Raw genomic sequence first — 112,179 nt, 5'->3', positions numbered from 1 at the left:
GAGCCTTCGCCGAGCAGCGCGGCGCTGCCGGTTTGGGCGCCCAGAACCGCATCTTCTTCACGCAGATACGTGTACTGCGCGTTGACCGACAGGTTCTTGGTTACTTTTTGCTCGACCCCGATTGTCAGGGCTTCGGCTTCGCGGGCACCGAGCTGGCGCTGGATGTTGCGCTCGATTTCCGAGACCCCGTCGAGATCGCGCCAGTCTTCGCGTTGCTGGCTGTAGCCGACGCTGAGAGTGGTGGCCTTGAGCGGGCTATAGGTTGCTCCGGCGAATGTCTCACCCGAAGCCAGACCAAGGACCGGGTTTACGCCGCCTGTCTCATGATCGTGATCGCTGATGATGCCAAAGTTGTTTCCGGCAAGGGCAAGTGCGCCCTGACCATGACCGAGCGTGAAGGACATGGTGCCTGACGGATCAGCCAGCGTTGCCGCGTTGTGCACCGGACGCATCGCGCCATCATCGCTGAACTGCGGGGCGATGGCATCAAAGCGCATCGACCATTGACCGTCTGTACCGGCGGAGTTTGAGCGTATCTGGCTGATGCCGTGCTTGCCATCGCCATCCCGGTCAGCGCCATTGCTAAGCAGCCAGTTGGCAAAACGATCCGACACAAAATCCTGCATCCTCTGATACCCATTGCCAAGCGCATTGGTGCTTTTGCCATAGGTGAATGACGACATCGGAATTGCAAAGTCGCGGAAGGTGCCTCCGATATCTTCAAACGCAGTCAGATAGACATCGCTTGTTTCCCAATAGCTAGGCACGCCAGAGCCAAGCAATTGTGATGCCGTTGTTTCATACGAGCGGTAGCTTTTCCCTTTACGTTCGTAGAATGTGTAGCTGAGGTTGCCAAAATCGAGGGGCGATTGCGACGCCGCCACATCAAGCAGTCCGTGGCCGTAAACAGCGTCTACGCCCGGCGCGCCCAGATCCTGAGCCGATTGAAAGATGATATCCGCGGTTTCATGCGGGTTATTGGCGAGCCATGGCCAGCGATCATGCAAGAGCGCAATCGCGCCCGATACCAGCGGGGCCGCAAACGACGTACCCGAACGGCGGATCAACCCGCCATGACCGTCATCGGCAAGCAGCAATTCGCCCGGCGCAACGATGAAGCGGTTCATCAACTCATTGCCGCTGTTGCAGACACCGTTGTTCAAAAGGCAGGCATCACCTGGCCGGTTCGAGAAATCGGAAATCGTCCCGTCCGGACGCACCGACCCGACAAAAATCGCAGCAGTTGTGCTTTCACTTACCGTACCTGTTGGGAAACCAAGCAAAAGTGATTGCTGAGAAGTGTAATCCGAATCGAGCAAGGCTGCCGTGTCGGTATAGCCCCAGTTGACATCCTGCGTTTGGCTGATGCCATCATTACCTGCGGCGATGACATAAACGGTGCTGTTGGCGAATGGTTTTACCCAGCTCCAATCAAGTGCCGCTGCAAGACCAGGAGAGACAACGTAACCGGCTTCGCCCAGTGACAGATTAATGACGCTGGCACGCTGTGGATCGCCAGTGATCGTATTCAAGAACGAACGGCCTTTGATGGACCAAATGCCCAACATCACATCATACCACTCAGGCGATCCCCCAACCATGAATGGGTTGTAGGCAGCGACGCGGGCGTTCGGGGCAATGCCCATTACGCCTTCGCCGTCATGCGCGCCCACGATCAGACTGGTAACGCTGGAGCCGTGGCCTTCGAGCTGGTCGTTATATCCACCTTGGTAGACGAGATTATCGTTAAGATCTGCGCTGGATCCGAATGCGGAATCGATCACACCGACAATCGTCTGGACGCCGGAACCCTGGATCTGGCTGATAGACGGAGTCCAATTGACCGTAGACATCCAGTGATCGACATGATCGATCCCGGAATATTGGTTTAGCGTATCATGAAAATCGAGATAGAGCCGGGCGCGCTGGCCTTTGGTAAGGGCCTCAATCGACGCCTTGTTATTTGCGTCGGCACCATGCCGAGCGAACACTTCATTCACAAGCTGATCGAAATCCTGCCCTGTTTTGGCAGTGTATTTAGAACCATATTGCGCTTCACCGATAGAAATGAGCTGCGCGAAAGCAGCCATCATTTTGTCAGGCGCGCCGTCACGGATGATTGAACCATCCAAATTGTACCGGATGCTGTTGAACTCATTTTCGATCGTGGTGATCTGCGACGAATAATTCTGACCGAACTGAGCGATCGATTGAAGGTTCGCCTGATCGAATGCGACGATATCACCCCAGAATGCATCAATATCACCCCAGAACGGGCTGATATCACCCCAAAATGGGCTGATGTCGCCCCAGAACGGGCTGATGTCGCCATAGAACGGGCTGATGTCGCCCCAGAACGGGCTGATATCACCATAGAACGCAACGATATCACCCCAGAATGCGTCAATGTCTCCGTAATAGGCATCGACATCGTTTGAGGCGATGCTTCGCGCAGTGATCGCGCCGCCGCCTGAAAGGGATTGAGCGTAGTCTGCAAAATTGGCGGGTACGGCATCGCTGGAAACCGTCCCGGAGGATGCGAGGGTGACGATGCCAACCGGTGCATCAAAACGCGTCGCGGCATCAATCAACGCCTGTGGCGCGGCTGCAGTCATGATTGATGCTTGGGTGCTCTCTTGTACGCTGATCGGGCCGGTGAATTCCGGATCTACCGGTCCGAGCGTAACGGGTAGAACGTTTGCAGCAGCGATGGTCTCACTCGCGCTGGCGTCACTTTCGAAGGATGCGGCGACCGAAGGGCTTTCGGCGAACAGCATAGTGTCCAGTTCGGGCGCCACATACGGCTGCGCCTCGCTCGCGCTCGCCGTGCTGGCAAGCGAGATGGCGACGGCTGCTGTCGCGGTGTTGATGAACAATGACTTCATGGCTTCAATCCGTTGTTTGCGGGCGCTTTGAATGCACCAATCATGCGTCGGTAATAGCCGAAGAGGTTCTCGTGTTTCGTTGAGCGGAAGGGTTAAGATAGTAACAATTTCAAAGGCTCAGCGAACGCCAGCCTAGGGGATTATCCGCGGCAGGAATGGCAGCGCGGTGCGCCTCGCAATTCTTAATTTTTGGTAAAACCGCCCGCTTGGCCGATCTGCCCCCAATTCTTACCCGTTAGGAAATCTGTGGGTCGAGATGCGGTTTTCCGAATCACACCGGCCACCAGTTAGCATGGCCGATTACACCGAAAACAACGCCGCAGTTTGGCGCGGACATCGAAAGGAAATTGGAAGGGTAGTTGGCGGACAGGGTGGGATTCGAACCCACGAAGGGCTTGCACCCTTGCCGGTTTTCAAGACCGGTGCATTCAACCGCTCTGCCACCTGTCCGCGCAGTGGAGCCTGTTAACGGGGCATTTCGCCCTTGTCACCTCCATTTGGATATTGGGTATTCATCTAAGTTGTGACAAATGGGAAAAATGATCACACGCATTGCCCTTGCAGCGCTTGCTTTTGCTGCACTATCCGCCCCCGTTCCACCCGCATTGGCCCAAACTCAGGCGCAAGACGGGATTGCCTTTGATGCATATATGGAGCTGTTGAAAGCGCGCGCGCGGGGTGAAGGGGTTAGCGAAGCAACGATCCAGCGTATGACGGCGGGGCTAACGCCGAATGACCGCGTCATCCGGCTTGATCGCGGGCAACCGGGAAAACCGACTGTCCGGGGGTATCCTGCACTCGCGCCCTACATTCGAACACATGTCAATTCGACCCGGATTGCTGGCGGACGGTCGGTGTACAGGGATAATCGCTCTGTATTGAGAGCGGTTGAGGCAGAATATGGCGTTCCCGCATCAGTGATCGTCGCCATTTTCGGGCATGAAACAAGCTACGGACAGATACGAGGCAATTTCGATCTTTCCCGCAGCCTGGCAACCTTGGCTTGGGAAGGCCGCCGGCGCGATTTATTTGCCAATGAATTCATTGCCTTGATGAAGGTTGCTGATAAAGGGTATTCGCGCAGTCAATTGGTCGGCAGCTATGCCGGCGCGTTTGGCAACCCGCAATTTCTGCCGTCGGTTTACCTGCGCCTCGCCGCGGATGGAGACGGGGATGGGCAGGCGAACATCTTCTCAAATAGATCAGACACATTTGCATCAATCGCAAACTATTTTCGCGATGCAGGATGGCGGACCGGACAGCCTTGGGGTGTGCGAGCTTATGTTCCTGGCGGGTTTGACGTTGATGCCTACCGCAACAAATTGAACGCGCAGGTCTGTTCACGCGTGCATGAACGCCACAGCCAGTGGAAAACGGTGCGTGAATGGCGGGAGCTCGGGGTTCAGCCGCAGACATCACTGCCGGCCGATACGCTTGTATCTTTGTTTCAGCCGGACGGTCCCGGTCAGCCGGCATGGCTGCTCACCGGCAATTACCGCGTTATCCTCGAGTACAATTGTTCAAATTATTATGCGATGAGCGTTGGCCTGCTTGCTGACGAAATCGTGAACTAAATTTGCCGCTGTCTCGCCAAGGCAATGGCGTAGAGCTATGTCGCCAAGGTGACTTTTTCGGCTTTGATACACCGGTTGATACTGGCAACCGCTTTTGCGGCATTTCTGCACGTGCAGCCGGCGCATGCACAGAAAGCTTCCAGCGGAGCCGTACCGACCGCAGACGAAGCGCCGATCGCCTTGTTGATCGACGTCACTTCCGGGCAGGTGTTGTTTGCGCGAAACGAAAACCGCCGGTTTGTGCCCGCATCCATAACAAAGACGATGACCGTTTTTGTCGCGTTCGAACGGATCTCCAACGGAACCCTTGATCCGGCTAGCACGATCATCGTCCCCGAGGCCGTTTCGACCGAATGGTTCGGGAAGGGCTCATCAATGTTGCTTCCACCACAAGCCGAGGTGCGCGTTTCAGAATTGCTGACAGGGATCGCTACAGTTTCGGCGAATGATGGATCCATCGTTCTGGCTTCGGGGCTGGCCGGATCCGTGCCTGCCTGGCTTGATGAAATGAACAACGCCGCCAGGCGGCTTGGAATGGTCAACAGTCATTTTGGCACGCCCAACGGTTGGCCTGATGACGGCCGTACATTCACGACCGCGAACGATCTGTTTCTTTTGGCTAAAGCCATGATTGAGCGTCATCCAAAACTTTACGCTGAATATATCGGCCAGCCCAGCTTTGCCTATAACGGGATTACTCAAGTGAACCGCGACCCGATTCTGGGCAGAATCGCAGGAGCAGATGGCATTAAAACAGGCTTCACCAGCGAGGCGGGGTTTGGATTTTTGGGATCAGCCAAGCAGAACGGTCAGCGTCTGGTTATGGTTCTGGGCGGGGTTGATCGCAACGCATTGAGAGCCAAACTGGCGCGAGAGTTTATGCGATGGGGTTTTGAAGCCTTTGAAAGAAAGCGACTTTTGCAAAAAAGCGTCATTGTTGGCTCTGCCCGCGTTCAGGGCGGCGATGCTCGGTCTGTAAACCTGATCACTGATCGTCAAGTATACGTGAACATTCCAAGAGAGGCAGAAGATGGCGTGAGTTACAGCGTCATTTATGATGGGCCATTACGCGCGCCCATCAACGCAGGTGAGCCGATCGGGAAATTGAGAATATCGGTTCCGGGAATGAAGCCCGCATTGGTCCCGCTGCTCGCCGAACAGAGTGTTGAGACTGCTGGATTTTTCCGTACAATTTATAATGGGGTGACGGGGTGGTTCGAATGAGCGGAGAGCATTTACGTGGCCGCTTTATCGCTTTTGAAGGGGGCGAAGGCGCAGGAAAAACAACGCAAGCTGTGATGTTGGCCGATGCCCTTCGGGCCAAGGGTATTAGGGTCGATGTCACCCGGGAGCCGGGCGGGACCGCCGGTGCCGAGGCCATTCGCAATCTCCTGCTTGACCCACCATCAGGCGAACATGGCACAGGCTGGAGCCTTAAGGCAGAAGCGCTGTTGTTCGCCGCGGCGAGGGCGGACCATGTTGAAAAACGGATTCTCCCCGCACTTGAGGCGGGAACCTGGGTCATCTGCGATCGGTTTGTGGACTCCAGTCGCGCCTATCAAGGCGGGGCAGGGGGTTTGGGCGATCAGGCGATCCTCGATCTTCACCAGTTCGGCAGCGATGGATTACGGCCCGATCTGACCATCTTGCTAGAGGTAGATGCCGACAGGCTTGGCCGCCGATTGATCGAGCGCGACGGCGGGCAAGCCGACGCGATCGGCGGTCGCAGCGCGGCATATCATCACAAAGTGGCATCGCGTTTCAGCGTCCTGGCGCAAGCCGACCGAACGGGATTTGCGGTAATCGATGGCAGCGCTCAGCCCCATTCTGTGCATCAAGATGTGATGAATGCGGTCAAGCCCTTGCTGGCTTCCGTATCCAGTTGATGGATTGGCCCAACCATCATGATGCCTGGCGCGAGTGGCGGCGCGCTTTATCCGGTGCCCGTATGCATCATGGCTGGATTCTGGCCGGCAAAAGCGGTCTTGGAAAACGCGAATTTGCACATGCCGCAGCCCGTGAACTCGTGGCCGAAGATGGGATCAATCAGCCGGCCGGCAATCATCCTGATATCCTCCATCTCACGCATCTTCCCAAAGATGAAAAGGAAGAGAAAAAGCGTGATGACGGCAAACCGTATCAGGTAAAACGAAACATTTCAGTCGGGCAGATCAGGGACATGCAGCGCCGATTGAACACGCGCCCGACACTGGGCGCGCGCCGCGCGATCATCATCGATCCGGCTGATGATATGGAGCCGAGTGCATCCAATGCTCTTTTGAAAAGCCTTGAAGAGCCTCCCCAAGGCACATTTTTCATGCTGATTACGCACCGGCCATCGCGCCTTTTGCCGACGATCCGTTCGCGCTGCCGCCTGTTGCGGTTTCCGACTTTGAGCGAGGGTGACCTTTCAAGACTGCTTGATCAGCATGCCGGATCAGCAAGCGCGCAGGCGCGGGACGCGGCGATACGCGCTGCCGAAGGTTCCCTTGGCGCCGCCTTACGCTTTGTCGAGCAGGATATGGGGCCGATAGCGGCTTTAATTATGCGGCTCCTTACAGAAGGTGATGCCAATTTTCAGGTTCGCGGAGAGCTTGGCAAAGCCATCGGTCCGCGCGCAGACAGATCGCGTGTGCAGGCCATTCTGGAACTGGCTCAAGCTCTGGTCGCGGGTGAGGCGCGGCAGGATGGAACAGCCGCACGGCGAGGGCGATTGATCGAAGTTCACAGCGAGCTGGTGACACTCGCGGCTCAGGCACCGACATACAATTTCGATAACAGTCTGCTCGCGATGGAAATCGGTACCTTGCTTAGCTCCGCGAGCGCGGCTAGCGATCACGCCAATGGCTGACCACAACACTTCTCCGTTTTATGTCACAACAGCGATTAGCTACCCGAATGGGCGCCCGCATATCGGGCATGCATACGAAGCAATTTCGACTGATGTGATCGCCCGCTTTCAACGGCTGATGGGCCGCAAGGTGCGGTTTCAGACCGGCACCGATGAACATGGCTTGAAAATGGCCCGCAAAGCGGAAGAGCAAGGCCGCACAGCACGCGAACTGGCTGATGAAATGTCAGGATATTTCCGCGAGATGTGCGATGAACTTAACGTATCTTATGACCGGTTTATCCGAACGGTCGAGGATGACCATCATGCCGCCAGTCAGGCCATCTGGCAGCGCATGGAGGCTGCCGGCGATCTTTACCTTGATCGGTATGAAGGTTGGTACTCTGTCCGTGATGAAGCGTATTACGATGAAAGCGAACTGACCGAAGGTGAGGGCGGGGCAAAGCTCTCTCCTCAGGGCACTCCTGTTGAATGGACCGTGGAAGAAAGCTGGTTTTTCAAACTTTCCAAATATCAGGACCGGCTGCTCGAATTGCTTCGGACGCCCGGTTTTCTTGAACCGGCGAGCCGGCGCAATGAAATGATCGCATTTGTTGAGCAGGGGCTGCGCGACCTTTCAGTTAGCCGGACCAGCTTCGACTGGGGCGTAAAGGTGCCGGGCAGCGAAGATCACGTGATGTATGTCTGGGTCGATGCGCTCACCAATTATCTCACCGGTCTGGGCTTTCCTGATGACACAGAGGAAATGGCCGAATTCTGGCCAGCCAGCCTCCACATCATCGGCAAGGATATTGTGCGTTTTCATACGGTCTACTGGCCAGCATTCTTGATGAGTGCCGATTTGCCGACGCCGCAAAAGGTGTTCGGACACGGTTTTCTGCTCAATCGCGGTCAGAAAGAGTCAAAATCTCTTGGCAATGTTACTGATCCGCTTGAATTAGCAGAAAAATTTGGCGTTGATGCGCTTCGGTATTTCCTTCTGCGCGAAGTCGCGTTTGGCCAAGATGGAAGCTATTCACCCGAAGCGATTGTGACCCGCGCGAACGCGGAATTGGCGAACAGTTTCGGCAACCTCGCGCAGCGCACCCTATCTATGATCGCCAAGAATATGGACGGGAAGCTGTCCGCATTTGATCCTCTGCCCGCGGATCAGGCATTGCTGGATACCGTCCGGCAGGCTTGTGCCGTAGAGGTGCCCGCAGAGTTTGAAAAACTCTCATTTTCAGTCGGCATCGAAGCATGGATTAAGGCCGTTTATGCGTGCAACCAATATGTTGATGAGCAGGCTCCATGGACGCTCAAAAAGACTGATCCGGCGCGAATGAACGTTGTATTGCAGACGCTGTTCGTTGCATTGCGCGATCTTGGTATTGCTATCCAGCCCGTGGTACCCGAGAAATCAGCCAATCTGCTCGACCAGCTTGGTATTCCTGAAACAGCCCGCGATTACGCGGCGCTGGCCGATAGTGCGTGGTATCAACGCTTGGTAAACTCCGGATTTGTGGTCGCGAAACCCACGCCGATCTTTCCGAGGTTAGAGCTGCCTGAGCAAGAAGAGGGTGCGTGATGCTGATCGATAGCCACTGCCATCTCGAATATAAGGGATTGGTCGAGGATCAACAGGGTGTCTTGTCCCGTGCACGGGCCGCCGGCGTTGGTGCTTTTCTCAATATCTCGACGAAGAAAAGCGAGTGGGAACAAGTGGTTGATACCGCCACCCGTGAAGTGGATGTTTTTGCAAGCGTCGGGATCCATCCTCATGAGGCTGACAGTCATGAAGACCTGGGCAGGGGGGTGCTGCTCGCCGCGACAGAAAATCCCAAGGTAATCGGTATCGGTGAGACCGGCCTCGACTATTTCTATGAACATTCGGACCGGGTAACGCAGGCAAAGCTGTTCCGGATGCATATCGATGTGGCGCGTGAAACCGGATTGCCGGTGATCATTCACACGCGCGATGCCGAAGATGATACCTATCAAATCCTGTCCGAAGAAATGGAGAAGGGGACGTTTCCTGCGCTCATCCATTGCTTCACAGCTTCTGAGAGCTTTGGCAGAAAAGTGCTTGATCTTGGTCTGACAATTTCAATTTCAGGCATTGTGACGTTCAAGAATGCAAAGGATCTGCAGGAAACTGCCAAAGGCGTTCCGGAAGGGCGATTGCTGGTCGAAACAGATAGTCCGTTTTTGGCTCCAGTGCCGCATCGCGGAAAGCCATGCGAGCCAGCTTTTGTCGCAGATACAGCGAGGTTTATCGCAGAATTGCGAGGCGTTGATCCGCAGCAATTGGCCGATGCGACAACCCGCAATTTTGAGGAACTTTTCACTAAGGCGATGCTGTGAAGTTTATTATGCTCGGTTCGGGTACGTCCACGGGTGTGCCGCGGGTTGGCGGACCGGATGGAACTGGTGACTGGGGCGATTGCGACCCGAACGAACCACGCAATCGCCGAACGCGGGTTTCCATTCTTGTCGAAAGCAATGCGGGGAAACGGTTGCTAATCGACACGTCGAGCGATTGCCGTGCGCAATTGCTGGCAAACAAGATCCCTTCAATTGATGCGGTATTCTGGACCCACGATCACGCCGATCACTGCCATGGCATCGATGATCTTCGTGTCATGCGATATGGACGCGGCGGGCCGATCCCCGGCTATGCCTCAACAGAAACCGTGCGGCGTTTGCGGCAACGCTTTGGTTATGTGTTTGCGGGGCAAGACGGGTATCCGACTATCATAAGCCTCGATACCCTTGAGCGGCTCCGTATCGTGGCTGGGTTCGGCGTCGAAGCGTGCCAGATGGAGCACGGGCCGGGAGAGACCACTGGTTACCGTTTTGAATGTGATGGTAAATCAATTGCTTATGCAACAGATTTTAGCGCAATTTCCGATGACATGGTCGATTTGTATGACGGCGTCGATATTCTGGTAAGTGATTGCCTGCGCCGTGATCCGCATCCAACGCATGCGCATCTGGCCATGGCTATCGAATTGGCGGAGCGCTGCGGCGTTAAACGTCTCGTGTTGAGCCATCTGGACAAGAGTATGGATTATCAGACTTTGGTCAGCGAAGTGCCGGATTTTGTGACGGTTGGATATGACGGTTTGGAGATGCAAGCATGACCGATATGGCCATTATATCCTTGGTGTCTCTGATCGGTTGGTTGCTTATCGCTGGCAGTGCCTTTGCATCGTATCGTCTTGGCTGGAATAAAGCTTTAAGAATGGCTTTGATCTGGATTGCGATATTCGGAGGCGCATTTTTGCTGGTTGGGTTGCTGATGTGACGTGTGCCGTTACTTCCGTCGTCTCAGTGTTAATTTAACATAATATATATTATCAATCTTAAGGTGAGCTATGAGTGAGGGTGCCCCACTAAACGACAAAGCCTCCCAGATTGAACGATTGCTCGCAATCATGGCTACTCTGCGCGATCCAACCCAAGGCTGCGATTGGGACCGAGCGCAAAACTTTGCAAGCATCGCGCCGTACACAATCGAAGAAGCTTACGAAGTCGCTGACGCGATTAAGCGCGAAGATATGGCCGAACTGCGCTCTGAACTTGGCGATCTGCTGTTCCAGGTCGTTTTCCACGCGCAAATGGCTGACGAGGCCGGACAATTTGGATTCGATGATGTCGCGCGCGGCATCAGTGATAAAATGGAGGCCCGGCATCCGCACATCTTCGGCGATGAGACGGGAACCATGGGCGAAGCCCGATGGGAAAACCTCAAGGAGGTTGAGCGCAAAGAGAAAGGCGCGACCAGCGCATTAGACGGGGTTGCGATTGCGCTGCCAGCCTTAATGCGCGCCCAGAAGCTGCAAAAACGAGCAGCGAGGACCGGATTTGACTGGCCTGATTCATCGGGCTCAGAAGCCAAAATATACGAAGAAATTGAAGAGCTTAAATCTGCCAGCTCACAAGAGAATGAGATTGAAGAGGCAGGAGACCTATTATTCGCAGTGGTCAATTATCTACGAGCGCACGATATCTCTGCCGAAGATGCGTTAAAAGCTGCCAATCGTAAATTTGAACGACGGTTTGTCGCGATGGAAGCTCTTGCTGGAAGCGGCTTTGCCGACCTTTCTCTTGCTGATAAAGAGGCGCTTTGGCAAACCGTCAAAAAAGACGAAAATTCAAAGGCCTAAACTGCGATACTGTCCCAATTCCTTAGGGTTAAGGCGCACGGTAATCTTTCGCATCGGGCCCTGCTCCCCTTCCCCGGCTTCTTCGTCTGACAAGACATCACCATGAGCATGAAGCCATGCGAGCTTCCGCCCGTCACTCGCCGGGATTGTCACAGTTACTTCTTTGGCTGTCGCCGTCAGCATTTCGGCAATTCTGGCGGAGAAATCATCCAACCCTGCACCGGTTGATGCCGAAATTAGCACAGCGTCCTGCGCGGCGGCGGCCTCTGCCAGTTCGGCGGCGCGGCCTTCATCCAAAAGATCGGCCTTGTTCCAAATTTCGAGAATTGGAATTTCACTATGGCCAGTTTCTCGGTCGACGACGTCCAGATCGGCCAGAACGTCCATCACCTGTTTTTTCTGGGCAGCGTGGGCTGGGTTTGACATGTCGCGAACGTGACAAATTATATCGGCTCCGGTCACTTCTTCCAAAGTCGCCCGAAACGCTGCGACCAGCTGCGTTGGTAGGTCAGAAATGAAGCCGACCGTGTCAGAAAGAATCGCCTTTTCCACTCCCGCCAGACTGATCGCGCGCATTGTCGGATCAAGCGTCGCGAAAAGCAGGTCTTCTGCCATCACATCAGCGCCGGTCAGGCGATTGAACAAGGTGGATTTTCCAGCATTGGTGTAGCCAACCAGGGCGATCACGGGCCACGGTGCCCTGCCCCTGCGTTCGCGGTGCAGCGCGCGCGTTTTGCGGACCTGCTCCAGCTCTCTGCGCAGGCGGCTCATGCGTTGCCGGATCATGCGCCTGTCAGCTTCGATTTGCGTTTCACCCGGCCCGCCGAGGAAGCCAAAGCCGCCGCGCTGCCTTTCAAGATGGGTCCAGCTTCGCACCAATCGGCTCTGTTGGTAATCGAGGTGCGCAAGTTCAACTTGCAGGCGACCTTCTGCCGTCGCCGCACGTTCTCCGAATATCTCCAGGATCAGTCCGGTTCGATCGATGACCTTGCGTTTGAGAGTTTCTTCCAAATTGCGCTGCTGGATCGGGGTCAGAGCCCCGTCGACCACGACCAATTCACATTCGTGCAATTCACACAGCGTCGCAATGTTTTGAACCTGACCGGAACCGAACAAGGTGTTGGGCTGCATTTGACGGATCGGAAGGATTTCAGAATGGGCAATAACCACGCTAATGGCCAGGGCTAGGCCTTGAGCCTCTTCAAGCCTTTCGCGAGCATCAAGATCATAACGTAAGGATCGTATGTCCGGACATAATACAAGGGCCCGCGCTCCGCGGGTTACCTCGTCCATCAGATCATCATCGAAGCTCAGTCTTCAATCCCATCATCATCATCTTCAAAACCGTCACTGCTCAAATCGACATGACTGACTGGTTGAATGGTCGATACCGCATGTTTGTAAGCCAGCTGGACTGCTCCGTCGCGTTCTAACAACATGCAGAACAGATCATAGGCTGCGAGGCGCCCTTGTAGCATTACACCGTTTACAAGGAACATCGTCACCTGAACGCGCGCATCGCTGACACGCTCAAGGAATATGTCCTGAAGCAGGGGTTGTTTCTTGTTTCCGGGGCGATTTGCAAATTGTTCAGCGTCTAACGGTTGGCCTGGCATAATCGTTGAGATTGCATGCTTATAGACCAATTGAGACTGCCCATCGCGGCGCAGCAGGATCGAAAAATTATCAAACCAGGTGACAATACCTTGCAGCTTCACGCCTTTAACAAGGAACATCGTGACTGGGGTTTTGTTTCTTCGCAGCAAATTCAGGAATGCATCCTGAAGGTTTCCTTTGCCCGTTGGTCGCTGGCTTCCGCCGCGTTCCGCCGGTGCATTATCACTGCTGCTTTCTGGACGAGGAGAGAGAGTCCGTCCGTTCGACATGTTTCATGCTCCAATTATTGGCGGCCGCCATTACGGTCCGCGGTGCAGACACAATCAAACAGCCCACCCGTTTGCTATGTCTAGACCCATAATGGCGATTGCGGAGCTGTGCGGCAATGCTTGAATTTTTGAAAAATCAGAAAGTTTTAAGTCTGGCCCTATTCTTTTCGGGCACTATCGCGCCTTTCCGCCATTCCGAGCAATTTCAATTTTCTATGCAAGGCTGATCGTTCCATCCCGATAAATGTCGCGGTTTTGGAGATATTGCCGGAAAACCGTCTGATCTGGATTGCCAGATATTCGCGCTCGAAACTCTCACGCGCTTCTCGCAGCGGGACGCCCATCATGGCGGTAAAACCTTGACCGGCGCTGGCCAGTTTACCGCCTGTGATTTCGCCGGGCAGCATATCGGTTTCAACAATGGTAAGCCGGTCGCGCGGGGTCATGATGATGGTCCGCTCAACCACATTGCGCAATTGGCGTACATTCCCCGGCCAGTCATAGGCCTGCAATGCCGCCATCGCCTCTTCGGAAATTTCCGGCGGCGAAATACCTTGATCAGTTGAATACCGCGTGAAGAAATGTTCTGCCAACGCTGGAATGTCATCGCGCCGTTCGGCGAGAGAAGGGATGGTTACCGGTACAACATTCAATCTGTAGAACAGGTCTTCACGGAACCGTTTCTCTTCCATCTCCGACGCAAGATCGCGGGTGGTTGATGAAACGACACGGACATCAACACCGATTTGGCGGGTGCCCCCTACCCTTACGAAGCTTTGTTCGGTCAGCACGCGCAGGATCCGCGCCTGGGTTGAAAGCGGCATATCGGCCACCTCATCGAGGTACAGAGTGCCGCCGTCAGCCAATTCCAACAATCCGGGACGGACCTGCTTTCCGTCCGCCTCTTCACCGAACAATTCCTGTTCAAACCGCTCCGGCGTAATCCTCGCAGAATTCACCAACACGAATGCGTGTTCAGCCCTGCCGCTCCAGGCGTGGAGCAACCGGGCCGCGACTTCTTTACCCGCGCCAGCCGGTCCCGAGATCAATACACGGCTTCCGGTATTGGCAACCCGTTTCAGGGTGGCTCGTACCGCGTTGATGGAGGGGGAATTTCCGGTAAATTCGGCGCTGTTCCAATTGCTATCGCGCAAGCGATGATTTTCACGACGAAGCCGCTCTGTTTCGGTGGCTCTTTCAACCAGCATCAAAAGCCGCTCGGCTTCAAACGGCTTTTCAATAAAATCCATCGCTCCGCGGCTCACCGCAGAAACGGCCGTGTCGATATTGCCGTGCCCTGAAAAGATAATCACGGGAAGATCTGGTTCGCGAACCTTGATCGCATCAAGCAGTTCAAGTCCGTCCATCTCGCTTCCGTGCAGCCACACATCCAACAAGACCAAGCTGGGCCGGCGTTCATCAACTGCCGCCAGCGCGCTGGTGCTTTCGGCGGCTGTCCGGCATTCATAACCTTCATCGCCAAGCACGCCAGAGACGAGTTCACGAATGTCGCGTTCATCATCTACGATCAGGATATCAAGCGCCATCAGAGGTTCCTAGGGTTTGGGGTATTTGCAGCTGCAATTCAGGGGTCATCCCAGCTCACTTTCCGTGATTTGAGGGTCGCGGGCAAAGCGGAGTTTGACGATCGTTCCGCCGCCATCCGCGCTGGCAAAACTCATATCGCCGCCATGCTCTTCGACAATCTTGTTTACGATCGCCAGGCCTAGCCCGGTGCCCTTCTCACGAGTGGTCATATAAGGTTCTGTGATCCGGTCACGCTCGCTCGGGAGGCCGATGCCGTTATCTTCGACAACGATGGAAAGCGCGGTGCGGCTGTTTTTCATGACGACAGCAATTCGGCCAGCATATTCATCCGCCTCATCGTTTGTCCGTGTTTCGATAGCTTCCACAGCATTCTTCAGAATGTTGGTCATCGCCTGTCCCAACTGGTGACGGTCACAGCAGATCATGCGGGAATCCAAACTCTCAGAGGAGACGGTGAATTCGATACCGGAATGGGCGACTTCCTGAAGAAAGACCGCTTGACGCACCAGATCAACAGCGTCTTCGCTGCGGAAAACTGGCTTTGGCAATCGCGCAAATGATGAAAACTCGTCGACCATTTTCCGCAAATCGCCGACTTGCCGCACAATTGTGCTCGTCAACTCATCAAAGAGTTCGCCGTCCTCCTCAGCCACTTGCTTTCGATACCGCCGTTTCAACCGCTCTGTTGCGAGCTGGATCGGTGTAAGCGGATTTTTGATTTCGTGCGCAATCCGCCGAGCAACATCAGACCAGGCCGCTTGCCTCTGGTTTAACAGCTGGCGAGTTATGTCCTCAAACGTGATCACGCTGCCACTTGAACCGGGTTTGATTTTGACCGCGAGCGTGAGCAATTCGTTGCCCTTCGCATGTCCTACGATAGCGCTATTCTGCCCTTCTCGGATCATTTGGCTGATTTCGGGAGACAGTTCGAGAAACGATTTGCCGATAAGATCATCATCATCGCCCAGCGCCAGCAGGCTTTGCGCCGAACCATTCATCAGCAATATCCGATTATCGGCATCAATTGAAACAACTCCGGCCGTGACGGATTCCAGCACTGCCTCGGTAAAGGCACGGCGATCATCAATCTGTCGGTTTGCGCTGACCAGCGCGTCGGTTTGTTTCTCTAGCTGAGCGGTCATGCGATTGAACGCGCGGTTGAGCAAACCAATTTCATCGGCACCTGTTCGCCCCTCAACGCGCAATGCGAAGTTGCCCTGCCCGACTGACCGCGCTGCTGCGACGAGATCGGTGAGCGGTTCGACCTGACGATCCGCAAATTTTAGTGCGAACCACACGGCAAGCCCGACAAGCAGTAGGCTGATCGCGACCAGCGCAATGTTGAAACGCAATTGCAGCGTACGCGCATCCTTCGAAAGTGTTTCATAAGCAGTCGAAATCGCTTGGGCGCTGGACCACGAATTGAACATGGATGCTTCGGTGTTGCGCGCATTGTAGAGGTAAATACCGCTATCCAGATCGATCGGAGCAAGCGCTGCGATCCGATCAGGACTGCCATCGACTACCACGAGTTCTCCGGCATCCAATTGGACGAGAGCATTCTCGCTGAACTCCAGTGGCCGGTTGTCCTCCAACAGGTTCATAATCGCTGCAGTGCGTAGTGAACCGTCATCCAGCCGCTGCAGGATCGCGCTCTCTGAGATTTCACGACCTTGAGCCTGAAGCGCATAAAAATCGGGAAAGTCGCTGTCAGTTAAAGGGACCCGTTCGAGAATATAGCGCATATCACTTGCCATCGTGATGGTTTCTTGCTGCACATCACGCTGGTTTGCGTCGTAATAACTTTGAGCCAGTTCATTTGCGTTTTCCATCAGGCCGCGCGATTCATCAGAGAACCAGAAATCGACACCGGTCTGAAACAGAAACGCAGCGAACCCTGCTACTAGCAGAGTCGGAACAGCAGCCACCATCGAAAAGAAAAACACCAACCGGACGTGCAAACGCGCGGTGCTTCCGGCTGCGCGTTTGAGCGCCAACCTGCGGCCTATCAAAATCAGAAGACCCATCGCCGGAACCAGCACCGCAACGAGAAGCAGAGACACCTGCATCGTCGGCAGCAGATCGCCCTCGCCCGGATCATTTGAATAGATCAGATAGTTTGCAACTAACGCGCCGACCAAAGCGATAACCGCCAGAATTTCTAGCAGCCGAAATACATTCGCCCGGCGTGAAGCCACCACATATCGCCGCCACCAACGGGGGGACTGACGGGGCGAATGTGCCCGAGTTTTGGTGATGGCGGCTTCCATAGTGACACAGTTACAACGACACTGTTGCATCTTTGCAAGAGGAAAGTGATCGCAAGCCCTTAACCCTGCGCTAGACCGGTCTTGCGAAGCGATCAGGTTGAATGCCCAATTCGCCAATTCTCTTGCGTAAGGTGTTGCGATTGATACCGAGCAGCTTTGCCGCGCGCAGTTGATTACCGCTGGTTTCGCCCAATGCGTGTTCGATCAATGGTTTTTCGAAAGCCGCCAGAGCCTGAGCATAAACAGTTCCGCTGGCGGGATGTTCATCATGCAGCCATTGGTTCAGCGCCTGACTGATGCCGCTATCCACGTTTTCAGCTGTGGTTCCCGGAGCAAGCGCTTCGTCGCCAAGGATATCCTCCAGGTTCGTTGCATCAATAATGTCATCCCGCGCCATCAGGGCCAGTCGGTAGATCACATTTCGCAATTCGCGAACATTGCCGCGCCAATTTCTGCTTTCCAAAGCGTGCATGGCATCAGGAGTAAACCGGCGTCTGGGTAAGCCATCATCAGCCGCCTGCGCCAGAAAATGCTGGGAAAGCACATCAATATCTTCGCGCCGCTCCCGTAATGGTGGCAAATGAATCGGAACCACATTCAGACGGTAATACAGGTCCTCGCGGAAGGCCCCTGTCGCTATCATAGGTACCAAATTCCTATTGGTCGCGGCAACAATACGAACATCGACCGCTATTTCCTGACGCCCGCCAACGCGGCGGATCCGGCCTGATTGCAACGCTCTCAGCAGTCGGGTCTGAGCTTCTGCTGGCATGTCGCCGATTTCATCGAGGAAAAGCGTTCCTCCATTGGCTTGCTCAAATTTACCAATCGCCTGCGCGATCGCTCCGGTAAACGCGCCCTTTTCATGCCCGAACAGTTCGCTTTCGATCAGATCCGCAGGAATAGCGGCGGTGTTCACCGCGATAAACGGACCTGAACGGCGACTGCCAAGTTGATGGATCGCCTCCGCGACCAGTTCTTTACCCGTCCCGCTTTCGCCGGTCACAAGAACGGTCAGATCATTACGCAGAACCCGCGTGATCATGCGGTACACACCCTGCATTGCCTGACTGCGTCCGACCATGGGCATGCCATCGTCTTCGGGCAGATCATCTGCGGCGATGCCAGAAGCCAGCTGCCGTGCGCCGCAGGCCTGCTGCACTGCCTGAACCACTTCATCCAGATCGAATGGCTTGGGAAAATATTCAAACGCATCACTGTCGCTGGCGCGGACAGCTGTATCGAGAGTGTTTTGCGCTGAAAGAACGATGACTGGCATCTTGGGCGCAATTTCTCTGACAGCTTCGAGGCTATCAAGTCCGTCACCGTCTTCCAGCATGACATCGGTCACCATAACGTCGAATGTCTGCCGCGACAGCCAGCGGTCGCGCTCTGCCATGGAAGCGCAATGTTCGATTGCAAAGCCTTCTTCTTCTAGCGCGGCGATCATCACGATGGCGATGGCCTGATCGTCTTCGACCAGCAAAACCCTATTGGCGTTGGTTCCTGCCATCAATTGGCGCTCCCGACATCTGTGCTCAATGGCAAATGCAATCGGAAATGGGTGAGGCCTTTCTTAACGTCGCGTTCGTGGCTGATGCTTCCGTTCATATCGCGAACCAACTTTCTAACCAGCGCGAGACCTAATCCCTGTCCCGATTTTTTGGATGAGACGAAAGGTTCAAAGACGTGATCTCGCATTGCGGCATCAACACCCCCGCCATTGTCCGTTACTTTGATTTCGATCGGCAATCGAACAGAACGCCCGACGCGGATCGCCCGAAACGCAAAACCGCTGACAAACCGAGTTTGCACTGTCACCGTAGGCGCATCTTCAGATTTGGAAGCGGCATCGCGCGCGTTCGATATAAGATTGATAAGTATCTGCTCCAGAGCATCGCGATTGGCCATCACGGGGGGAAGCGAGGGATCGAATTCCTCGCAGATAATTATATTGGTCTGGTCCCCGGCACGGACGGTGGCGATGGCCGCTCGAATTGCTTCGTGAGGGTTGCAAGGCGTGGCGGGTTCAGTTTTTGTGCTGCCCAATTGTTGCATGCGATCAATGAGCCGGGCGATCCGGTCCACTTCATCCATGATCATTCTTGCCAGCTTTTTGTCCTGATGCGGTAATTTTCGCGCGACCAGCTGAGCCGCCCCGCGAATGGCCGAAAGAGGGTTCTTGATTTCATGCGCAAGGATCGAGGGCGCACCCAAGGTCGCCATTCCATCGGCCTCGCGAGCATTTTCCTCATGCGATATCTCGGACAAAGTCACGACACGCCATCCAGAATGATTGGAAAGCGGAGACACTGTGAGATTGACGCGCGCTTCCGCTTCACTCGCGAGCACGCGGATATCACGGGCGACCAAAGCAGAATCGGATAACGCAAAACGGTCTTTAATCCGCTGATCCAGATCACCCAAAACATCGGTTATCGGTTTGCCGAGCAGACGAGCGGCGCTTTTGCCGAGCAGGCTTTCCGCCGCATGGTTGGCTTCTGCGATACAGCTTTCACCATCGATCAGCAGCATGGCGAATATCAGACCACCGATTTGCGCCTCTGCGCTGGGCTTGTCTACGACCTCGCCAGAATTCACGGTCATGCGGCCCGGCGGTGCAAGAACGGTTCGTAAAACCGCTCGATCTCGCCCAGCACTTCATCGGGATCATCGATGAAATTTGCCTTGTTCCGAAACTCCGCAGAGCCGTGCATACCTTTGGTGTACCAGCCGAGATGTTTGCGGGCGATTTTGGTGCCGACGTCGCGGCCATAATGATCAAGCATCCGGTGATAATGCTCCACCAGAACGCTATATTGTTCATCAAAGTCGGGTGTCGGAATGCTTTCGCCCGTGCGCCACCAATGCATGATCTTACCTAAAAGCCACGGCTTGCCATACGCGCCTCTGCCGATCATCAAACCGTCTGCGCCCGATTGCTCCAACGCCTTCGACGCATCGTCGATTGTGCAAATATCACCGTTCACGATAACTGGAATGGACACGGCGTCTTTTACCTTGCGGATAAAGGACCAGTCTGCGCTCCCTTTATACATCTGGTTGCGCGTGCGGCCGTGAACCGTGATCATTTTTACGCCGAGGTCTTCGGCAATTCGGGCCATTTCCGGTGCGTTCAGGCTGGCATGGTCCCATCCCATGCGCATCTTTACTGTCACCGGCACATCAACCGCTTTGACTGTAGCTTCCATAAGCTTGGTCGCTAGCGGCACTTCGCGCATCAAAGCGCTGCCGGCCAACTGGCCAACAACCTTGCGAACCGGACATCCAAAATTGATGTCGATAATCGCTGCGCCATTGCCCTCTTGAAGTTTGGCGGCCTCTCCCATGCTCTCTGGATCGCACCCCACAAGCTGCATGGAGACGGGTTCTTCGATCTGATCCCACTCGGTTTTCTGAAGCGATTGCCGTGTTTCGCGGATTGCGGCTTCGCTCGCGACCATTTCTGTCACATTCAGGCCGGACCCATACCGGCGAACAAGCGTACGAAACGGCATATCAGTGACGCCGGTCATCGGCGCGAGCACGACCGGTTGCGCGATCTCGACTGGACCGATCTGGATTGGCTTGATCGGCGGGGGAACAGGAAGCGTTGTCATAAGGGTCCATTGCCTAAAATTTGGGCAGCGCATAGTCCATTGCGCAAATTCCGTCCAGACCCTAAGCGCGGTGCCGCAATGAATGCATTACCATCACTCCCCCCTTTTGAGGCCATAGTTGTCGCAGCGGGCAAAGGCCTGCGGGTTGGCGGTGATAAGCCCAAACAGTTCAGGCAGTGGCGCGGAAAGCCCCTTGTCCGGCATTCGGTCGAAACGCTTATCGCACTAGGGGCAAATGAAGTTGTTGTTGCGATTGCACAAGGCACACAGGCGATTGCTGAGGAAGCCCTCGCCGGGTTAACGGGCGTCACCTTTGTTGTGGGCGGCAAGACCCGCCAACAATCGGTCAGCAATGCTTTGAAATCTCTTACCAACGGGTTGCAATCGCGCGTGCTCATCCACGATGCCGCACGGCCTGATTTGCCCCCTGCGGTAATCGAACGATTGCTGTCAGCGCTGGAAGCCGAGGCCGTTGGCGCGATCCCCGTTCTGCCGATTGTGGATAGTGTTGTATTCGCAAAAGATGACATGATGGGAAGCAGCCCCGACCGGGACACTTTGCGCCGGGTCCAAACCCCGCAGGCGTTCTGGTTTGATGATATCATGCTGGCCCATCGCAATTGGAAGGGGCCGCCCACAGCAGGCGACGATGCGCAAGTCCTTGCCGCCAGCGGAGGATCAGTTGCTCTGGTCCAAGGTGATGAACGCCTCAAAAAGATTACATTCGCAGAGGATTTCGAAGACACAATGACAGGTCCACAATTCCGTGTCGGTCAGGGTTATGATGTCCATCGTTTAGCCGAAGGCGAGGAGCTTTGGCTGTGCGGTATCAAGTTGGACCATCACAAAGGTCTGGCCGGACATTCCGATGCCGATGTCGCACTTCATGCGATTACCGACGCGGTTCTTGGCGCGATCGGCGCTGGAGATATCGGTACGCACTTTCCGCCGAGCGATCCCGAATGGGCAGGCGCCCGGTCTGCGCAGTTTCTGGAACATGCCGTCAAATTGGCGGCGAATGCTGGATATACGATCGGCAATGTCGATCTTACCCTGATTTGCGAAGCGCCCAAGATCGGGCCTCACCGCCCTGCCATGCGAAGCCAGGTTGCCATCATAACAGGCCTTTCCGAGGATGCTGTGAGCATCAAAGCGACCACGACGGAGCGGCTCGGCTTTACCGGACGCGAAGAAGGCATTGCCGCTCAGGCCATTGTTGGCCTGGTCACAGCGGCTTGAAGGAACACTTTATGACTACCGCATTGTTGCCCGCCGATATCGAAGCCCTTGCCGCCCGCGTGGTTGCGGAAAACACCGCATTGGGGCGCAAAGTTGCGTTGGCGGAAAGCTGCACAGGAGGCTTGGTTGCTGCGGCGATCACCGAAATCGCCGGGTCTTCCGCCGTTCTGGACCGGGGATTTGTGACGTATTCCAACGAAGCCAAGATGGAATCTCTGAGTGTTTCGCGGGACATTATCGAGACATTCGGTGCAGTTTCAATTGCCTGTGTCTGGGCTATGGCGACAGGCGCTATCAAAAATTCGAATGCCGATGTTGCTGTCGCAATCAGCGGCGTCGCTGGGCCAGGTGGCGGCACACAATTAAAGCCGGTTGGCACCGTCGTCTTTGCCCGTGCCTATCGCAATCAGGATGGTGAGCCCGAGGGTGAACTCAAACATTTCGATGGAGGCGAAGGCGATAGCGTTCGCGCTTCGATCCGGCATCAGGCGACGATTTGCGCGCTTGAATTGCTGCTGCCGTAAAGATCTTCAGCGCGCTTCTCGAACGCCTCGACCATTTTGCGGAAGGCGCGGTCAAAATACTGGCCGGCGATCTTTTCAAACATTCTGTTCTTGAATTTGAAATCGACCAGAAAATCGATCTCACACGTTGTTTCCCCGGTTGACCGGAACGTCCAGACATTATCAAGATCGGATAATGGCCCATCGACATAATGGACCGCAATTTCGCGCGGCCGTTCTTTCGAAACACGCGACGTAAAGCTTTCCCGAAGGCTTTTGAAACCTACGACCATGTCGGCGACCATTTCGGTTTCCGAATTGGACCGCACACGGGTTGCAATCACCCAGGGAAGAAATTCGCGATAGCGCGCAACATCTGCGACCAGATCGAACATCTGTTCCGCGCTGTAAGGCAGCCTGCGGGTCTCGCGAATACCGGGCACTAGACGCTCAATTTATCGCGCTTGCGCAGTTTATCCTCGCGCGCCTTCTTCATGACCGCAAAGTCATCTCCAGCGTGATAGCTGGATCGGGTCAGCGGGCTGGATGCAACCTGAAGAAAGCCTTTGGCGCGCGCAATTGAACCATAGGCGTTGAAAGCCTTAGGTGTAACGAACTCTTCTACCGCCGCATGTTTCGGTGTCGGCTGAAGATATTGTCCCATCGTGATGAAATCGACTTCGGCGCTGCGCATGTCATCCATCACCTGATGCACTTCGAGCCGCTGTTCGCCAAGGCCAAGCATAATTCCCGATTTCGTAAAGATCAGCGGGTTATGCGATTTCACTTCTTCGAGAAGCCGCAGCGACGCATAATACCGCGCGCCGGGCCGGATTGTTGGATACAGGCGCGGGACAGTTTCAAGATTGTGATTGTACACATCTGGCCCTGCTTCGCAGATCGCTTCGACTGCGGGCCGCATCTTTCCGCGGAAATCGGGTGTGAGAATTTCGATCGTCGTGTTGGGAGTGTTACGCCGCAGCGCTTCGATCACTTTGACAAACTGCCCCGCCCCGCCATCGGGCAGATCATCCCGGTCAACGCTCGTGATGACAATGTGCTCAAGACCCATTTTCGCCGCAGCGACTGCCGTGTTTTCCGGCTCCATCGGATCGACCGCGCGCGGCATTCCTGTTTTCACATTACAAAACGCACAGGCGCGGGTGCACACATCGCCGAGGATCATCACCGTAGCGTGCTTTTTGGTCCAGCACTCTCCGATATTCGGACATGCGGCCTCTTCGCAAACGGTGTTCAGATTGAGCTCACGCATCAGCTTGCGCGTCTCGTGATACCCTTTACTGACCGGCGCGCGAACCCGAATCCAGTCGGGTTTACGCTGCCGCGCGGGCCGCTCTTCGGCTTTGGCGCTGTTTTCGTTGGGTTTTGGAGAGTTCGCAAGATCGTTCATGGGCGCTCACTTAGGCTTCCGTAGCGTTCGCTGCAAGCGTAGGAGGCATCATATATGACAGGTTCAGGAACAAAATCGCTGCAACCTCTTTTGCTTTTCATGCAACAAAGGGGTGCGAAGCAAAGCAATCATGTTTGATACAGCGATCCAGACGTTTACCTCACCGGTAGTGCTTTTCTTTGTGCTGGGGCTGTTGGCTGCCCTCGCCCGATCAGACCTCGCCATTCCAGAAGCCATTGCCAAGGCGATGTCACTCTATCTAATGGCTGCCATCGGCATCAAAGGCGGTGTGGCCGTCGCAAAATCCGGGATCGATGGGACAGTCCTATCGGCGCTGGGCGCTGGTCTTCTTGCCGGTTTTCTTCTCCCTTTTTTCGCTTACGCAGTGCTTAAGACATTCGGGAAACTGGACCGCATCAACTCCGGTGCTGTCGCAGCGCATTATGGCTCGATCAGTGTGGTAACATTCGTAACCGCCGTAGAAATCTTGACCGGACAAGCGCGCGAGCCGGGCGGATATATGGTCGCAGTAATGGCCGCGATGGAAGCGCCCGCGATCCTATCGGGTCTGCTGCTTGCGCGCGGCTTGGGCAGTTCGTCAGAAGGCGGCCAAACCACAGGTGAAATGTTCCACGAAGTCTTTACCAATTCGTCTATCGTTTTGCTGTTGGGAGCATTCGCCATTGGCATGATTGGCGGGCCAGAAAGCTTTGCACCGGTTAGCCCGTTTTTCGAGGCCGGATTTAAAGGCGTCCTTTGTTTCTTCCTGCTCGACATGGGTTTGATTGCCGCCCGCAGGGTTATGGATTCGCGCTCTATCACCTGGCGGCTCACGGCGATCGCCATCTTCTTACCCCTGGTGAATGGCGCAGTCGGCACCTTGCTTGGTCATGTAATCGGGCTGGATGCGGGATCGGCAGCGGCCCTTGGCGTGCTGTGCGCCAGTGCAAGTTATATTGCGGTTCCGGCCGCAATGCGGCTCGCCCTGCCAGAGGCTGATCCGGGGATCTATCTGACGATGTCGCTCAGTATCACTTTCCCCTTTAACGTCCTTATAAATATTGGCATCATCAGCGCATTCGCGGCCTATCTGGCTGGAAACGGAGGGATCGCGCCATGATTGAGACTGTCACACGCAAACGGATTGAAATCCTCACCGATACAGCCCTGCAAAAACGGGTCACCGATGCGATTGATCGCGTCGGCATTACCGGATGGACAATTGTTCCTGTTACCAGCGGAAAAGGCCGCGATGGTGCATGGCGCGAAGAACGCGTGATGGGCACAGATAAAGTCTTTGTCCTGACAATAGCTGCGGAAGACAAGGCGGATGCCCTTGCAGAAACGCTTGCTCCCATGCTTACCAGATACGGCTTCATCTTGAGCATGTGGGATGTTCAGGTGATCCGGGGAGAGCGGTTCTAGAGCGCAGTCGATCTCTCCCGCGCTGGAGGGAATTTAAAGTGCCTGAATATGCCGAGCTGCTGAATGGATATCGCCGCTTTCGCGAGGGTGTGTACCCCCGACAACGTGAACGGTTTGAACAAAGTGTTGTCGAAGGTCAGCATCCAAAGCTGATGATTATCGGCTGCAGTGACAGCAGGGTGGACCCGGCCCAGATTTTCGATGTCGATCCGGGCGAGATATTCGTTGTTCGCAACGTCGCTGCGCTGGTTCCGCCGTTTGAAAAAACCCCTGGTTATCACGGCGTTTCAGCTGCGGTGGAATTCGCGGTGCAGATGCTCGAAGTGAAGCAAATCCTTGTCATGGGACACGGCAGATGCGGAGGCTGTGCGGCTGCCTTGACTGAAAACTACAGCGGCTCTGAACACGGCGATGGCGGCTTTATCGCGGCATGGATCAAGCTGCTCGATGAAGCCCGTGAACCGGTTGCGCGCAAACACGGGACGACAGGACGCAAGGCCGAATTGGCGATGGAATTTGCCGCTATCCGACAAAGCCTGGCCAATCTGCGGACGTTTTCCTGGGTCGCCGAGAAAGAACGATCGGGTACACTCAAGCTGCGCGGCGCGCATTTCTCCATCAAAGAAGGCGTTCTGTATTCTCTTGATGAGGAGACAGGCGAGTTTCTTCCCGAAGATTGAACTTGTCGAGCGAGCATAGCGCGCCCATTTAGACCGCGATGTCACAAACCGAACTCAAAAATATCGCCCTGCTCATTGATGCAGACAACACCACCCCGCAAGGGATCGATCCGGTTCTGACCGTTATGGCCGAACTGGGTCAGGTCAATATCCGGCGTGCCTATGGCAATTTTGCGAAAGACAACCTTTCGCGGTGGGACAAGATAACCAACACCTATGGCATTCGGCCACAACAACAATTTGATGTCTCCAAGGGCAAAAATGCAACCGATATGGCCATGACAATCGATGCGATTGATCTGCTGTATCAAGGCAAAGTCGATGGCTTTGGTATCATGACATCAGACAGCGATTTTACACCGCTGGTTACGCGGCTGAGGCAGGATGGCATTCTTGTTTATGGCTTTGGAGAGAAGAAAACGCCTCCGGCATTTCAAGCTGTTTGCACGCGCTTTTTGTATATCGACGAGCTGATTGCGAGCACATCGGATGGGGAGGCAAAACCTGAATCTGGAAGGGGAACAAAAGCGAATGTCGGCGACCTTGATGAGCTGATTCAAGCCGCCTATCGTGAAGCAAAGCGCGATGATGAAGGTTGGGCCAAATTGCAGCAAGTCGGACAGATCGCCGGTAACCGGTCCAGCTTCGACGTTCGCAATTACGGCTTCAAAAGCCTTTCTGATCTCTTCGCATCACTAGACAATTTCAAACTTGAGCGGCGCGACGGCAATCAAGTTTTTGTGAGGCGCCTGCATTAAATCACCCGATAGGGCCACAAAGAATAAAGGGCGCCAGGATTTCTCCCTGCGCCCTTTTTTGGTATTTCAGAGTTTGAGGTTTTACATCCCCGTTGCAGGTGCCGCAGGTGCCATCGGCGCGGCCTTTTCGGCAGCAAACGCCTGCCAAAGCTTTGCAATCGGTGCGCGAACACCGTTCACTTGAGCCAAAGTCTCCTGAGCAGAACCGTATTGGCCCATCCCCACTTCGGCCATGCCCAGACGAGTCAGCGCCTCATCGGCATCCACACCCGGCATTCCGATTGCTTTTTTGTAGAACCGGGCGGCCTTGTCATATTGGCCGTAGCTGTAAAAAGCGTTCGCCGCAGCGACCACTGTTCGCAAACCAGCATTGCCGGCTGCCGCATCGCGTTCCAGCGCAGGAAGATCCGAACGGTCGCTCGCAATGCGGCCGTTAGCTGTCTGCAACGAATCAGCAATGTACATATCGTCGCGGCTTATTGCGTCTTTTGAATATGCATCCTCGATCAGATCCTTCACCTCTTTGGGGAGGCGGCGCGGATCAGCGGATTCGACATAGAGAATGTAATCGTTCTTCTCGTTCAAGGCGCCTGCCTTTCTCGAAAGACGCAGGAGATCGAGCAGCTGATTATCGTCATACGTGTTCAGATTACGCGTCAGGTTAACCGCATCGCGCCAATTGGTCGTTGATGGGTATGCCCGGATCCAGAGATTGGTGAAATCATAGACTTCCGGGACAATCTCGTTTTTGTAAGCCGCACTCAGACCGATACGATACCATTCTTCATCCACGGCCTGACCTTGAGCTTGACGCGCTTCGATCTCACCTTTGAGATACGACAGGCCTCCGCGGAAATCATTGCTCGCAAAATAGGTCTGAGCCACCGCGACCTTCATCGCGTCAGCGTCAATTGCTTCGGTCTGAAAATTGTTAGCGATTGCCTGCAAAAGATACGTGCGCGCTTTGGTGTAGTCCTGCGCTCCATTTGCCAGCTGGTATGCGATGAAATTGTAGCGGGCCACCTGTTCAGCTGGCACTTTGCCACTCGCAAGCATCAATTCCATGCCCTGAAGTTGCATCAGGGGGTCTTGGAGTGTGATCGCAGCGTTGTAGACTAAACCGCCCGCGACAATTTTTTCATCTTGCGTATTGGCAAGCCCGGCCAGTGAATCGATCTGCGGACGCAGTGCTGAAACATCTGCGCCTTCGGCGGTGATGCTTGCGTTCAGAGGCTGGTAAACGGCAACAAACGTTTCGGAATAGCCGCCGCCATCTGGCGCCTGTTCGGCGTCTTTTTTCTTTTTCTTGCGCTGCGCATGTGCCTCGGCGGGGAATACGGCGGTTGCGACAACGGCCGAACCTGTTGCCAGTGCAACAGCAAGCGCAAGGTTTGACGCGCGTTTACGCATAGTGAAAAGCTGCATTCGGATTACCTCCTGAGGTGTTGGACATCGCGCTTCGTTTTGGGTTGGCGCGTTTTGATAACTTTCTACACCCGCGTTTGAACGCAGGCTGTCAGATTTGCAATTCTAAGTAGATGAAGTGGGCTGAACGGCCTTTGAATAGAAATGTGTCTGATCTAGCGACGTTGTAAAATCATGTCAGTTCCCGCACTCGGCGATAAAAGCGCAGCAAGTGTGGAAAAAGCGCCCTTTGAGCCCCTTATGTTCCTGATCGTCCATGGCGGTTTGATGCCGCAAACCCTACATTGGTTACACAAACAAAATAACCAGAAACGGCCCGCATTTTGAGCGACGATAACGAAACTATCGAACCCACCGTCCCCAGCCCCATGGGGGACTATGAACGCATCGACATCGTCGATGAGATGAAGACGAGCTATCTCGATTACGCGATGAGCGTAATTGTGTCGCGCGCCCTTCCCGATGTTCGTGACGGATTGAAACCGGTTCACCGCCGGATTTTGTACGCCAGCCAGGAAGGCGGCTTTGTCGCCGGAAGGCCATATCGTAAAAGTGCAAAGATCGTTGGCGATGTGATGGGTAATTATCACCCACACGGCGATTCCGCGATTTACGATGCGCTGGCCCGGATGACGCAAGATTGGTCGATGCGTGTGCCCTTGATCGATGGTCAGGGTAACTTTGGGTCGATGGACCCCGATCCGCCTGCATCTATGCGTTACACCGAAGCGCGCCTTGCCCGCGTTGCGAACACGCTGCTTGATGATCTGGATAAAGACACCGTCAATTTCGCAGACAATTATGACGGCAGCACGCAGGAACCGACAGTTCTGCCTGCCCGTTTTCCAAACCTTTTGGTGAACGGAGCCGGCGGCATTGCCGTGGGTATGGCGACGAATGTCCCGCCCCATAATCTTGGCGAAGTGATTGATGGTTGTCTGGCATTTATCGAAGACCCGACCATCACGACCGAGCAATTGTTCGAAATTATTCCGGGACCGGATTTTCCGACCGCACCATTGATCCTTGGGTCAAGCGGCGCAAAATCGGCCTATACCACAGGCCGCGGATCGATCCTGATGCGGTGCCGCCATGAGATTGAAACCAAACGCGGCGATCGCCAATCGATTATTCTGACGTCAATTCCCTATCAGGTCGGTAAATCCGGTCTGGTCGAGAAAATCGCCGATGCGGCAAAGGAAAAGCGGATTGAGGGTATCTCTGATATCCGTGACGAGAGCTCTCGCGAAGGCGTCCGGGTGGTCGTCGATCTAAAGCGTGATGCTTCACCGGAAGTCGTTTTGAACCAGATGTGGCGCTACACACCGGCGCAATCGAGTTTCCCGGCGAACATGCTGGCGATCCGCAGTGGCCGTCCCGAAACACTCACCCTGCGCGACATCATTCAAAGCTTTATCGCATTCCGCGAAGAAGTGATCACTCGCCGCACGAAATTCGAGCTAAACAAAGCGCGCGAACGGGCGCACCTTTTGCTTGGTCTGGTTGTCGCAGTTTCGAACCTCGATGAAGTGGTGGCGATGATCCGGGGCGCATCCAATCCCGCCGAAGCGCGCGGAAAATTGCTGGCCAAGGAATGGCCGATTGGTGACATCGCCCAGTATATCCGTCTGGTCGAAGCGATTGAACCAAGCGCGGATCAAGAAGACGGCACATACCGCCTGTCCGAGCGGCAGGTTAAAGCCATTCTTGAGCTGCGTCTGCATCGTCTCACCGCGCTTGGCCGTGATGAAATCGGGGATGAGCTGAAAGAGCTTTCGATCCAGATCGAGGAATTGCTTTCGATTTTGGGCGATCGGGTGAAGCTGTACGGCGTCATGCGCGAAGAGCTTGAAGAGATCAAAGCGACGTATGCGACGCCGCGTGTTTCCGAGATCGCGCCTGCATGGGATGGTCTTGAAGATGAAGACCTGATCGAGCGCGACGAGATGGTCGTGACCGTGACGCTCGACGGATACATCAAACGCACACCGCTTTCGACATTCCGGGCCCAGAACCGCGGCGGCAAAGGCCGTGCGGGCATGTCCACCAAGGATGAAGACGCCATCGCGGAGATGTTCGTCACATCAACGCACACACCTGTGCTGTTCTTTTCGACTGCGGGTAAAGTATACCGTTTGAAAGTCTGGAAATTGCCCGAAGGTGGCCCCACCACGCGAGGCCGGCCGATCATCAACATGCTGCCAGCCTTGGATGACGGTGAGACGATTAAAACGGTCCTTCCCCTTCCCGAAGATGAAACGGAATGGGGCGCGCTATCGGTGGTATTTGCGACAGCAAAGGGCAACGTGCGGCGCAACAGTATGGATGCCTTCACAAACATTCCTTCGAACGGAAAGTTTGCCATGAAGTTTGACGAGGAGAGCGAAGATCATCTGATCGGCGTCAGGCTCGTCAGCGCGGGCGATGATGCGTTGCTCGCGACACGGATGGGGAAAGCGATCCGGTTTTCCGCCGAAGATGTTCGCGAATTCACTTCGCGCACATCGACCGGCGTGCGCGGGATGAAGCTCGCCGAAGGCGACGAGGTCGTTTCGCTATCCACACTAACAGCCACCGGAACCACACCTGAAGAGCGCGAACAGTATCTGAAATTCGCCCCATGGAAGGGTGAAAAAGAAGGCAAGCCTGACCTAACCGAAGAACGGTATGAGATGCTCAAAGACAAAGAGCAGTTCATTCTGACTGTCTGCGCTAACGGGTATGGTAAAGTGTCCAGCGCCTATGAATATCGCCGGATTGGGCGCGGGGGCCAGGGTTTGATCAATATCGACAATATCGCCCGCAACGGACCTGTCGTGGCAAGTTTCAATGTTGAGAAAGGTCAGCAATTGATGCTGGTAACTGATCAGGCGAAACTGATCCGTATCGGCTTGGAAAGCCTCCGTGTGATCGGACGCAACTCTGCCGGGGTTCGCCTGTTCACGGTCGGCAAGAACGAGACAATCGTCAGCGCCGTTAAGATCGATGAAACCGAAGAACCGGAAAACGAAGCCGAAGAGGCCGTTGCTGCAGAATTGGAAAGCGGCACTGCCAGTGCCGCTGCACCGGAGCTAGCCGGTGAAACTGACACCGGCAGCGACGGCGACGGCGAAACGGCTGAATAACTACGCATTGCCAGCCGCTCCTAGAGCGTTATGTCTTTTGGCATAAGCTAAGGAGTGGCTGGCAATGAAGATTGAACCGTCAGGTGCATCATGCGGTGCGCGGATATCCGGCGTTGACCTATCCAAGGATCTGTCTCCCGCGTTAATCGCGCAATTACGCGCGGCTTGGCTGGAGCATAAAGTCGTCGCAATTCCTGATCAAAAGATGGACGCTGGCGATCTTGAACGGGTGACCATGGCGATGGGCGGGTTCGGAGACGACCCCTTCTTTGATCCGATTGAAGGGCAAGAGCACATTGCTGCAATTTTGCGCGAAGCGGATGAAATATCGCCCCTTTTCGCGGAGAACTGGCACAGCGACTGGAGCTTTCTGGATCTGCCACCTGCGGGCACGTGCCTGCTGTCTATTGAAATACCTCCGGTTGGAGGCGACACGCTATTCGCCGATCAAGTGGCAGCATTCGCCGCACTGCCAGACAAGCGGAAGCAATATTTGCGTTCATTGACCGCCATACACAGCGCGAAATTGGCCTACGCGCCCGATGGCTCGTACGGGGATCAGGATCAGGCGAATGGTCGATCCATGGCTATCCGACCGAACGAAAGTGCAAACGAAACCCGCCTGCATCCGCTCGTTACCACCCATCCAGAGACGGGCGAGGAGGCGATTTTTTCCACACTGGGGTATATTATCGGTATCGAAGGCATGGATCAGCCCGAAGCGCTCGCGCTGTTGGCGGATCTCGCTCAATGGCAATCGCAGGACGCATTTGTGTATCGCCACAAATGGGAAGTCGGAATGTTCGTAATGTGGGACAATCGCAGCCTCTTGCACAAAGCCACCGGCGGATATGAAGGGCACAGACGCGAATTGCACCGGACCACCATTGCGGCCCCATCAGAGTGATCGCGCTATTTGGTCGGGCGCTCTCCGCGCAGCGTTTGCACCACACCTGTCGCAATCATCAATTGGCCAGCGAAATATAGCGGCCAAATCAAAATGCTAGGCAGTGGTGAAAGGTCGATTGGGCCAAGTTCGCTGAAAATCAGCCAATCGCTCACCACGAATAAAACCGCGCCAATGCCAACGCGGTAACGCGGAAAGCGGCTTATCCATGCCGCCGCCGCCATCGCCCCTAATGTCACAGCATAGATTGCGATTAAGGGATCTTGGCTGACGAGGTAAGAGATCGCAGGCGCGCCGATCAGCAGAACGATAGCCAGCATTTTCTGGCTTGCGCTCGTGGTTTCCCGGCGATTGCGCAGGTACAAAAGTATCGCTGCCAGATGTGACGCCGCGAACAATGCCCCGCCGGCCCTCATGTCCAGCACCAAGACCATGTCAGCCGCTGCGGAAAGTGCCAGTGCAACAACTAGGATCGCCCCGTCTATGCCGCTCGTTCGGCGAAAAGCATAAACGGCCAGCAATCCAACTCCGGCACCTTTCAATATGATCAGATAAAGTTCGCCAATCGGATTGTTCCACAAAAAGTAGTAGGCACAGGCGGCGATCACGCTCGCTAGGAGCCATGGCCGATGCTCGATCAGTGCAGTTTTTGGCATTCTATCTCCACAAGCGAGGCTGAACGTTCATGTCTCAAGGCCGGAGCGGCGCATGCTAACGGCTGAAACGCCCAACAATGCCAGACCTCTATCACCACCGTTCGAGAGCGCAAATCGGCCAGGGGGCGTTGCTGATGAAACCATGTCGTAAGACCTTGGGCCAATCATCTCTTCTGCGTTAAAAGTGAGCCGGCCTATCTGACCTTTTTTCGCCATGCGTATGATGTTGGGCCAAACGCGAGTTGATGAAGAGCGTCGCAGCGCTTAAGTGCGGCGTCTTATGACTTATGATGTACACATTATCGGCGGCGGGCTGGCCGGTTCGGAGGCAGCTTGGCAACTGGCGCAGCGCGGCATCAAAGTGCGCCTTTCAGAAATGCGCGGAAGCGGAGAGATGACGCCCGCGCATCAGACCGACGGGCTGGCCGAATTGGTATGTTCAAACAGCTTCCGCTCAGACGATGATACCAAAAATGCCGTCGGATTGCTCCACCATGAAATGCGCGAGCTCGATTCCATCGTGATGCGCGCTGGCGAAGTCGCCCGCGTACCTGCGGGCAGCGCCATGGCGGTAGACCGCGATGTGTTCAGCGCAGAGGTCGATAAAGCTCTTACCGGCCATCCCAATATCACTATTGTTCGCGAGCGTATCGATACTCTTCCTGAAGCGGGAATGACGATTGTGGCGACAGGGCCGCTAACCGCGCAATCGCTCGCCCAGAGCATTGTCGGCGCGACAGGCGAAGATCGACTGGCATTCTTTGATGCGATTGCCCCGATCATTCACCACGATAGCATCGATATGTCGAAATGCTGGATTCAGTCGCGCTGGAACAAGCGGACAGAGGCCTCGAACGAGGACGGCGATTATATCAATTGCCCCATGACTAAAGAACAGTATCTGGCATTTCATCAGGGGCTGGTCGATGGCGAAAAGACCGAGTTCAAGGAATGGGAAAAAGACACGCCCTATTTCGATGGATGCATGCCAATCGAAGTGATGGCTGAACGCGGTGTTGAAACTCTGCGTTACGGGCCGATGAAAGGCGTCGGCCTCGACAACCCGTTCGACACAAATGAGGATTTTCCGCAGGGCCGCTGGCCTTACGCCGTTGTGCAACTGCGCCAAGACAACAAGCTGGGCACGCTGTGGAACATGGTCGGGTTTCAGACAAAGATGAAATATGGCGCGCAGGTTGAATTGTTTCGCACTATTCCCGGCCTTGAAAATGCGGAATTTGCGCGGCTAGGCGGCCTGCATCGCAACACGTTCCTTAACTCGCCGCAGGTGCTTGATCGTCAATTGCGTTTGAAAGCGGCGCCGCACATTCGTTTTGCCGGGCAGGTGACAGGCTGCGAGGGCTATGTTGAAAGCTCGGCAATCGGTTTGGTCGCCGGCATGATGACGGCGGCTGAAATTGCTGGGCGTGATTGGCGCCCCCTTCCCGCATCGACTGCGCTCGGCGCTTTGTTGAGCCACATTACCGGCGATGCCGATGCAGCCACTTTCCAGCCGATGAACGTGAATTTCGGGTTGTTCCCGCCGTTGCATGAGGTGAAGAAGAAACAGCGCAAAGAGGCCTATACCTCGAGGGCGAAAAACGACCTTAAAGCCTGGCTCTCTGAATCGAACGAGATCGCTGTTCCCGCCTGATCAACAGTTGCAGCGCGGACGTTTGACGGGGCGCTTGGGTTTGCTCGCCGCGAATTCGGCCGGGGTTAGCTCTGCATTCGTATCGGCGTCCATTGCATCAAATCGATTGGCAGTGGTGACAGCCCATTCCTCGAACGTGAGCAAATTGTTGCCATCCACGTCGAGCTTGCGAAACGCGTCAGAACGGCTTGAGAGCATCTCGTTGCGAGTGATCCTACGGTCGCGATTACGATCATACCGAAAAAAGCGTTTTTCTTCGCGCGTCAGCTCGCTTGCTTCAGGCGGCGCTGGGCCTTCCATATCGCCGGGATCGGTAAGGGGTAACTCGTCAAGCTGCGGCGTTACCTCTTCCAATTCCGGCGGGGGAGGTGCGTTTATTTCAACCTGCGCACGCCCTTCCCACCAAAACACGCCCACTCCGGCAAGCAATAATCCGGCAAACAGTCCGAGTATTGTTTGGCGCACATACACCTCCGCAAAATCAATTTTTTACGGCTACACGGATTCCTCAACCAAATAAAGCGGCACGCAGCGCCGTTAAAGATGCGCCGCGACCTTCCATTAGAGGGCGACCTCCCCGTGTTAGGGCACGGATCGCAAGAGCATCAAGAACACCAATCCCTTTTAGGTGTCGCGGCCTAGAATTCTTGGCTCTCGCCAGCCTCAAACCGGTTTCAATTAGGACAGCTCGTTCGCCCTCGTCAGATATACGGGCAGCGGCATCAGCCAACGCCCATGCCAATCCGGCCGAGCTATCGCCCGTTTCCATTGGTGCAATATGGTTCAGCGGCGCGCTACGGCCTTCGGCAAAGGTGACCAATCGCTCTGCTGTCAGTTTCTCGGCAACCACAAACAGCTCCCAAGCATCAACTAGCTGTATCAGCGGAGTTTCTTCATCTGCCCAGTTTGCGCCAATCGTATCGAGAACGGCGTCACCTTTTGGCCGGTCGGAAGCATCCGTTCCCAACATATCCCGCCACCATGCAAGACGCATCTGGCCCAGCATCGGCTCAGTCGTTGCCGACACGATCCGGCCCAGCCGTTGATCCAAAGCGAAAACTGCGGCGAGCCTCGCGCGTAGCGGGGCCGCTGTGTGTGCCAGCGCGAGCTCCAATTCTGGCGGAAAAGTCTGATCGTAATCAGGTGAGTCAGCGTGATCGGGCAAAGCGCCCCCCTTCCCTTGTCCATGCAAAGCGGATGCGGCCAACGCGTTACAGCGATTTACACTGATAACCAGTTGTTAACCATAAGGTTCAACAGATCGAATACCACAGCTGGGCTATTAGCATTCGGTGCAATTCGATTTGCTTTAAAAATATGAGGTTTCGCATGGGTAAGTTCCACAATTTTCTGGCACGGCTTCGCAAGAACCGAAGCGGCAACGCGTTAATGATCGTTGCAACGGGTTTGCCCGTGCTTATCGGCGGTGCTGGTTTCGCTGTCGACACCGCGCAGTGGTATATGTGGAAACGCGAACTGCAGCACGCGGTAGATCAGGCCGCGTATGCCGGGGCGTTCGCTCGGTCCAACCCCGATGCCGAGAGCACTTATGCCAATCGTGCAAAGCAGGAATATGATGCGAACCTTTCCAAGGTCGATGGTTTTGATACCACGCCTTCGATTACCCTTGCTGATTATGCCGGCGGAAATCAAAACAGTGTCGTCGTCACTTCAACAGCGACAAAGGTCCTGCCTTTTAGCAGTTTCCTAACAAACGGATCGGCCGCAACTATTCGGGCAACGGCTCAGGCGAGCTTCGCTGCTGGCGGTCAATTCAATGCATGCCTGATCTCTCTTCGTGATGATGGAACCGGAACTTCTATCGGTGGTGACTCGACGGTTGATGCCCGGTGCGGCCTTGCCGCGCTTTCGTGCGATGACAATGCGGTTGTGGTTGATGGATCATCGACACTTGTTACGGATTCGATTGCTGCTTGCGGTACAATCGATGCGGTGAATAACGAGGACGTCGCAACCGAAGGCGTTCAGGGTCTGTTTGATGCCTATAAAGACCTTGTCCCACCGGATAACCCCACTAATCGATCTTATGCTTGTAGCGGTAAAGGCAATAATAAGCAGGCTTCGCTTCAGCCCGGCACGTATTCATCTATCTCGGTCCAATGCACGACCGTTCTTTCAAGCGGCATTTACGTAATCGATGGCGGCGTACTCGACCTTACAGGCAATTACGATGTCACCGGAAACGGTGTCATGTTCGTCCTGAAAAACGGAGCCCACATCAAGCTGGGCGGATCAGGCAGTGGGAACAAACTGAACCTTTCGCCAATGGATGCTGCGGATTTTGCTGGCACGCCCTATGCTGCGCAGGCCGATGACTATTCCGATATGTTGGTTTTCGAGCACCGCGACAACAATGCTTCGCAAACTCACATTTTCAACGGCAACCAGGATTCGACAATTGAAGGTCTGATCTATCTGCCTGATGGCGATATGCGGATTAATGGTACCGCTGATGTTGCGGCGCAGTGTTTGCAGATCTCTGCTTATACAATCGACGTTCGCGGCGGCGCATTTCTTGAAACTTTGTGCCCCGTTGATGAGGCGACAGAGGTTGGCAGTTCTTCCTCAAAAGTCCGGTTGGTGGCGTGATCATGAAACGCCGCATCCAATCTTTTATCGCGGATATCCGCGGATCAATGGCAATCGAAACAGCCTTTGTCGCCCCGATGTTGATCATCATGACACTGGGCACGTTCGAGGTCGGGACGATTGTTGCCCGTCAGCATGAATTGCAATCTGCCGCGAACGAAGCCGAGATCATCATCATGGCAACAAACGTTGGCGCCACAGTGGAAATCTCTGAAGTTGAGACAATCCTTCGCGATTCCGTTGGTTTGTCCGCCGACAAAATTACAGTTGACCGGGAATATCGCTGCAACCAGGCAAACGGCAAAGTGAAGGATAAAGGCAACTGCGCCGGTGGTGCCGTCATATCCGAATATATCACGGTTTCGATGACCGATTCTTACACGCCGACTTGGACGGCATTTGGTGTGGGCAAGGCAATAAACTTCTCAGTCGACCGATCGGTGCAAATCTCATGATCAAAACCATCCGCAAAATCAGGCGTCCTTCGCTACGAGCGATTGCAAAAGACACCAAAGGCGGCGCTGTCGTTGAATTCGCGCTGCTAGCGCCGATGTTCTTTGTCATGCTGCTTGGTGTGCTTCAGGTGGGCGTTTACCTTCAAAACTATAACGCTGTGCAGTCGCTTGCATCTGATGGCGCCCGCTACGTTATGGTGGAGTATCAGAAAGAGAACACTCTTTCGGACGAACAGATCAGGACAGTGTTGCTGGGTGAAGCGGTCAATGCACCGTATCTGTTGGATTCGGATCGCCTCCGCATCACAGTTGACCGCAGCGGCACAAGCCGCGTTAACGGAGCGATAGAAATCGACCTCACTCTGAGTTATGTGACAAGCGACTTTCTGCCGATTGATATGCCCGGTGCAACCATTACCTATTCGCGTCCGGTTTGGGTCGTCACCTAACCCAGCCATAGCTTTAGACGTACAAAGGGCCGCGCTGGTAAATTGCCAGCGCGGCCCTTTGTATTTGCAAAGTTCTTTGTATCAGCCCGCGTAGCAGACTTTCTTGACGGCCTCGACAATGCGCGGAGTGTCAATCAAAGCCAGCTTTTCAAGATTGGCCGCATAAGGAAGCGGCACGTCTTCGTTGCAAACACGCAAGACCGGCGCATCAAGGTCATCAAACCCTTCCTCCATGCAGATCGAAATAATCTCACTCGCGATGGAGCATGTCGGCCAGCCCTCTTCAGCGATAACCAACCGGTTGGTCTTGGCAAGGCTGGCCAAAACTGCGCCTTTATCCAGCGGCCTTAGCGTGCGCAGATCGATGACCTCGGCGTCGATACCTTCTTCCGCCAGCTTTTCAGCCGCCTCGAGCGCAAAGCCGACGCCGATCGAATAGGAGACGATCGTTACATCGGAACCTTCACGCATGATCCGGGCCTTCCCAATCGGCAAGACGTGATCATCCAGATCGGGAACGTCGAAGCTTTTCCCGTAAACCAGTTCATTTTCGAGGAAAACAACCGGGTCTTCGGTTTGAATTGCAGCCTTCATCAGGCCTTTGGCGTCGGCGCTATCATAGGGCGCGATGACGATCAGACCAGGAACGCTGGCATACCACGGGCCATAGTTCTGACTGTGCTGAGCGCCAACGCGGCTCGCCGCACCGTTCGGACCGCGAAATACGATAGGACAACGCATCTGACCGCCAGACATATAATTCGTCTTGGCGGCCGAGTTGATGACGTGGTCAATCGCCTGCATCGCAAAGTTGAAAGTCATGAATTCCACGATTGGGCGCAGACCGCCCATCGCCGCGCCCGTCCCGACGCCGGCAAAACCATATTCGGTAATCGGCGTGTCGATGACGCGTTTCGGCCCGAATTCATCAAGCAGACCCTGAGTAACCTTATAGGCGCCTTGGTATTCGGCGACTTCTTCGCCCATCACAAAGACACGCGGGTCTTTCCGCATTTCTTCGGCCATCCCATCACGCAGTGCTTCGCGCACAGTGGTGCTTGTAAAGCTCGTTCCCTCGGGAATATCGGGGTCCGATTTAGGCTGAGCTGAAGTTTTTTCCGGCGCAGGAGCCGGTGCCGGGGCGGGTTCCGGAGCAGGTTCGGATGAAGCCGCAGAAGGGGCAGCACCCTCGCCTTCACTGTCACTGTCGCCCTCGCCTTCGAGCTGAGCGATGACCGTACCAACGGCAACGTCTTCTGTGCCTTCCGCGATCAGGATTTTTGTCAGAACGCCATCATCAATGGCTTCAAATTCCATGGTCGCTTTGTCTGTCTCAATCTCGGCGATGATATCACCGGGCTCAATCGTATCGCCTTCTTGCTTTAGCCAGCGCGCAAGCGTTCCTTGCTCCATTGTCGGGGACAAGGCCGGCATCTTGAGGTCAATTGCCATGGTTCAATACTCCTCCACCAAAACATCGGTGTAGAGTTCACCAGCCGCAGGCTCAGGTGAATTTTCTGCGAAATCAGCGGCTTCTGCTACGATCTTGCGAATCTCTTTATCGATTGATTTCAGATCGTCCTCGCTTTTGCCGGACTCGATCAGAGTCTTTTTCAAACGTTCAATCGGATCATGATTGTCGCGCTGATCCTGCACCTCGTCACGGGTCCGGTATTTGGCCGGATCAGACATGGAGTGGCCGCGATAACGATAGGTGTTGAGTTCCATCAATACAGGGCCTTTACCATCGCGAACATGTTTAAAGGCGACCTCGGCTGCGGCGCGCACTTCCAGCACGTCCATCCCGTTCACATCCATTCCGGGAATGCGGAATGCCGTGCCGCGGCGGTGGAATCGCGTTTCAGCGGATGACCGTTTCGAGGCGGTGCCCATTGCGTATTGGTTGTCTTCAACGACGAACACGATGGGAAGATTCCACAGCGCGGCCATGTTGAAGGTTTCGTACACCTGGCCTTGGTTGGCGGCGCCATCGCCAAAATATGCAAGGCACAAACCGCCATCGTCATTGTATTGATGTGCCAGCGCGAGGCCCCCGCCAAGAGCAACCTGAGCGCCAACAATGCCGTGACCACCATAGAATTTGTGCTCGGTGCTGAACATGTGCATCGAGCCGCCCTTGCCTTTGGAAATGCCAGCTTCCCGGCCAGTCAGCTCAGCCATGATCACTTTGGGATCAATCCCGTATGCAAGCATGTGTCCATGATCGCGGTAACCCGTGATCACGCTGTCCTTGTCACCGTTCAACGCGCTTTGCAGGCCGATCGCGACGGCTTCCTGGCCGATATAGAGGTGGCAGAATCCACCGATCAGACCGAGGCCGTAAAGCTGGCCGGCCTTTTCCTCAAACCGCCGGATTAAAAGCATCTGACGATAGAATTCCATCATCTGGTCGTCGCTGGCGTGGAACCGCTTCGCTGCGTCAAATTCTGCTTGGAGAGAATGGAGCGCGAAATCTGGATCTTCGTTCGGCGCTGCCGCAGGGGCGGCTTTCTTTGCTGGCGCCTTTTGAGCGGCGGGCTTTTTTGCCAAGGTCAAATTTCCTTATTGTTGCCGACGCGGGTCCTGGGGAAGAATGCGTCTTGTCCACGCATCCTATAGTCAGGAAAGAGCGCTGGACGCAACGTAAAGAGAGCGCTTTCAGGCCCCCGAATATGCAAAATTGTGATGGAATTCAGCTTATCAGCGTGCGAATTCGTATGCGCGATTTATTCGTCTTCGATCGTGATCACGATTTCATCGGCGTGAAGCACACCAAGATTCTTCCGTACCAGCTCACTAGCGAGATCAGCATCGGCAGCATTGGGGTCGAGCAGCTCAACCCGGTTTTTCAAGGCATCGCGTTTGGCCGTCAGCATAGCGATTTGGGCTTTGCGCTGATCAAGCGCCTGAGCATTTTCGTTCCATGCTAGCAAACCGGTGGGACCGGCAATGGCCATTCCCGTCAGGCCAAGCAACACGACAAGCGCGATGCCCTGCCGCATTTGTTCTCTTGCCGGTTTACGCATTAAAAAGTCCCTCGATCCGTTTTCCACAGAATCATAGTTAACCCCTCGCATCAAGTCGAAAGATACGACGAGTGCAAAAATTTCCGCTTTGCGTTGTGGAATGGTGACGGAAAAATCCGAACCGCATTCAATATGAACGAGGCAATCCGAGGACGTGTTCGGCCAGATAGGACAGGATCAAATTGGTAGATATCGGCGCGACAGTATAAAGCCGCGCCTCGCGGAATTTACGCTCGACATCGTATTCTTCGGCAAAACCAAACCCGCCAAAGGTCTGGACGCACATATCCGCCGCCGCCCAGCTGGCTTCTGACGCAAGCAATTTCGCCATATTGGCCTCTTCCCCCGGATTGCCGCCTTCGTCAAAAACTTTGGCTGCGTGGTGAACCATCAATTCTGCGGCGCGCATCTGAGCGTAGCATCGCGCGATAGGAAATTGCACGCCCTGATTCTGCCCGATCGGCCGCGCGAAGACATTGCGGTCGCTGGCATATCGGGTCGCCTGATCGATAAACCATTTTGCATCGCCGATACATTCGGCGGCGATCAAAATACGCTCTGCGTTCATCCCTGAAAGAATATAGCGAAAGCCCTTTCCCTCTTCCCCGACGAGTGCGGACGCCGGAATGCGAAGGTCATCAAAAAACACCTCGCACGATGAATGGTTCATCATCGTGCGGATCGGTTTTATTTCCATCCCATTGCCAGCGGCTTTCTGCATATCGACAAGAAACATCGAAAGCCCATCGGTTTTCTTCTCAATCTGATCACGCGGGGTAGTGCGCGCCAAAAGCAGCATAAGGTCCGAATGTTCTGCACGGCTCGTCCAGATCTTTTGGCCAGAGATCACATACTCATCGCCATCGCGCACGGCCCGTGTCTTCAGGCTTAGTGTGTCGGTACCGCTCGTCGGTTCAGAGACACCAAACGCTTGCAGGCGCAGATCACCGCTGGCGATTTTCGGAAGGTATTCTGACTTTTGCGTATCCGAACCGTAGCGCAGCAAAGTGTTCATGATGTACATCTGCGCGTGAGCGGCGCCGCCATTGCAGCCTGACGCCTGAATTTCCTCCATAATCACAGCAGCTTCATCGAGGCTGAGGCCGCTGCCGCCATATTCTGCCGGGATCAACGCAGCAAGAAAGCCGGCCTTGGTAAGCGCATCGACAAATTCGCCCGGATAGTCCCGTGCGCTGTCTTTGGCCCGCCAGTATTCTCCGGGAAAGTCATCACACAGGGCGCGGACAGCGCGGCGGATTTCTGCAAGCTGGTCAGTCTCGGTCGGCATTTCAAAATTCCTGATTTGTGTTTGAGATCGAATTGCCTCGCCTGACGTGCTGTGTCCAGCCAATGCCGTGCCTAAGAGCGAACCTGAGCGTAACGCATTGCCGGAACAATCACCGTGCTATCTTCGTTGAGAAGCAAACAGGAGTGAACACGAACCCATTATGCTGAATACACTTATTGACCAGCTCAATTCCATGAGCATCGAATTTGTCCGCGCCTTGCCCGGTATTGCGATCGCCCTGATCATCATCATCGCAACTGCGATCGCCGCGAAATTCACTGTGCGGATCGCCGATGGGTTGATCGGCAAGACCGATCTTCGTCCAAGCCTGCGCAATCTGATTGAGACGCTGGTCAAACTGGCCACGTGGCTGCTGGGTATCATGATCGCGGCCATCGTGATCTTTCCCGATTTGACCCCTTCAAGCCTGATTGCTGGCTTTGGCATCGGCGCGGTTGCGATTGGCTTTGCGTTTCAGGATATTTTTGAAAACTTCCTGGCGGGTGTGCTGATCATGGTGCGTGAAAAAATGCGCATTGGCGATATCATCGAATGCGAGGGTATCACCGGCAAAGTGGAGCACATTACGCTGAGAGAAACGCATATCCGCAAACTCTCCGGCGAAGTGACAGTTGTTCCCAATTCCGTGCTTTTCAAAAACCCGGTCGAAATTCTCACCGATAAAGATCAGCGCCGCCACGATGTCGTGATCGGCGTGTCATACGACACGGATCTGGACGATGCTGCCGAAGTCATCCGCAAAGCGGTCTCTGCTGTGGAGGAAGTCGACACAGAAAAAGGCGTCGATGTGTTCGCACAGGAATTCAATTCGTCCTCGGTCGATTTCCTGGTCCGTTGGTGGTCTGGATCGGCCCCACGCGCAGGATGGGAATCGAAGGATAAGGTTGTGCGCGCAATCAAACGCAGCCTTGACGATGCAGGTATCGAAATTCCATTCCCGTATATCACACATACGTTCAAGGAACGCGTGCCGATGGGCGAGGCACCGGGCGAAACTGTCTAAAAGCTATCGGACCAGTTTTTTCGTGCTACTGAATTTTTGAAAACAGGAGGCACTGCCCGTGAGAATTCTCGTATCTGACCCCGCCAATTTTTCGGATCTGCCGGACTATGGGTTCGATGATCACTGGGCGCAGATCGATTTGGGCGACGGGTTTACTGGCCGGATGCATTATATCGACGAAGGGCCAAGGGATGCTCCGCCTGTCTTGTTGTTTCACGGCGAGCCAAGCTGGAGCTTTCTTTACCGCAAGATGATCCCGGTTCTGCTCAACGCGGGATTTCGCTGTCTTGCGCCTGATCTGATCGGGTTTGGGAAAAGTGATAAGCCAGACGATATCGGTTTCTACACCTATGACCGCCACATAAGCTGGTTAAAGCAGTGGCGAGAGGCGACGGTTCCGGAACCCGCCGCTCTCTTTTGTCAGGATTGGGGCGGGTTGCTCGGCCTGCGTATGGTTGGTGAGGAACCCGAAAGGTTCGCCTGTGTGGTGGCGAGCAATACGTTTCTGCCAACTGGCGGAACCCCTTCACCCGCATTTCTTGCATGGCGCGAATTTGCCAAAAGCTCGCCTGAATTCAAGATCGGAGATTTGCTGCAACGGGCAACCGCGACGGAGCGGACAGCCGAAGAAATCGCCGCATACGATGCGCCCTTCCCTGATGAACCAAGCAAAGCCGGCGCGCGGGCCTTTCCTGCGCTTGTTCCCGTTGAAGACGGGATGGACGGGATTGCGCAAAACATTGCGGCCTGGCGCGGTCTGGCAGAATTTGACCGCCCTTTCCTGACACTGTTCGGCGAAGATGATCCGGTCACAGGAGGGTTAGCCAAGCCGTTGATCGAGAGGGTCAAGGGCGCAAAGGATATGCCCCACGCGATGCTTTCCAATTGCGGACACTTTTGCCAAGAAGATCGCCCGGTTGAACTTGCTCAAGGCGTAATTGATACGGCCAAAAAAGCCGGATTTCTTGCTTGAACGACACGTCTGCCACGCAAGCGCCGGCTTATCTTAGCCGGTCGCAGGAATATGCACTTGCGGTGACCGTCGCGGTTGTCACGGCCAATGCGTATTACATTCACCCCATAATCGGAGATGTAGCGGCTGGCTTTGGTGTGAGCGATGCACAGATCGGGATCGTTCCGGCGCTAAACCAACTTGCTCTGGCAATCGGCATATTGCTCCTGCTGCCACTCGGAGACCGATTTTCCAACCGGCGGCTCACTATCCTGTTCACGGCTGGACAGTGCGCAGGTTTGATCCTGATGACCATCGCGCCTGATTTTTCGTTGTTCACAGCGGGATCAACGCTGCTCGGATTTTTCACGATTGCGCCCTATCTTCTGCCCGCTTACGCATCGAAACGGGTGCCGCCTGAGCGTCTTGGTCATGTGACAGCCACCCTTACTGCAGGGGTGCTGTTCGGTATTCTTGTCGCCCGCGTCGGAGCAGGCGTTGTGTCTGAATATTTTGGGTGGCGGACCGTTTACTGGATCGCGACAACAGCCATGGTTTTGATGGCAGTGGCCCTCCCCCGGATCATGCCCCGAATGGAAGTCGAAGCACCCAAGAAAGAGCAGCAACGCTACATTGCGCTCGTTCTGTCTGTTTTTCCGCTTTTACGCAGCCATCCGGAAATCATTATTTCCGGCGCAATTCAAGCCATCGGGTTTGGCCAATTTATTGCGCTGTGGCTTGCTCTGGCGTTGCACCTTACATCGCCGGAAATGGGCTATGGCACTGATGTAGTCGGATATTTGGCCGCGTTTGCAGCCCTGAGCGTGCTCACCACGCCAAGGCTGGGGCAATGGGCCGATCGCATCGGACCCCGTCGCGCGCGCCTATATCTGGCTCTGATCCAGATGGCAGGGACTGCTCTCTTGCTGCCATTTGGCGGAAGCATTTGGCTGCTTATGATTCCCATCTTGATCACATCAACGGTCGGTCCGGCGATTGATGTCGGCAGCAGAATGACGTTCCTTTCGCAAGCCACAGGCCTTCGCACCCGCCTCACGACGATTTACATCGTGATCATGTTTATCGGAGGCGGCGCTGGATCGGTTTTCGGGACAACAATATACGACCAGTTTGGCTGGACGGGAACGGCGATCGCAGTTCTGGCATCCTGTGCGACGCTTACGGCGCTTTGTGCCCTTGCACTGCATCTTTACGGCAGCGGCGTTCGTCAGGTTGAAAGCGCCGGTTGAGGGTGGTGTCCCCGACAGGATTTGAACCTGTGGCCTTTGGATTAGGAATCCAACGCTCTATCCACCTGAGCTACGGGGACACGCCCCACCCATTAGCACCGCGGTGTTGCTAATCAATTGAGTTTGTCAGGGGGCGCTACTGGAAATGGCAGCGGCGCAATCGGCACACCTTCCTCGACAAGCGATTTGGCTTCTTCAAGCGTCGCTTGGCCGTGGATTGGCGCTTCGTCACGCTCACCATAATGCATCTCGCGCGATTGATCGGCGAATTTATCGCCGACCCAAGTGCTCTTCTTGAGCGCCTGCTCCTGTGCTTTTGCGAGGGCCTGCATCGCTTTCTGCACTTCGGCAGGCATTGGTATATTTGAAACCGGATTGGCAGATGCAGTTGCCGGTCCAGATGGAACCGCCGCAGCCATATCGCTGCGCGTGTTCCCTTTGGCACCAACAGCAGGAGCCATAGGGGCCTTGCCGACCTGATCGGATCCGCAATCGGGGCATGTTACCAATCCGCGCCCTTTCTGGTCTTCAAAATCAGATGAAGAACCAAACCAGCCTTCGAACCCATGTCCGTTCGCGCAGTGGAGATCATACACTATCATGATACCTGCCTAATTGGGTATTCGGCGTTTATTGGCAAGACTGGGAACCTGAGAGCGGACTTCATCGATCCGGCTCGGGTTGATATCACAAAATCCAAGGCATGCCCCCTCGCCCTTCATATCAAGCAGCACGTCGCCCCAGGGATCAACCACCAGGCTATGACCATAGGTTTCGCGGCCATCTTCGTGTTTGCCTGATTGAGCGGCCGCGATCACAAATGCGCTCGCTTCGATAGCGCGCGCGCGCAGCATTATGTGCCAATGGGCAGCACCTGTCGGTTTCGTGAAGGCAGCAGGGACTGCAATCGCATCACAGCGCCGCTGCCCCAGTTCTTCGAACAGAGCGGGAAACCGCAGGTCATAACATATTGTGAGACCAAGCCTGCCTATTGGCGTTTCGTCCAATGTTACCACTTGCTCGCCGGCCTGATAGGCATTGCTCTCGCGCCAATTCTCACCGGTTGACAGTTGAACATCAAACATGTGCATCTTGTCGTAATAGGCACGCTGTGCGCCTGCGCCACCGAAATAGAATGAACGGTTCGCCCATCGGCCTTGCTCCGTGGGAAAGGGAATGGAACCGATCGCCAGATCGATACCCGTTTCAGCGGACAATTGAGCGAGCCGTTTGACCATTCGCGAGGGTTCGTTTGAGTTTATCCACGCAGCTGCGCGGGTTCTGTCACGATCCAGAAGCAGCGACATTTCCGGTGTAAATAGGATTTCGGAACCGGCGGACGACGCCTCTTTCGCGGCGGATTCAATCGACGAAAAATTCGCCTCCGGATCCACCCCGGAATTCATCTGAAGAACCGCAATTTTCGTCATCAATGCAATCAACCCGCGAGCAAAGAATCTAGCTTGCCCGCCCGGTCCATTGCCGCAAGTTCATCCGACCCGCCAACATAGGTGTCGCCGATAAAAATCTGCGGGACTGTTCGCGCATCAGGCGCACGAGCAAGCATTTCATCGCGCTTGGGCCCGCCCATTGAAATATCGAACTCGTTAAACTCAGCCCCCTTGGAAGAGAGCAGCCGTTTTGCGCGCACGCAGAACGGGCACGAGAATTTCGTGTAAATATCAATTTTTGGTGCAGTCATGAGTGTGGCAGCCCTCTTGAAACGTGTTTCTTTGTCACCCAAATAGTGCGTGTCGCGGTGTTTCGCCAGTCTTGGGAAACGCAAACTGCGGCAATACAGCAGGCGCTGCATGAGGCAGGCCTGCATTTGTAACCAAATTGCTCAAAAGAGGATTTGCAAATTATGTCACGTCTTGATTTTACACCATACCGCCGCAGCACAGTTGGATTCGATCACCTGTTCGACCTTCTGGAAAGCCAGGCGCGCAACAACTCGGGCGATAACTATCCGCCCTTTAATATCGCGCGCCGCGGCGAAGACAATTATCGCATCACTTTGGCTGTTGCCGGTTTTCGCCCGCAGGATATCGATATCACTGCGCAGCAAAACCTCCTGACGGTTCATGGCAAGAAGCGCGACGACGAAGACGATAGGGCCGAGATGCTGCATGTCGGCATCGCCAATCGCGGTTTTGAACGCCGCTTTGAATTGGCAGATCATGTTCACGTCGAAAAAGCCGATATGGCCGATGGCTTGCTTTTGATCGATCTGGTTCGCGAAGTACCAGAAGCGATGAAGCCAAAAAAGATTGCGGTGAATGGAGCGACAGTCCTGACCGCGGTCTCGGATGGCTCAAGCGAAAAGAAAAGCGACGCTGCATAAGCATCGCTTGCCAATCTTTTAAATAATTCAACTTTGTGGGAATAAGTAGGGGCGGATCGTGAGATCCGCCCCTGCGACCGTTAAGTCGCCTCGTTACGATGCTCACCGTCCGGGTCGCAGAAGACGGTCAACCTCGTGTCGAGCTTTGTAAAATATGACTAAGCTCTGGCTTGCTGAACCCATTGCTTCATCACATTTGAAACTCTTTGCAGCCTGAGGAAATGCTTTGCGTTTCAGGGCGTTTTAGCCCGCGATAATTTGTTGAGATACAAGCCCCTAAGCTGCGGAAGTCTTATCGCGCAATATTAATTTTATGTAATTGTAAAAACGCGACATAAAATCTGGAATCGGAATTTTTCTCTATTTTGTCGTCATTGAGGCCTGATCGTTCTAAATCAATGCCTTGCAACCCAATAGAGGCTAAACCAGCCGAGATTGCTTAAGCGCGGCTGCGATGAAGCCTGCAAAAAGGGGATGCGGATCAAACGGACGCGATTTCAATTCAGGGTGAAATTGTACACCAACGAACCAGGGATGGTCGGGCCGTTCGACAATTTCCGGCAGCAGCCCATCGGGCGAAAGGCCTGAGAAAACCAGCCCTTGCCGCTCCAATGGATCAATATAGCGGGCGTTCACTTCATAACGATGCCGATGGCGTTCTGATATCGTTTCAGCACCGCCGTAAATCTGTGAAATATGGCTGTTGGCGCTTAGTTTGGCCTCATACGCGCCCAAGCGCATCGTCCCGCCCAAATCGCCGCCCTCTTCGCGTTCCTGAATGCCCTCTTCGCTCATCCACTCGGTGATGATGCCCACGACAGGTTCGCTTGTTTCGCCGAATTCGGTTGATGATGCTGCGTCAAATCCGGCTTCGCGCGCGCTTTCCACACATGCCATCTGCATGCCCAGGCAGATGCCGAAGAAAGGTACGCGGCGTGTCCGTGCGAACTTGACGCTTTCGATCTTTCCTTCGCTGCCCCGCTCGCCGAAACCTCCGGGAACCAGAATACCGTGCATCGGCTCGAGCGCGGCAACTATCGCGCTTTCATCTTCGCCTTCGAACACTTCGGCATCAATCCACTTGATGTTGACCTTCACACGATTTGCCAGCCCGCCATGGACCAGCGCCTCGTTCAAACTCTTATAGGCATCAGGCAGACCAACATACTTGCCCACCACCCCAATTGTAACTTCGCCTTCGGGGTTGAAGTATCGATCAGTCACATCATCCCATGATGTAAGGTCAGGGGCCGGGGCATCGGTGATACCAAAGCCGCGCAAGACCTCTGCATCTAATCCAACCTGATGATATTGCATCGGTACCGAATATATCGACGGAGCATCAAGTGCAGGGATTACGGCCTCTTTCCGCACATTACAGAAATTCGCGATTTTCTGGCGTTCACTGTCGGGAATCGGGTGCTCGGCCCGGCACAGCAAGACATCCGGCTTAATTCCAAGGCTTGCGAGTTCACGCACGGAATGCTGGGTCGGTTTGGTTTTAAGCTCACCTGCCGCCGCGATATAGGGCACCAATGTTACGTGCACGCTCAGGGTCTGCATCGGCTCCAGCTCATTTCGCAACTGGCGGATGGCCTCCATAAAAGGAAGCGATTCAATATCGCCCACTGTTCCACCGATTTCGCAGAGCATGAAATCGAGGTCGTCCTGATCATCCAGCGCAAAGGCTTTGATGGCATCGGTTACGTGCGGGATTACCTGAACGGTCGCGCCCAGATAATCACCCCTACGCTCTTTCGCGATGATATCCCGATAGACGCGGCCGGACGTGATGTTGTCACTTTGGCGCGCTGATACGCCTGTAAAGCGTTCGTAATGCCCAAGATCCAGATCTGTCTCCGCTCCATCGTCGGTGACATAAACTTCGCCATGCTGATACGGGCTCATCGTGCCCGGATCGACATTAAGATAGGGGTCGAATTTCCGAATGCGGACTTTGTAGCCACGCGCCTGAAGGAGGGCAGCGAGGCTCGCTGCCATGAGACCTTTGCCGAGCGAGGAGACCACGCCGCCGGTTATAAAAATGTACCGCGCCATGGGAGTTGGGCCTTAATCGTCCAATTGGATTCGTGGCAAGTGAATTACGTCTCTAATCGCGATGCCATCCACAGCCTGAATGTCATGATGTTGATAAGACGCACTTATTGCGAAAGTGGATCGCCTTCTGCTGGCGCGTCAGTTGTCGTAGGCGGTGTATCACCTGCCGCGCCGAGCGGATCGGCTGTTTCGCTTTCACCTGATCCACCAAGCAAATCTTCGGTGGTTGGACCGGAAACATCGCGATCAAGCGTTGTCGTGATCGAATTGCTGCTTGTTTCGCTTACGGCAACAGCGGCCAATGCGATGGACAAGGCAACAAAGGCCACAGCGAGCCATTTCGTCGCCCGCGTGAGAAAATCTGCCGCACCGCGCGCGCCAAGCGCACCATTGGGGTTGCCGCCAATGCCCAATCCGCCCCCTTCAGAGCGCTGCATCAAAACGACGCCAACTAGGCCAGCGGCCACGATTGCTTGGATTACGGTAAGGAAAAGAAACATGGTAAGTCGATCTCGATCAGCAAATGTGCGTGCTATCTAGGGCGCGGCGACCCATGCGGCAAGTGGCAGACCCGCCGGATCAGCCATCTTCGCTTTCGCCTGCCGCCAAAGCGATACCCATAAAGCTGTCAGCTGTAAGGCTTGCACCGCCAACGAGCGCACCGCCAACCTCGGGTGTGGATAGAATTTCGGAAGCGTTCTCAGGCTTGACCGAGCCGCCATAGAGGATGCGGATTTCAGCGCCGTTTTCCTCTCCATAAACCGAAACAAGCAGCTTACGGATTTCAGCATGCATCTCGGCAATGTCTTCGATATTCGCGGTTTTACCGGTTCCGATGGCCCAAACAGGCTCGTATGCCACCGTCAGTCTCTCAACCACGCTCTCTGGTGCATCTGAAAAGTCAGGCAAGGACGCTTTAAGCTGTTTCTTGACAAAGGAAACGGCACGTCCGGCATCGCGGGTCTCTTCGCTTTCACCGCAACACAAAATTACACGAAGGCCAGCGGCCAATGCCGCGTCTGCCTTTGCTTTCACTTGTGCATTTGTTTCAGAATGGTTCTGACGCCGCTCGCTATGGCCGAGGATAACGAATTTCCCCCCGGCATCAGCAATCATTGCCGCGGAGATATCGCCGGTATGCGCACCGCCTTCTTCGTGGTGACAATCCTGTGCGCCAACAGCAATCTGCTCTGCTTCGCGGTGGACCGGATGAATCAGGGTGTACGGAGGTGCGATCGCGACTTCGACTTTCATATGGCGCTGCGCCGCGCGATCAATCGCGCGCGCTTCGGAAAGCATGGCTCTGGTCCCGTGCATTTTCCAGTTTCCGACGATGTAAGGCCGCTGCGGCATTCAAGTTTCCTGCAATGTGGGATCAAAATAGAGAATCTGTCGCCCTGATGTAGGGTCCAGGGGCCGCGTCCGCTAGCGGAGTAAAGAGATACAGTCAAAAGACAGCGAGACCTGTTGCCGCGAGGTCGCAGGCGGGATAAAGCGGTTGGGAATTGCCCATTGGGGCGCTTACCTTACGTTACCTTGGCGTTCAGCCATTTAGGTGACGAAATAACCGACGGGATTCGACCAAACCCATGATTTCCTTTTTTCGTAATTTTTTCCAATCCAAGATCGGTTTGCCGATTTTTATCGGTTTTCTTATCCTTGTCGCTCTGGCTTTTGCGGCCGCTGATATAACCGGCAGCACGTTTGGCGGGGTATCTGGCGGAGACCGGGTGGCTGTTGTCGGTGATGAGCGCATAAACAGTTCGGAACTGGTCAGCACGGCAGAATCAGCACTGCGCAATATCCAGCAGGAAAACCCGACGGTGAGCATGTCTCAGCTCATCGAAGAAGGCGGGTTGGACGAAGTAATGCGCCAATTGATCGATCGCTATGCGATTGGTGGCTATGCCGAAAAATACGGCCTGCGTGCCGGTGATAATTTGATTAACAGCGAAATCTTGAAGATCAGCGCGTTTCGAGGCGCAACGGGTGAATTCGATCAAGCCGTTTATGAAAGTGCACTGCGCGCTCAGGGACTTAATGACGAGATACTGCGCCGCGACCTTTCCGATGGCCTGCTTGCCCAACAATTGCTGGTTCCCGCATTGGCCTCGCCTCGAATGCCGCAAAAGGCTGCGAAACATTACGCATCGCTCTTACTGGAGCGGCGCAAAGGGGAAATCGCATTTATCCCAAGCTTTGCGTTCGCTCCCGAAGGCGAACCTACTGATGAGCAGCTGGCTACATATTACAGCGAAAACAATTCGCGTTTCATCCGCCCTGAACGCCGGACGATTCGCTATGCTTTGTTCGGCGCGGATACAATTGATGCCGACATCACGCCGACTGCCCAGGAAATCAAAGCGTTCTACGATAGCAATGCTGATCGATTTGCAGCGAGCGAAACGCGTGACGTCTCGTCGTTTTTGGTGCCCACGAAAGATGCTGCGACAGCGCTGGTAAACCGGATTCGCGGCGGTGTTTCATTGGAGGCAGCCGCGCGTGAGGCCGGCTTTGGAGTTTCAAGCGCGGAGGCGCAGACCAAAGAACAGGTCGCCGCTACACTCAGCGCGAGTGTCGCCGACAATGTGTTTGCCGCGGGACAAGGCGCAATTGCCGAACCTGCGCAAAGCAATTTGGGTTGGTATGTTGCGCGCGTAGACGGGATCAACCGCACACCGGCTCGGTCACTTGCGCAGGCAACTCCTGCAATTTCCGAAGAATTGAAGGTCCAAAAGCGGGCAGCGGCGCTTGGCGATCTGAGCGCCCGGATAGAGGACGAAGTCGCCGATGGCCGCTCGCTTCCAGAGGTGGCCGAAACATATGGGTTCGAAATCAAAACGACGCCGCCAGTTCTCGCCGATGGGCGTGTGTTCGGCGAATCAGAGCCGATCAATCCGGCGCTTCGTCGCACGGTAGAAACAGCATTTCAGATGGAAGAGAGCGAGCCGCAATTGGCCGAGGTTGTACCCGGTCAGCAGTTTGTGGTCTTCGATGTCGAGGAAATCTCGTTGTCATCTGCCCCTCCGCTTGCCGAAGTTAAAGAGCAGGCGACGATCGCCTGGCGGCTTTCGGAAGGAAACAAGAAAGCGCGGGCAACCGCAGACAGGATCCTTAAAAAAGTTCGCGGAAAAAGCGATGTTGCTGCGGCTGTTTCAGCCGAGAAAACACGTTTGCCTCCGATCGAACGGATCGATCTTGAGCGCAGGCAGCTGTTCTCACAGCAACAGCAAGATCCTCCGCCGCCTCTTGTCCTGATGTTTTCAATGGCTGCAGGGTCAACCAAACTGTACGAAGCCCCTAACAATATCGGTTGGTACATTGTCGATCTTCGCGAAATCCTGACTGATGATATTCCTGACGACAGCCCGATCCTGGCGCAGACCCGGGATCAATTGAGCCCGGCTCTATCCAACGAATATTCGGCACAGTTGACTAAAGCGATGATCGCCGAGCTGGGCGTTGAGCGCAACGAGGATGCTATCAATGCGGTTCGCAGGCAATTGTCTGGCGAAACGAATTAACCGGACAAAGCCGTTAGCCCGCGTGACACCTGACCATAATGCCTATGCTTCGCCGGAAAACGCGATTGACGCCGCTCGCATGCTTGCCGGGGGTAAGCCCGCATTGGTGTGGCGCAAAATCGTTGCCGATAGCGACACTCCCGTAGGAGCCGCACGGCGGCTTATCGAGCCGGGTCGGGGAGATTTTCTCCTCGAGTCGGTTGAAGGCGGCGAGGTTCGCGGACGGTATAGCTTGCTCGGGCTGGACCCTGATTTGGTTTTCCGAGCGAGCGAAGGCCGCGCAGCCATCAATAGAGAATGGCAAACGGATCGAGAAACCTTTACGCCGTGCGATAACGACGCATTGGCCGAACTTCGTTCGTTAGCCAATTCGTGCCGGATCGATGTACCGGATGCCCTTCCCCCGGCGCTTGCCTGTTTGGTTGGTTATTTTGGGTATGAAACGATCGGATTGGTCGAAACTTTGCCGCGCGCTGCCCAAAGTGAATTGGCACTGCCGGACATGCTGTTTGTCAGGCCAACGATCATACTTGTGTTTGACAGTCTGACAGATGCTCTGTTTTGCGTTGCTCCGATCTGGAACGCAGCCGACCCTGCGAAAGCGGTCGAGCAGGCAGGGGATCGGATCGATGAAACGCTGCGCGCCCTAATGCGCCCTCGCCCGCCAGAGCCGCGGATCTCTGCGGCTACGCCAACCCCGGCTTTAGAACCGGTTATGGCTGAAAGCGAATACAAGGCGATGGTTGCGCGGGCGAAAGAATACATCGTGGCGGGCGACGTTTTTCAAGTTGTGCTGGCGCAGCGGTTTACTTGTCCGTTCGAATTGCCGCCGCTCGAACTCTATCGGTCATTGCGCCGCGTCAACCCGTCTCCTTTCCTGTATTTCCTTGATCTGCCTGGCTTCGCCATCGTCGGATCCAGCCCTGAAATCCTGGTGCGCGTCAGAAACGGCGAAGTCACCATTCGGCCCATTGCTGGCACCCGTCCTCGAGGAGAAACCGCTGCGGAAGATCGCAGCAACGAAGCCAGCTTGCTCGCCGATCCAAAAGAGCTGGCCGAGCATTTGATGCTGCTGGATTTGGGGCGTAATGATGTGGGCCGTGTCGCGGCCAAAGGCAGCGTTGAAGTCACGGATAGCTTCACCATAGAACGCTACAGCCATGTCATGCATATCGTCAGCAATGTCATTGGCGCGCTTTCCGATGAATGCGATGCGCTGGATGCGTTGTTTGCAGGTTTCCCGGCCGGCACCGTCTCCGGCGCGCCAAAGATCAGAGCATGTGAGATCATTGCAGAATTGGAACCGGAAACACGCGGCGCGTATGCAGGCGGTGTTGGATATTTTGCACCAGACGGATCTGTCGACAGCTGTATTGTGCTCAGAACAGCAGTTGTGAAAGACGGCGTGATGAATGTTCAGGCCGGTGCCGGTATCGTGGCTGACAGTGATCCTGATTATGAACTGGCGGAATGCCGGGCAAAAGCAGGCGCATTGATCGCCGCAGCACGTGAAGCGGTGCGGGTCGCCAGCGAACCGGGATTTGGACAGTGAAAATCAGAATTCTTCTAACCGCGACCCTGATGATCGGCGCCTGTTCAGAGCAACCCGCAGGCGAACCCGTTGTGCGTACACAGCTGGACGGCTCCGAGCCTGCCGAAATCGTTGCAGAACCGACCCCGGAAGCCGCGCCGACGCAGGCTGCCGCACAACAATCGGCTTGCTCGGACAAAGTTTTTGAGGGCGTTTCTCTTACGCACTGTATCGCCGATCCGGCAGAGCATAGTGTCACGACTGCCCTTGCCCCTTCATCAGGCAGCAATTTCGGAACGATCGGCGCCTGGGCCGCTGGCAAGAACGAAGGCGACATTGCTTTTGTCGTGAATGGCGGGATGTACGGCGATGATCTGCGTCCGATCGGGTATTATGTTGAAGGTTCGGACCGCCTGAAAGAGCTCAACCGGGCAGATGGACCGGGCAATTTTCATCTGAAGCCGAACGGTGTATTTTTCGGCAGCGGTAGCACATGGCGCGTTTTGGATACCGAAACATTTTACCGCACGATCGGGGATCGACCTCAGTTTGGCACCCAATCGGGACCGATGTTGGTGATTGGCGGCAAACTGCATCCAGAATTTCAGGATGACGGCCCTTCGCGTGCCTTGCGAAACGGGGTCGGCATCGACGCGGATGGCAAAGCCCATTTCGTGATTTCGAATGCGCCGATAAGTTTTGGCAAATTCGGCCGGTTCTTCCGCGATGAATTGAAAACGCCTAACGCATTGTTCCTCGATGGAAATGTCTCGTCGCTTTGGGATCCGGCAAACGGGCGAATGGACAGCCGCCGCGTCGGACCTTTGTTGGTGGTGAGGGATAAATAAATGCCGCACGGAAACACTCTTTCCTACGAACGTACGCTCTATCCAGAGATAGAGCCGTATGAGACCGGCATGCTAGACGTCGGGGAAGGACATTCGCTGTATTATGAGCGCGTCGGGACGCCAGGTGCCAAACCGGCGGTATTCTTGCACGGCGGTCCTGGCGGCGGGATGGCCCCATCCCATCGCAGGCAATGGGATCCGGCACTGTACGATGTGTTGCTGTTCGATCAGCGCGGCTGCGGCCAGTCTCAGCCTATTGCTGCGATCGATCACAATGACACGTGGCGCGTGGTTGCCGATGTTGAGCGTCTTCGTGAAATGTGCGGGCATGATGCATGGCAGGTTTTCGGAGGAAGCTGGGGGGCAACGCTTGCGCTTGCTTACGCGCAGAAGCATCCAGAGCGCACAACCGAATTGATCCTGCGCGGCGTATTTCTGGCGCGTCAGAAGGAAAAAAACTGGCTCTATTCGTACGGCGCGAGTGAAATCATGGCTGAACAATGGGACAGGTTTACCGGGCTCATCCCGGAAAATGAGCGCGGTGATCTCGTAAAGGCCTATCATTCGCGTCTGATCAGCGATGACGAAGAAACGCGCCTGTCCGCCGCGCGCGAATGGTCGCTATGGGAAGGCACCGTTGCGACGCTTTTGCCAAGTGAGGGTCTGCTTGAAGAATTTGCCGATCCTTCGAAAGCTGTTCCTTTTGCGCGGATATGCGCGCGCTTTTTCCTCGAAGACTTTTTTCTGGAGGAAGGGCAATTGCTGCGTGATATTGCTTCGATCAAAGATATCTCAGGAATTATTGTTCAGGGCCGCCATGATATTTGCACTCCGCCCACTTCGGCTTGGGAGTTAAAGAAGGCGTGGCCAGAAGCGGAACTTTGGATTGTCGACGATGCGGGGCACAGCGCAAGCGAACCCGGCATTATCGATGGACTTGTGCGCGCCACAGACCAGTTTGCGGGAAAATCTTCATGATCTGCGTGATTGATAATTACGACAGCTTTACCTTCAATCTTGTCCATTACCTGATGGAATTGGGCGCCCCGGTGAAGGTGGAGCGTAATGATGCCATTTCCGCATCGGAAGCATTGGCAACCGGTGCAAAGGGTTTCTTGATCTCACCAGGGCCGTGTACGCCCAATGAAGCCGGTATCAGCCTTGATCTGGTCGCAGCCTGTGCGGATGCGGAAATGCCTTTGCTGGGAGTGTGCCTGGGCCACCAATCCATCGGCCAATTCTTTGGCGGCAAAGTTGTGCGCGGTGGATTGATGCATGGCAAGACCTCACCGGTTACGCATGATGGTAGCGGTGTATTTGCCGGCCTGCCCTCGCCTTATACCGCCACGCGTTATCACAGTCTCGAAGTTGTGAATGTGCCCGACACCCTGATCGCCAATGCCTATGCTGACACTCCGGGCGTAGCAGATCCAAGCGTTATGGGCTTTCGCCATGCCAGTTTGCCGATCCACGGCGTGCAGTTCCATCCAGAAAGCATCGCGACCGAACATGGCCACGCATTGCTTGCCAATTTCCTGAAAATTTGCGGCATGGATGCGAGACTGCCTGAAGGAATTACCGCATGACAGTGCTGCCTGACGTTTCTAGCCCGCTGACTGAAACCCAGGCAGAAGATGCCTTTGGCACTCTATTGGACGGTGTGCCTGACGAACACGAAATCGAACGGTTTCTGATTGACCTGTCGGCGCGCGGCGAAACTTCCAATGAGATCGCCGGAGCCGCGCGTGCACTGCGTGCCCGGTTGATCCCGATTGACGCACCTGCCGATGCCATCGATGTTTGCGGCACCGGCGGGGACGGTCATCATACTTTGAATGTTTCCACCGCAGTCAGCCTTGTGGTTGCAGCCTGCGGTATTCCGGTTGCGAAACACGGGAACCGAGCCGCCTCTTCGAAAGCCGGTGCGGCCGATACTCTGGAAGCTCTCGGCCTGGATATGGATGCAGCCGGGGAAACTGCGGAAAAGACTTTGGCGGAAATTGGCATTTGCTTTCTCTTTGCAAAAAACCATCACCCTGCAATGGGCCGCATCCAACCCATCCGCAAAAAAATTGGCAGGCGCACAATCTTTAATTTGATGGGCCCCCTATCCAATCCGGCGCGCGTCAAAAGCCAGCTGATCGGAATTGCGCGCCCTGCCTATGTCCCGATTTATGCAGGGGCGATGGCAAAATTGGGCACCGGGCGATCATTGATCGTATCGGGAGACGAAGGCCTCGACGAGCTTAGTCTGGCAGGCGGCAACGAAGTCGCTGTGGTTACCGGCAACGCATTTAAAATGGCCCGCATTGAGCCGGGGGATGCCAATCTGCCGCATGCCCCGATCGAAGCCATTCGGGGCGATGACGCAGTCCACAATGCCGCAGCGTTAAAAGCCTTGTTGACCGGTACACCTGGTCCGTATCGTGATGCGGTGCTGCTTAACGCGGCCGGTGCCCTGGCTGTGGCACAGCGCGGAAACGATTGGCCGGAGCGGGTTGCCATCGCTGCCGAAGCTCTTGATAGCGGCAAGGCCTTACAACTACTCGAAAAATGGATCGCGCTGGCCAAGTAGAACATGAACAAACTCGAAGAAATATGCATTGCGAAACGCGAGATTGTGGACGGCCGCAAAGTTGCGATTGCGCGTTCCGATCTGGAGCAGGCGATCCGTGTTCAGACCCCGACCCGCGGGTTTGAGACCGCACTGCGGACAGCTTCAGAAACGGGCTATGGTCTGATCGCAGAAATTAAACGCGCCAGCCCATCCAAGGGGTTGATCCGCGAGGACTTTCAACCGGCGCACCACGCCAAGGCTTACCAAGATGGCGGCGCAGCGTGCCTCTCTGTTTTGACCGATGCACCCTACTTTCAGGGGCATGAAGACTTTTTGATTGCTGCCCGATCTGCCTGCAATCTACCGGTTCTGCGCAAGGATTTTATGATTGATCCGTGGCAATGTCTTGAGGCGCGAGCCATCGGCGCAGATGCCATCCTTATTATTGTCGCTGCGCTGGACGATGGCGCAATGGCCGAGATTGAGGCCGCAGCGCTCGATCACAATATGGATGTGCTGGTCGAAGTGCATGACGAGGCTGAGCTTGAAAGAGCTGTTCGCATTTTGAAATCCCGACTGCTCGGGGTGAACAACCGGGATTTGAAAACTTTCACAACATCGCTTTCCACCACTGAACGCCTTGCTCCTTTGGCACCCAAGGAGGCATTGTTGGTCGGTGAAAGCGGAATTGCAAATTATGCAGACTGCAAGCGTCTGGAAGCGTCAGGCGTGCGGACATTCCTTGTGGGGGAAAGTTTGATGAGGGCAGATGATATCGCATCGGCCACCCGCGAATTGCTGAACGGTTGAGGTGCGAATATCGATCTTGCGCGTGCGAGTCAGGATGAACTTCGAATCTTGGCAGGGAAAGAGGGTATTATGAGCGAACTTACACACCTCGATTCCAAAGGTTCGGCCCATATGGTCAACGTTGGCGATAAGGTTGAAACCAGGCGCGTAGCCATCGCAAGTGGCAAGATTTCCATGTCGCCAGCTGCCCTGACCGCGATCAGGGCGGGCGATGCACCAAAAGGCGATGTCCTCGGCACGGCAAGAATTGCCGGGATCATGGCAGCAAAGCGGACCGGAGAACTTATACCGCTGTGTCATCCGCTTGGCCTCGAATCGGTCAGTGTTGAGTTCGCGTTTGAAGACGCCGCGATCACCGCCACCGCAGCCGCATCGCTGACGGGCAAAACCGGCGTCGAAATGGAAGCGATGGTCGCAGTTACAACGGCCCTTTTGACAATCTACGATATGGGCAAGGCCATCGATAAGGGCATGGTCATTGGCGATGTGCGATTGATGGAGAAGCGCGGCGGAAAATCCGGTACCTGGAAAGCATCTGCTGAATGAGCGGGATGCTGACATTGCCGGAGGCACAGGCGCAGCTTTTCGCGCTTGCTCCCAAAATGCCAGGAACCCATGTCGAAACGCACCTTGCGTCCGGTCGATATCTCGCGAAGGATATCGCGGCTCTGCGGTCCCAGCCTTCTGCTGATCTGTCGGCAATGGATGGATATGCAATTTCAGGCGCTGGCCCGTGGAAGCTGATCGGAGAAAGCCGCGCAGGCGCTCCGTTTGGGGCCGCTGTAAAGGATGGGCAATGCATTCGGATATCTACCGGGGCACAGATGCCGGAAGGCTCGGACCGCGTTCTGATCCAGGAAAATGCCGAACTTGCGGCTAATTTTGTAGAACTGGCCAAGGGTGAGGTTCTTCCAGAGCCAGCCAGGCATGTCCGCTCGGCGGGATTTGATTTTGCGATCGGCCAAGTGATCCTTACCTCTGGGACGTTGATGGGCCCGGCTCAAATTGCGCTAGCCCTGGCCGCGGGTCATCATGCCATTTTGGTTCATCGTATTCCGCGAATTGCCGTGATCGATAGCGGAGACGAACTGGTCCGTTTGCCTGCCAAGGTTGAGGCGCATCAAATACCGGCCAGCAATGGTATGATGATCAATGCAATGCTGCGGCCTTTGGCGGGTGATGCCGCCTTGATTGGACCCGTTCCTGACAATCTGGACGCCCTAGCCCATGGGCTCGATCAAGCTTCCGATTGCGACATCATCATCACCTCTGGCGGGGCATCGGTGGGTGACCATGATTTGGTGCAGCAGGCTCTTCGAAATTGGGGTGCTGAGCTCACTTTCTGGAAGGTGGCGATTAAACCGGGCAAACCTTTGATGATCGCCACGAGGCAGCACGATGGCCGAAAAACCGTAATTCTTGGCCTGCCCGGCAATCCCGTTTCAAGCTTTGTGACGTGCTTTTTATTTGCCCTGCCCCTGATCCGGGCTGCGATGGGGAATGCAAACCCTTTGCCAAATGCTCAGAATATAATTGCAGCGGTCGATTTACCCGCGACCGGGAATCGCAGGGAATTTCTGAGGGGGATCAGTGATGGGGACACCGTTAGGCCTGCCGCAATTCAGGATTCAAGCGCATTAATGGCCTTGGCGCAGGCCAATTGTCTGATCGACCGCCCTGCCGGATCCCCGGCGATCAAAGCAGGCGATAGGGTTGCAGTTTATAACATCGACAATGGCGCAATTCAGCCGATTTGATTGCGTGCGGTCGCTTGACATCGATTATAATGTTGCTTATTCGTTCCACATTCGTTCACCTTATTGGCGGACGGTCAGTGTTCGCGATGCACTCACCACAGTGCCTCTTGCAACGCGTATCAATGGCACTGTGGAGCCTGTTCAGGTGACCATGAGAAGTGCGTCTTAGGGAGTACACTCCATGCTGACTGCAAAGCAGCACGAATTGATCCGCTTTATCCAGAAACGTCTGGACGAATCCGGTATTTCACCAAGCTTTGAAGAGATGAAAGAAGCTCTCGATCTTAAAAGTAAATCGGGGGTCCATCGGCTTATCTCTGCCCTTGAAGAGCGCGGCTTTATTCGCCGATTGCCCAACCGCGCCCGCGCGCTTGAGGTTATCAGAATGCCTGAAGATGCGACACCGACCCCGCGCGCGGCGATAGCTGCGAATGATGCGGTTGCATCCGCCTCGGCTGTCATGAAAGCCGCGCCTGAGCCGGCAAATGATGTGATTGAAATTCCGCTGCACGGGCGCATCGCGGCAGGGGCTCCGATTGAAGCGCTTGAGGGCCAAACTTCACTGCCTGTACCAGCGGCCTTGCTGGGACCAGGTGAGCATTACGCCCTTGAAGTGTCCGGTGATTCCATGATCGAAGCCGGTATCTTTGATGGTGATTTCGCTCTTGTAAGGCGCACAGAAAGTGCGCGCGACGGTGAGATCGTTGTCGCACTTGTGCGCGGCGAAGAAGCCACGCTTAAATACCTTCACAAGGATGGCGGGCGTGTCCGACTTGATCCGGCCAATGCTGCCTATGATCCGCAGGTATACGGCTCTCACGAGGTACAGGTACAAGGCAAGCTTGCCGGGCTTTTGCGCCGTTATCACTGATTAACGGGATTTCGTGCGTGTGCGGGGTTGGGTTATCGCTCTTCCCCGCGCCACCATCCATGATCCCCCTGCTTTTGAGAGACACTGGTCACGCGCTGGTTCGTCAGATTTATCGCAAGGCCGCCCGACTTCTGAAGATAGCCTCTATCTGCTTTCAACCATTTCGGGGAACATGACCGCGGGAGGAACCGGTCGGCGATCACAATATCTGATCGTTCACAGGCAGCTGCAAGAGCGCGCTCTTCGACCAGATCACGATTACGGGCCATCATGATCACCCAAGCACGGCCGCCGCGTTCAATCGTGAGAATGCAGAATTCCCTCGAGCATTGAGCGCCGGGCCAATTTTCCATTGAAACCGGCTGACCAGTTACACTGGCAAGTTCCAGCAGGTTGTCTTTGGAATAGGATGATCGGCTATCGCGCAGGGAAAGCAGCTGACGCTCACCGGATTCATGAGTAAGGGTCACACCGACATGGCGCCCTTCTCGCCCGACCAAAATATCCGGTATCGGCGTCATAAACAGCGATAGAGCCCCTGCGGATATGGGCACAAAGCCCCAAAATCGCGGTTTCCCGTTCCACAACGCGAGCCACAATGATCCGCCAACGAAGAGCGAGATAGTCCCAAACCCCATTTGCGGCATCAGCTTGACTGATCCGGGCTGCGCTGAGGTGAAATGCGCAATGGCTAACAGGCTGTCCAGTGAGATTTGGACCAGCCACCACGCTGGCTTGCCAAGTCCGACGATATCCAAAAATAGCCCAAGCGCAATCAGCGGCATGGAAAGAAAAGTAACCAATGGAATGGCGATGACATTGGCGAATGCGCCGTAAACGCCGGCTCTGTGAAAATGGAACAGAACGATGGGCATTAGAGCAATTTCGATCACCAGACCCGTGAAGAACAGCATGATAATCTGGCGTCCGCTCCGCCGCCACCATGGCTCCTCGCGCGGGGATAGAAACGTTCGCACAACGCTTGAAGAATGAAGCGCGACAATCGCCAGCACGGCGCAAAAACTCATTTGGAAACTAGGGCCCACGACGCTTTCTGGCCATAAAAGCAGCACAAAAACAGCCGCCGCCGCAACCATTCTCAGCGAAAGCGCATCACGGCCCAATGCCAATGCAATCAGGACCAGCATGGCTGCGGCGCAGCTGCGAACGGTGGGGACTTCTGCGCCGGTCAGCAATGTGTATCCAATACCGGTGAGCGCCCCCGCGCAAGCCGCCGCCACGGGCAGGCGCACGCGCAAAGCGATGGGCGGAAAGAGCGCGAGCAATTTCAGCGCAATCAAATATGCCGCCGCAATCACCGCGCTGACATGCAGACCGCTGATCGAAAGAAGATGGGTCAGCCCCGCATCTCGCATGGCTTCGTCATCGGCCTCAGCGATTGCGCCGCGATCCCCGCTGGCAAAGGCAGCCGCGATGGTCCCCGCCGATCCATCAACGCGGCTCCTTACGTGTGAAGAGAGGCTCCGCTGGATCAAGGCCAGGCCTGTGTTCGAAGTGGCCGGTTCGATGACCTCTATATGACCTATGACACTGCCGGTTGCGGCGAACCCCTTGAACCACGCGGCGCGTGCAAAATCATAAGATCCGGGCAGCATAGGGCTCGCCGGGGGCATCAATCGCACACGCGTTCGGATGACCGCGCCTTCCAATATCTGATCTCCTGCTCCTTCGCTGTTATCGAGTGAGGTCATAGGGACATTGATGCGGATCTTGCGGGCCTCGCCCGCCTCCGCGTCCCGCACGGCGAGAATTAAACGGATCCGATCCTGTGCTGGTTGATCCTCCCGGTCGAGGACATAGGCATTTATGCGCTCAACGACGGGCCGCTCAATGGCAGGGGCGCCTACGATTTCAGACCGCAACCAGATTATGGCTATCCCGGCTGCAAACACCAAACCGCAGGCAATCGCGGCTGTGCTAACACGGCCGCGTTGATCATTGCCTCTCCACAGTGCGATCGCGCCAATGGCCAATAAAGCCGAGAGACCGATCGCTGCAATCCATTGCCAAGGCCGAGGAAGCGCAAACCACGCAAGAATACCGCCAGCAAAGACCACCGCAAGCCATGGCGCGCGGTCAAAGCCGGCACTGCTCAGAAAATCTTCGCATCTATTGCCAATGTTTTGCGCGATGCTGGACAAGGCCGCGCCCCTTTGCCAAGGGCGCTGCAATGCAACATTTTCGGGAGCCGAGCTTGCATCTGCTCTGTCGCCCAAGGGCACTAATGGCGTATGGCTCATGGTGCTCCCCCTGAATACAGGGAAATAGAAAAGGAATTTGAACGACATGGCAAGTGAAAGCGGCAAGAGCGGCGGCACAGTCGTCACGCGGTTTGCGCCCTCGCCCACCGGTTTTTTGCATATTGGCGGAGCGCGCACTGCCTTGTTCAATTGGCTATACGCCCGTCACCATGGCGGCAAAGCGCTGCTTCGCATTGAAGACACAGACAAGAAACGCTCCACTCAGGAAGCCATCGATGCCATCCTGGACGGCTTGAAGTGGATGGGGCTCGATTATGACGATGAGCCAACTTTTCAATCCGCTCAGGCCGGTCGGCATGCGGAAATTGCGAATGCGCTTCTTGATGCGGGTTATGCCTATAAGTGTTTTGCAACACCGGAAGAGCTGGAAGAAATGCGCGCCGAGCAGCGCGCGAACAAGCAGCCGATGCGCTATGATGGGCGGTGGCGTGATCGCGATCCATCAGAGGCACCTGAAGGTGCCCCTTTCACGGTCCGTTTAAAAACACCGCAAGGCGGCGAGACTACCATTCAGGATAAAGTTCAGGGTGCGGTTTCAGTCAAGAATGACGAGTTGGATGATTATATCATTCTGCGCGCAGATGGCACGCCTACCTATATGCTGGCTGTTGTAGTCGATGATCACGATATGGGTGTGACACACGTGATTCGCGGGGATGATCATTTGAACAACGCTTTCCGCCAATTGCCAATTTACCGCGCAATGGACGCGGTCGAAGGCGGATGGCCTGATCCAGTATATGCGCATATCCCTCTGATCCACGGCTCTGACGGAGCAAAGCTATCAAAACGGCACGGCGCGCTGGGAGTCGAAGCGTATCGCGACGAGATGGGCATTTTGCCCGATGCCCTTTTCAATTACCTTCTCCGTCTAGGTTGGGGTCATGGGGACCGGGAAGAAATCACCCGCGCCGAGGCGATCAAACTGTTCGATCTTGCCGGCGTTGGCAAAAGCCCCTCGCGCTTTGACATCAAAAAGCTGGAAAACCTGAACGGACATTATATCCGCGAAGCTGATGATGCCATGCTTGCAAGTCTCGCTGCTCCGTACATTTCGGGCGATGTCGATCTGGATTTGCTGACCAAAGCAATGCCCGTGCTCAAGACACGTGCTAAAAGCATCCATGAAATTGCCGAAGGTGCCGGTTTCTTGTTTGCAAAGCTCCCTCTGGAAATGACCGATAAAGCGGCAAATTTGCTGGATGACGATGGTCGAGCGCGTTTGTCATCTGTTTCTGACGCTTTGAAGCGCGAAAATGACTGGACAATCGAGGCTCTCGAAGCCACTACGAAATCACTTGCAGAGGAACTTGGATTGGGTCTCGGCAAGTTGGCGCAGCCAATGCGAGCTGCCCTTACCGGGACGACAACATCACCCGGAATTTTCGATGTTCTGGTCCTTCTGGGACGGGAAGAAGCCCTCGCCCGGCTCGACGCGCAGGCTGCGTGATCGTACGGCGGGGCACAGTAACAAAGCAGGAGACATGTCTTGGCAGATAAGAACGCCAAACTCGAAGTGGGCGGCGAAACACACGAATTTCCCGTTCTTCAAGGCAGCACCGGCCCGGATGTCGTGGATATCCGTAAGCTGTACGGCCAAACCGGCAAGTTCACCTTTGATCCGGGTTATAAGTCGACTGCGAGCTGCGAAAGCGCGCTAACCTATATCGACGGGCAAGAAGGCATTTTGCTCCACCGCGGCTATCCCATCGGACAGCTTGCCGAGCATTCCAGCTTCATGGAAACGTCTTATCTTCTCTTGAACGGCGAATTGCCGAGCAGCGAAGAGCTTGATGATTTCACATACACGATCACACGGCACACGATGCTGCATGATCAGATGCGCCAATTCTATCAAGGTTTCCGCCGCGATGCCCACCCGATGGCTATCATGTGCGGTGTCGTGGGGGCGCTTTCGGCGTTCTATCATGACAGCACCGATATTTCGGATCCAGAGCATCGCAAGATCAGCTCTCACCGTCTGATCGCGAAAATGCCGACGATTGCCGCGAATGCTTATAAGTATTCCATCGGTCAGCCGATGATGCATCCTGACAATTCGCTCAGCTACACCGGTAATTTCCTGCGTATGACGTTTGGTGTTCCGGCCGAAGATTATGAAGTTGTCCCTGCCGTTGAAAAGGCGATGGACCGGATTTTCATCCTTCACGCCGATCATGAACAGAATGCTTCGACTTCGACTGTTCGTCTTGCGGGCTCTTCGGGTGCGAACCCGTTTGCCTGTATTTCGGCAGGCATCGCATGTCTTTGGGGCCCGGCGCATGGCGGAGCCAACGAAGCGGCGCTGAACATGCTGCGTGAAATCGGTACGCCTGACCGCATCCCGCATTACATCGAGCGCGCGAAAGACAAGAACGATCCGTTCCGCCTGATGGGCTTTGGCCACCGTGTTTATAAAAACTACGATCCACGCGCGACTGTTATGCAAAAGACTGTCCGTGAAGTCTTCGATGCGCTGAACGTTAAAGACCCGGTTTTCGAGACCGCACTCGCTTTGGAAGAAATGGCTCTTAACGATCCGTATTTCCAAGAGAAAAAGCTGTTTCCAAACGTCGATTTCTATTCCGGCGTGATCCTTTCGGCGATCGGTTTCCCGACCACGATGTTCACCGCGCTTTTTGCCCTTGCCCGCACTGTTGGTTGGGTCGCGCAGTGGAATGAAATGATCTCTGATCCGGCTCAGGTTATCGGTCGCCCGCGTCAGCTTTATACAGGCCCGACACAGCGCGATTACGTGCCGCTTAGCAACCGCTAACAGCCGGGACGATAACGACAATGGGGCGGTCCCTGATCCGGCATTTGCTGCAGATCACAGGGATCGCCCTTTTTGTATCTGGCGTTGTGTGGATGCTGCAGGGGTTTGGCATTTTGATGTGGCCTCAAGACAGCTTTATGTTCGCCCAGCGAGAGTGGGCCTTATACGGCGCGATCACGGCGGCAATTGGCGCAATATTCATCCTGATATCGCGTCGGATAGACCCGCGGGATTAGTTGGAATTATTCTGCGGCAGGCAGACTAAGAGTGAACTCCGCGCCCGGCGTTCCGGTTGTTTCTGATGCCGGCGCGACGGTCAGATCGCCATCCATCGCCAAAGCGAGGCGGCGGGAAATATAGAGGCCCAATCCAGAGCCCTGATCTGCTCCGCCATTGCTGTCCCGCCCAAGCCGCTCGAATTTTTCGAAGATCTTCTCGGCCTGTTCAGCGCTAACGCCTGGACCCTCGTCAGAAACTGACAATGACACGATCCCAGCATAGCTCTCGCTCGCGGAGATAGTTATTGTGCTGCCTTCGGGGGAGTACGCGACAGCATTGCCGATCAGATTGATCATTATCTGCAAGACGCGGCGAAACTCCGCCCGTGCCATCACCCTATCACCTTCGCTTGGAAGGTTTAGCGTAATGCCTCGCGCTCGTGCTCTCACACCCAAAATTCCGGCCGCACGCTTCGCAGCATCACCCAGATCCACTTTCTCTTTGATGGTCGAAAAACTCGGCGATTCAAGAACTTCGAGGTCAGCCAGATCGTCAAGCATACCCGAAAGATGCTGCCCTGCAGCCGCAATATTTCCGGCATATTCGGCGTATTCATTACGCAGCGGACCCGCCAATTTCGCGCGAATAGTCTCTGCATTTGCAATGATACGGGCAATCGGCTGCCTGAGCGCTGGCGTGAGAGCAGACCCGACAAGGCGCGTGTGAGCGCCCTCAACATCGGATTCGCGCGCCGCATCGACAATCGGTTCGCTGGATATCAATAGCAATTCAAAGCCGCGCGGCGCGCCGTTCGCTGGCCCAATTGGCAACAGGCGGACTTTCCAAGACCGCTCTGATCCCGCCACGTCACATTCAACACCATCCAGCAAACGCCAATGCAGCGGCTGCTGATGCGCAATACCTTTCAAAGTCAGATACTCGGTCCAGACTTTGCCTGGCGCAGCTGCCACTCGTGCTTGCAGCGTCTCTGTATCAGATGCGGTCGCATTCAAGAACTGGACATGCTGATTTGCATCAAGACGCGCCGTCGCTTCGGCAGCGGACCGGTCAATCGTGTCGAGCCGCTCCGCCATCAAACGCGAAGACATTGCCGGTGCCGGATTGCGCTGCCAGTTCTCGATCACCAGCTCACATCCACCGCCAACCTGCTCACCCAGCGGGCGAATGCGCACGAAACCAGTGATCTGATCTGCCCCATCATAGGCGCTAAATTCACGCGCTATGCGCAGATCCATGTCGCGTGATTGGCGAACCAATTCGAGCAGTTCGGGTACGGCAAGAACGCCCGGCAATGACCCGCCGCAATTTTCCTGCAATTCGCCAAGCGGCTCGTCAGCCGTAATGAGCCGGTCCTGCTCATCCGTCAGGCCGCGTGCTGCGAGTAAGGTATCAGAGCGCTCGATCATCGGTATCTAGCTCTCGTTCGGCGTTTGTGTTTGTTTGAGGATCGCCGCAGCCCTTCTGGCTGTTATCGCTTCAATATCACGCGGCAGCCGCTCTGAAGGTTCCAACAGCAGGAATTGTCGCTCAATTCCCTCAATCGATACATTCGCCGCCCGCAAACTTAGGGTAAGGCGTGCCGCCTGCCCCTCATGACAGGCAAGGACGGCCAGCTCGCGCGGCTGCTTGGAAAATGTCGACATCGCGCTTGCAAACAGAGCGAGACCTGCATGCTCCAATTCCAGCGCGGCAATTGCGCCGCCCTTCATCGATGAAATGAGACGCGCCAAAAGGCCGACACGGCTTGCACCCTCGTCATAGCTATCTTTCAGCTTTCTGATCGCAGGCCCGGTCAAGGGTTCGATTTGCGGGTCGCCTTTGCCTGTTCTTTCAAACCGTTTCAGCACTGCGTGAAACAATTCAGCTGGCAGCTCTGATAAAGGCAATTCCATCCTGCGCTGGCTTTGAATGAAGCGCGATTGCGCCGCCAGCGTGGTCATCGCCAGTTCGGCGGTTGCGGGCTCCTGCGATGCAATCAATTCCTGAAGCAACGGGCTCAGAATGGGATCAATGGATGCGCGCTGCTCAAGCCGCTCAGAAAGGTGCCCCTCCATCGCGAGCGCATAACAATAGCTGAGAACGACGCTGTCAGCGGTCAAATTTTCAGACAGATAATCCAGCGCTGCTGCGTCGGACGAAGGCTTGCTCGTGCCATCTCTGGCGGCGATCAATTGCGCAGCAAGGGACGCAATCATTCCCCGTAAACGAGCAACAATCGCATCTGTGACCAGAGTATAGCGCGAGCTCGAAAGCATATGGGTAAGCACCGGAGGCACGCCGCGCAGCGCCCGATCACCGCGTGTCAGTTCATCCTTCAGGATTAACTCGACATCGGGAGTTTCGACCGGATTATCAGAGTGGGGATTGTTCCCCTCTGTTGCCGTCTTGCTCATTACAATGCCTTTACAAGGCTCCTTTAATGCCAGCGTTGTCCTTGGTTAAATTGGGCAGCCAGAGACATTGCGCAAGCGCTGCTAGGCCCAGAATGATCAAGGCTCCGCTTAAACCGCCATAGACGGTACAAATGGCGAAAGCCGCAAGATGCAACGCGCGGTCGTTCCAAAATGGGGCGGCTCGTGCTGATGCATCTCTTGCCGCGAGCTGCAATAGGCCGATTACTATTACTGGTATTGCCGCATCCGAAAAGTTCGACAATCCCAATACAAAAACTAGCGAAACTATGGCAAGAACATCCACCATTATATTGATTTTTTGAGGAAAAAATTCCAATTCCCCTTCGCCGTACAAAGCGGATTTTAGCCTGCCGGATGCGGCACTGAAAGATGCCATAAAGGCACCTATGGCCGCGATTGCCAGACCGGCGGCGGCATAGTTCTGCCAAATCACAATAATCGCTAGCGCCATTGTGATCACTGCGATTATCGCGCTTGGTACTGGCTCCCGGCCCCAACTGAGATGAGCGAATGAACGCGTCGCAATCGCGGACAGTGCTGTAAAAGGCGCCGCCCAATTTGCTTTAGCGGCAGCACGGTCAAGCAGGAGTTTTTCGAGCTTCGCCAAGTCATTTTCATCGCGCGCAAGAACCCAGTTTTCGCCGCCACCTCCATCGAGTACGACCGGCACGGTGCCGGAACGCGATTGAAGGGCAATCCGCAAAAGCAATGAAATCGCGTCTCCGTCGGGCGGAAAATCTGCAAGCTTTTGGGCATTGGCCGCGCGCATAATCGCCAGACCTGACCATGCCCGATCGGCATCGATCCTTTCAAAATCTTCGGGAGCGGCAGCCGATAGCTCCGATCTGGGGTCAAAAGTGAAAACAGCGCTCTGCACCTTGTCATCCTGTATGACGAGGTTTTGCGCAGTCTCACCACCGATAATCAGCCCATCTTGAAGCATGAACAACCGGTCTTCCGAACGCAGCAGCGCAACCAGTTGGAGGGTCGAGCGTACGGCGTGAAATTCACCGCCTTCGGCCTCGATCTCTCGTTGGAGTTCCAGAATGGGCTGGGTCGGCGTATCACAAAGGCAGATTATGCGCTGGCACCCCAAGCGCCGCATTATTCGCGATTGCCACCACAACACGCTGCGACCGCACAGGGAAAGGTCCGCGCGAAGTTCTCCGCTTACGGTGCGTTTCCGAGCCGACAATAAAGCGGTGTTCACAGGCGCAATCCTTTTACCAGATTGCTATCTGCTAGGCGTGTAGTCGCACCGCCTTCAAGCGGGTTATGCGGGATACAACCGGTTTTGAGAGCAAACGCGCGCAGATTGCGCCGAGTGTCAGGCCTTAAACCGGCTCAGGATGGCTTCGATATCGCGGATCGCCGCCGGTTCGCCCGGCGCAGATGACAATGCGTTTTCAGCGGCGATCAACAGCTCTTCCGAATGGAAGCTGGCAGCGAGCCCTTTAAGCCTCATCCCAGCGACGTTCCAATTCCCATCGCAGCGCGAACGCTTTAGCAGGTCCAGCTGCTTTGCGGCGCTTTCGACAAATGCATCGCGCAGCTCGTGCATCAACGCCGGATCATCACCCGCCGCCGCCGCCAAAGTCGCATCTAATGCTCCGCTTTCATAAGCCATCCTGCGTCAATAAACGCGAAGGTGTTAATGCGGGGTTTATCACGGCGCAGGCTGTGGTATCTATGCTTAATGAGCAAAGGCAACACCATAATCCGCGCCATCGGTTCAGATACTGATGATGAAGCGACCAAGACCGCTGACACCGTCGAACCGGCGGAGGGTTTAGAGGTTGAGGCCGATTACGAGGAAGTCACCGTAGAAGGCGGTGATTACGCCGAGAGCCCGCGCAATTTCGCCTGGGTCTGGCCTGCCCTTGCCATCGCAACCATTTTGGCGTGGACCGCGCTTTATGGGTGGGCAATGCGGTCTGAATTTGTGACCATTGCCAGCGCCTCGCCTTCACAATGGACGCGTTTGATCATCGATTGGTCTGTGCCGGTGTTGCTGGTCGCGGTTGCGTGGATGATTGGTATGCGCAATTCCCGCGCCGAAGCGCGGCGATTTGCCGATACCGCGACCATGCTGAGCCATGAAAGCGCCCAGCTTGAAAAGCGGCTCAATGTTGTGAACCGCGAACTCAGCCTCGCACGCGAGTTTTTGGGTGCCCAATCGCGCGAACTTGATTCACTAGGCCGAATTGCGAGTGAGAAACTTTCCGCCCATGCATCTGAACTGCAACAATTGATCAAAACGAACGGCAAGCAGGTCGATCGCATCGGGAGCGCCAGTGAAACCGCACTCGATAATATGACCCGACTGCGTGATGATCTGCCTGTGGTGGCCAATTCAGCCCGCGATGTATCAAATCAGGTTGGCAATGCTGGCCGTACGGCTCACGCCCAGCTGGAAAAGCTGGTGTCTGGTTTTGAACGGCTCAATCAATTCGGCACAGCAAGCGAGACCCAGGTTGCGTCTCTCGGAAGCCGCGTCACGCAAACACTCGATGGATTTGCCGAACAACTGGGCAAGATTGAGGCTCTGGTCGGCAACCGCTTTACATCGCTCCAAACACAGGCCGGTGCATATCGGAATGAGATTGGTGAAGCAGAAGAGGTCGCTATCCGTGCCCTGAATGATCGGATCGCGCTGCTTCAGAGCGAAACGAAAGCGATCTCGTTGACCCTGCGAGACGCCGAAACCGAGGCGATGGGGCAATTGCAGGTGTCCAAGGAACGAATGCACGATGAAGTTACCAAGATGGTCGAATCTCTCGACACGCTGGATCAAAAAGCACTTTTGGCGGCGCAGGAGCGGATCAAGGAATTGCAGGCAGAGGCCAATCGCTTTGAAGAAAATCTGGCACAGCGCGATGCCAGATTCCTCGAAGAGATGGAGCGTCGCCAGGCCGGTTTTGAAACACGCGAAGCGCAGGCGACGGAGATTCTCGGACAGCGACTTGCCGATCTTGACGAGGCGATCGCCGAGCGCCGTGAAGCGCAAACAGCCGAGACAGAGAAGCTGGTCGAGCACAGCCAATCCATCACAGCGCAGCTTGAACAGCTTAATGCGCTGATCGGGCGGGTTTCAGAACAAGGCGAAACCACCAGAGATCAATTGACCGGTGGGCTTGATGAGCTGGACGCAAAAATCCAGGCAAAACGCGAGGCTTTGTTAGAAACAGATGCTCAGCTGAACAGCCTGACGGACAAAAGCATCCGGCTGCTTGAGATCATTCAGTCTGGCGCGAAACATAGCCGGGAAGATTTGCCTGACGCGATTAAAGTTGCCGTCGAAGAATTGGGCGGTCTTGAAACCCGCGCAACCGCCCTAAGCGGGGTGATGTTCCGCACAGGTCAACATGGCAGCGAATTGGGCAATCAACTGATCAAGACACAGGAAAGTGTCACTGAAACCGATAGCGCGATCGAGCTGTTGCAAGCCAAATTGGATAAACAATCCGAAGAGACGCTGGCCAAACTTACCACTCTGAAAGGTGCGCTGTCCGACATTACCGAGCAAGGCGAAACCTTTGCCGGGGAAACACAGCAAGGCCTGCGCGAGGCTCTGGAGCAATTGGAAACAGCGACAGAAGCCACGTTTGCTGCATTGGACGAAGGCGCGCGTGAGAAAGTCACCGCTCTGGCAAATGACATTGGTAAAGATGCGGTCGAAGCGCTCGAACGATCATTGCGCAGCCATAGCGCAGAGACAATCGGCAAGCTGGAACAGGCCGCTGCCCACGCTTCGGGTGTGGGACGTGAAGCGACTGTCCAGCTGCGTGACCAACTGGTGAAGGTCAATGAGCTTACCGGCAATCTTGAACAGCGAATTGCTGATGCTCAGGAAAAAGCGGAAGAGCGGATCAATAACGATTTTGCCCGTCGGATGTCGTTGATCACAGACAGCCTCAATTCCAGCGCGATTGATATTTCGTCCGCTTTGACTGAGGAAGTTTCCGATACGGCATGGGATGCCTATCTTAAAGGCGACAGGGGCATCTTTACCCGCCGGGCCGTAAGGCTTGTCGATAACAGTGAAGCGCGCGAAATCGCCGATCTGTATCAACGCGACGATGCGTTCAAATCGAACGTCACCCGCTATATCCATGATTTCGAGAAGATGCTGCGATCAATGCTTTCCACCCGCGACGGTAATGCTCTGGGCGTGACCGTTTTGGGTTCGGATATGGGTAAGCTTTATGTCGTGCTAGCCCAATCGATCGAGCGGTTCCGCAGTTAGCGCTAACGCGCGGCTTAGGGGCTTTCCAAAGTCGGCGGTTTGGGCAGAATGTCGAAAACCTCGATACCAATCCAGCCATACTCGAAATTGAGCACATAAAGCGTGGTCAGGACAATCGCGATAATCGTCGCGCGCATGATCAGCTTTCTCGGCTGGAAATTTGCCGGAGCGCTTTCAGCCTGACCGGGTACGACATCTTCACCGCTTTCCTCAGCAGTGCGCACACCAAATGGAAGCATGATGAAAGCGGTCATCACCCAAACCAGAAAATAGATCGCAAGGATGGATGTCCAAGCCATTAGCGCGATTTCTCCTGTACTCGGCCCGGCATGATTACGCGTACCTGCGGGCTTTTGCCTGCCCAGCGCCTTGCCGCGCGTCTCGCGCTAACCCGCGCAGCCTCGTGGACGGCGACAGGATCCAGTGAATCTTTGCCTTTGAGTTTTCCGATCGCTTTCAGAATATCATCCTGCGTTTCTTCGATAAATTCAGGCATATCCTCATCAAGAGGCAGGCCGATCGCTTCGATCGCAGGGCGCTCCCCTCGCATCAGGACAACCACCATCACGCCTTCATGAGAAATCCGGCGGCGCATCGTTATTGCCTCGCCGTCTGCGGGCGCAATAATGTCACCGTCCAGCACAAGCCGCCCATTACGCACCTGAGCAATGCGTCCGGGTTCACCCGGAGCAAGACGGACAATATCGCCATTGGATTGGACCACATTGTGCGGGATGCCCGCCGCTTTGCCGACCTTTGCCTGTTCACGCATGTGCCGGATTTCCCCGTGAACCGGCACCAGCACTTCTGGCTTCAACCATTCGTATAACGCTTCGAGTTCGGGGCGGCCGGGGTGGCCAGAAACATGGATCATGCTTTGGCGATCAGTGACCATCGTGACCCCTTTTGCCGCCAGCATGTTTTGGATCTTGGCAATCGGGATCTCATTGCCGGGTATCTGGCGAGATGAAAACAGGACCACGTCGCCGCTGACCAATTCGATCTGATGATTGTTGTCGGCAATACGGGACAATGCCGCGCGCGGTTCACCCTGCCCGCCTGTGGCGATAATCAACACTTCACCGCGTGGCAGGCTCATAGCGGTCCGAAAATCGACCGTTTGCGGGAAGTCTTCAAGATAACCGTTATCCTGAGAAACTTCGATAATCCGGTCGAGCGAACGGCCCGCGACGCAGACCTGACGGCCTGTTTCACGCGCGACTTCGCCAAGCGTCTGCAATCTGGCCACATTGCTGGCAAAGGTCGTGACCAGCACACGTTTGCCAGCGTGCGTCGCCACTTCGTCCATCAGGGCACGATGAACCGCGCCCTCTGACCCCGAAGGATTGGGATTGAAGACGTTGGTGCTGTCACACACCAGCGCATGCACACCCTCATCGCCGATTGCGCGCAATTCCTCTTCGGTGGTTGGCTCACCGATGATCGGCTCTTCATCCAGTTTCCAGTCGCCTGTGTGGAAAATCTTGCCGTAAGGCGTGTCGATAAGCAGCGCGTTTCCTTCGGCGATGGAGTGCGCGAGCGGCAAGTATGTCACCGAGAACGGCCCGATATCGATCTGGCCATGGTCTTCCTCGATGATGTTGAGCTCAACTTTGCCCAACAGCCCCGCTTCTTCGAGCTTCCGCGCCACCAGATCCGCAGTAAACGGCGTTGCATAAAGCGGGACGCCCAATTCGCCAGCAAAATACGGCACGGCGCCAATATGGTCTTCGTGCGCGTGGGTAAGAACAATACCCAGCAAATCGCGGGTGCGCTCCTCGATAAAATCAAGGTCGGCAAAAACCAGATCGACACCCGGATATTCATTTCCGGAGAAGGTCATGCCCAGATCAACCATCAGCCACTTTCCATCGCAGCCGTACAGATTGACGTTCATACCAATCTCGCCCGATCCGCCGAGGGCAAGGAAAAGCAATTCATTTTCAGGGGTGTAGTTCTTTTTCACGTAATCTCTATTCTTGGGTTTCAACTCGCTTAGGCAGATTGCTGGGCGAGGATTGCGAGACCTTCAATCGTCAGGTCGGCATCGACTTCATCGAATATGTCAGTCGCATCATTAAACAATATGGCTAGTCCGCCGGTCGCGACAACCTTGGCCGGCCGCCCAATTTCCGACTTCATGCGTTCGACAATGCCTTCCATCATGGCGACATAGCCCCAAAAAACACCGATCAGCATCTGGTCTTCTGTATTGCGTCCGATCACACTTTTGCTGTCAGGAGCGCGGATCGCGATGCGCGGCAGCTTTGCTGTCTTGCCAACCAATGCGTCCAAGGACAGATTGATCCCGGGTGCGATCGATCCGCCTTTGTATGTGCCATTATAATCAACCGTTTCGAATTTGGTCGCTGTGCCAAAATCTATAACGATCAGATCGCCGCCATATTTCTTATGTGCGGCCAGAATGTTGAGAGCCCTGTCTGCGCCTAATGAGCTTGGCTGATCGACATCGATCTCGAACTGCCATGCCGCCTTACCCTCGCCCGCTTTTAAAGGCGTTATGCCGAAATATTTCTGCGCAAGAACGGTAAGATTATGGTCTGCGCGCGGCACCACCGATGCGTAGATAATCTGCGTTATCTCATCGCGAGAGACACCTTCGATCCCGAGCAATTGCAGCAACCAGACCGCATATTCATCACCGGTCCGGCGTGGATCGGTCGCGATACGCCAGCGTGCGCGCGTGTCAAAACCTCCCTTCCCGTCAGGTTCAAACAGCGCAAAAACAACATTTGTATTACCGACATCGGCAGCGAGCAGCATCTATTATCCTTCCGCGATCAACGAGACATCGCCGGCATGAATAGTGCGCACGGCCCCATTCGCCAAGCAAAGCCGCAATCCTCCGTCATCGGCCAAACCGGCAAAGGTTCCGGCTACTATAGCGCCATCACTTTCGTGCACACTAATTTGCGTTCCAACAGGATGTGCCGCCGCCTGCCAGCGCGCAAACAGCGACCGCGTTCCCTCATCCCGCCAGATGGCAAGCTCATCTGAAAAACATGCTGCCAGATCCAACATCGCCTGATCCGGATTTGCGTCCATTTCAGAGTTCTCATCAGCAAGCGACGTTGTCTTTCGATCGGCAATATCGGGCGCATGAGACAGATTGATCCCGATACCCGTGACAATCACCGAGCCATGCCGTTCAAGCAGAATGCCCGCAATTTTCGCGCCTGATACCAACACATCATTCGGCCATTTCAGCAGAACCTTTGCGCGGTTCTGTACTTTCAACCTGTCTGTGACCATTCGCCATACGGCCAGGCCCGCCACCATAGAAAGCGTGTGCGCAGCGGGATCGGTGTCCCGAAGGTTTACAATTGTACTTGCGTAGATGTTGCCTTCCGGGCTGACCCATGCCCGTCCACCGCGCCCCTTGCCGCCGGATTGGCGCCGCGCGCGCAACCAATATCCATCGGCAAGGCTTTCACCCGAACCCAACCGGCCAATCAAATCGGCATTGGTTGACCCTGTAACGGTGACAGTTTCAATCAAACCGCGAGGAACAGCGCCGCAGCTGCCTTGTCAGCCAGATCGGTGATCGACGGTGTCAGCAAATAACCCAGCGGCGAGATAATCGCAGCCGTCAAAAGCAACAGAACCCAATGCGCGCCGCCGCTTTTTCCTGTCACCAGATTGGCCGGTTCATCAAAGAACATCACTTTGACAAATTTGATATAGTAGAACGCACCGATAACGCTCGCCGCAATTGCGATTGCGCCAAATGCGATCAGGCCTGCCTCAACGGTCGCCTGGAAAATCACGAACTTGCCATAAAATCCAAGCAGCGGCGGGATCCCGGCGAGGCTGAACATCGTTATCAGCAGGCACCAGGCAATCGCCGGTTTCGTGACCGAAAGACCGCGAATGTCGGCAAAGGTTTCATAAAGCGCGCCATCATCCCCGCGAAGCATCAAAAGCGCAACAAACGCACCGATGCTCATCGCGACATAGATGAACAGGTAAACGAGCATCGCGCTAATGCCGGCCTGCTCTGCCACGGCAAGGCCGAGCAGAATAAAGCCCACATTGTTGATCGAGGAATAGGCCAGCAATCGTTTCAGGTTTTCCTGTCCAATCGCTCCAAGCGCACCGAATATGATCGAGGCAAGCGCAGTGAACATCACGATTTGCTGCCATGCCAATACTTGACCGCCAAACACCTCGATCACGACGCGCGCAGTGAGCGCGACGGCGGCAACCTTTGGTGCTGTGGCAAAGAACGCGGTGACGGGTGTCGGTGCGCCTTCGTACACATCGGGTGTCCACATATGGAACGGCACGGCTGCGATCTTGAAGGCCAGTCCAGCCATCACAAAAATCAAGCCGAACAAAGCGCCCGTGGCAAGTTCACCCGACAGCCCGGCACGAACCGTCGCGAAGTCCGTCCCGCCGGTGAAACCGTATAGGAGGCTCATACCGTAGAGCAGGATTCCAGATGCGAGCGCGCCCAGGACAAAGTATTTTAGGCCCGCTTCTGCAGACCGGGCATCGCGCCGAAGGATCGCTGCGAGTACATAGGATGCAAGACTGTTGAGCTCGAGACCGAGGTAAAGTGTCATGAAATCATTGGCTGAAACCATGATGCTCATGCCCAAAGCAGCAAACAAAATGAGAACCGGATATTCGGCGCGCATTCCGCGCTCTGTTCCGGCAGCCGCGCTGTTGAAGAATGCTGGTGCAACCATCAAACATGCGATAGCGGCAAGATAGATCATCGCCTTGGCGAACAAGGCAAATGTATCGACCTGCATCAATCCGCCAAATGCGTATGTCTCAGGCCCGTCAGTCCCGAAATGCAGACCCGGGACAAGCATAAAGCCCGCTGCAAAGAACGCCGTGACAGCGGCAATGGCAATAAAGCGTCCCGATTTGTCACCGCCCCATGCGGCGACCATCAGCAGGGCAAGACCCGATACCGTAAGGATAAGTTCCGGCACGATAAGCGCGAAAGAAGCTGCGAAGTCCATCAGTGGTCTCCTCCTTCATGCGCTTCGAAGACTATGGCATTTGCCGCCTCGGCGCGGGCTGGTCCATCGGCCAATTGGCTATCATCCGCTGGTGCCGCCGCTGCGATCCGCGCATCCAGAGCGGCGATATCGGCGCGCATTGGCGCCAGAAAGCTCTCTGGGTAAACGCCCATCCACATTACCACCGCTGCGATTGATGCCATCATAGTCCATTCGCGCGCGTCCATATCCGGCATGGCAGCGGCATCTTCGTTTTTCTGCGCCCCAAAAGCGACGCGGCGATACAGGTAGAGCATGTAGCCTGCGCCCAGAATGATACCGGTGGTGCAGACGAAAGCGACCCATGTGGAAGTTTGATAAATCCCCGCGAGCGCCAAAAATTCGCCTACAAAATTGCTGGTTCCCGGCAGGCCGATGCTTGCCATCGTGAACAACAGAAAGAACACCGCATAATACGGCATATTGATGCTGAGACCGCCGTATCGTTCGATCTCGCGGGTATGCAGACGATCATAAATCACGCCCACACAAAGGAACAGCGCCCCCGAAACAAGGCCGTGGCCAAGCATGATCATCATCGCGCCTTCAAGGCCTTGGATATTGAATGCGAACAGGCTGGCTGTAACCAGCGCCATGTGCGCAACCGATGAATAGGCGATCAATTTCTTCATATCGTGCTGAACCAGCGCGACGAGTGAAGTGTACACGACCGCAATCATCGATAGCGCAAATATCATCCATGCAAGTTCACCGCTTGCCTCGGGAAACATTGGCAGGCTGAAACGGATGAAGCCATATCCGCCGAGCTTCAACAGCACGCCTGCAAGGATCACCGAACCCGCTGTCGGGGCCTGAACGTGCGCGTCGGGTAGCCAGGTGTGAACCGGCCACATCGGCATCTTCACCGCAAAACTCGCAAAGAATGCGAGGAACAACCACGTTTGGGCGCCGCTCGGGAAATCGTACTGCATCAGGGTCGGGATGTCAGATGTGCCGGCCTCAGCCACCATCCAAAACATCGCGATCAGCATCAAAACCGATCCCAGCAATGTGTAGAGGAAGAATTTATAGCTGGCATAAATGCGATTATCACCGCCCCAGACACCGATAATAAGATACATCGGGATCAAGCCTGCTTCGAAGAAGATGTAGAACAGGAACATATCCTGCGCGGCGAATACGCCGATCATCAACACTTCCATAAACAGGAATGCCGCCATGTATTCGCCAACGCGTTTGGTGATCGAATTCCAGCTGGCAAGGATGCAAATCGGCATCAGGAACACGCTGAGCATAATCAGCATCAAGGCTATCCCATCGATGCCCAAGGCATAGGAGAAGCCAGCGAACAGGTCGGCACGCTCCATAAACTGCCATTGTGCGCCGCCGATTTCATAATTTGCCCACAGCAGCACGCCGAGCGCGAAAGTAGCAAGGGTCGCTGCAAGTGCGATCCCCCGCGAGGCAGCCTCCCCAGCGAACAAGCAGAGCAGACCGCCCGCAAGCGGGACGAGCATCATCGTGGTGAGGATCGGAAAGCCGTCCATTACAGCAGAACCCAGGTAATAGCCGCGATCAGGCCAAGCAGCATGATCAGCGCGTAAGTGTAGAGATAGCCCGACTGGATTGACTTTGCAGCGCCCGAGCTGCGCTCGACCACCCATGCAATGCCATTGGGACCAAAGCGGTCAATCGTGCCAATATCGCCCAGTTTCCAGAACTGGCGGCCAAACCAAAAGGCCGGTTTTACGAAGATACGATCATAAAGTTCGTCAAAGTACCACTTGTTGTAAACAAAGCGATGCAGCCAACCGAAGTTCGCGACGAATTTCGCCGGAATATCAGGCTTCGCGATATAGGCCACATATGCCCCGACAAAGCCCAAGATCATCACGACAAACGCCGAGTATTTAACCCAATACGGCACGGCGTGCATCGCATGGATCAGGTTCTCGTTGTAGAATATCGACCCGGCCCAGAATGCCGCGTCATCGAGGAAGCTCGGCGCGAAAACTTGTCCTGCGCCGACCGCGCCGACTGTCAGCAACACGAGCGGAATAAGCATGGCAATCGGGCTTTCGTGCGGATGGTACCCGCCCGTCGTGTCTTCGCCCGCTTCTTCGGGAGTTTTGTGAACGCTGTGTTGGATATGCTCGCTTTCGATCCAGCGCGGTTTGCCCCAGAAAGTCAGGAACATCAGGCGCCAGCTGTAAAAGCTCGTAAGCAACGCTGCGATCACGCCAAGCCAGAACGACATGACGGAAATTTCGGTCCCGCGCGCAAAGGCCACTTCGAGCACGGCATCTTTCGACCAGAAGCCTGCAAAGCCGACACCAAGGTGATAAACACCAAGACCGGTAATCGCGAGTGTGCCTGCAAGCATCGCATAGAACGTTAGCGGAATATGTTTACGCAGGCCGCCATAATACCGCATGTCCTGTTCGTGATGCATCGAATGGATCACGCTGCCCGCTCCAAGGAACAGCAGCGCTTTAAAGAATGCGTGTGTGAACAGGTGGAACATCGCCACGCCATACGCACCGACACCGGCGGCAAAGAACATGTAGCCGAGCTGCGAACAGGTGGAATAAGCGATGACCCGTTTGATGTCCCACTGCGTCGTCCCAATCGTGGCGGCAAAGAAACATGTTGCCGCGCCGACGACTGTCACGATGGCAAGCGCGGTCGGTGCCGTTTCAAACATCGGCGAAAGGCGGCAGACCATAAATACGCCTGCAGTTACCATGGTCGCAGCATGGATCAGCGCCGAGACAGGCGTAGGCCCTTCCATCGCATCGGGCAGCCAGGTGTGCAGGAAAAGCTGCGCTGATTTACCCATCGCGCCTACGAACAGCAGGATACAAAGGATATCCATCGTGTAGAGGCGCATGCCGAGGAAACCGATTGTGCTGCCGGACATGCCGGGCGCGGCATCCAAAATCTCGGTAATCGACGTCGTTTGGAAGACCAGAAACGTGCCGAAGATACCCAACATAAAGCCAAGATCGCCCACACGGTTGACGACAAAGGCTTTGATCGCAGCAGCGCCAGCGGTTGGCTTTTTGAACCAGAAACCGATCAAAAGGTAAGACGCAAGGCCCACCCCTTCCCAGCCAAAGAACATCTGTACGAGATTATCGGCGGTGACGAGCATCAGCATCGCGAATGTGAACAGCGAGAGATACGCGAAGAAGCGCGGCTGATCCGGGTCTTCCTCCATGTACCCCCATGAATACAGGTGCACGAGCGCAGATACGCTGTTGATGACCACCAGCATGATCGCGGTCAGCGTGTCGACGCGCAGCGCCCAGTCAAAACTCATAGATCCGGACTGAACCCATTTGAGCACCGGAACGACTTCGGCATTGGCGCTGCCATTGAGGAATGCGAGGAATATCGGCCAGCTAAGCGCCGCCGATACGAACAACGCACCGGTTGTTATCGATTTTGCAAAAACGCTCGGCGCGTTCTTGTTCACCAAGCCTGCGACAATAGACGCGAGCAGCGGCAAAAATACGATGATCAGGATTTGGGTTTGCACCGGTGCTTATCCCTTCATCCGGTTCACATCGTCGACCGCGATTGTGCCGCGGCCTCGGAAGTAAATGACAAGGATCGCAAGACCAATGGCGGCCTCTGCAGCGGCGACAGTCAGCACCAGCATAGCGAAAACCTGACCCACAAGGTCATTCATAAACGCGCTGAACGCGACAAGATTGATGTTCACCGCCAGCAGAATGAGTTCAATCGCCATCAGGATCACGATGACATTCTTCCGATTGAGAAAGATGCCCAGCACGCCGAGCACGAACAGGATCGCACCCACGGTTAGGTAATGTTCAATGCCAATCACAGCTCGACCCCCTGCCCGCTATCCGGGTTTTTCATTACGGTTGCCTCATGCGGACGGCGGGCAATTTGCTTGCCGATATCCTGCCTTGCGCGGGCGCCCGGCTTGGGCGGTTGGAAGGTCAGCACAATCGCGCCAATCATTGCCACAAGCAGGATGATCCCGGCGATCTCAAACAGGAAGATGTAACGGCCATAAAGCAGAACGCCGATCGCCTCGATATTGCTTTGCCCTACCCCTTGCGCGGCCGCTCCATCAGGTGTGCCAAGCTCAAGCCCGCCGGCGCTGTATGCGCCCAGACCAAGCAACAATTCCGCAAGAAGGATCAGCGCAATGGCAATTCCCAACGGAAAATTCTTGATGAACCCTGCGCGCATCGCGGCAAAATCAATATCCAGCATCATCACAACGAACAGGAACAGCACAGCGACTGCGCCGACATAAACGATGACTAGCAGCATCGCGATGAACTCCGCCCCGACAAGCACCATCAGGCCCGCAGCGTTGAAGAACGATAGGATGAGCCACAGCACGCTGTGCACCGGGTTACGCGACATGATGACCATGACCGCGCTTGCGATGACCAGCCCTGCGAACAGGTAAAAGGCTAATGTTTGAATCATGATCCTGAGTTTTTCCGCCCCTTGCGCGCGCCCTTAACGGTACGGCGCGTCCGCTTCAAGATTAGCCGCGATGGCTCGTTCCCATTTGTCACCATTCGCGAGCAGTTTTGCCTTGTCATACAGCAGCTCTTCGCGGGTTTCGGTGGCGTATTCGAAGTTTGGTCCCTCAACCACGGCATCCACCGGGCAGGCTTCCTGACAGAACCCGCAATAGATGCACTTGGTCATGTCGATATCGTAACGCGTGGTGCGGCGGCTGCCGTCCTCGCGTGGTTCGCTCTCGATCGTGATCGCCTGAGCCGGACATACGGCCTCGCACAGCTTGCACGCAATGCAGCGTTCTTCGCCATTGGGATAACGGCGCAGCGCATGCTCACCGCGAAAACGCGGGGACAGCGGCGATTTCTCGAACGGATAGTTGATCGTCACCTTGGGCTTGAAGAAATACTTCAAGGTCAGCGCGTGCGCCTTCAGGAATTCCCAAAGAGTGAACGATTTGAGGAGCTGTGTTGCGGTGCTCATGAGAAATGTCCCGTGGCCATCAGATAGCCGGAAATAATTGCGACAAAGATCAGGCTCATCGGCAGGAACACTTTCCAGCCAAGCCGCATCAGCTGGTCATAGCGGTACCGCGGCACGGTCGCCCAAATCCAGCTGAACAGGAAGAAGAAGAAGAACGTCTTGAGCAGGAACCACACGATGCCAGGCACATAATACAGCGGCGCCCATTCAACCGGAGGCAGCCACCCGCCCATGAACAGCAGCGTGCACAGCGAGCACATCAGCAGGATGTTGGCATATTCGCCCAGCCAGAACAGCGCGAAGCTCATAGAGCTGTATTCGGTCTGATAACCGGCGACGAGTTCGGATTCCGCCTCGGTCAGATCAAACGGGGCGCGTGCGGTTTCAGCCAGCGCCGAGATAAAGAACACCACGAACATCGGGAACAGCAGCGGGTTTACGAAGAACCCGTTGATGAAGCCGAAGCCATGCCCTTGCTGAGCCATCACAATGCCGCTCATATTGAACGTGCCAGCAAACAGCACAACGCAGACCAGCACAAAGCCGATAGAAACCTCGTAAGAGATCATCTGCGCAGCCGCCCGCATGGCGGAGAAGAACGGATATTTGGAGTTCGACGCCCAACCGGACATCACTACGCCATAAACGCCCAGAGAGCTGATCGCGAGGATATAGAGCAGGCCGACATTGATATCGGACACCACAACGCCCGCATCGAACGGGATCACCGCCCACGCCGCGAGCGCGACTGTAAATGTGATGATCGGCGCGAGCAGGAAAATACCCTTGTTCGCCGCGCTGGGGATGATCGTTTCCTGAAGGAAAACCTTGAGGCCATCCGCAAATGATTGCAGCAAACCAAACGGCCCAACCACGTTAGGCCCGCGCCGCATCATGATCGCGCCGAGCACCTTGCGGTCGACATAGATCACCATCGCGACCGAGAACATTACGAGCAGCGAGATCACGATGATCCCGGTCAGCGTCGCGACGGTCCACGCCCATTCATAGGACATGCCGAGGGATTGGAAGAATTCGGTCACTCCGCAGCCTCCTGCATTTCATCACCGTGAATCAGTTCAGCCGAACATTGCTGCATGACCGCGCTTGCGCGGGCGATCGGGTTCGTCAGGTAGAAATCGGCAATCGGATAGGCGGCGATTTCGCCTTCCGCTTTGGCCTTGCCGTCCGCTTTCGGCAGGTCGCCATAATCCGCGAGGCCTTCTTCGCCAAGCGCCGGAACCGCCTTGATCATCGCAGCCTGAAGCTCCTCGAAGCTGTCAAAACCAACAGTCACGCCCAAAGCGTCTGCCAGCGCGCGCAGGATCGTCCAGTCTTCGCGCGCATCACCCGGCGCGAACACAGCCTTTTCAGCGAACTGCACGCGGCCTTCGGTGTTGACGTAGGTCCCATCTTTCTCCGCATAGCTCGCCGCTGGCAGGATGATGTCCGCCGCATGCGCGCCCTTGTCACCGTGGTGTCCGATATAAACCTTGAGGCTGTCGGCGAACGGTTCGCAATCCATCTCGTCCGCGCCGAGGCTCAGAACGACTTTGGGTTTCGCCGCTGCGATGTCAGCCATGCCGCCTTCGACCGTGAAATCGAGCATCAGCGAGCCCATGCGCGCCGCGCTCATGTGCAGCACGTTAAACCCGTTCCAACCATCCTTAACCAGGCCAAATTTGTCGACCAGCTTAAGCGCCGGTGCAAGCGCACCTTTCGCCAATGCCGCGCCGCCGATGATAATTGCGGGACGCTCGGCTGCTTTCATTGCATCGCCCAAAGCCTTGGGCACGCGGTTCAGCACTTTCAGGTCTTCACCGAGAAATTCTGCTGGGTAGGTCGTTTCCCATTCCGGGCCGACGACGAATACTTTCGCGCCCGCTTTCACAGCTTTGCGAAGGCGCGCATTGACGAGCGCCGCTTCCCAGCGGACATGACTGCCTACGATCAGAATCGCGTCAGCTGTTTCAATACCGGCCAGCGTCGAATTGAAATTGACCGCCGCGATGTTCGAAACGTCATAGGTCATGCCGGTCTGGCGCGCTTCGATCTGAGTGGAACCGCAGGCTTTCAGCAGCGTCTTGGCCGCAAACATCGTCTCGCAATCGACCATGTCGCCAGCGACCGCAGCGATGGAGGATTTTTTGGTGCCGAGCTGGCTCGCGATCGCGTCGAAGGCTTCGTTCCAGCTTGCAGGCTGCAATTTACCGCCTTTACGCATGAACACCTTGTCAAGGCGGCGTTTGGAAAGCCCGTCAACCTGATAGCGGCCCTTGTCCGACAGCCATTCCTCGTTGACGTCATCATTGATGCGCGGAAGCGCGCGCATGACTTCGCGGCCCTTTGAATGCAGCGAGATATTGGCGCCAACCGCGTCTGACACATCAATACTAAGAGTACGCTTCAATTCCCATGGACGCGCTTCGAACGCGTAAGGACGCGATGTCAGCGCGCCAACCGGACACAGGTCGATCACGTTTGCGCTAAGCTCGTGGCTCGCGGCTTGCTCAAGATATGTCGTGATCTGCATGTCCTCGCCGCGATAAAGCGCGCCGATTTCGTCCACGCCTGCGACCTCTTCGGAGAATCGCACGCATCGGGTGCAGTGGATACAACGGGTCATGATCGTCTTGATCAACGGGCCCATATATTTTTCGGTCACTGCGCGTTTGTTTTCACGCTCATAGCGCGAACCGCCGCGGCCATAAGCGACCGCCTGATCCTGAAGATCGCACTCGCCGCCCTGATCGCAAATCGGGCAATCAAGCGGGTGATTGATAAGCAGGAATTCCATCACACCTTCGCGGGCCTTTTTGACCATCGGCGTATCAGTGCGGATTTCCTGATTGTCGGCAGCGGGAAGCGCGCAAGACGCCTGCGGCTTGGGCGGCCCCGGCTTCACTTCGACCAGACACATGCGGCAATTGCCCGCAATGGAAAGGCGCTCGTGATAGCAGAAACGCGGGATCTCTTTGCCCGCAAGCTCGCACGCCTGAAGCACAGTCGCGCCTGCTGGGACTTCGATTTCCTGTCCGTCTACAGTTACCTTAGGCATTTTTTGCCTCGCTGTTACTGATCTGTTTGCGTGAACGCAGAAGCGTGGACCCACCGAGTAGGAACATGGCCACAGGTAAAGTTAGCCAGCCTATGATGGATTCATCGCCCGATGAATATCCTGCATACCCATCGAACAAAGCGACCACTCCAACGGCCATCATTACCCACGCAATCGCTATCTGAAGCCGGGAAGCGCTCATTCCGCTGCCTCCGCGAACTGTGCGTTGTGCTCGTGGATCCGCTTTTCCAGCTCAGGGCGGAAATGGCGGATCAGGCCCTGGATCGGCCACGCGGCTGCATCGCCGAGCGCGCAGATCGTGTGGCCTTCGACCTGCTTGGTCACTTCGTGCAACATGTCGATTTCCTCGATTGCCGCATCGCCGGTGCGCAGCCGTTCCATCATGCGCCACATCCAGCCTGTACCCTCACGGCACGGCGTGCATTGGCCGCAGCTTTCGTGTTTGTAGAAATAGGACAGGCGGCTGATGGCGCGGACAATATCGGTGGATTTGTCCATCACGATCACCGCTGCCGTGCCAAGACCCGAGCCAAGTTCTTTCAACCCGTCAAAATCCATGGGCGCTTGCCGGATTTGCTCGGCAGGCACCAATGGCACGGAAGAGCCGCCGGGTATAACCGCGAGCAGATTGTCCCAACCGCCGCGAATACCGCCGCAATGTTTCTCGATCAGCTCCTCGAATGGGATGCTCATCGCCTCTTCGACGACGCATGGCTTTTCGACATGGCCGCTGATCTGGAACAGTTTGGTGCCGTGGTTGCCTTCGCGGCCAAAGCTGCTGAACCACGATGCGCCGCGCCGCAGGATCGTGGGCACTACCGCAATGCTTTCAACATTGTTGACTGTGGTTGGGCAGCCATACAAACCAGCGCCCGCCGGAAATGGCGGTTTGAGGCGTGGTTGCCCTTTTTTGCCCTCTAGGCTTTCGATCATCGCGGTCTCTTCACCGCAGATATACGCGCCTGCACCGCGGTGCATGAACACGTCAAAATCGTATCCGGTCCCGCTCGCATTCTTACCAATGAAACCGGCATCATACGCTTCGTCGATGGCTTTCTGCAGGGTCTCTGCCTCGCGGATATATTCCCCGCGAATGTAAATATAGGCAGCCCGTGCGCGCATCGCGAAACCAGCGATCAGTGCGCCTTCGACCAGCTTGTGCGGGTCGTGACGAATGATTTCGCGGTCTTTGCATGAACCCGGCTCGGATTCGTCGGCATTGATAACAAGGAAGCTCGGACGGCCATCCTTGCTTTCTTTCGGCATGAATGACCATTTGAGACCGGTGGGAAAACCTGCCCCGCCCCGTCCGCGCAGGCCCGATGCTTTCATCTCTTCGATGATTGCTTCGTTACCGCGCTCAATCAGCGCCTTGGTGTTATCCCAATCGCCGCGCGCTTGCGCAGCTTTCAGACCCCAGTCCTGAAAGCCATAAACATTTGTAAAAATACGATCTTTATCAGCCAGCATCATTGCTATCCTCAGCGGAGATCACGCTGTTTTTGAGATGGTTTTGATATGCGAGGAAGAGAAACACGATCCCTCCCGTGACAAATATGAAATTGTGCATTTCACCATCCGTCGCCATCGAATAGGCGCCGAAAATGATGAAGGCGATACCGGCGATTGCGAGCAAATTACGAGCCATCTTCAGCCTTCTTTCCTTTGGCGATGAGCGCGGCCCCAATCGCCAGAAACGAGGCACCCAAGGCGACATTGATCGTGGCCATAAAGACCGTGCCAGCTGCCACGAACGCGATGCCGCCTGCCTTTTGCTTTTTGGCGGATTCAGCGGGCATCATTGTCCCTCTCCTTGGCCAGTTTCATTTGGCGCAGGGTCAAAACCTGCAAGAGCAGGCCCATCCCCATGAGCATGATGCCAATGGCGCGCTCTCCTGTTGCCGCGAGATATGCGCCTGCAAAAAAGCCAAACAGGCCAGCGATGGCCAATGCGAGAACGCCGCCATTCATAGCTGGTCATCTTTCCCGGTAGAGTTCAACGCGACCATCACAGCGATCAATGCAATCGCAACAGAGCCGAGAGCGATCCAAACAGCCATTACCATTCGCTCCGATAATCGTGGTTTGTACCAACCATCTCGGTGAGCGTCGTCGCTCCGCCAGCAGGTTCAGACGTATGGCGGCCGGGTTCCTGTGTGCCGGTCTTGGGCTGCTCACCCTTGGCCAGCGCGTCGAGAACCGCATCAAGGCGTTCGGGCGTCAGGTCTTCGTAATTGTCATCGTTGATCTGGACCATCGGCGCAGTCGCGCAATTGCCCATGCATTCGACTTCGGTGAGGGTCCACAGACCGTCTTCGGAGACATGGCCCATCTTCATCCCGCGCGATTTGCATGCGCTGATAATGTCGTCCGAGCCGCGTAGCATGCACGGCGTCGTGCCGCAGACCTGCACATGGTATTTCCCGACCGGTTTCATGTTGTACATGAAATAGAAGGTGGCGACTTCGAGCACGCGGATCGCGGGCATGTCGAGATAATCGGCGACATATTCGATAACCGGCATGGGCAACCAGCCCTGCGTATCGGTTTCTTCGCCAACCTGACGTTGGGCCAGATCGAGCAGCGGCATCACAGCCGATTTCTGGCGGCCTTCAGGGTATTTGGCGATGTGATAATCCGCCTTCGCCTTGTTCGCTTTTGACCAAGCGAATTGACCCCAGCGTGCGCGGAGTTCAGGCGTATCTGGTGCGGGTGTCCGGTCAGCCATTTTGCCCCCCGGCGCTAGGCGCTGATGCGAAAGCGTAGATGATGGCGATGAAACTCACGATAAAAAGGCCGGTTGAGACTCCAGCGGCGAAATCGTTGGTCTCAAGTTGAGGGAGCAAACGGATCGCCGCAGCAAGGGCCGCAATCAGAGCCGCGCTACCAAGCAAACGCTTATTGTTCATCGATCACACTCCCCAAACACCACGTCGATCGCGCCCAGAATGGCGGTCGCGTCGGGCAGCATGTGGCCCTTGCTCATGAACTCCATTGCCTGAAGGTGGCTGAACGCGGTCGGACGAATCTTGCAGCGGTATGGCTTGTTTGAACCATCGCTGACGAGATAGACGCCGAATTCACCCTTGGGGCTTTCGGTCGCGACGTAAACTTCGCCTTCGGGCACGTGAAAGCCTTCGGTGTAAAGCTTAAAGTGGTGGATCAGGCTTTCCATCGACTGTTTCATCTCGCCGCGTTTCGGCGGAGAAACTTTGCCATCGGCGCTAGCGATCTCGCCCTTGGGCATTTGCGCGATGCATTGTTTGATAATCTTCGCGCTCTCGCGAACCTCGGCAACGCGGACCATGAAGCGATCATAGCAATCCGAGTTTGTGCCCACCGGAATATCAAATTCCATGCGGTCATAAACATCATAAGGCTGTGATTTGCGCAGGTCCCACGGGATGCCCGCCGCGCGGATCATCGGGCCGCTAAAGCCCCATGCGACAGCATCGTCGCGGCTGACCACGGCGATATCGACGTTACGCTGTTTGAAAATGCGGTTGTCGATCACCAGGCTCATCGCGTCGTCGAACAGCTGGAAAAACCGGTTATCGAGCCAGTCGCCAATATCGACCAGCAGCTTTTCCGGCACATCCTGATGAACACCGCCGGGACGGAACCATGCAGAGTGCATCCGCGCGCCCGAAGCCCGCTCAAAAAAGTTCATGCAATCTTCGCGCAGATCCATGATCCACAGGTTCGGCGTAAACGCCCCCACGTCCAGCACGTGCGCACCCATATTGAGCATGTGATTGCAGATCCGGGTCAGCTCGGCGAACAGCACACGCAGATATTGCGCACGCTCCGGTACTTCGAGGTTCAGCAGCTTCTCAATTGCGAGCACATAGGAATGCTCCTGACACAGCGGCGAACAGTAATCGAGCCGGTCAAAATAAGGCAGCGCCTGAAGATAGGTTTTCTGCTCGATCAGCTTTTCGGTGCCGCGGTGCAGCAAGCCGATATGCGGATCGATCCGTTCGATCACTTCGCCGTCAAGCTCCATTACCATGCGCAAAACGCCGTGCGCGGCCGGGTGCTGCGGGCCAAAGTTGATCGTGTAATTCGAGATGACTTCGCCATCTGTGGTGGGCGATTCTTCAATCTGCATACTCATGCTCCGCCCTCCTCTTTTTCATCGGCAATTTCGACTTCGACCATGTTCGGCGGAACAGCATCGGTGCCTTCTTCCGCCAGTTTCTCGGCCGTTTCGCCCGCTCCCGTATCCGAAGGCTTCTCGGTTACTTTCGGTTTGTCGACTTCGGGCGGGCCATCGGCCTTTTCATCACCCGGCAAGACATAATCGGACCCTTCCCATGGGCTTAGGAAATCGAATGTCCGCATATCCTGTGGCAGTTCGACAGGCTCATACACCACCCGTTTTTCCTCCTCGGAATACCGCAGCTCGGTATAACCGGTCATTGGGAAATCTTTACGGAAGGGATGCCCTTCGAAACCGTAATCGGTGAGGATACGGCGCATGTCTTTGTTGCCCGCAAACGTGACACCGTACATGTCGAACACTTCGCGTTCTAACCAGCCCGCATTGGGCCACAGCGTGGTGATGGTCGGAACCGGCGTGTTTTCATCGGTTGAACACTTCACCATGATCCGATGATTTTTTGTCAAGCTCAACAGCATGTAAACGACTTCAAACCGCTCGGCGCGATCGGGATAGTCGGCACCGGCCATTTCCATCATTTGTTGATATTTGTGATCGTCACGCAAAATGCGGAGAACTTCTGCAATCGCGTCGCGCTGAACGGTGAATATAACCTCACCATGCTTTTCAGCCGCAGACAGCAGCCAGACACTGATGCTTTCGCTAAGCGCAGCAACCACGCCGTCATTCGATGCATATTTCGGAGCGGAATGAAGAACAGCCATGATTACCGCTCAATCGTCCCTGCGCGGCGGATTTTCCGCTGCAATTGCATCACACCGTAAAGCAGCGCTTCGGCTGTTGGAGGACAGCCGGGCACGTAGATATCGACTGGCACGATCCGGTCGCAGCCGCGAACGACGCTGTAGGAATAGTGATAATATCCGCCGCCATTGGCGCAGCTGCCCATGCTGATCACATATTTCGGATCGGACATCTGATCGTAAACCTTGCGCAGCGCGGGCGCCATCTTGTTACAGAGTGTGCCTGCAACGATCATCAGGTCCGATTGACGCGGAGACGCGCGCGGCGCAGCGCCAAACCGCTCCATATCATAACGCGGCATGTTGGCGTGGATCATCTCCACCGCGCAGCACGCAAGACCAAATGTCATCCACCACAACGATCCTGTGCGCGCCCATTGGAACACATCTTCGGTCGAGGTGACGAGGAAACCCTTGTCATTCACCTCAGTCTGGAGCGCGTTGAAATAGTCCGCATCGGGCTGCTTGATCTCGCCGCCCTTTGCAGTCGGCATAGTCATCGCCGCTTCGCTCGCGCTGATTGGCACGGTCGCCGGAGTGATAATCGTATTGTTCGAAGAGCCTGTCATTCCCAATCCAAAGCTCCTTTCTTCCATTCGTAAGCAAGGCCGACGGCGAGGATGAACAGGAATGTCATCATGCCAATCCAACCGACCCATTGTGTTTCACCAAGGCTGACCGCCCAAGGAAACAGGAACGCAGCCTCAAGATCGAAGATGATAAAGCTGATCGCGACCAGATAGAACCGCACATCAAATTGGCTGCGCGCGTCTTCGAATGCAGGAAACCCGCATTCATACTCGCTGAGCTTTTCCGCATCTGGATTGTGCGAGCCGGTTAGACGCGAGACGCCCATCGGCAAAAATACGAAAAGCACCGACAAACCAAAGGCGATGAAGATGAATATCAGTATCGGTAGATACTGGCTGAGGTCGATCACAGCGATTTCCAAGTCTGATTAATCCCTGAGGCGCGTCTAGGCGTGTCACCTTTTCGGCGCAAGAGCGCGACTCGATCAAATCTACGCTTAATCGTTGCAGAATATCGAACCTTCCCCGCATTCCGCGCGGAGAAGGCCCGGTTTTTCTTACTTCATCATGCCCGCAGCGGCTTTTTCAGTCGCCTTGCCATAAGGCGGCTTGAACCCGCCCAGCTTCGCAATATCAATCTTTGGCTGGTGATAGACTGCCCGTGCATGGCTGAATTCACGGAAACCCTCGATCGCGTGATAACTGCCAATGCCCGATGGCCCGACACCGCCAAATGGCAGGTCTTCCATTGAAACATGGAAAATCACGTCATTAGTCGTAACACCGCCCGATATTGTACGGGTAAGAACACGCTCTTGCTCGTCTTTGTCATCACCAAAATAATACAGCCCGAGCGGGCGATCATGCTCGTTGATATAATCGACCGCCTGATCGACTGCTTTGTATGTCTTTACAGGCAAGATCGGACCAAAGATTTCTTCCTGCATCACCTTCATATCATCATGCACGTTCTTGATGATGTTCAACGGCATTTTGCGTTGATTGGCGTTGCTGAAATCTTCGCCGCCTGGATTCACCTCGATCACTTCGGCACCTTGCTCGCGTGCGTCCTCAACCAGACCCTGCAGGCGTTCAAAATGTCGATCTGATACGATCGAGGCATAGTCATCATTTTCAAGCAGTGTCGGATAAAGGTTGGCGACACCATTGGACACGCCAGCAATGGCTTCGTCCTGCTTTTCCTCGGGCACATACATGTAATCCGGCGACAGACAGATCTGGCCTGCGTTCATCATCTTGCCCAGCGCGATGCGTTCTCCCGCCTTTTCGAAATCCGCACTACGTCCAAGAACAACCGGCGATTTACCGCCCAGTTCAAGCGTCACCGGAACAAGGTTTTCAGCCGCCGCCTGCATTACCCGCCGGCCTGTCTCGGTAGAGCCGGTGAATACCAGATGATCAAAAGGCAGTGAAGAAAATGCAGCTGCAACTTCAGGTCCGCCGGTTACCACTGCTACTTCATCCGGAGTGAAATATTCCTCGACCAGCTCGGCCATCAAAAGGCTTGTGCGCTCGGTGAACTCGCTCGGCTTGATCATCGCGCGATTGCCCGCCGCGAGAACCTGCATCAGCGGCGAAAACGCCAGATTTACGGGGAAATTCCACGGGCTGAGAATGCCGATAACGCCTTTGGGTTCGTAGCGCACTTCTGCCTTCGCACCCAGCAACCCGAGCGGGAATTGCACTGGCCGCTTATCGGGCTTGGCCCATTTATCCATATTCTTTAGCGCATGTTTGCCCGCGCCAACCGTGCCGGCAATATCCGTAAGCATCGATTGTTCGACCGCCCGGTTACCAAAATCGGCGCTCATTGCCTTGCAGAGGTTTTCGGCGTGCTCCTTAAGCAAGGCCATCGCCCGCTTGATACGGTCTTTGCGCATCGCCATGCTTTCGGGGCGCGATGCGGTGAAAGCGTCACGTTGTCGCTTAAGCAGTTTTTCGAGTTCTTCGCGGCGGTCATCGGCCATGTGCATCTCCCAAAGGAATTTTTCCGTTTTGATTTGCTATCATGTTTGATGGAAAGTCGCCGCGCTTGCAAGCCGCACCATAGCTGATTGAACTTGCCGCCCCGCACGATTACATGGCTGAAACCAGATTCTTCATCCCAGGAGCATTCGAATGCCGCACTTTTCCCAAGCCGATCCCGTTGTCATTCTTTCATACGCCCGCACACCGATGGGCGGAATGCAAGGCGCGCTTTCTGATGTATCGGCTACCGACCTCGGAGCGACTGCGGTTAAGGCCGCTGTTGAACGCTCAGGAATAGCTGGCGGCGATTTTGATCGAGCATACATGGGCTGCGTACTGCCCGCCGGATTGGGTCAGGCCCCCGCGCGTCAGGCGGTTATCAAGGGCGGTCTGCCGGAATCAGTGCAGGCGACAACTGTCAACAAAGTGTGCGGGTCAGGCATGCAGACCGTCATCATGGGCGCAGAGGCCCTGGCCAGCGGAACAATCGACATGGTTATTGCAGGCGGCATGGAAAGCATGACCAATGCGCCATACCTGCTGAAAAAGCACCGCTCAGGCGCGCGTATCGGTCATGACACCGCCTATGATCATATGTTCCTGGATGGGCTGGAAGATGCCTACGAGGAAGGCCGGGCGATGGGCACATTTGCTCAGGATACAGCGAACGAATATCAACTGACCCGTGAAGAGCAGGATGAATATTCAATCGAATCCCTGCGCCGCGCCAACGCCGCGATTGAAAGCGGTGCCTTTTCCGGTGAAGTTGTTCCTGTCACTTTCTCCACCCGCAAAGGTGATGTGACCGTCGAAACCGATGAACAGCCAGGCAAAGGTCGTCCTGACAAAATCCCGCAGCTACGCGCCGCATTTGCGAAAGACGGCACCATCACAGCAGCCACATCCAGCTCGATCTCGGACGGTGCCGCAGCGGTGGTTCTGACCCGTGCGAGCGTAGCCAAGGACAAAGGCGCCACTCCGGTTGCCAAAATCGTTGCCATGGCCGCCCACGCCCGCGCTCCAAAGGATTTCACCGTTGCACCGGTAGGCGCGATTGAAAAGGTTCTGAAAAATGCCGGCTGGAGCGTTGATGACGTCGATCTGTGGGAAGTGAACGAGGCGTTTGCCTGCGTTTCCATGTTCGCCATGCGCGACATCGGCATCCCGCATGAAAAGATCAACGTAAACGGCGGGGCAACCGCTCTGGGGCACCCTATCGGGGCCTCGGGTACGCGCATTATCGTAACTCTGCTCAACGCGTTAAAGACGCAGGGCAAGACAAAAGGCGTCGCCAGCCTTTGCATCGGCGGCGGTGAAGCCACCGCAGTGGCACTCGAACTCGTCTGAAAATTTCGATTGTACGCGGGCGGGCCCTAAGGCTCGCCCGCGCCCCATATCCGATCAGCTGGAACCCAGCCACGGCGGCCAGTTACATCCAATTCGCACCATTCTTCGCGGCATCCCAGCAGCCTGCCAACAACGCCGGGTTCTGCGCGCCATTGCAGGCTGGATGATGCATCGGGCAAAGCCCGCATATCGACCAGCCCGTCTCCGATAATCAAAGCACCGCGATCCAGTGTTAGCTGGCTGGCGGCTATCCACCCCTGAACACCTTCGGGGTCCTGGACCAATCGCCATCCCTCGCGCATGCGCACGACTTTTACTGGCAATCCCTTGCGCCGGTACAGCCATTCAATCTTATATTCGCCGCTCGGTCCGACCCGCATGCGGACTTCATCATATCGAAGCGATGCCCAATACGGTGTTTCGCGGTCCTGAGCATGTGCAGGGCTCGCGGTGATCCCTGCGGCGATAAACACTACGAAGGCCAAAAAGGAGAGAATACGAACAGCGGTCATAATGACCGATAGTAGCCTGATCGGTGGCCGCATCAACAGGGATTGATGTAAAGAGATTTCCACCATTGTTCGCGGGGCCTGTTCGCGGCATCTTGACCGCCCCGCCTCTATCGCCTTAGCCCCATTGCATGACTACACATCACACACCGCCGCACTTTCCCTCTGGCAAACCCAAAGTGGTGGTGACGCGTCAATTGATGCCCAGTGTCGAGACGCGCATGAGCGAGCTTTACGAGGCAACGCTGAACTCCAGTGATGAACCCATGAGCCGCGATTCCCTGATCGCGGCAATGCAGGACTGTGACGTATTGGTGCCAACTGTCACCGATCGGATCGATGCAGGCATGATCGAGGCCGCAGGAGAACGGTTGTGCCTGATCGCCAGTTTCGGTGCGGGCACAGAACATATTGATCTGGCCGCCGCTGCCGCTCGCAAAATCATCGTTACAAACACGCCCGGTGTTTTCACAGATGATACAGCAGATATTGCGATGGCCGGTATTATCGGGGTTCCGCGCCGCATCCGCGAAGGCACAGCTTTGGTGCGTAAAGGCGAATGGACCGGTTGGGCGCCATCCGGTCTTTTGGGCCGGAAGATCGGCGGGAAAACGCTTGGTATTGTCGGCATGGGCCGGATCGGACAGGCTGTTGCCCACCGTGCCCGCGCATTTGGGTTGGAAGTAGCCTATTACAATCGCAAGCGGATGCCCGATGCGTTGGAACAAATGCTAAGCGCGCGCTATGTTGGTGATCTGGATACGCTTGTGTCCGAAGCCGATATTCTCACGCTCCATTGCCCCCTGACCGAAGACACACGTAACCTGCTGGATGCGCGGCGGATTTCGCTGATGAAAGACGGATCGAGCGTAATTAACACGGCGCGAGGCGAGCTGATCGATCAGGATGCGCTTATTGACGCACTTTATGCTGGCAAATTGATCGGTGCCGGTCTGGATGTGTATCCAGACGAGCCCAATGTGGATGAGCGTTTGCTCAAACATCCCAATGTCATGACACTGCCGCACATCGGCAGCGCCACGGCCGAAGGGCGCGAGGCGTCGGGAGAAAAAGTTATCGCCAATATCCGCTTTTGGGCGGACGGCCACCGCCCACCGGACCAAGTCCTTACCGCATTGATCGGATAATTTTTCTATGATCGCTGACCCCGCCGCTCTGGCCGTACCTGATACGGGCGACACTGCATGGATTTTGGCAAGTTCTGCGCTTGTCTTGTTGATGACTTTACCTGGCCTTGCGCTGTTTTACGGCGGTCTGGTGAGAGCAAAGAATGTGCTTTCGGTCCTCCTCCAATGCGGGGCAATCGCAGCCTTGGCCTCTGTCTTGTGGGTCGTTGTCGGATACACTCTGGCGTTCGGACAGGTAACAAATGGATGGATCGGCGGCGGAAACGCGGTTTTGTTCAAGGAACTGGCAAATGTGCGCGATGGTACCCTCGTGCCAGAAAGCGCGTTTGCGCTGTTTCAGATGACGTTTGCTGTCATTACTCCGGCTTTGATGGTCGGCGCATGGGTGGAGCGAGCGCGGTTTTCATGGGTTCTGGGTTTCAGCGCGCTGTGGCTGCTGATCGTTTATGCTCCGGTCGCCCACTGGCTGTGGGGCGGCGGCTGGCTGGCGAGTGAATACGGAACGCTGGATTTTGCCGGTGGCCTCGTTGTGCACACGACCGCAGGCGTATCGGCGATTGTGGTCGCCATGCTGCTTGGCAAACGCAAAGGCTTTCCAGAACAATTCATGATGCCTCACGCTCCGGTTCTCACAGTAATCGGCGCCGCGCTTTTGTGGGTTGGGTGGTTCGGGTTTAATGGCGGCTCTGCGCTTGGCGCAAACGATAATGCCGCGAGCGCGATTATCTCCACCCATATTGCCGCAAGCGCCGCAGCTCTCACATGGCTTTTGTGCGAGAAACTGAGTCTTGGCAAACCAACCAGTATCGGCTGGGCAACCGGCGCGATTGCCGGCCTCGCGACAATTACTCCAGCGGCTGTGTTCGTTTCACCGGGGGCCGCAATTCTGTTCGGTATTTTGGGATCTTTGATTTGTTACGGAGCGATCCAGCTCGTGAAAAACCGCTGGCACATTGATGATTCTCTCGATGTTTTCGCAGTCCACGGGATGGGAGGTTTGCTCGGCACGATGCTGCTGGCGGTATTTATCTCGCCCGATTTTGGAGGAACCGGCTATTTCGGCGAAATGACCATGACCAGCCAGCTCACAGCGCAAGCCATCGGCATTGGCGCGGTCGCGCTTTGGAGCGCAGTCGGCACGGTCATAATCGCGCTAATGGTATCGATCGTGTTCCCGCTGCGAGTGGCCGCCGACGATGAGCAGGACGGGTTGGACATTTCAAGCCACGGTGAACGCGGATGGGAACTGGATTGATCCGCGCCGCCCTGGTCTGAAATACTACCAAAAAACAGCCCTCCGCTAAGGAGGGACTGCCATCAGTCCCCGGTCAAAATCCGCTCGACCAATTCGCCAACGGTGGGCGTATAATTGTTCGAGTAGAACGGGTCCTGCTTAAACCGGTATGCAGCATGCCCTGCAAAGGCGAGATTATCGTCGGGATGGCCGCCATGCGCGATGTCTTGCAGCGTTTTCTGGATGCAGAAACTGCGAGGGTCCGCAAGGCGTCCGGTGGTGTAATCGTCGTGGTCTTTCCAGCTGGAAAACTGGCAATGCGACAAACAGCCCATGCAATCCTGCTGGTCCTTGCGAATAGTATCGCGAGTATCGGGTTCAACAAAAACTATGGTCCCATCGGGCGTCTTAAGGGGCTCTGTGTGCCCTGCCCGCATCCAGATTTCGGCCTTTTGCTTATCCTCTGGCATCACCCAGAATGATCTCGCTTTGCCTTCTTCACTCAATTGCACAGTGCCCTCTTCCTCTCCTCGTTTGAAGAATGGAATCTGGCGTTCACTGCGATGCATCAGATCATACAAGAACGGCGTTTTCACCGCGCTTGAATAGAACCCGGTCGGTGAGAATTTGTGAAGCAGGACATCGCCTTTTTCGACGTTACGCAGCATGTCTTTCCAGACCTGCGGAATCGGGCTTTCCTGCGTCAATAACGGGCGCGTGCCGAACTGAAACGCGATTGTGCCCAATTCAGGATTGTCGATCCAATCGTTCCATTCGCGAAGGCACCAAACGCCGCCCGCCATTACGATGGGCACGTCATCCGACACACCTTCTGCACGCATCATATCGCGCAGAACTTTTACACGCGGGTACGGATCTTCGGGCTTGGTCGGGTCTTCGGCGTTCGAAAGTCCATTATGACCGCCTGCCAACCACGGGTCTTCGTACACCACTGCAGCCATCAAATGCGGCACATTCTTGTAACTGCGTTTCCACAATGCGCGGAAGGCCCGGCCCGAGCTGACGATGGGGAGATAACACACATCAAAGCGCGCTGCGATTTCAGCGAGTTTATAAGGCATACCCGCGCCGCAAGTGACGCCGGTGATCATACCCTTGCATTCTTCCAGAACACCTTCGAGTACAGCCTGAGCCCCGCCCATTTCCCACAGGACGTTGATGTTGATCGCGCCCTTGCCGCCGGAGATCTCATAGGCTTTTTTGACCTGAGTGCTGGCACCATCAATCGCGTATTTGATCAGCTGTTCGTGGCGTTCCTGCCGTGTCGCCTGGGGATAAACCTGCGGGATCGGATCGCCGTTTTCATCATAGCTATCCGCATTAACCGCCGAGACGGTACCGATGCCGCCTGCCGCAGCCCATGCGCCCGAACTGGAATGGTTGGTTGCTGATACGCCTTTGCCGCCTTCGACAAGCGGCCACACTTCACGCCCGCCGTAAACAATCGGGCTAAGTCCCTTAAACAATGGAATGCTCCCCTGCGCGTTGCCTTGTACGCGTCATTTGTTAGTGCCCATAGAGTTGCTGCGCTTTCAGTGCAATAATTGAGCGCCATCATCGCCGCACGGATTACCCGTTGCTGCATGCCTTTATAACTGACGGTTCAACCCTCTGTTCCCCGCGTTCAAAACGAGCGAAATAGCCGCGAATGTCGGGCCGCTCGATAAACTCGACAAGGTTGTAACCGACCGCTTCAAACTCGCAAAACAATAGCTTAGGCGAGATGCCGTGCTGGTCCGTGGGCCGGTCCACATCGACAACGATGATCTGGCCATTGGCTGCCAATGCCGGCCAAAGACGCCACAAAAACGCATAAGGCTCCTGCACTTCGTGATACATGTGGACCAGAAAAATTCGGTCAAAACTGTCCACGGGAAGTTGCGGATCGTCGGGCTGCCCCAGCTTTATCGAAATATTTTCAAGCCGTTCGCGTTCAACCCGCCGGCCAAGCCGCTCCAACGCTTCGCGGCTAATGTCTTGCGCCAGAACGCGTCCGTCATTGCCGACACGTTCGGCAAGACGAATGGTATAGTATCCCTCGCCCGCGCCGATATCGGCCACCGTTGTGCCTTCTTCGATATTGGCGAGATCCATGACCACTTGCGCTTCGCCGCGTTCATCGCGCGCATCTTCGTTTGAAAATTCGTTGGATACGACCTTGGAAACGGGCCGGTCGGGCCGCGGGAATTCGGCGGCGCTATCGGCACGGTTCTGATCTGGGACAAGGCCCTCACACGCCGCGAACAAGGGCATGATGCAAAGCAAAGCAAAGGTAGGAATACGCATCATGGAATTGGCAAAGCCCCGAAACCGGGCGAAAACGGAGCAAAAGCGGCACCTGCACGCGGCATGTCTTCACGAGCGATATGGCCTTTGGGAGCGATCCAGCCTTTATCGACGACACGCCTCATTCGACGTCCTCGATATCGACAGTCTCCCCTGTGACCTGTTGAGCCAAAGCCGCGGAAATGAATTCATCGATTTCGCCATCCAGCACCTTGTCAGGCGAGCTCGACGTGACGCCGGTGCGCAAATCTTTGACCATCTGATACGGTTGCAGGACATAGGACCGGATCTGATGCCCCCATCCGATATCGCTTTTTTCCTGATATTCGCCCGATGCGACCGCTTCACGTTCGGCCATCTCACGCTCAAACAACCGCGCTTTCAACATATTCATCGCAGTCGCGCGGTTTTTATGCTGGCTCCGGTCATTTTGGCTGGCCACCACGATTCCGGTGGGTTGGTGCGTTATGCGAACGGCGGAATCGGTCGTATTGACGTGCTGACCACCCGCGCCAGAGGCTCTGTATGTATCAATCTTAAGGTCCGATGGATCGATCTCGATTTCGATATCGTCATCGATAACCGGATAAACCCACACGCTTGAAAAGCTCGTGTGACGCTTTGCCGCGCTGTCATAAGGGCTGATGCGGACAAGCCGGTGGACGCCGCTTTCCGTTTTGGAATAGCCATAGGCGCCGTCACCTTTGATCAATAAGGTTGCCGATTTGATACCTGCCTGATCGCCAGCCTGATACTCGACCGTCTCGATCTTGAACCCGCGCCGTTCGGCCCATCGTCCGTACATGCGGAACAGCATCTCTGCCCAATCCTGGCTTTCCGTGCCGCCTGCGCCGGCATGGATTTCCAGATAGGTGTCGTTGTTATCCGCTTCACCAGACAAAAGCGCCTGCACCTTGTCGGCGTCGGCACGGTTGGCGAGTTTTTCCAGGCTTGCCAGACCATCATTGACGATCGTTTCTTCGCCTTCGGCCTCACCCATTTCGATGAATTCGATCGCGTCCGACATTTCCGCTGAAATCTCGCGAACCGTATTTACCGCTGTCTCAAGGGTTTTCTGCTCTCGGCTGATGGCCTGCGCCTCTTTGGGATTGTCCCACAATGTAGGATCCTGAACGCGGGCATCCAGCTCATCAAGGCGGCGCAACGCGCGCTCCCAATCGAGCGATTGACGGACCAGATCCAGCGCTGCTTCGATCCGGTCAATATTGGCTTGGGCCTCGGCCCGCATAAGCTATCCTTTAAATCGCTGTTCGCGCCGCGTTTAGCGCCAGACGTCCGATTGTAAAACGAAGGTGTCCGTCATGGGCACCGATTGTGTCAGTAAATACCACCGCGATCTTCAACAAAATCGTCGGGTTGGCCATCACCGCTTTCAACCACCGGCCGCACTGTCCGCCGGCTCTGCCTGATCAGAGAGAGGATTTCGTCGCGTTTGGACGCGATTTCGTCTTGCCGGGTTGCACGCTCTGGTTCGGTATCGGGTTTGAATGCTTCCCAAATCACTGCGGACTTTGGATCGTTCGTTGGCCAAACGTCAAACACCCGTTTCCCGGTGCGCCGATCGATGCGGACCATACGTACGCCCTCAGGCGCAATTGCCGGAAGATCGCTCCACCGGTCCCGCGAATTTGTAATCAGGTCCTTGATTATAGGGGCCACAATCGTCCCGCCCTGGGCATAGCCGCCAAGGTTTCGCGGCGTATCAAACCCGACATATGCGCCCGCAACCATCTGCTGCGTCCCGCCCACGAACCACACATCTTTCGGGCCAGTGGTGGTTCCTGTTTTACCAAAGAGCGGCAGGCCGAGTGTGTTCAGGACAGTCGCAGTGCCGCGTTCAACCACACCTTCCAACATATGCATCGTTTGGAATGCTGTGCGCGCATCCATAACCTGCTTGCCGCTAGAACCCATGCGCGGCATCGGTGCGCCGTCCCATTGATCCATATTACAGCTGTTGCATTTGCGCTCATCTGCGCGCCAGATCACTTTGCCCCGGCGATCCTGAACATAATCGATAACAGTCGGTGTGTTGAGCCGCCCGTGATTGGCAAGCGCGGAATAGGCGCCAACCATTCGCATAACGGTCGTTTCTTCTGATCCAAGAGCTGTGGCAGCGTAAGGATCGGCCTCTCCGATTCCCATTGATTCGATTGTATCGACAACATTATCCATTCCGGCCTGCATACCGATCTGGACAGTCATGATGTTCTGCGACTGCTCGAGCCCGTACCGCATCGGGAATTGCCCGGCACGTCCGCCGCGAATGCATTTTTCGCCCAGTCGATTGCCCTGATAATAGCAGAACCGCGTGTTATCGATCTCCGTCGAGGGGGTCATGCCATTGTCCAAACCGGTCGCGTAAACGAACGGCTTGATGGTTGAGCCTGGCTGACGCATGGCCTGTGTTGCGCGGTTGAAATCAGACAGCCGGTGATCGAACCCGCCCTGCATTGCGACAACGCGGCCAGTTTGCGGGTTCTGGACAACCAGCCCGCCTTGAGCGGTGGGGATAGTGGCTACGCGAAAACCTGATCCTTGCGGACGCACGGCGATCACATCGCCTGCTTTCAACGCGTTCGGCAAACCCGCCAAGGGGGCTTCATCGCCGTTGGAAAAACCGATTGTCGCGCTGCTGCCAGTACGCTGTGTGACGACACCGATGCGCCAATCCTTGTACCGAATCGAGAGGTATGAACTTGCCAGTTGCCCGGCCCAATTGCCCTCGCTGAGATCGATATTCGCAATCGGCCCGCCCCACCCTCTGCGGCCATGGTACCGCACAAGCCCAGCCCGCAAAGCATCGCGCGCTGCCTCTTGCAGTTCTGGGTCAAGCGATGTGCGGACCCAAAGACCGCCAGCATAAACGCTGTTGTTGCCTTGCTCCGCGTTCTCACCAAATTGTTCGATAAGCTGCCGCCGAACTTCCTCAAGGAAATATCCGGCATCAACCGAACGCTGCGACCGCTGGTTTACCAGACCAAGCGGCATTTTGGCCGCCTGGTCTCTTTCGGCGGCGGTGATGTAGCCATTCTCTTCCATCTGCCGCAAAACAAAATCGCGGCGGGTCAGCGCAGCGTCTTCCTCGCCCGCACGGCCATACCGTTCCGGGGCTTTTGGCAGTATCGCCAAAAACGCCATTTCGTGCAGATCAAGCTCGCCTACATCTTTATCAAAATAAGCGCGCGACGCGGCCTGAACACCAAAACTGCGGCGTCCCAGCGGAATCTCATTGAGATACAGCTCAAGGATTTCTTCCTTGGTCAGCACGTCTTCGATACGGCTCGCAAGGATCATCTCCTTAAGTTTGCGCGTGACCGAATATTCATCGCCCAACAGCAGAACTTTAGCGAGCTGCTGGGTGATGGTTGAACCGCCAACCGCGCGGTCGCCAGAGCCGTATTTTGTGGCGTAATCAAACACCGCATTAGCCGTGCCCGTCAGGTCAACCCCGCCATGGCTGAAAAACGTCTTATCCTCGGCAGACAGATACGCACCGATCAACCGTTCCGGCAGGTCAGGGAACTGCAACTGGACACGTCGTTCACGCGCGTAAGAATGGACGATTTCACCGTCTGCACCGCGCACCACCGTGGGCAGAGGTGTTTCATATTCGAGCAGGCTTTCGGCTTCGGGAAGGTCATTTGCCAGCCACACAAATACCGCAACCCAGAATACCAAGCCTAACGCCACCAGAACGGCAGCAATCTTGAACAATAAGCTGTTGCGCCATTTCGCGGCGAACCAGGCAGACGCCCCGCCCAGATCGCGGTTCAAGCGATAGCGGAAATATTCTAGACCGGAGGAAGAAGGATTATCTGTCATCGTTCGAACGCGGTTAGCACGAGTTATATCGGCCTTACCAGCGGCTTTGGCCCTAATTTACACGTGTCATCCATTATCATGAATCCAACCGGTCTGCGCTCTAAAATTCGCTGCGGCGGGCGAAGTAGACCCGGATCGCCTGGCTCAGAACTTCGGCATACTGAGCGCGGCCGTCGTCGGTGGTGAGGCGTGCGCGGTCCGTTTTATTGGTTACAAATCCGCTTTCAAACAGCACAGCGGGCACATCGGGCGCTCTTAAAACCGCAAGCGCGGCTGATCTGCGCGAAGAGGGGTGAAATTGCAGCTTCCCCTCACCTTCGCGGGTGATCAGTGATGCAAATTCAGAGGCGTCCTCCTGCGTCCGGGCCTGCGACAATTCGACCAGAATCGCGCTCACCCGTTCAGTTTGTCCGTCTATTTCGATGCCATTTACCCGGTCAGCGCTATTTTCGCGGGCTGCAAACCGCGCCGCAGCCTCGCTCGACGCCTCGTTTGACAAGATGTAAATGCTAGCACCTGATACGGCGCTGTCCTCACCAGCGGAATCGGCGTGGATCGAAATAAACAGATCCGCTTCAAGTTGCCTGGCGATCTCTGGACGATCTGCGAGGGGAACGATCCGATCATCTGAACGCGTCAACGCGACCCGAATGCCGCCTTGTGCGATCAACATGTCTCTTAAAGCGAGACTTAGATCGAGAACTACGTCTTTCTCACTCACTCCGGCGCTGACCGAACCCGGATCGCGCCCTCCGTGTCCGGCATCTATCACGACCAAAGGCCGCGTTTCATCATCAGGGCCCTCGATAACTGGCAATTCCAAGGGCTCGATTTCAGGCTCAAGCAAGAAACTGAGCACGTAATCCCTACCCCATTCAGGCACCGGAATCTTAACACCCCATGCGTATGCGCCCCCAAGCAGGAGGGCAGGAATTGCCACAATCAGGATCAGGAGCGTTCGAATGCTCATCGCAATGTGTGCTTAGAATGTCCAACAACCTAAGCGCAATAGAGTTGCGAGACGAAACCCACGGTGCTAACAGTCAAAATTCTGAAACAACATCGCTTGGGCCGCGTAACACCCGCTCTTCGTTGAACGTTTCTTCCGCTCGGCCCCACCAACCGCGACAGTCGCAAGGCGGGGCCGCACAACAGGTTGATGTAGTGACGAGACACTTCTCCTCGCAGTTAGATTCGCAGCGCCCATGGGGCGCGCGCGAAGATGCGAGCCGGAGCGCGGTATTTTTCCGCAGCTCGATCACAGCAGACACGAACATCGCAGGCTCCTCGGTAACACGGCGAGAAGCGAAGAACCCAAACGGCGCGGTTAATCTGCGCCTTTATTTATCACACAATACACGCCCCCTTCGCGAGCCTTTGGCTGCGCGCGGCCGCGGCGTCTGGAGACAATTTAATGGCAACGCGCATGCTAATCGATGCGCGCCACTCGGAAGAAACCCGGGTGGCGGTTCTCAAAGGCAATCGAATTGAGGAATTCGACTTTGAATCTGCTGAACACAAGCAGATCAAAGGCAATATCTATCTGGCGAAAGTAACACGGGTCGAACCGTCGCTTCAGGCGGCATTTGTCGATTTCGGCGGCAATCGCCACGGTTTCCTCGCTTTCAACGAAATCCACCCCGACTATTATCAAATCCCGTCCGAGGATCGTCAGGCGCTGCTCGATGAAGAAGCAGAGGCAGCCGAAGAAGAAGCGCGCCTTCGTGACGAAGATGAAGAAGACGGCATAACCCCCGGCGAAGAATATGACGCCGATGATGAAAGCTCGGAAGCATTAGCCGAAGATCTCGCCGAAGACGGTCTTGAAGAGATCGACACATCGGAAAAAGACAAGGTTTCCACCATCGAAGATGGCGCATCAGATGATGACGATTCGGACGATGATGACGATGACGATGACGACAGCGAAGATGATGGGGACGAGTCATCCGAGGACAAAAATTCGCGGCGTGGTAGAGGCCGCGGACGTGGCCGTCGCCGTCAGGGTAAAGGCCCCAAAGGCAACAGCAAAGGCCGCAGCCGCGCCAAACAGGTTGACGAAGTGCGTGCGAAACGCATGGCCCTCCGTCGCCGTTATAAAATCCAGGATGTGATCCAGCGCCGTCAGGTTGTTCTGGTGCAGGTCGTCAAGGAAGAGCGCGGCAATAAAGGCGCCGCGCTGACAACGTATCTCAGCCTTGCCGGGCGTTACACCGTCCTGATGCCAAACAGCTCGCACGGCGGCGGTATCAGCCGCAAGATCAGCTCTTCGAGTGACCGCAAGCGTTTGAAGCAGGTCATCAATGACATGTCCCTGCCCAAAAGCATGGGTTTGATTGTTCGCACCGCTGGCCTCAGCCGGACTAAAACCGAAATCAAGCGTGATTTTGATTACCTCGCCCGCCTGTGGGACGAAATTCGCGAAAAGACGCTGTCCTCAACCGCGCCCAGCCTTGTCCATTCGGACAGTGACCTGATCAAACGCGCGATCCGCGATATCTACAATCGTGAAATCGAAGAGGTCATCGTCGAAGGCGAAGAAGGGTACAAGCTGGCCAAGGGCTTTATGAAATTGCTCATGCCCAGCCACGCTCGCAGGGTAAAAGCCTATTCAGATCCTGTGCCCATGTTCCAAAGATACGGAGCCGAGGATCAATTGCGGGCGATGTATGACCCGATGGTTCAGCTAAAATCGGGCGGCTATTTAATCATCAATCCGACCGAAGCCCTTGTTTCAATTGATATTAACTCGGGCCGATCGACCAAAGAACACGGCATTGAGCAGACCGCCCTTCACACCAACCTCGAAGCGGCGCGGGAAATTGCGCGGCAATTGAGGTTGCGCGATATGGCTGGACTTGTCGTGATCGATTTCATCGACATGGAATACAATTCCAATGTTCGCAAAGTCGAAAAGGCGATGAAGGACGCGCTCAAGAACGATCGGGCGCGTATTCAGGTTGGCCGCATTTCAGGCTTTGGCTTGATGGAAATGAGCCGTCAGCGCCTGCGCACTGGCGTCCTTGAAGCGACGACACGCGAATGTCCGCATTGCGATGGCACCGGCCTTGTCCGCACGGCCTCGTCTGCTGGTTTGTCCGCGCTTCGCCTCATCGAAGACGAAGCCGCCAAAGGCAAAGGCACTGTCATCAAGCTCGCGGCCAGTACCGAAGCGGCGATCTATATGCTCAATGAAAAACGCTCCGAGCTGGTCGAGATCGAACAGCGTTACGGCGTGACCGTCGAAGTGCTGCCGGAAGGCGAGGACGAAGGCGCCAAAATGGCGGTTTCCAGCGCCGGTCCACGCCCGGCCGAAGCGCCTAAATTCGCCCCCATCATTGATGAAGATGATGATGAGGATGACATTCCAGAGGAAAACGAATTCGATTCCGAAGAGGATGACGGCGAGAACAAGAAAAAGCGCCGCCGCCGCCGCGGTGGCCGTGGTCGCGGAAAGAAACGTCCGGAGAACGAAACCGAAGGTTCAGATGAGAACTCGGATGATGGCTCAGACCAACCGGCATCAGACAATGACAGCGATGACAACGGCGATGAAAAGCCGAAGCGCCGCCGCCGCCGTGGCGGCCGTGGACGTCGCAGAAAGCCTGATGATGCAGCGACAGAAGGCAGCGCAGAAGGCCTTGAGCAGGTTTCAGAGCAGGTCAAAGAAGACATGCCTGTGGTTGCCGGACCTGACGATGCGCCGGAAACAGCCGCTGCGATGGCGGAAGAGGTGCCGGCTGCTGAAAAGCCAAAGCGCAAGCGGGCTCCGCGGAAGAAGAAGGTAGAAGAGCCGGCGACGGACGCACCTGCGGATGCACCTGCCGAAGCATCGGCGGAGCAAGCTGCTCAATCGGAAACCGCCGAGGCGCCAGCTGAAAAGCCAAAGCGCAAGCGGGCTCCGCGAAAGAAAAAGGTTGAAGAGCCAGCTGCGGACGCACCTGCCGAAACAAAGGCGGAGGCACCTGTAAAGGAAAAGCCAGCTCCGAAACCTGCCGCTAAACCCAGAACGGCGAGCAAGAAGGTAGAAGCAGAACCTGACGAAGCAGAATCGACCGGCGGTAAGAAACGCGGTTGGTGGCAGCGGACGTTTGGCGAATAAGCCAAAGCTTGCACCTGAACACAATCAAAAGGCCGGGCGTCGTTAAGGCACCCGGCCTTTTCTATTTCTAAGCCTTCGATTTACTGCGCGCTAAATGCTGGCTTTCCGGGCAACACCCCATTCGTTCCATCCGGCAAATTTCGGCGCTTTCGGCAGATATCCCTGCCCCAACGGCTCGACTTCGAAACCGGCACCGCGAAACGCAGAACCGATGGGCCGGGTCAAATGGCATCCTCCCGCCATGCGTTTCCAAACGGGTTCGATCCGGTCTTGCCACTTTGCAACCCCTTCATCGGGCGCACGCCCATGCTCGAGGAAAAGCGCTTTTCCGCCCGGGCGAAGGATGCGGCGAAGCTCGCGTAATACCTGCGCCGGATCATCCACCGAACACAGGGTGAATGTGCAAACGACGCTATCAAAAAAACGGTCGGGAAACGGGATTGCCTCACCAATTCCCTGACGGATATCGGCAGGCCATCCCTTTCGCTCTGCTGCGGCTCGCGCTTCATCCAGCAAACCGCCATGCGGGTCTATGCCGGCGTAGCTGGTGATGGCGGGGGCATTGTAAAATTCCTGATTTATCCCGCCGCCGCAGCCAAGTTCGAATACATCGCCGCTTGCCATAGGAACCAGTTCGGATCGGCGTTTCATAACCTGACCCTGGCTGCATGCGCATGTCACAAGACGCGGCATTATGTGCGCGTCGTACCATTGCCCCAATCCCACGCGCTCTCTCCTTCGCGTTGCTACTCAAGCGTCAAGTGTAAGCCGATTTTGATCAAGTGGAACAAAATTGTGATCAGGACGCAAGAACCGTCACAATCGTACATACTTTGCCCGAAAGCCCAAATATGTTAAAAGTGAACTATGCACACGGCAGATCCCCATAGTTCCGGTTTGAAACCGCTTTTGGTTCGGAACCGCATTCTGCTGTGGAGTGCCGCAGCAATTTTGCTGATCGCTCCCTTGGTCGCGATGCAATTCACGCGGGAGGTTAATTGGACCGGCGGCGATTTTCTGGTCTTCGCAGGGATGCTGATTGCCCTGTGCGGCGGAATGGAAATGATTGCGCGCCACATCACACGCCGCGCGGTGCGCAACGCGGCAATGATCGCTGCGCTCGCCACCTTCGTCTTTGTCTGGGCCGTGCTCGCCACGGGATAATTAGGCGGGCACTTCTTCGCCTTTGAAATCAAACACGCGGCCGCTATTCGCAGGATTAAGCCCCGCCAGCACATCCAAAAGATTGGCCGCCGCCTGATCGGGTTCGGTCAATTGGCCATCGGGCAAATTCGCTTGAAATGGCACGGACAGCGCGCTGTCCACTGTGCCGGGATGCAGGCCTGCCACAATCCCTTCGGGATGGGTCCGCGCAACCTCCAGTGCGAAATTCTTGAGCAGCATGTTCAGCGCCGCTTTTGAAGCGCGGTAGGAATGCCAACCGCCCAAACCATTGTCGCTGATCGATCCGACCCGTGCACTGATCGCAGAAAATACAAATCGGTCTGAGCGCGGCATCAGGCGCAGCATATGTTTGGCAATCATCGCCGGGCCAATCGTATTTAGAGCGAAAACCTGCGCCATCACATCGGGGTCAAGACGTTTATAAGTCCGCTCTGGTCCGGTTCCATCGGGAAGCGTGAGAATACCTGTGGCGACAATCACCATTTCCGGCGGCTGTGCTGTCATCATCTGCGCTGCCGCTTTGATGCTCGCCTCGTCAGCCAAATCAAAGGCAAAGGGTGTGAAGTGTGGCCCCGCAGGCGCACTCCCGTCTCTTGATCCGCAATAGACGGTTTCGCAGCCTCTTGAGACCAGAGCTTCACAAAGCGCCCTGCCTATGCCGCCCGTGCTGCCGAATATGGCCGCAGTCCGCGGTGAATGTGTTGTAATGTCCATGCGCGCTCAACGGAAAGAGCCGGTCGGCTGTTCCCGAAAGGTAAAAATTCGGGGGATGCTGAGTGTTCCTCAACTCCTATCTCAAACGACGCAACACACTGTGTCTTGCCTCGCGCGGTCAAGGCGTTAGATAGGTGGCAACAGACAACGGGATTACACGATAATGGCGACTTTCACCCTTCCTAAGAACTCCACCATCCGCAAAGACGGCAAGGTTCATAAAGCCGACGGCGCGAAGCGTGTGAAAAGGTTCAAAGTCTATCGCTACGATCCTGATAGCGGCAAAAACCCGCGCTATGACAAATTCGAAATCGATCTCGATGAATGTGGCCCGATGGTTCTGGATGCCCTGTTCAAGATCAAGAATGAAGCCGATCCGACGCTGACTTTCCGCCGGTCTTGTCGCGAAGGCATTTGCGGTTCCTGCGCGATGAACATCAACGGCAAAAATGGCCTTGCCTGCACGACCGCGATCGAAGATTTGAAAGGCGAGGTTCAGATCACGCCGCTGCCGCATATGGACGTGATCAAGGACCTTGTTCCAGACTTCACGCATTTCTACGCGCAATACGCCTCTATCCAGCCATGGCTGCAAACGGTTAGCCCGACACCATCGGGCAAAGAACGCCTTCAATCACCCGAAGAGCGCGAGAAATTGGACGGGCTATACGAATGCATTTTGTGCGCGTGTTGTTCCACGTCGTGCCCTTCCTATTGGTGGAACTCGGATAAGTTCCTTGGCCCGGCAATCCTGCTTCAGGCGTATCGCTGGCTCGCGGATAGCCGTGATGAAATGACCGGTGAAAGGCTCGACCAGCTCGAAGATCCGTTCCGTCTGTATCGCTGCCACACAATCATGAACTGCGCGAATGTCTGTCCAAAAGGGCTCAGCCCGGCGAAAGCCATCGCTGAAACCAAGAAAATGATGGCCGAACGCGCGATCTGATCGGTGGCGCTGTCAGACGACGTATTTGACCATTTGCCAGACCCGGAGAACCCCGGTTGGCATCACTGGAATCTCAAGGATGACAGCCTGTTTAACGGGGCGGTGATGGGCAAACTCATCACCCGCCGTGAAACCAGCCGCGGCGGCGAAAAATGCCGTCTGCGGATGTTTCCCGAACGCCGCCATGAAAATCTGCAAGGGATAATTCATGGCGCAGTGACGCTGGGCCTGATTGATATTTCGATGTTTACGACAATGCATGTGATCGGAAACGGCAATGCCGGTCCTTCGGTATCACTGGAGCTTTCCACCCAATTTGTCGGTGGCGGTGACCCTACGCGGCCACTGGATGCGCTGACCGGTATCGTGCGCGAAACCGGGAAACTTGTGTTTGTTCGCGGAGAAGTTGTCCAAGGTGACGATTGCGTTGCGGCCTTTAGCGGGATTATCC

The 112,179-nt window shown here is 55.5% G+C and carries 107 protein-coding genes and 2 tRNA genes (1 of these 109 cut by a window edge); 45 read left to right on the top strand and 64 right to left on the bottom strand.

Annotation, left to right across the window (positions count from 1 at the left end; genetic code table 11):
- Both FGU71_RS12580 and FGU71_RS12575 read right to left on the bottom strand, forming a co-directional pair.
- Positions 1-2,885, bottom strand: a 2,885-nt coding sequence (locus FGU71_RS12580; RefSeq protein ID WP_142788888.1) for a S8 family serine peptidase, incomplete at its 3' end; no start/stop codon positions are given.
- Positions 2,886-3,245: 360 nt separating this feature from the next.
- Positions 3,246-3,335, bottom strand: a tRNA-Ser gene (locus tag FGU71_RS12575).
- Between the two features lie 89 nt (positions 3,336-3,424).
- Between FGU71_RS12575 and FGU71_RS12570 the strand changes: the two genes are divergently transcribed.
- From FGU71_RS12570 to mazG, 9 genes are all read left to right on the top strand, one after another.
- Positions 3,425-4,459, top strand: a complete 1,035-nt coding sequence (locus FGU71_RS12570) for a lytic murein transglycosylase (RefSeq protein ID WP_142788887.1) — start codon at positions 3,425-3,427, stop codon at positions 4,457-4,459.
- Between the two features lie 48 nt (positions 4,460-4,507).
- A complete protein-coding gene (locus FGU71_RS12565) occupies positions 4,508-5,683 on the top strand; it encodes a D-alanyl-D-alanine carboxypeptidase family protein (RefSeq protein ID WP_234035744.1) in 1,176 nt (391 codons plus the stop codon).
- The gene (gene tmk, locus FGU71_RS12560; protein ID WP_142788886.1) at positions 5,680-6,345 is read left to right on the top strand and encodes a dTMP kinase; all 666 of its coding nucleotides are present in this window, start codon (positions 5,680-5,682) and stop codon (positions 6,343-6,345) included. The genes FGU71_RS12565 and tmk overlap by 4 nt, the downstream gene beginning before the upstream one ends.
- Positions 6,345-7,310 carry a DNA polymerase III subunit gene (locus FGU71_RS12555; RefSeq protein ID WP_142788885.1) on the top strand — a complete coding sequence of 322 codons (966 nt, stop codon included), beginning with the start codon at positions 6,345-6,347 and terminating at the stop codon, positions 7,308-7,310. The genes tmk and FGU71_RS12555 overlap by 1 nt, the downstream gene beginning before the upstream one ends.
- Positions 7,303-8,877, top strand: coding sequence for a methionine--tRNA ligase (gene metG / locus FGU71_RS12550; RefSeq protein ID WP_142788884.1), 1,575 nt, complete (start codon positions 7,303-7,305; stop codon positions 8,875-8,877). The genes FGU71_RS12555 and metG overlap by 8 nt, the downstream gene beginning before the upstream one ends.
- Positions 8,877-9,653 (top strand): TatD family hydrolase, encoded by a 777-nt coding sequence (locus FGU71_RS12545; protein WP_142789135.1) that lies wholly within the window; start codon positions 8,877-8,879, stop codon positions 9,651-9,653. The genes metG and FGU71_RS12545 overlap by 1 nt, the downstream gene beginning before the upstream one ends.
- Positions 9,650-10,432: an MBL fold metallo-hydrolase gene (locus FGU71_RS12540; RefSeq protein ID WP_142788883.1), complete on the top strand. Its 783-nt coding sequence runs from the start codon at positions 9,650-9,652 to the stop codon at positions 10,430-10,432. Before FGU71_RS12545 ends, FGU71_RS12540 begins: the two co-directional genes overlap by 4 nt.
- A complete protein-coding gene (locus tag FGU71_RS14140) occupies positions 10,429-10,596 on the top strand; it encodes a hypothetical protein (RefSeq protein ID WP_185960291.1) in 168 nt (55 codons plus the stop codon). The genes FGU71_RS12540 and FGU71_RS14140 overlap by 4 nt, the downstream gene beginning before the upstream one ends.
- 70 nt (positions 10,597-10,666) lie before the next feature.
- Positions 10,667-11,458 (top strand): nucleoside triphosphate pyrophosphohydrolase, encoded by a 792-nt coding sequence (gene mazG / locus FGU71_RS12535; protein WP_142788882.1) that lies wholly within the window; start codon positions 10,667-10,669, stop codon positions 11,456-11,458.
- Here the strand turns inward: mazG and hflX are convergent.
- From hflX to dusB, 7 genes are all read right to left on the bottom strand, one after another.
- A complete protein-coding gene (gene hflX, locus FGU71_RS12530) occupies positions 11,447-12,751 on the bottom strand; it encodes a GTPase HflX (protein WP_142788881.1) in 1,305 nt (434 codons plus the stop codon). The genes mazG and hflX overlap by 12 nt on opposite strands.
- 17 nt (positions 12,752-12,768) lie before the next feature.
- Positions 12,769-13,344, bottom strand: a complete 576-nt coding sequence (gene hfq / locus FGU71_RS12525) for an RNA chaperone Hfq (RefSeq protein WP_142788880.1) — start codon at positions 13,342-13,344, stop codon at positions 12,769-12,771.
- Between the two features lie 158 nt (positions 13,345-13,502).
- On the bottom strand, positions 13,503-14,891 hold the full coding sequence (gene ntrX / locus FGU71_RS12520; protein ID WP_142788879.1) for a nitrogen assimilation response regulator NtrX: 1,389 nt from the start codon (positions 14,889-14,891) through the stop codon (positions 13,503-13,505).
- 45 nt (positions 14,892-14,936) lie between these two features.
- Positions 14,937-17,162 (bottom strand): sensor histidine kinase, encoded by a 2,226-nt coding sequence (locus FGU71_RS12515; protein WP_142788878.1) that lies wholly within the window; start codon positions 17,160-17,162, stop codon positions 14,937-14,939.
- 70 nt (positions 17,163-17,232) lie between these two features.
- Complete coding sequence (gene ntrC / locus FGU71_RS12510; protein WP_142788877.1) at positions 17,233-18,675, bottom strand: nitrogen regulation protein NR(I); 1,443 nt, start codon at positions 18,673-18,675, stop codon at positions 17,233-17,235.
- Positions 18,675-19,769: a two-component system sensor histidine kinase NtrB gene (locus FGU71_RS12505; protein ID WP_142788876.1), complete on the bottom strand. Its 1,095-nt coding sequence runs from the start codon at positions 19,767-19,769 to the stop codon at positions 18,675-18,677. The genes ntrC and FGU71_RS12505 overlap by 1 nt, the downstream gene beginning before the upstream one ends.
- Positions 19,766-20,782 (bottom strand): tRNA dihydrouridine synthase DusB, encoded by a 1,017-nt coding sequence (gene dusB, locus FGU71_RS12500; protein ID WP_142788875.1) that lies wholly within the window; start codon positions 20,780-20,782, stop codon positions 19,766-19,768. The genes FGU71_RS12505 and dusB overlap by 4 nt, the downstream gene beginning before the upstream one ends.
- Before the next feature lie 78 nt (positions 20,783-20,860).
- Here dusB and FGU71_RS12495 point away from each other — a divergent pair, with 78 nt between their 5' ends.
- Both FGU71_RS12495 and FGU71_RS12490 read left to right on the top strand, forming a co-directional pair.
- On the top strand, positions 20,861-22,021 hold the full coding sequence (locus FGU71_RS12495; protein ID WP_142788874.1) for a bifunctional 2-C-methyl-D-erythritol 4-phosphate cytidylyltransferase/2-C-methyl-D-erythritol 2,4-cyclodiphosphate synthase: 1,161 nt from the start codon (positions 20,861-20,863) through the stop codon (positions 22,019-22,021).
- Between the two features lie 11 nt (positions 22,022-22,032).
- The gene (locus FGU71_RS12490) at positions 22,033-22,545 is read left to right on the top strand and encodes a CinA family protein (protein WP_142788873.1); all 513 of its coding nucleotides are present in this window, start codon (positions 22,033-22,035) and stop codon (positions 22,543-22,545) included.
- Here FGU71_RS12490 and FGU71_RS12485 read toward each other — a convergent pair.
- Both FGU71_RS12485 and lipA read right to left on the bottom strand, forming a co-directional pair.
- The gene (locus FGU71_RS12485; RefSeq protein WP_142788872.1) at positions 22,506-22,967 is read right to left on the bottom strand and encodes a type II toxin-antitoxin system RatA family toxin; all 462 of its coding nucleotides are present in this window, start codon (positions 22,965-22,967) and stop codon (positions 22,506-22,508) included. The genes FGU71_RS12490 and FGU71_RS12485 overlap by 40 nt on opposite strands.
- Positions 22,967-23,935 (bottom strand): lipoyl synthase, encoded by a 969-nt coding sequence (gene lipA / locus FGU71_RS12480; protein WP_142788871.1) that lies wholly within the window; start codon positions 23,933-23,935, stop codon positions 22,967-22,969. The genes FGU71_RS12485 and lipA overlap by 1 nt, the downstream gene beginning before the upstream one ends.
- A gap of 130 nt (positions 23,936-24,065) precedes the next feature.
- Between lipA and FGU71_RS12475 the strand changes: the two genes are divergently transcribed.
- Genes FGU71_RS12475 through FGU71_RS12460 form a run of 4 tightly spaced genes read left to right on the top strand, consistent with a single transcriptional unit; the run spans position 24,066 to position 26,798 of the window.
- On the top strand, positions 24,066-25,055 hold the full coding sequence (locus FGU71_RS12475) for a sodium-dependent bicarbonate transport family permease (protein ID WP_142788870.1): 990 nt from the start codon (positions 24,066-24,068) through the stop codon (positions 25,053-25,055).
- Complete coding sequence (locus FGU71_RS12470) at positions 25,052-25,360, top strand: P-II family nitrogen regulator (RefSeq protein ID WP_142788869.1); 309 nt, start codon at positions 25,052-25,054, stop codon at positions 25,358-25,360. The genes FGU71_RS12475 and FGU71_RS12470 overlap by 4 nt, the downstream gene beginning before the upstream one ends.
- A 38-nt stretch (positions 25,361-25,398) precedes the next feature.
- Positions 25,399-26,040, top strand: a complete 642-nt coding sequence (locus FGU71_RS12465) for a carbonic anhydrase (protein WP_142788868.1) — start codon at positions 25,399-25,401, stop codon at positions 26,038-26,040.
- Between the two features lie 38 nt (positions 26,041-26,078).
- Positions 26,079-26,798, top strand: a complete 720-nt coding sequence (locus FGU71_RS12460) for an NYN domain-containing protein (protein ID WP_142788867.1) — start codon at positions 26,079-26,081, stop codon at positions 26,796-26,798.
- An 81-nt stretch (positions 26,799-26,879) separates the two neighbouring features.
- Here the strand turns inward: FGU71_RS12460 and FGU71_RS12455 are convergent, their stop codons facing one another.
- Positions 26,880-28,223 carry a tetratricopeptide repeat protein gene (locus FGU71_RS12455; RefSeq protein WP_142788866.1) on the bottom strand — a complete coding sequence of 448 codons (1,344 nt, stop codon included), beginning with the start codon at positions 28,221-28,223 and terminating at the stop codon, positions 26,880-26,882.
- Positions 28,224-28,546: 323 nt separating this feature from the next.
- Between FGU71_RS12455 and gyrA the strand changes: the two genes are divergently transcribed.
- On the top strand, positions 28,547-31,348 hold the full coding sequence (gene gyrA / locus FGU71_RS12450) for a DNA gyrase subunit A (RefSeq protein ID WP_142788865.1): 2,802 nt from the start codon (positions 28,547-28,549) through the stop codon (positions 31,346-31,348).
- A 64-nt stretch (positions 31,349-31,412) separates the two neighbouring features.
- Positions 31,413-32,255: a TauD/TfdA dioxygenase family protein gene (locus tag FGU71_RS12445; RefSeq protein ID WP_199799174.1), complete on the top strand. Its 843-nt coding sequence runs from the start codon at positions 31,413-31,415 to the stop codon at positions 32,253-32,255.
- Between the two features lie 5 nt (positions 32,256-32,260).
- Here FGU71_RS12445 and FGU71_RS12440 read toward each other — a convergent pair whose 3' ends face one another.
- Complete coding sequence (locus FGU71_RS12440) at positions 32,261-32,911, bottom strand: lysoplasmalogenase family protein (protein WP_142788863.1); 651 nt, start codon at positions 32,909-32,911, stop codon at positions 32,261-32,263.
- Between the two features lie 280 nt (positions 32,912-33,191).
- On the opposite strand from FGU71_RS12440, the gene trmFO reads away from it, so the two are divergent.
- A complete protein-coding gene (gene trmFO, locus FGU71_RS12435; RefSeq protein WP_142788862.1) occupies positions 33,192-34,565 on the top strand; it encodes a methylenetetrahydrofolate--tRNA-(uracil(54)-C(5))-methyltransferase (FADH(2)-oxidizing) TrmFO in 1,374 nt (457 codons plus the stop codon).
- On the opposite strand, the gene FGU71_RS12430 is transcribed toward trmFO, so the two are convergent.
- Both FGU71_RS12430 and FGU71_RS12425 read right to left on the bottom strand, forming a co-directional pair.
- A complete protein-coding gene (locus FGU71_RS12430; protein WP_142788861.1) occupies positions 34,566-35,030 on the bottom strand; it encodes an EF-hand domain-containing protein in 465 nt (154 codons plus the stop codon). It abuts the gene before it with no gap.
- A gap of 43 nt (positions 35,031-35,073) precedes the next feature.
- Positions 35,074-35,730 carry a hypothetical protein gene (locus FGU71_RS12425; protein ID WP_142788860.1) on the bottom strand — a complete coding sequence of 219 codons (657 nt, stop codon included), beginning with the start codon at positions 35,728-35,730 and terminating at the stop codon, positions 35,074-35,076.
- Positions 35,731-35,894: 164 nt separating this feature from the next.
- Between FGU71_RS12425 and FGU71_RS12420 the strand changes: the two genes are divergently transcribed.
- From FGU71_RS12420 to FGU71_RS12410, 3 genes are read left to right on the top strand one after another with little or no spacing between them, the layout of a single operon-like run.
- A complete protein-coding gene (locus FGU71_RS12420) occupies positions 35,895-37,175 on the top strand; it encodes a TadE/TadG family type IV pilus assembly protein (RefSeq protein ID WP_142788859.1) in 1,281 nt (426 codons plus the stop codon).
- Between the two features lie 2 nt (positions 37,176-37,177).
- A complete protein-coding gene (locus FGU71_RS12415) occupies positions 37,178-37,630 on the top strand; it encodes a TadE/TadG family type IV pilus assembly protein (protein ID WP_142788858.1) in 453 nt (150 codons plus the stop codon).
- The gene (locus FGU71_RS12410) at positions 37,627-38,079 is read left to right on the top strand and encodes a TadE/TadG family type IV pilus assembly protein (protein WP_142788857.1); all 453 of its coding nucleotides are present in this window, start codon (positions 37,627-37,629) and stop codon (positions 38,077-38,079) included. The genes FGU71_RS12415 and FGU71_RS12410 overlap by 4 nt, the downstream gene beginning before the upstream one ends.
- 81 nt (positions 38,080-38,160) lie before the next feature.
- Here FGU71_RS12410 and FGU71_RS12405 read toward each other — a convergent pair whose 3' ends face one another.
- From FGU71_RS12405 to FGU71_RS12390, 4 genes are all read right to left on the bottom strand, one after another.
- The gene (locus FGU71_RS12405; protein ID WP_142788856.1) at positions 38,161-39,531 is read right to left on the bottom strand and encodes a pyruvate dehydrogenase complex E1 component subunit beta; all 1,371 of its coding nucleotides are present in this window, start codon (positions 39,529-39,531) and stop codon (positions 38,161-38,163) included.
- Between the two features lie 3 nt (positions 39,532-39,534).
- Positions 39,535-40,629 carry a pyruvate dehydrogenase (acetyl-transferring) E1 component subunit alpha gene (pdhA, locus tag FGU71_RS12400; protein WP_142788855.1) on the bottom strand — a complete coding sequence of 365 codons (1,095 nt, stop codon included), beginning with the start codon at positions 40,627-40,629 and terminating at the stop codon, positions 39,535-39,537.
- Positions 40,630-40,805: 176 nt separating this feature from the next.
- Positions 40,806-41,105, bottom strand: coding sequence for an FtsB family cell division protein (locus tag FGU71_RS12395; RefSeq protein WP_142788854.1), 300 nt, complete (start codon positions 41,103-41,105; stop codon positions 40,806-40,808).
- Positions 41,106-41,232: 127 nt separating this feature from the next.
- Positions 41,233-42,393 (bottom strand): acyl-CoA dehydrogenase family protein, encoded by a 1,161-nt coding sequence (locus FGU71_RS12390; protein WP_142788853.1) that lies wholly within the window; start codon positions 42,391-42,393, stop codon positions 41,233-41,235.
- Positions 42,394-42,553: 160 nt separating this feature from the next.
- On the opposite strand from FGU71_RS12390, the gene FGU71_RS12385 reads away from it, so the two are divergent.
- The 3 genes from FGU71_RS12385 to FGU71_RS12375 are packed head-to-tail and all read left to right on the top strand — an operon-like array spanning position 42,554 to position 45,619.
- Complete coding sequence (locus tag FGU71_RS12385) at positions 42,554-43,417, top strand: mechanosensitive ion channel family protein (protein WP_142788852.1); 864 nt, start codon at positions 42,554-42,556, stop codon at positions 43,415-43,417.
- A 58-nt stretch (positions 43,418-43,475) separates the two neighbouring features.
- Positions 43,476-44,390, top strand: a complete 915-nt coding sequence (locus FGU71_RS12380) for a haloalkane dehalogenase (RefSeq protein ID WP_142788851.1) — start codon at positions 43,476-43,478, stop codon at positions 44,388-44,390.
- Positions 44,387-45,619: an MFS transporter gene (locus FGU71_RS12375; protein WP_234035743.1), complete on the top strand. Its 1,233-nt coding sequence runs from the start codon at positions 44,387-44,389 to the stop codon at positions 45,617-45,619. Before FGU71_RS12380 ends, FGU71_RS12375 begins: the two co-directional genes overlap by 4 nt.
- A gap of 3 nt (positions 45,620-45,622) precedes the next feature.
- Here FGU71_RS12375 and FGU71_RS12370 read toward each other — a convergent pair.
- The 4 genes from FGU71_RS12370 to grxC form a co-directional block, all read right to left on the bottom strand.
- Positions 45,623-45,699 (bottom strand) — tRNA-Arg (locus FGU71_RS12370).
- Between the two features lie 33 nt (positions 45,700-45,732).
- Positions 45,733-46,221 (bottom strand): DUF1178 family protein, encoded by a 489-nt coding sequence (locus FGU71_RS12365; protein ID WP_142788850.1) that lies wholly within the window; start codon positions 46,219-46,221, stop codon positions 45,733-45,735.
- A gap of 9 nt (positions 46,222-46,230) precedes the next feature.
- Positions 46,231-47,049, bottom strand: a complete 819-nt coding sequence (locus tag FGU71_RS12360; RefSeq protein ID WP_142788849.1) for a carbon-nitrogen hydrolase family protein — start codon at positions 47,047-47,049, stop codon at positions 46,231-46,233.
- 8 nt (positions 47,050-47,057) lie between these two features.
- Positions 47,058-47,321: a glutaredoxin 3 gene (gene grxC / locus FGU71_RS12355; protein WP_142788848.1), complete on the bottom strand. Its 264-nt coding sequence runs from the start codon at positions 47,319-47,321 to the stop codon at positions 47,058-47,060.
- A gap of 162 nt (positions 47,322-47,483) precedes the next feature.
- On the opposite strand from grxC, the gene FGU71_RS12350 reads away from it, so the two are divergent.
- On the top strand, positions 47,484-47,963 hold the full coding sequence (locus tag FGU71_RS12350; protein WP_142788847.1) for an Hsp20 family protein: 480 nt from the start codon (positions 47,484-47,486) through the stop codon (positions 47,961-47,963).
- Positions 47,964-48,383: 420 nt separating this feature from the next.
- On the opposite strand, the gene FGU71_RS12345 is transcribed toward FGU71_RS12350, so the two are convergent.
- From FGU71_RS12345 to tpiA, 3 genes are all read right to left on the bottom strand, one after another.
- Positions 48,384-50,021 (bottom strand): CTP synthase, encoded by a 1,638-nt coding sequence (locus tag FGU71_RS12345; RefSeq protein WP_142788846.1) that lies wholly within the window; start codon positions 50,019-50,021, stop codon positions 48,384-48,386.
- 104 nt (positions 50,022-50,125) lie between these two features.
- Positions 50,126-50,521 (bottom strand): preprotein translocase subunit SecG, encoded by a 396-nt coding sequence (gene secG / locus FGU71_RS12340; protein ID WP_142788845.1) that lies wholly within the window; start codon positions 50,519-50,521, stop codon positions 50,126-50,128.
- Positions 50,522-50,600: 79 nt separating this feature from the next.
- Positions 50,601-51,374, bottom strand: coding sequence for a triose-phosphate isomerase (tpiA, locus tag FGU71_RS12335; protein ID WP_142788844.1), 774 nt, complete (start codon positions 51,372-51,374; stop codon positions 50,601-50,603).
- Between the two features lie 236 nt (positions 51,375-51,610).
- On the opposite strand from tpiA, the gene FGU71_RS12330 reads away from it, so the two are divergent.
- From FGU71_RS12330 to lexA, 10 genes are all read left to right on the top strand, one after another.
- The gene (locus FGU71_RS12330; protein WP_142788843.1) at positions 51,611-53,545 is read left to right on the top strand and encodes a SurA N-terminal domain-containing protein; all 1,935 of its coding nucleotides are present in this window, start codon (positions 51,611-51,613) and stop codon (positions 53,543-53,545) included.
- Positions 53,546-53,624: 79 nt separating this feature from the next.
- Positions 53,625-55,097, top strand: coding sequence for an anthranilate synthase component I (gene trpE / locus FGU71_RS12325; RefSeq protein WP_142789133.1), 1,473 nt, complete (start codon positions 53,625-53,627; stop codon positions 55,095-55,097).
- The gene (locus FGU71_RS12320) at positions 55,094-55,924 is read left to right on the top strand and encodes a phosphodiester glycosidase family protein (RefSeq protein WP_234035742.1); all 831 of its coding nucleotides are present in this window, start codon (positions 55,094-55,096) and stop codon (positions 55,922-55,924) included. The genes trpE and FGU71_RS12320 overlap by 4 nt, the downstream gene beginning before the upstream one ends.
- The gene (gene pip, locus FGU71_RS12315) at positions 55,925-56,902 is read left to right on the top strand and encodes a prolyl aminopeptidase (RefSeq protein WP_142788842.1); all 978 of its coding nucleotides are present in this window, start codon (positions 55,925-55,927) and stop codon (positions 56,900-56,902) included.
- Positions 56,899-57,510 carry an anthranilate synthase component II gene (locus FGU71_RS12310; RefSeq protein WP_142788841.1) on the top strand — a complete coding sequence of 204 codons (612 nt, stop codon included), beginning with the start codon at positions 56,899-56,901 and terminating at the stop codon, positions 57,508-57,510. The genes pip and FGU71_RS12310 overlap by 4 nt, the downstream gene beginning before the upstream one ends.
- On the top strand, positions 57,507-58,499 hold the full coding sequence (gene trpD / locus FGU71_RS12305) for an anthranilate phosphoribosyltransferase (RefSeq protein ID WP_142788840.1): 993 nt from the start codon (positions 57,507-57,509) through the stop codon (positions 58,497-58,499). Before FGU71_RS12310 ends, trpD begins: the two co-directional genes overlap by 4 nt.
- 3 nt (positions 58,500-58,502) lie before the next feature.
- A complete protein-coding gene (trpC, locus tag FGU71_RS12300) occupies positions 58,503-59,291 on the top strand; it encodes an indole-3-glycerol phosphate synthase TrpC (protein ID WP_142788839.1) in 789 nt (262 codons plus the stop codon).
- Positions 59,292-59,360: 69 nt separating this feature from the next.
- On the top strand, positions 59,361-59,837 hold the full coding sequence (gene moaC, locus FGU71_RS12295) for a cyclic pyranopterin monophosphate synthase MoaC (RefSeq protein ID WP_142788838.1): 477 nt from the start codon (positions 59,361-59,363) through the stop codon (positions 59,835-59,837).
- A complete protein-coding gene (locus FGU71_RS12290) occupies positions 59,834-61,048 on the top strand; it encodes a molybdopterin molybdotransferase MoeA (protein ID WP_142788837.1) in 1,215 nt (404 codons plus the stop codon). Before moaC ends, FGU71_RS12290 begins: the two co-directional genes overlap by 4 nt.
- Positions 61,049-61,229: 181 nt before the next feature.
- Positions 61,230-61,919 (top strand): transcriptional repressor LexA, encoded by a 690-nt coding sequence (gene lexA, locus FGU71_RS12285; protein WP_142788836.1) that lies wholly within the window; start codon positions 61,230-61,232, stop codon positions 61,917-61,919.
- A gap of 32 nt (positions 61,920-61,951) precedes the next feature.
- Here lexA and FGU71_RS12280 read toward each other — a convergent pair whose 3' ends face one another.
- Entirely contained in the window at positions 61,952-64,180 is a 2,229-nt protein-coding gene (locus FGU71_RS12280) for a ComEC/Rec2 family competence protein (RefSeq protein WP_142788835.1), read from the bottom strand.
- Positions 64,181-64,226: 46 nt separating this feature from the next.
- On the opposite strand from FGU71_RS12280, the gene gltX reads away from it, so the two are divergent.
- Positions 64,227-65,651 carry a glutamate--tRNA ligase gene (gltX, locus tag FGU71_RS12275; protein WP_142788834.1) on the top strand — a complete coding sequence of 475 codons (1,425 nt, stop codon included), beginning with the start codon at positions 64,227-64,229 and terminating at the stop codon, positions 65,649-65,651.
- A gap of 39 nt (positions 65,652-65,690) precedes the next feature.
- Entirely contained in the window at positions 65,691-66,977 is a 1,287-nt protein-coding gene (locus tag FGU71_RS12270) for a citrate synthase (RefSeq protein ID WP_142788833.1), read from the top strand.
- Between the two features lie 242 nt (positions 66,978-67,219).
- Here FGU71_RS12270 and FGU71_RS12260 read toward each other — a convergent pair whose 3' ends face one another.
- The 4 genes from FGU71_RS12260 to FGU71_RS12245 all read right to left on the bottom strand — a co-directional run bounded on the left by FGU71_RS12260 (position 67,220) and on the right by FGU71_RS12245 (position 71,258).
- Entirely contained in the window at positions 67,220-68,623 is a 1,404-nt protein-coding gene (locus FGU71_RS12260) for a sensor histidine kinase (protein WP_142788831.1), read from the bottom strand.
- Positions 68,624-68,629: 6 nt separating this feature from the next.
- Positions 68,630-69,610 (bottom strand): hypothetical protein, encoded by a 981-nt coding sequence (locus FGU71_RS12255; protein ID WP_142788830.1) that lies wholly within the window; start codon positions 69,608-69,610, stop codon positions 68,630-68,632.
- 10 nt (positions 69,611-69,620) lie between these two features.
- On the bottom strand, positions 69,621-70,340 hold the full coding sequence (locus FGU71_RS12250; RefSeq protein ID WP_142788829.1) for a hypothetical protein: 720 nt from the start codon (positions 70,338-70,340) through the stop codon (positions 69,621-69,623).
- 618 nt (positions 70,341-70,958) lie between these two features.
- Positions 70,959-71,258, bottom strand: coding sequence for an Hpt domain-containing protein (locus FGU71_RS12245; RefSeq protein ID WP_142788828.1), 300 nt, complete (start codon positions 71,256-71,258; stop codon positions 70,959-70,961).
- Between the two features lie 69 nt (positions 71,259-71,327).
- Between FGU71_RS12245 and FGU71_RS12240 the strand changes: the two genes are divergently transcribed.
- The gene (locus FGU71_RS12240) at positions 71,328-73,877 is read left to right on the top strand and encodes a coiled-coil domain-containing protein (RefSeq protein ID WP_142788827.1); all 2,550 of its coding nucleotides are present in this window, start codon (positions 71,328-71,330) and stop codon (positions 73,875-73,877) included.
- Positions 73,878-73,891: 14 nt separating this feature from the next.
- Here the strand turns inward: FGU71_RS12240 and FGU71_RS12235 are convergent, their stop codons facing one another.
- From FGU71_RS12235 to FGU71_RS12125, 24 genes are all read right to left on the bottom strand, one after another.
- Positions 73,892-74,176 (bottom strand): DUF1467 family protein, encoded by a 285-nt coding sequence (locus FGU71_RS12235; protein WP_142788826.1) that lies wholly within the window; start codon positions 74,174-74,176, stop codon positions 73,892-73,894.
- A complete protein-coding gene (locus FGU71_RS12230) occupies positions 74,176-75,843 on the bottom strand; it encodes a ribonuclease J (RefSeq protein ID WP_185960290.1) in 1,668 nt (555 codons plus the stop codon). Before FGU71_RS12230 ends, FGU71_RS12235 begins: the two co-directional genes overlap by 1 nt.
- A gap of 29 nt (positions 75,844-75,872) precedes the next feature.
- Positions 75,873-76,661, bottom strand: a complete 789-nt coding sequence (locus tag FGU71_RS12225; RefSeq protein WP_142788825.1) for a type III pantothenate kinase — start codon at positions 76,659-76,661, stop codon at positions 75,873-75,875.
- Positions 76,662-76,664: 3 nt separating this feature from the next.
- On the bottom strand, positions 76,665-77,396 hold the full coding sequence (locus FGU71_RS12220; RefSeq protein WP_142788824.1) for a biotin--[acetyl-CoA-carboxylase] ligase: 732 nt from the start codon (positions 77,394-77,396) through the stop codon (positions 76,665-76,667).
- Positions 77,393-78,871: an NADH-quinone oxidoreductase subunit NuoN gene (gene nuoN, locus FGU71_RS12215; protein WP_142788823.1), complete on the bottom strand. Its 1,479-nt coding sequence runs from the start codon at positions 78,869-78,871 to the stop codon at positions 77,393-77,395. The genes FGU71_RS12220 and nuoN overlap by 4 nt, the downstream gene beginning before the upstream one ends.
- Complete coding sequence (locus tag FGU71_RS12210; protein WP_142788822.1) at positions 78,871-80,418, bottom strand: NADH-quinone oxidoreductase subunit M; 1,548 nt, start codon at positions 80,416-80,418, stop codon at positions 78,871-78,873. Before FGU71_RS12210 ends, nuoN begins: the two co-directional genes overlap by 1 nt.
- Positions 80,418-82,412, bottom strand: coding sequence for an NADH-quinone oxidoreductase subunit L (gene nuoL / locus FGU71_RS12205; protein WP_142788821.1), 1,995 nt, complete (start codon positions 82,410-82,412; stop codon positions 80,418-80,420). Before nuoL ends, FGU71_RS12210 begins: the two co-directional genes overlap by 1 nt.
- A 6-nt stretch (positions 82,413-82,418) precedes the next feature.
- The gene (gene nuoK, locus FGU71_RS12200) at positions 82,419-82,724 is read right to left on the bottom strand and encodes an NADH-quinone oxidoreductase subunit NuoK (RefSeq protein WP_142788820.1); all 306 of its coding nucleotides are present in this window, start codon (positions 82,722-82,724) and stop codon (positions 82,419-82,421) included.
- The gene (locus FGU71_RS12195) at positions 82,721-83,344 is read right to left on the bottom strand and encodes an NADH-quinone oxidoreductase subunit J (RefSeq protein WP_142788819.1); all 624 of its coding nucleotides are present in this window, start codon (positions 83,342-83,344) and stop codon (positions 82,721-82,723) included. The genes nuoK and FGU71_RS12195 overlap by 4 nt, the downstream gene beginning before the upstream one ends.
- A 33-nt stretch (positions 83,345-83,377) precedes the next feature.
- Entirely contained in the window at positions 83,378-83,866 is a 489-nt protein-coding gene (gene nuoI, locus FGU71_RS12190; protein WP_142788818.1) for an NADH-quinone oxidoreductase subunit NuoI, read from the bottom strand.
- On the bottom strand, positions 83,863-84,909 hold the full coding sequence (nuoH, locus tag FGU71_RS12185) for an NADH-quinone oxidoreductase subunit NuoH (protein WP_142788817.1): 1,047 nt from the start codon (positions 84,907-84,909) through the stop codon (positions 83,863-83,865). Before nuoH ends, nuoI begins: the two co-directional genes overlap by 4 nt.
- Positions 84,906-86,924 (bottom strand): NADH-quinone oxidoreductase subunit NuoG, encoded by a 2,019-nt coding sequence (nuoG, locus tag FGU71_RS12180; protein WP_142788816.1) that lies wholly within the window; start codon positions 86,922-86,924, stop codon positions 84,906-84,908. The genes nuoH and nuoG overlap by 4 nt, the downstream gene beginning before the upstream one ends.
- Positions 86,917-87,126, bottom strand: a complete 210-nt coding sequence (locus FGU71_RS12175) for a hypothetical protein (RefSeq protein ID WP_142788815.1) — start codon at positions 87,124-87,126, stop codon at positions 86,917-86,919. Before FGU71_RS12175 ends, nuoG begins: the two co-directional genes overlap by 8 nt.
- Positions 87,123-88,418, bottom strand: coding sequence for an NADH-quinone oxidoreductase subunit NuoF (nuoF, locus tag FGU71_RS12170; protein WP_185960289.1), 1,296 nt, complete (start codon positions 88,416-88,418; stop codon positions 87,123-87,125). The genes FGU71_RS12175 and nuoF overlap by 4 nt, the downstream gene beginning before the upstream one ends.
- Entirely contained in the window at positions 88,405-88,593 is a 189-nt protein-coding gene (locus FGU71_RS12165; protein ID WP_142788814.1) for a hypothetical protein, read from the bottom strand. Before FGU71_RS12165 ends, nuoF begins: the two co-directional genes overlap by 14 nt.
- Positions 88,583-88,747: a hypothetical protein gene (locus FGU71_RS14135; RefSeq protein WP_185960288.1), complete on the bottom strand. Its 165-nt coding sequence runs from the start codon at positions 88,745-88,747 to the stop codon at positions 88,583-88,585. Before FGU71_RS14135 ends, FGU71_RS12165 begins: the two co-directional genes overlap by 11 nt.
- On the bottom strand, positions 88,734-88,916 hold the full coding sequence (locus tag FGU71_RS12160; protein WP_142788813.1) for a hypothetical protein: 183 nt from the start codon (positions 88,914-88,916) through the stop codon (positions 88,734-88,736). Before FGU71_RS12160 ends, FGU71_RS14135 begins: the two co-directional genes overlap by 14 nt.
- An 88-nt stretch (positions 88,917-89,004) precedes the next feature.
- Entirely contained in the window at positions 89,005-89,673 is a 669-nt protein-coding gene (gene nuoE / locus FGU71_RS12155) for an NADH-quinone oxidoreductase subunit NuoE (RefSeq protein ID WP_142788812.1), read from the bottom strand.
- Complete coding sequence (locus FGU71_RS12150) at positions 89,666-89,854, bottom strand: hypothetical protein (protein WP_142788811.1); 189 nt, start codon at positions 89,852-89,854, stop codon at positions 89,666-89,668. Before FGU71_RS12150 ends, nuoE begins: the two co-directional genes overlap by 8 nt.
- Positions 89,851-91,062 (bottom strand): NADH-quinone oxidoreductase subunit D, encoded by a 1,212-nt coding sequence (locus FGU71_RS12145; RefSeq protein WP_142788810.1) that lies wholly within the window; start codon positions 91,060-91,062, stop codon positions 89,851-89,853. Before FGU71_RS12145 ends, FGU71_RS12150 begins: the two co-directional genes overlap by 4 nt.
- A complete protein-coding gene (locus FGU71_RS12140; RefSeq protein ID WP_142788809.1) occupies positions 91,059-91,832 on the bottom strand; it encodes an NADH-quinone oxidoreductase subunit C in 774 nt (257 codons plus the stop codon). Before FGU71_RS12140 ends, FGU71_RS12145 begins: the two co-directional genes overlap by 4 nt.
- Positions 91,833-91,834: 2 nt before the next feature.
- Positions 91,835-92,371 (bottom strand): NuoB/complex I 20 kDa subunit family protein, encoded by a 537-nt coding sequence (locus FGU71_RS12135; RefSeq protein WP_185960313.1) that lies wholly within the window; start codon positions 92,369-92,371, stop codon positions 91,835-91,837.
- Between the two features lie 65 nt (positions 92,372-92,436).
- The gene (locus tag FGU71_RS12130; RefSeq protein ID WP_142789129.1) at positions 92,437-92,811 is read right to left on the bottom strand and encodes an NADH-quinone oxidoreductase subunit A; all 375 of its coding nucleotides are present in this window, start codon (positions 92,809-92,811) and stop codon (positions 92,437-92,439) included.
- 147 nt (positions 92,812-92,958) lie between these two features.
- On the bottom strand, positions 92,959-94,389 hold the full coding sequence (locus tag FGU71_RS12125; RefSeq protein WP_142788808.1) for a coniferyl aldehyde dehydrogenase: 1,431 nt from the start codon (positions 94,387-94,389) through the stop codon (positions 92,959-92,961).
- A 151-nt stretch (positions 94,390-94,540) separates the two neighbouring features.
- Between FGU71_RS12125 and FGU71_RS12120 the strand changes: the two genes are divergently transcribed.
- Complete coding sequence (locus FGU71_RS12120) at positions 94,541-95,737, top strand: thiolase family protein (protein WP_142788807.1); 1,197 nt, start codon at positions 94,541-94,543, stop codon at positions 95,735-95,737.
- Between the two features lie 26 nt (positions 95,738-95,763).
- Here FGU71_RS12120 and FGU71_RS12115 read toward each other — a convergent pair whose 3' ends face one another.
- A complete protein-coding gene (locus FGU71_RS12115) occupies positions 95,764-96,249 on the bottom strand; it encodes an SH3 domain-containing protein (protein WP_142788806.1) in 486 nt (161 codons plus the stop codon).
- Between the two features lie 128 nt (positions 96,250-96,377).
- On the opposite strand from FGU71_RS12115, the gene FGU71_RS12110 reads away from it, so the two are divergent.
- Together FGU71_RS12110 and FGU71_RS12105 are read left to right on the top strand one after the other, a co-directional pair.
- Complete coding sequence (locus FGU71_RS12110; RefSeq protein ID WP_142788805.1) at positions 96,378-97,394, top strand: 2-hydroxyacid dehydrogenase; 1,017 nt, start codon at positions 96,378-96,380, stop codon at positions 97,392-97,394.
- A gap of 7 nt (positions 97,395-97,401) precedes the next feature.
- Positions 97,402-98,649 carry an ammonium transporter gene (locus FGU71_RS12105; RefSeq protein WP_142788804.1) on the top strand — a complete coding sequence of 416 codons (1,248 nt, stop codon included), beginning with the start codon at positions 97,402-97,404 and terminating at the stop codon, positions 98,647-98,649.
- A 62-nt stretch (positions 98,650-98,711) separates the two neighbouring features.
- On the opposite strand, the gene FGU71_RS12100 is transcribed toward FGU71_RS12105, so the two are convergent.
- The 6 genes from FGU71_RS12100 to FGU71_RS12080 form a co-directional block, all read right to left on the bottom strand.
- The gene (locus FGU71_RS12100) at positions 98,712-100,115 is read right to left on the bottom strand and encodes an NAD(P)H-dependent flavin oxidoreductase (protein ID WP_142788803.1); all 1,404 of its coding nucleotides are present in this window, start codon (positions 100,113-100,115) and stop codon (positions 98,712-98,714) included.
- A 103-nt stretch (positions 100,116-100,218) separates the two neighbouring features.
- A complete protein-coding gene (locus FGU71_RS12095; RefSeq protein WP_142788802.1) occupies positions 100,219-100,938 on the bottom strand; it encodes a class I SAM-dependent methyltransferase in 720 nt (239 codons plus the stop codon).
- Complete coding sequence (locus tag FGU71_RS14290; RefSeq protein WP_267901823.1) at positions 100,935-101,060, bottom strand: hypothetical protein; 126 nt, start codon at positions 101,058-101,060, stop codon at positions 100,935-100,937. Before FGU71_RS14290 ends, FGU71_RS12095 begins: the two co-directional genes overlap by 4 nt.
- Positions 101,057-102,184, bottom strand: a complete 1,128-nt coding sequence (prfB, locus tag FGU71_RS12090; RefSeq protein ID WP_142788801.1) for a peptide chain release factor 2 — start codon at positions 102,182-102,184, stop codon at positions 101,057-101,059. Before prfB ends, FGU71_RS14290 begins: the two co-directional genes overlap by 4 nt.
- A gap of 89 nt (positions 102,185-102,273) precedes the next feature.
- A complete protein-coding gene (locus FGU71_RS12085; RefSeq protein WP_142788800.1) occupies positions 102,274-104,781 on the bottom strand; it encodes a penicillin-binding protein 1A in 2,508 nt (835 codons plus the stop codon).
- 100 nt (positions 104,782-104,881) lie between these two features.
- Positions 104,882-105,721, bottom strand: coding sequence for an N-acetylmuramoyl-L-alanine amidase family protein (locus tag FGU71_RS12080; protein WP_325053181.1), 840 nt, complete (start codon positions 105,719-105,721; stop codon positions 104,882-104,884).
- A gap of 474 nt (positions 105,722-106,195) precedes the next feature.
- Between FGU71_RS12080 and FGU71_RS12075 the strand changes: the two genes are divergently transcribed.
- Positions 106,196-108,883, top strand: coding sequence for an Rne/Rng family ribonuclease (locus FGU71_RS12075; RefSeq protein ID WP_142788798.1), 2,688 nt, complete (start codon positions 106,196-106,198; stop codon positions 108,881-108,883).
- Positions 108,884-108,973: 90 nt separating this feature from the next.
- Here FGU71_RS12075 and FGU71_RS12070 read toward each other — a convergent pair whose 3' ends face one another.
- The gene (locus FGU71_RS12070; protein ID WP_142789127.1) at positions 108,974-109,576 is read right to left on the bottom strand and encodes a class I SAM-dependent methyltransferase; all 603 of its coding nucleotides are present in this window, start codon (positions 109,574-109,576) and stop codon (positions 108,974-108,976) included.
- Positions 109,577-109,750: 174 nt separating this feature from the next.
- On the opposite strand from FGU71_RS12070, the gene FGU71_RS12065 reads away from it, so the two are divergent.
- Positions 109,751-110,047, top strand: coding sequence for a hypothetical protein (locus tag FGU71_RS12065; protein WP_142788797.1), 297 nt, complete (start codon positions 109,751-109,753; stop codon positions 110,045-110,047).
- Here the strand turns inward: FGU71_RS12065 and FGU71_RS12060 are convergent, their stop codons facing one another.
- Positions 110,048-110,782, bottom strand: coding sequence for an SDR family NAD(P)-dependent oxidoreductase (locus FGU71_RS12060; RefSeq protein ID WP_142788796.1), 735 nt, complete (start codon positions 110,780-110,782; stop codon positions 110,048-110,050).
- Between the two features lie 163 nt (positions 110,783-110,945).
- On the opposite strand from FGU71_RS12060, the gene FGU71_RS12055 reads away from it, so the two are divergent.
- Positions 110,946-111,728, top strand: a complete 783-nt coding sequence (locus FGU71_RS12055) for a succinate dehydrogenase iron-sulfur subunit (protein ID WP_142788795.1) — start codon at positions 110,946-110,948, stop codon at positions 111,726-111,728.
- Between the two features lie 3 nt (positions 111,729-111,731).
- Positions 111,732-112,179, top strand: the 5' portion of a protein-coding gene (locus FGU71_RS12050; RefSeq protein WP_142788794.1) for a PaaI family thioesterase. The gene runs 29 nt beyond the window's last position; 448 of the gene's 477 nt are visible here — the first part of the coding sequence; it begins with the start codon at positions 111,732-111,734; its stop codon lies off the right edge, out of view.

The organism is Erythrobacter insulae (genome assembly GCF_007004095.1).
GTDB classification, from domain to species: domain Bacteria; phylum Pseudomonadota; class Alphaproteobacteria; order Sphingomonadales; family Sphingomonadaceae; genus Erythrobacter; species Erythrobacter insulae.
This window is presented reverse-complemented; position numbering and strand designations above follow the sequence as displayed.

Coding starts and splice junctions, on each gene's coding strand:
- FGU71_RS12310 (WP_142788841.1), top strand. CDS start 56,899: ATGATCTGCGTGATTGATAATTACGACAGCTTTACCTTCAATCTTGTC.
- FGU71_RS12235 (WP_142788826.1), bottom strand. CDS start 74,176: ATGGCTTGGACATCCATCCTTGCGATCTATTTTCTGGTTTGGGTGATG.
- trpC (WP_142788839.1), top strand. CDS start 58,503: ATGAACAAACTCGAAGAAATATGCATTGCGAAACGCGAGATTGTGGAC.
- FGU71_RS12105 (WP_142788804.1), top strand. CDS start 97,402: ATGATCGCTGACCCCGCCGCTCTGGCCGTACCTGATACGGGCGACACT.
- FGU71_RS12210 (WP_142788822.1), bottom strand. CDS start 80,418: ATGGACGGCTTTCCGATCCTCACCACGATGATGCTCGTCCCGCTTGCG.
- FGU71_RS12405 (WP_142788856.1), bottom strand. CDS start 39,531: ATGGCAATTGACCTCAAGATGCCGGCCTTGTCCCCGACAATGGAGCAA.
- FGU71_RS14135 (WP_185960288.1), bottom strand. CDS start 88,747: ATGATGCCCGCTGAATCCGCCAAAAAGCAAAAGGCAGGCGGCATCGCG.
- trpD (WP_142788840.1), top strand. CDS start 57,507: ATGACAGTGCTGCCTGACGTTTCTAGCCCGCTGACTGAAACCCAGGCA.
- nuoN (WP_142788823.1), bottom strand. CDS start 78,871: ATGGACTTCGCAGCTTCTTTCGCGCTTATCGTGCCGGAACTTATCCTT.
- FGU71_RS12290 (WP_142788837.1), top strand. CDS start 59,834: ATGAGCGGGATGCTGACATTGCCGGAGGCACAGGCGCAGCTTTTCGCG.
- grxC (WP_142788848.1), bottom strand. CDS start 47,321: ATGACTGCACCAAAAATTGATATTTACACGAAATTCTCGTGCCCGTTC.
- FGU71_RS12110 (WP_142788805.1), top strand. CDS start 96,378: ATGACTACACATCACACACCGCCGCACTTTCCCTCTGGCAAACCCAAA.
- FGU71_RS12125 (WP_142788808.1), bottom strand. CDS start 94,389: ATGGCCGATGACCGCCGCGAAGAACTCGAAAAACTGCTTAAGCGACAA.
- lipA (WP_142788871.1), bottom strand. CDS start 23,935: ATGAACGATCTTGCGAACTCTCCAAAACCCAACGAAAACAGCGCCAAA.
- FGU71_RS12345 (WP_142788846.1), bottom strand. CDS start 50,021: ATGGCGCGGTACATTTTTATAACCGGCGGCGTGGTCTCCTCGCTCGGC.
- FGU71_RS12165 (WP_142788814.1), bottom strand. CDS start 88,593: ATGGCTCGTAATTTGCTCGCAATCGCCGGTATCGCCTTCATCATTTTC.
- FGU71_RS12460 (WP_142788867.1), top strand. CDS start 26,079: ATGTCACAAACCGAACTCAAAAATATCGCCCTGCTCATTGATGCAGAC.
- FGU71_RS12445 (WP_199799174.1), top strand. CDS start 31,413: ATGAAGATTGAACCGTCAGGTGCATCATGCGGTGCGCGGATATCCGGC.
- FGU71_RS12360 (WP_142788849.1), bottom strand. CDS start 47,049: ATGACGAAAATTGCGGTTCTTCAGATGAATTCCGGGGTGGATCCGGAG.
- FGU71_RS12175 (WP_142788815.1), bottom strand. CDS start 87,126: ATGAGCGCTTCCCGGCTTCAGATAGCGATTGCGTGGGTAATGATGGCC.
- FGU71_RS12280 (WP_142788835.1), bottom strand. CDS start 64,180: ATGAGCCATACGCCATTAGTGCCCTTGGGCGACAGAGCAGATGCAAGC.
- metG (WP_142788884.1), top strand. CDS start 7,303: ATGGCTGACCACAACACTTCTCCGTTTTATGTCACAACAGCGATTAGC.
- FGU71_RS12515 (WP_142788878.1), bottom strand. CDS start 17,162: ATGGAAGCCGCCATCACCAAAACTCGGGCACATTCGCCCCGTCAGTCC.
- moaC (WP_142788838.1), top strand. CDS start 59,361: ATGAGCGAACTTACACACCTCGATTCCAAAGGTTCGGCCCATATGGTC.
- ntrC (WP_142788877.1), bottom strand. CDS start 18,675: ATGGCAGGAACCAACGCCAATAGGGTTTTGCTGGTCGAAGACGATCAG.
- FGU71_RS12245 (WP_142788828.1), bottom strand. CDS start 71,258: ATGGCTTATGAAAGCGGAGCATTAGATGCGACTTTGGCGGCGGCGGCG.
- FGU71_RS12385 (WP_142788852.1), top strand. CDS start 42,554: ATGCTGAATACACTTATTGACCAGCTCAATTCCATGAGCATCGAATTT.
- nuoI (WP_142788818.1), bottom strand. CDS start 83,866: ATGAGCACCGCAACACAGCTCCTCAAATCGTTCACTCTTTGGGAATTC.
- FGU71_RS12060 (WP_142788796.1), bottom strand. CDS start 110,782: ATGGACATTACAACACATTCACCGCGGACTGCGGCCATATTCGGCAGC.
- FGU71_RS12120 (WP_142788807.1), top strand. CDS start 94,541: ATGCCGCACTTTTCCCAAGCCGATCCCGTTGTCATTCTTTCATACGCC.
- FGU71_RS12330 (WP_142788843.1), top strand. CDS start 51,611: ATGATTTCCTTTTTTCGTAATTTTTTCCAATCCAAGATCGGTTTGCCG.
- FGU71_RS12390 (WP_142788853.1), bottom strand. CDS start 42,393: ATGCCGACCGAGACTGACCAGCTTGCAGAAATCCGCCGCGCTGTCCGC.
- FGU71_RS12495 (WP_142788874.1), top strand. CDS start 20,861: ATGAATGCATTACCATCACTCCCCCCTTTTGAGGCCATAGTTGTCGCA.
- FGU71_RS12135 (WP_185960313.1), bottom strand. CDS start 92,371: ATGACTATGCCGACTGCAAAGGGCGGCGAGATCAAGCAGCCCGATGCG.
- FGU71_RS12160 (WP_142788813.1), bottom strand. CDS start 88,916: ATGAATGGCGGCGTTCTCGCATTGGCCATCGCTGGCCTGTTTGGCTTT.
- FGU71_RS14140 (WP_185960291.1), top strand. CDS start 10,429: ATGACCGATATGGCCATTATATCCTTGGTGTCTCTGATCGGTTGGTTG.
- hflX (WP_142788881.1), bottom strand. CDS start 12,751: ATGGACGAGGTAACCCGCGGAGCGCGGGCCCTTGTATTATGTCCGGAC.
- FGU71_RS12455 (WP_142788866.1), bottom strand. CDS start 28,223: ATGCAGCTTTTCACTATGCGTAAACGCGCGTCAAACCTTGCGCTTGCT.
- FGU71_RS12145 (WP_142788810.1), bottom strand. CDS start 91,062: ATGAGTATGCAGATTGAAGAATCGCCCACCACAGATGGCGAAGTCATC.
- FGU71_RS12140 (WP_142788809.1), bottom strand. CDS start 91,832: ATGGCTGTTCTTCATTCCGCTCCGAAATATGCATCGAATGACGGCGTG.
- FGU71_RS12240 (WP_142788827.1), top strand. CDS start 71,328: ATGAGCAAAGGCAACACCATAATCCGCGCCATCGGTTCAGATACTGAT.
- mazG (WP_142788882.1), top strand. CDS start 10,667: ATGAGTGAGGGTGCCCCACTAAACGACAAAGCCTCCCAGATTGAACGA.
- FGU71_RS12260 (WP_142788831.1), bottom strand. CDS start 68,623: ATGATCGAGCGCTCTGATACCTTACTCGCAGCACGCGGCCTGACGGAT.
- FGU71_RS12440 (WP_142788863.1), bottom strand. CDS start 32,911: ATGCCAAAAACTGCACTGATCGAGCATCGGCCATGGCTCCTAGCGAGC.
- FGU71_RS12415 (WP_142788858.1), top strand. CDS start 37,178: ATGAAACGCCGCATCCAATCTTTTATCGCGGATATCCGCGGATCAATG.
- nuoF (WP_185960289.1), bottom strand. CDS start 88,418: ATGATGCTGGCTGATAAAGATCGTATTTTTACAAATGTTTATGGCTTT.
- FGU71_RS12085 (WP_142788800.1), bottom strand. CDS start 104,781: ATGACAGATAATCCTTCTTCCTCCGGTCTAGAATATTTCCGCTATCGC.
- prfB (WP_142788801.1), bottom strand. CDS start 102,184: ATGCGGGCCGAGGCCCAAGCCAATATTGACCGGATCGAAGCAGCGCTG.
- FGU71_RS12395 (WP_142788854.1), bottom strand. CDS start 41,105: ATGCGTAAACCGGCAAGAGAACAAATGCGGCAGGGCATCGCGCTTGTC.
- FGU71_RS12115 (WP_142788806.1), bottom strand. CDS start 96,249: ATGACCGCTGTTCGTATTCTCTCCTTTTTGGCCTTCGTAGTGTTTATC.
- FGU71_RS12475 (WP_142788870.1), top strand. CDS start 24,066: ATGTTTGATACAGCGATCCAGACGTTTACCTCACCGGTAGTGCTTTTC.
- FGU71_RS12195 (WP_142788819.1), bottom strand. CDS start 83,344: ATGATTCAAACATTAGCCTTTTACCTGTTCGCAGGGCTGGTCATCGCA.
- FGU71_RS12570 (WP_142788887.1), top strand. CDS start 3,425: ATGATCACACGCATTGCCCTTGCAGCGCTTGCTTTTGCTGCACTATCC.
- FGU71_RS12070 (WP_142789127.1), bottom strand. CDS start 109,576: ATGCCGCGTCTTGTGACATGCGCATGCAGCCAGGGTCAGGTTATGAAA.
- tmk (WP_142788886.1), top strand. CDS start 5,680: ATGAGCGGAGAGCATTTACGTGGCCGCTTTATCGCTTTTGAAGGGGGC.
- FGU71_RS12065 (WP_142788797.1), top strand. CDS start 109,751: ATGCACACGGCAGATCCCCATAGTTCCGGTTTGAAACCGCTTTTGGTT.
- dusB (WP_142788875.1), bottom strand. CDS start 20,782: ATGACAACGCTTCCTGTTCCCCCGCCGATCAAGCCAATCCAGATCGGT.
- trmFO (WP_142788862.1), top strand. CDS start 33,192: ATGACTTATGATGTACACATTATCGGCGGCGGGCTGGCCGGTTCGGAG.
- FGU71_RS12545 (WP_142789135.1), top strand. CDS start 8,877: ATGCTGATCGATAGCCACTGCCATCTCGAATATAAGGGATTGGTCGAG.
- FGU71_RS12255 (WP_142788830.1), bottom strand. CDS start 69,610: ATGAGCAAGACGGCAACAGAGGGGAACAATCCCCACTCTGATAATCCG.
- tpiA (WP_142788844.1), bottom strand. CDS start 51,374: ATGCCGCAGCGGCCTTACATCGTCGGAAACTGGAAAATGCACGGGACC.
- nuoE (WP_142788812.1), bottom strand. CDS start 89,673: ATGGCTGACCGGACACCCGCACCAGATACGCCTGAACTCCGCGCACGC.
- FGU71_RS12470 (WP_142788869.1), top strand. CDS start 25,052: ATGATTGAGACTGTCACACGCAAACGGATTGAAATCCTCACCGATACA.
- FGU71_RS12225 (WP_142788825.1), bottom strand. CDS start 76,661: ATGCTGCTCGCTGCCGATGTCGGTAATACAAATGTTGTTTTTGCGCTG.
- FGU71_RS12095 (WP_142788802.1), bottom strand. CDS start 100,938: ATGATGCGTATTCCTACCTTTGCTTTGCTTTGCATCATGCCCTTGTTC.
- lexA (WP_142788836.1), top strand. CDS start 61,230: ATGCTGACTGCAAAGCAGCACGAATTGATCCGCTTTATCCAGAAACGT.
- FGU71_RS12365 (WP_142788850.1), bottom strand. CDS start 46,221: ATGATAGTGTATGATCTCCACTGCGCGAACGGACATGGGTTCGAAGGC.
- nuoG (WP_142788816.1), bottom strand. CDS start 86,924: ATGCCTAAGGTAACTGTAGACGGACAGGAAATCGAAGTCCCAGCAGGC.
- FGU71_RS12505 (WP_142788876.1), bottom strand. CDS start 19,769: ATGACCGTGAATTCTGGCGAGGTCGTAGACAAGCCCAGCGCAGAGGCG.
- pip (WP_142788842.1), top strand. CDS start 55,925: ATGCCGCACGGAAACACTCTTTCCTACGAACGTACGCTCTATCCAGAG.
- trpE (WP_142789133.1), top strand. CDS start 53,625: ATGCTTGCCGGGGGTAAGCCCGCATTGGTGTGGCGCAAAATCGTTGCC.
- FGU71_RS12075 (WP_142788798.1), top strand. CDS start 106,196: ATGGCAACGCGCATGCTAATCGATGCGCGCCACTCGGAAGAAACCCGG.
- secG (WP_142788845.1), bottom strand. CDS start 50,521: ATGTTTCTTTTCCTTACCGTAATCCAAGCAATCGTGGCCGCTGGCCTA.
- FGU71_RS12490 (WP_142788873.1), top strand. CDS start 22,033: ATGACTACCGCATTGTTGCCCGCCGATATCGAAGCCCTTGCCGCCCGC.
- ntrX (WP_142788879.1), bottom strand. CDS start 14,891: ATGGCGCTTGATATCCTGATCGTAGATGATGAACGCGACATTCGTGAA.
- FGU71_RS14290 (WP_267901823.1), bottom strand. CDS start 101,060: ATGAGGCGTGTCGTCGATAAAGGCTGGATCGCTCCCAAAGGCCATATC.
- FGU71_RS12410 (WP_142788857.1), top strand. CDS start 37,627: ATGATCAAAACCATCCGCAAAATCAGGCGTCCTTCGCTACGAGCGATT.
- FGU71_RS12150 (WP_142788811.1), bottom strand. CDS start 89,854: ATGAACAATAAGCGTTTGCTTGGTAGCGCGGCTCTGATTGCGGCCCTT.
- FGU71_RS12055 (WP_142788795.1), top strand. CDS start 110,946: ATGGCGACTTTCACCCTTCCTAAGAACTCCACCATCCGCAAAGACGGC.
- FGU71_RS12350 (WP_142788847.1), top strand. CDS start 47,484: ATGTCACGTCTTGATTTTACACCATACCGCCGCAGCACAGTTGGATTC.
- gltX (WP_142788834.1), top strand. CDS start 64,227: ATGGCAAGTGAAAGCGGCAAGAGCGGCGGCACAGTCGTCACGCGGTTT.
- FGU71_RS12420 (WP_142788859.1), top strand. CDS start 35,895: ATGGGTAAGTTCCACAATTTTCTGGCACGGCTTCGCAAGAACCGAAGC.
- FGU71_RS12555 (WP_142788885.1), top strand. CDS start 6,345: ATGGATTGGCCCAACCATCATGATGCCTGGCGCGAGTGGCGGCGCGCT.
- hfq (WP_142788880.1), bottom strand. CDS start 13,344: ATGTCGAACGGACGGACTCTCTCTCCTCGTCCAGAAAGCAGCAGTGAT.